The organism is Flavobacterium azizsancarii (assembly GCF_027980145.1).
GTDB lineage: Bacteria > Bacteroidota > Bacteroidia > Flavobacteriales > Flavobacteriaceae > Flavobacterium > Flavobacterium azizsancarii.
Genome location: NZ_JAMZNK010000013.1, coordinates 1 through 115,343, shown reverse-complemented (window position 1 = coordinate 115,343; position 115,343 = coordinate 1). Strand labels below are relative to the sequence as shown.

Annotated in this window: 98 protein-coding genes (1 of these 98 running past the window's edge); 68 read left to right on the top strand and 30 right to left on the bottom strand. The window is 33.2% G+C overall.

Features of this window, described 5'->3' with window-relative positions:
- Positions 1 to 121 carry the beginning of a hypothetical protein gene (locus tag NJT12_RS10590; RefSeq protein WP_271335872.1) on the bottom strand. It extends 1,331 nt beyond the left edge of the window, so only the first 121 of its 1,452 coding nucleotides appear in the window; it begins with the start codon at positions 119 to 121; its stop codon lies beyond the left edge, outside the window.
- Positions 122 to 449: 328 nt separating this feature from the next.
- Complete coding sequence (locus NJT12_RS10585) at positions 450 to 3,890, bottom strand: methylmalonyl-CoA mutase family protein (RefSeq protein WP_271335871.1); 3,441 nt, start codon at positions 3,888 to 3,890, stop codon at positions 450 to 452.
- Between the two features lie 305 nt (positions 3,891 to 4,195).
- Here NJT12_RS10585 and NJT12_RS10580 point away from each other — a divergent pair, with 305 nt between their 5' ends.
- The 3 genes from NJT12_RS10580 (at position 4,196) to NJT12_RS10570 (ending at position 6,713) form a co-directional block, all read left to right on the top strand.
- Positions 4,196 to 5,767: a L,D-transpeptidase family protein gene (locus NJT12_RS10580; RefSeq protein WP_271335870.1), complete on the top strand. Its 1,572-nt coding sequence runs from the start codon at positions 4,196 to 4,198 to the stop codon at positions 5,765 to 5,767.
- A 331-nt stretch (positions 5,768 to 6,098) separates the two neighbouring features.
- On the top strand, positions 6,099 to 6,398 hold the full coding sequence (locus tag NJT12_RS10575) for a hypothetical protein (RefSeq protein ID WP_271335869.1): 300 nt from the start codon (positions 6,099 to 6,101) through the stop codon (positions 6,396 to 6,398).
- A gap of 9 nt (positions 6,399 to 6,407) precedes the next feature.
- Positions 6,408 to 6,713: a hypothetical protein gene (locus tag NJT12_RS10570; protein ID WP_271335868.1), complete on the top strand. Its 306-nt coding sequence runs from the start codon at positions 6,408 to 6,410 to the stop codon at positions 6,711 to 6,713.
- Here NJT12_RS10570 and NJT12_RS10565 read toward each other — a convergent pair.
- The gene (locus tag NJT12_RS10565) at positions 6,710 to 6,910 is read right to left on the bottom strand and encodes a hypothetical protein (RefSeq protein WP_271335867.1); all 201 of its coding nucleotides are present in this window, start codon (positions 6,908 to 6,910) and stop codon (positions 6,710 to 6,712) included. The genes NJT12_RS10570 and NJT12_RS10565 overlap by 4 nt on opposite strands.
- 213 nt (positions 6,911 to 7,123) lie before the next feature.
- Between NJT12_RS10565 and NJT12_RS10560 the strand changes: the two genes are divergently transcribed.
- The 8 genes from NJT12_RS10560 to purU all read left to right on the top strand — a co-directional run bounded on the left by NJT12_RS10560 (position 7,124) and on the right by purU (position 12,530).
- On the top strand, positions 7,124 to 7,687 hold the full coding sequence (locus NJT12_RS10560) for a hypothetical protein (protein WP_271335866.1): 564 nt from the start codon (positions 7,124 to 7,126) through the stop codon (positions 7,685 to 7,687).
- A 109-nt stretch (positions 7,688 to 7,796) separates the two neighbouring features.
- Positions 7,797 to 8,444, top strand: a complete 648-nt coding sequence (locus NJT12_RS10555) for a hypothetical protein (protein WP_271335865.1) — start codon at positions 7,797 to 7,799, stop codon at positions 8,442 to 8,444.
- A 116-nt stretch (positions 8,445 to 8,560) separates the two neighbouring features.
- On the top strand, positions 8,561 to 8,983 hold the full coding sequence (locus NJT12_RS10550) for a cytochrome c oxidase assembly factor Coa1 family protein (RefSeq protein ID WP_271335864.1): 423 nt from the start codon (positions 8,561 to 8,563) through the stop codon (positions 8,981 to 8,983).
- Positions 8,984 to 9,085: 102 nt separating this feature from the next.
- The gene (locus NJT12_RS10545) at positions 9,086 to 9,706 is read left to right on the top strand and encodes a hypothetical protein (RefSeq protein ID WP_271335863.1); all 621 of its coding nucleotides are present in this window, start codon (positions 9,086 to 9,088) and stop codon (positions 9,704 to 9,706) included.
- Between the two features lie 25 nt (positions 9,707 to 9,731).
- Complete coding sequence (locus NJT12_RS10540) at positions 9,732 to 10,289, top strand: hypothetical protein (RefSeq protein ID WP_271335862.1); 558 nt, start codon at positions 9,732 to 9,734, stop codon at positions 10,287 to 10,289.
- Between the two features lie 106 nt (positions 10,290 to 10,395).
- On the top strand, positions 10,396 to 10,596 hold the full coding sequence (locus NJT12_RS10535) for a hypothetical protein (protein ID WP_271335861.1): 201 nt from the start codon (positions 10,396 to 10,398) through the stop codon (positions 10,594 to 10,596).
- Positions 10,597 to 10,856: 260 nt separating this feature from the next.
- Positions 10,857 to 11,579, top strand: a complete 723-nt coding sequence (locus NJT12_RS10530; protein ID WP_271335860.1) for a DUF4197 domain-containing protein — start codon at positions 10,857 to 10,859, stop codon at positions 11,577 to 11,579.
- A 96-nt stretch (positions 11,580 to 11,675) separates the two neighbouring features.
- Complete coding sequence (gene purU, locus NJT12_RS10525) at positions 11,676 to 12,530, top strand: formyltetrahydrofolate deformylase (RefSeq protein WP_271335859.1); 855 nt, start codon at positions 11,676 to 11,678, stop codon at positions 12,528 to 12,530.
- Between the two features lie 449 nt (positions 12,531 to 12,979).
- Here the strand turns inward: purU and NJT12_RS10520 are convergent, their stop codons facing one another.
- Positions 12,980 to 14,473: a catalase gene (locus NJT12_RS10520; RefSeq protein WP_271335858.1), complete on the bottom strand. Its 1,494-nt coding sequence runs from the start codon at positions 14,471 to 14,473 to the stop codon at positions 12,980 to 12,982.
- Between the two features lie 674 nt (positions 14,474 to 15,147).
- Between NJT12_RS10520 and NJT12_RS10515 the strand changes: the two genes are divergently transcribed.
- Both NJT12_RS10515 and NJT12_RS10510 read left to right on the top strand, forming a co-directional pair.
- Positions 15,148 to 16,158: an aldo/keto reductase gene (locus NJT12_RS10515; protein WP_271335857.1), complete on the top strand. Its 1,011-nt coding sequence runs from the start codon at positions 15,148 to 15,150 to the stop codon at positions 16,156 to 16,158.
- A gap of 216 nt (positions 16,159 to 16,374) precedes the next feature.
- Positions 16,375 to 17,295 carry a helix-turn-helix domain-containing protein gene (locus NJT12_RS10510; RefSeq protein ID WP_271335856.1) on the top strand — a complete coding sequence of 307 codons (921 nt, stop codon included), beginning with the start codon at positions 16,375 to 16,377 and terminating at the stop codon, positions 17,293 to 17,295.
- A gap of 236 nt (positions 17,296 to 17,531) precedes the next feature.
- Here NJT12_RS10510 and NJT12_RS10505 read toward each other — a convergent pair whose 3' ends face one another.
- From NJT12_RS10505 to NJT12_RS10495, 3 genes are all read right to left on the bottom strand, one after another.
- Positions 17,532 to 18,332, bottom strand: a complete 801-nt coding sequence (locus tag NJT12_RS10505; protein WP_271335855.1) for an ABC transporter substrate-binding protein — start codon at positions 18,330 to 18,332, stop codon at positions 17,532 to 17,534.
- Between the two features lie 174 nt (positions 18,333 to 18,506).
- Positions 18,507 to 19,334 (bottom strand): orotidine-5'-phosphate decarboxylase, encoded by an 828-nt coding sequence (gene pyrF, locus NJT12_RS10500; protein ID WP_271335854.1) that lies wholly within the window; start codon positions 19,332 to 19,334, stop codon positions 18,507 to 18,509.
- A 115-nt stretch (positions 19,335 to 19,449) separates the two neighbouring features.
- Positions 19,450 to 21,633, bottom strand: a complete 2,184-nt coding sequence (locus NJT12_RS10495; protein WP_271335853.1) for a DUF5723 family protein — start codon at positions 21,631 to 21,633, stop codon at positions 19,450 to 19,452.
- A 162-nt stretch (positions 21,634 to 21,795) separates the two neighbouring features.
- Between NJT12_RS10495 and NJT12_RS10490 the strand changes: the two genes are divergently transcribed.
- The 11 genes from NJT12_RS10490 to NJT12_RS10440 all read left to right on the top strand — a co-directional run bounded on the left by NJT12_RS10490 (position 21,796) and on the right by NJT12_RS10440 (position 28,523).
- Entirely contained in the window at positions 21,796 to 22,272 is a 477-nt protein-coding gene (locus NJT12_RS10490; protein ID WP_271335852.1) for a Dps family protein, read from the top strand.
- Between the two features lie 106 nt (positions 22,273 to 22,378).
- A complete protein-coding gene (locus tag NJT12_RS10485; protein ID WP_055098382.1) occupies positions 22,379 to 22,564 on the top strand; it encodes a CsbD family protein in 186 nt (61 codons plus the stop codon).
- A 158-nt stretch (positions 22,565 to 22,722) separates the two neighbouring features.
- Complete coding sequence (locus NJT12_RS10480; protein ID WP_271335851.1) at positions 22,723 to 23,274, top strand: helix-turn-helix domain-containing protein; 552 nt, start codon at positions 22,723 to 22,725, stop codon at positions 23,272 to 23,274.
- Between the two features lie 20 nt (positions 23,275 to 23,294).
- Positions 23,295 to 23,744, top strand: coding sequence for a response regulator (locus NJT12_RS10475; RefSeq protein WP_271335850.1), 450 nt, complete (start codon positions 23,295 to 23,297; stop codon positions 23,742 to 23,744).
- A 10-nt stretch (positions 23,745 to 23,754) separates the two neighbouring features.
- Positions 23,755 to 25,539 (top strand): sensor histidine kinase, encoded by a 1,785-nt coding sequence (locus NJT12_RS10470; protein WP_271335849.1) that lies wholly within the window; start codon positions 23,755 to 23,757, stop codon positions 25,537 to 25,539.
- Positions 25,540 to 25,950: 411 nt separating this feature from the next.
- The gene (locus tag NJT12_RS10465; protein WP_271335848.1) at positions 25,951 to 26,517 is read left to right on the top strand and encodes a DUF4142 domain-containing protein; all 567 of its coding nucleotides are present in this window, start codon (positions 25,951 to 25,953) and stop codon (positions 26,515 to 26,517) included.
- A gap of 38 nt (positions 26,518 to 26,555) precedes the next feature.
- Positions 26,556 to 27,203, top strand: coding sequence for a porin family protein (locus NJT12_RS10460; RefSeq protein WP_271335847.1), 648 nt, complete (start codon positions 26,556 to 26,558; stop codon positions 27,201 to 27,203).
- 32 nt (positions 27,204 to 27,235) lie between these two features.
- Positions 27,236 to 27,388, top strand: coding sequence for a lmo0937 family membrane protein (locus tag NJT12_RS10455; protein ID WP_109746162.1), 153 nt, complete (start codon positions 27,236 to 27,238; stop codon positions 27,386 to 27,388).
- Between the two features lie 51 nt (positions 27,389 to 27,439).
- The gene (locus tag NJT12_RS10450) at positions 27,440 to 27,724 is read left to right on the top strand and encodes a YtxH domain-containing protein (protein WP_271335846.1); all 285 of its coding nucleotides are present in this window, start codon (positions 27,440 to 27,442) and stop codon (positions 27,722 to 27,724) included.
- A 35-nt stretch (positions 27,725 to 27,759) separates the two neighbouring features.
- Positions 27,760 to 28,140 carry a hypothetical protein gene (locus NJT12_RS10445; protein WP_271335845.1) on the top strand — a complete coding sequence of 127 codons (381 nt, stop codon included), beginning with the start codon at positions 27,760 to 27,762 and terminating at the stop codon, positions 28,138 to 28,140.
- Positions 28,141 to 28,163: 23 nt separating this feature from the next.
- Positions 28,164 to 28,523 carry a hypothetical protein gene (locus NJT12_RS10440; protein ID WP_271335844.1) on the top strand — a complete coding sequence of 120 codons (360 nt, stop codon included), beginning with the start codon at positions 28,164 to 28,166 and terminating at the stop codon, positions 28,521 to 28,523.
- A 571-nt stretch (positions 28,524 to 29,094) separates the two neighbouring features.
- Here the strand turns inward: NJT12_RS10440 and prfA are convergent.
- On the bottom strand, positions 29,095 to 30,171 hold the full coding sequence (prfA, locus tag NJT12_RS10435) for a peptide chain release factor 1 (protein WP_271335843.1): 1,077 nt from the start codon (positions 30,169 to 30,171) through the stop codon (positions 29,095 to 29,097).
- 782 nt (positions 30,172 to 30,953) lie between these two features.
- Here prfA and NJT12_RS10430 point away from each other — a divergent pair.
- The 4 genes from NJT12_RS10430 to NJT12_RS10415 all read left to right on the top strand — a co-directional run bounded on the left by NJT12_RS10430 (position 30,954) and on the right by NJT12_RS10415 (position 33,766).
- Positions 30,954 to 31,409 (top strand): hypothetical protein, encoded by a 456-nt coding sequence (locus tag NJT12_RS10430; protein ID WP_271335842.1) that lies wholly within the window; start codon positions 30,954 to 30,956, stop codon positions 31,407 to 31,409.
- A 1-nt stretch (position 31,410) separates the two neighbouring features.
- Positions 31,411 to 31,917, top strand: coding sequence for a hypothetical protein (locus NJT12_RS10425; RefSeq protein WP_271335841.1), 507 nt, complete (start codon positions 31,411 to 31,413; stop codon positions 31,915 to 31,917).
- 139 nt (positions 31,918 to 32,056) lie between these two features.
- The gene (locus NJT12_RS10420; RefSeq protein WP_271335840.1) at positions 32,057 to 33,067 is read left to right on the top strand and encodes a hypothetical protein; all 1,011 of its coding nucleotides are present in this window, start codon (positions 32,057 to 32,059) and stop codon (positions 33,065 to 33,067) included.
- A gap of 42 nt (positions 33,068 to 33,109) precedes the next feature.
- Entirely contained in the window at positions 33,110 to 33,766 is a 657-nt protein-coding gene (locus NJT12_RS10415; protein ID WP_271335839.1) for a hypothetical protein, read from the top strand.
- Positions 33,767 to 33,993: 227 nt separating this feature from the next.
- Here NJT12_RS10415 and NJT12_RS10410 read toward each other — a convergent pair whose 3' ends face one another.
- Positions 33,994 to 35,475 carry a carboxypeptidase regulatory-like domain-containing protein gene (locus NJT12_RS10410; protein ID WP_271335838.1) on the bottom strand — a complete coding sequence of 494 codons (1,482 nt, stop codon included), beginning with the start codon at positions 35,473 to 35,475 and terminating at the stop codon, positions 33,994 to 33,996.
- A gap of 158 nt (positions 35,476 to 35,633) precedes the next feature.
- Between NJT12_RS10410 and NJT12_RS10405 the strand changes: the two genes are divergently transcribed.
- From NJT12_RS10405 to NJT12_RS10355, 11 genes are all read left to right on the top strand, one after another.
- The gene (locus NJT12_RS10405; RefSeq protein ID WP_271335837.1) at positions 35,634 to 36,062 is read left to right on the top strand and encodes a copper resistance protein NlpE N-terminal domain-containing protein; all 429 of its coding nucleotides are present in this window, start codon (positions 35,634 to 35,636) and stop codon (positions 36,060 to 36,062) included.
- Positions 36,063 to 36,229: 167 nt separating this feature from the next.
- The gene (locus tag NJT12_RS10400; protein WP_271335836.1) at positions 36,230 to 36,952 is read left to right on the top strand and encodes a hypothetical protein; all 723 of its coding nucleotides are present in this window, start codon (positions 36,230 to 36,232) and stop codon (positions 36,950 to 36,952) included.
- An 18-nt stretch (positions 36,953 to 36,970) separates the two neighbouring features.
- The gene (locus tag NJT12_RS10395) at positions 36,971 to 37,408 is read left to right on the top strand and encodes a hypothetical protein (protein ID WP_271335835.1); all 438 of its coding nucleotides are present in this window, start codon (positions 36,971 to 36,973) and stop codon (positions 37,406 to 37,408) included.
- Between the two features lie 152 nt (positions 37,409 to 37,560).
- On the top strand, positions 37,561 to 37,827 hold the full coding sequence (locus NJT12_RS10390; protein ID WP_271335834.1) for a hypothetical protein: 267 nt from the start codon (positions 37,561 to 37,563) through the stop codon (positions 37,825 to 37,827).
- 20 nt (positions 37,828 to 37,847) lie between these two features.
- Positions 37,848 to 38,213: a hypothetical protein gene (locus tag NJT12_RS10385; protein WP_271335833.1), complete on the top strand. Its 366-nt coding sequence runs from the start codon at positions 37,848 to 37,850 to the stop codon at positions 38,211 to 38,213.
- A gap of 101 nt (positions 38,214 to 38,314) precedes the next feature.
- A complete protein-coding gene (locus NJT12_RS10380) occupies positions 38,315 to 38,959 on the top strand; it encodes a hypothetical protein (protein WP_271335832.1) in 645 nt (214 codons plus the stop codon).
- Positions 38,960 to 39,138: 179 nt separating this feature from the next.
- Positions 39,139 to 39,774 (top strand): toxin-antitoxin system YwqK family antitoxin, encoded by a 636-nt coding sequence (locus NJT12_RS10375; protein ID WP_271335831.1) that lies wholly within the window; start codon positions 39,139 to 39,141, stop codon positions 39,772 to 39,774.
- Positions 39,775 to 39,814: 40 nt separating this feature from the next.
- Positions 39,815 to 40,894, top strand: a complete 1,080-nt coding sequence (locus NJT12_RS10370) for an acyltransferase family protein (RefSeq protein WP_271335830.1) — start codon at positions 39,815 to 39,817, stop codon at positions 40,892 to 40,894.
- Positions 40,895 to 41,373: 479 nt separating this feature from the next.
- Entirely contained in the window at positions 41,374 to 42,120 is a 747-nt protein-coding gene (locus tag NJT12_RS10365; RefSeq protein ID WP_271335829.1) for a hypothetical protein, read from the top strand.
- Positions 42,121 to 42,594: 474 nt separating this feature from the next.
- Positions 42,595 to 44,904, top strand: coding sequence for a type IA DNA topoisomerase (locus NJT12_RS10360; RefSeq protein ID WP_271335828.1), 2,310 nt, complete (start codon positions 42,595 to 42,597; stop codon positions 44,902 to 44,904).
- 257 nt (positions 44,905 to 45,161) lie between these two features.
- The gene (locus NJT12_RS10355) at positions 45,162 to 45,638 is read left to right on the top strand and encodes a DUF6265 family protein (protein ID WP_271335827.1); all 477 of its coding nucleotides are present in this window, start codon (positions 45,162 to 45,164) and stop codon (positions 45,636 to 45,638) included.
- Between the two features lie 335 nt (positions 45,639 to 45,973).
- Here the strand turns inward: NJT12_RS10355 and NJT12_RS10350 are convergent, their stop codons facing one another.
- A complete protein-coding gene (locus NJT12_RS10350) occupies positions 45,974 to 47,134 on the bottom strand; it encodes an MFS transporter (protein ID WP_271335826.1) in 1,161 nt (386 codons plus the stop codon).
- Between the two features lie 441 nt (positions 47,135 to 47,575).
- Between NJT12_RS10350 and NJT12_RS10345 the strand changes: the two genes are divergently transcribed.
- Positions 47,576 to 48,301: a hypothetical protein gene (locus NJT12_RS10345; protein ID WP_271335825.1), complete on the top strand. Its 726-nt coding sequence runs from the start codon at positions 47,576 to 47,578 to the stop codon at positions 48,299 to 48,301.
- A gap of 292 nt (positions 48,302 to 48,593) precedes the next feature.
- Complete coding sequence (locus NJT12_RS10340; protein ID WP_271335824.1) at positions 48,594 to 50,846, top strand: TonB-dependent siderophore receptor; 2,253 nt, start codon at positions 48,594 to 48,596, stop codon at positions 50,844 to 50,846.
- A gap of 230 nt (positions 50,847 to 51,076) precedes the next feature.
- Here the strand turns inward: NJT12_RS10340 and NJT12_RS10335 are convergent, their stop codons facing one another.
- Positions 51,077 to 53,713, bottom strand: a complete 2,637-nt coding sequence (locus NJT12_RS10335) for a valine--tRNA ligase (protein ID WP_271335823.1) — start codon at positions 53,711 to 53,713, stop codon at positions 51,077 to 51,079.
- A gap of 274 nt (positions 53,714 to 53,987) precedes the next feature.
- Here NJT12_RS10335 and NJT12_RS10330 point away from each other — a divergent pair, with 274 nt between their 5' ends.
- Positions 53,988 to 54,368 (top strand): DUF1573 domain-containing protein, encoded by a 381-nt coding sequence (locus NJT12_RS10330; RefSeq protein WP_271335822.1) that lies wholly within the window; start codon positions 53,988 to 53,990, stop codon positions 54,366 to 54,368.
- Positions 54,369 to 54,585: 217 nt separating this feature from the next.
- On the opposite strand, the gene NJT12_RS10325 is transcribed toward NJT12_RS10330, so the two are convergent.
- The 5 genes from NJT12_RS10325 to NJT12_RS10305 all read right to left on the bottom strand — a co-directional run bounded on the left by NJT12_RS10325 (position 54,586) and on the right by NJT12_RS10305 (position 62,735).
- Positions 54,586 to 55,080, bottom strand: coding sequence for a hypothetical protein (locus NJT12_RS10325; protein ID WP_271335821.1), 495 nt, complete (start codon positions 55,078 to 55,080; stop codon positions 54,586 to 54,588).
- 381 nt (positions 55,081 to 55,461) lie between these two features.
- Positions 55,462 to 57,636: an OmpA family protein gene (locus NJT12_RS10320; RefSeq protein ID WP_271335820.1), complete on the bottom strand. Its 2,175-nt coding sequence runs from the start codon at positions 57,634 to 57,636 to the stop codon at positions 55,462 to 55,464.
- A gap of 10 nt (positions 57,637 to 57,646) precedes the next feature.
- Entirely contained in the window at positions 57,647 to 58,576 is a 930-nt protein-coding gene (locus NJT12_RS10315; RefSeq protein ID WP_271335819.1) for a PorP/SprF family type IX secretion system membrane protein, read from the bottom strand.
- Between the two features lie 32 nt (positions 58,577 to 58,608).
- Complete coding sequence (locus NJT12_RS10310) at positions 58,609 to 61,251, bottom strand: gliding motility-associated C-terminal domain-containing protein (RefSeq protein WP_271335818.1); 2,643 nt, start codon at positions 61,249 to 61,251, stop codon at positions 58,609 to 58,611.
- 158 nt (positions 61,252 to 61,409) lie between these two features.
- On the bottom strand, positions 61,410 to 62,735 hold the full coding sequence (locus tag NJT12_RS10305; RefSeq protein WP_271335817.1) for a PDZ domain-containing protein: 1,326 nt from the start codon (positions 62,733 to 62,735) through the stop codon (positions 61,410 to 61,412).
- 122 nt (positions 62,736 to 62,857) lie between these two features.
- Between NJT12_RS10305 and NJT12_RS10300 the strand changes: the two genes are divergently transcribed.
- From NJT12_RS10300 to lgt, 5 genes are all read left to right on the top strand, one after another.
- Positions 62,858 to 64,054, top strand: coding sequence for a pyridoxal phosphate-dependent aminotransferase (locus NJT12_RS10300; protein WP_271335816.1), 1,197 nt, complete (start codon positions 62,858 to 62,860; stop codon positions 64,052 to 64,054).
- 202 nt (positions 64,055 to 64,256) lie between these two features.
- Positions 64,257 to 64,928: a GTP cyclohydrolase I FolE gene (folE, locus tag NJT12_RS10295; RefSeq protein WP_271335815.1), complete on the top strand. Its 672-nt coding sequence runs from the start codon at positions 64,257 to 64,259 to the stop codon at positions 64,926 to 64,928.
- Positions 64,929 to 65,164: 236 nt separating this feature from the next.
- Positions 65,165 to 66,643: a cysteine--tRNA ligase gene (gene cysS, locus NJT12_RS10290; protein WP_271335814.1), complete on the top strand. Its 1,479-nt coding sequence runs from the start codon at positions 65,165 to 65,167 to the stop codon at positions 66,641 to 66,643.
- A gap of 21 nt (positions 66,644 to 66,664) precedes the next feature.
- A complete protein-coding gene (gene yidD, locus NJT12_RS10285; RefSeq protein WP_173972466.1) occupies positions 66,665 to 66,904 on the top strand; it encodes a membrane protein insertion efficiency factor YidD in 240 nt (79 codons plus the stop codon).
- Positions 66,905 to 66,969: 65 nt separating this feature from the next.
- Positions 66,970 to 67,902: a prolipoprotein diacylglyceryl transferase gene (gene lgt / locus NJT12_RS10280; RefSeq protein ID WP_271335813.1), complete on the top strand. Its 933-nt coding sequence runs from the start codon at positions 66,970 to 66,972 to the stop codon at positions 67,900 to 67,902.
- Between the two features lie 590 nt (positions 67,903 to 68,492).
- Here lgt and secDF read toward each other — a convergent pair.
- The 10 genes from secDF to NJT12_RS10230 form a co-directional block, all read right to left on the bottom strand.
- A complete protein-coding gene (gene secDF / locus NJT12_RS10275) occupies positions 68,493 to 71,465 on the bottom strand; it encodes a protein translocase subunit SecDF (RefSeq protein ID WP_271335812.1) in 2,973 nt (990 codons plus the stop codon).
- A 227-nt stretch (positions 71,466 to 71,692) separates the two neighbouring features.
- Entirely contained in the window at positions 71,693 to 72,628 is a 936-nt protein-coding gene (gene mdh, locus NJT12_RS10270; RefSeq protein WP_271335811.1) for a malate dehydrogenase, read from the bottom strand.
- A gap of 105 nt (positions 72,629 to 72,733) precedes the next feature.
- Positions 72,734 to 74,677, bottom strand: a complete 1,944-nt coding sequence (gene gyrB, locus NJT12_RS10265) for a DNA topoisomerase (ATP-hydrolyzing) subunit B (RefSeq protein WP_271335810.1) — start codon at positions 74,675 to 74,677, stop codon at positions 72,734 to 72,736.
- A gap of 324 nt (positions 74,678 to 75,001) precedes the next feature.
- Positions 75,002 to 77,737 (bottom strand): M16 family metallopeptidase, encoded by a 2,736-nt coding sequence (locus NJT12_RS10260; protein WP_271335809.1) that lies wholly within the window; start codon positions 77,735 to 77,737, stop codon positions 75,002 to 75,004.
- 202 nt (positions 77,738 to 77,939) lie between these two features.
- Positions 77,940 to 79,556 carry an asparagine synthase B gene (gene asnB / locus NJT12_RS10255; protein WP_271335808.1) on the bottom strand — a complete coding sequence of 539 codons (1,617 nt, stop codon included), beginning with the start codon at positions 79,554 to 79,556 and terminating at the stop codon, positions 77,940 to 77,942.
- Positions 79,557 to 79,874: 318 nt separating this feature from the next.
- A complete protein-coding gene (gene asnB, locus NJT12_RS10250) occupies positions 79,875 to 81,551 on the bottom strand; it encodes an asparagine synthase B (protein WP_271335807.1) in 1,677 nt (558 codons plus the stop codon).
- Between the two features lie 611 nt (positions 81,552 to 82,162).
- Positions 82,163 to 82,612 carry a hypothetical protein gene (locus NJT12_RS10245; protein ID WP_271335806.1) on the bottom strand — a complete coding sequence of 150 codons (450 nt, stop codon included), beginning with the start codon at positions 82,610 to 82,612 and terminating at the stop codon, positions 82,163 to 82,165.
- 193 nt (positions 82,613 to 82,805) lie between these two features.
- On the bottom strand, positions 82,806 to 84,560 hold the full coding sequence (locus NJT12_RS10240) for a TonB-dependent receptor (protein WP_271335805.1): 1,755 nt from the start codon (positions 84,558 to 84,560) through the stop codon (positions 82,806 to 82,808).
- A gap of 133 nt (positions 84,561 to 84,693) precedes the next feature.
- On the bottom strand, positions 84,694 to 85,557 hold the full coding sequence (locus NJT12_RS10235; RefSeq protein WP_271335804.1) for a PhzF family phenazine biosynthesis protein: 864 nt from the start codon (positions 85,555 to 85,557) through the stop codon (positions 84,694 to 84,696).
- Between the two features lie 123 nt (positions 85,558 to 85,680).
- Positions 85,681 to 88,695, bottom strand: coding sequence for a tetratricopeptide repeat protein (locus NJT12_RS10230; protein ID WP_271335803.1), 3,015 nt, complete (start codon positions 88,693 to 88,695; stop codon positions 85,681 to 85,683).
- Between the two features lie 339 nt (positions 88,696 to 89,034).
- Between NJT12_RS10230 and NJT12_RS10225 the strand changes: the two genes are divergently transcribed.
- Positions 89,035 to 89,718, top strand: coding sequence for a cell division ATP-binding protein FtsE (locus NJT12_RS10225; protein ID WP_271335802.1), 684 nt, complete (start codon positions 89,035 to 89,037; stop codon positions 89,716 to 89,718).
- Positions 89,719 to 89,937: 219 nt separating this feature from the next.
- On the opposite strand, the gene NJT12_RS10220 is transcribed toward NJT12_RS10225, so the two are convergent.
- The 4 genes from NJT12_RS10220 to NJT12_RS10205 all read right to left on the bottom strand — a co-directional run bounded on the left by NJT12_RS10220 (position 89,938) and on the right by NJT12_RS10205 (position 92,765).
- Positions 89,938 to 90,540 (bottom strand): trimeric intracellular cation channel family protein, encoded by a 603-nt coding sequence (locus NJT12_RS10220; protein ID WP_271335801.1) that lies wholly within the window; start codon positions 90,538 to 90,540, stop codon positions 89,938 to 89,940.
- A 73-nt stretch (positions 90,541 to 90,613) separates the two neighbouring features.
- Positions 90,614 to 91,018 (bottom strand): PH domain-containing protein, encoded by a 405-nt coding sequence (locus NJT12_RS10215; protein ID WP_271335800.1) that lies wholly within the window; start codon positions 91,016 to 91,018, stop codon positions 90,614 to 90,616.
- 9 nt (positions 91,019 to 91,027) lie between these two features.
- The gene (locus NJT12_RS10210) at positions 91,028 to 91,885 is read right to left on the bottom strand and encodes a hypothetical protein (RefSeq protein WP_271335799.1); all 858 of its coding nucleotides are present in this window, start codon (positions 91,883 to 91,885) and stop codon (positions 91,028 to 91,030) included.
- Between the two features lie 136 nt (positions 91,886 to 92,021).
- Complete coding sequence (locus NJT12_RS10205) at positions 92,022 to 92,765, bottom strand: RDD family protein (protein ID WP_271335798.1); 744 nt, start codon at positions 92,763 to 92,765, stop codon at positions 92,022 to 92,024.
- 20 nt (positions 92,766 to 92,785) lie between these two features.
- Here NJT12_RS10205 and NJT12_RS10200 point away from each other — a divergent pair, with 20 nt between their 5' ends.
- The 20 genes from NJT12_RS10200 (at position 92,786) to NJT12_RS10105 (ending at position 115,070) form a co-directional block, all read left to right on the top strand.
- Positions 92,786 to 93,751 carry a stage II sporulation protein M gene (locus tag NJT12_RS10200; protein ID WP_271335797.1) on the top strand — a complete coding sequence of 322 codons (966 nt, stop codon included), beginning with the start codon at positions 92,786 to 92,788 and terminating at the stop codon, positions 93,749 to 93,751.
- 113 nt (positions 93,752 to 93,864) lie between these two features.
- A complete protein-coding gene (locus NJT12_RS10195) occupies positions 93,865 to 94,701 on the top strand; it encodes a hypothetical protein (protein ID WP_271335796.1) in 837 nt (278 codons plus the stop codon).
- Positions 94,691 to 95,467 carry a DUF4129 domain-containing protein gene (locus NJT12_RS10190; protein ID WP_271335795.1) on the top strand — a complete coding sequence of 259 codons (777 nt, stop codon included), beginning with the start codon at positions 94,691 to 94,693 and terminating at the stop codon, positions 95,465 to 95,467. The genes NJT12_RS10195 and NJT12_RS10190 overlap by 11 nt, the downstream gene beginning before the upstream one ends.
- On the top strand, positions 95,460 to 96,686 hold the full coding sequence (locus NJT12_RS10185; RefSeq protein ID WP_271335794.1) for a DUF4350 domain-containing protein: 1,227 nt from the start codon (positions 95,460 to 95,462) through the stop codon (positions 96,684 to 96,686). The genes NJT12_RS10190 and NJT12_RS10185 overlap by 8 nt, the downstream gene beginning before the upstream one ends.
- Positions 96,687 to 96,853: 167 nt before the next feature.
- Positions 96,854 to 97,867 (top strand): AAA family ATPase, encoded by a 1,014-nt coding sequence (locus NJT12_RS10180; protein WP_271335793.1) that lies wholly within the window; start codon positions 96,854 to 96,856, stop codon positions 97,865 to 97,867.
- Positions 97,868 to 97,919: 52 nt separating this feature from the next.
- On the top strand, positions 97,920 to 98,534 hold the full coding sequence (locus NJT12_RS10175) for a hypothetical protein (protein ID WP_271335792.1): 615 nt from the start codon (positions 97,920 to 97,922) through the stop codon (positions 98,532 to 98,534).
- A gap of 33 nt (positions 98,535 to 98,567) precedes the next feature.
- Positions 98,568 to 99,899 (top strand): DUF58 domain-containing protein, encoded by a 1,332-nt coding sequence (locus NJT12_RS10170; RefSeq protein ID WP_271335791.1) that lies wholly within the window; start codon positions 98,568 to 98,570, stop codon positions 99,897 to 99,899.
- A 122-nt stretch (positions 99,900 to 100,021) separates the two neighbouring features.
- The gene (locus tag NJT12_RS10165) at positions 100,022 to 101,107 is read left to right on the top strand and encodes a phosphoglyceromutase (RefSeq protein WP_271335790.1); all 1,086 of its coding nucleotides are present in this window, start codon (positions 100,022 to 100,024) and stop codon (positions 101,105 to 101,107) included.
- A gap of 45 nt (positions 101,108 to 101,152) precedes the next feature.
- The gene (locus NJT12_RS10160) at positions 101,153 to 102,070 is read left to right on the top strand and encodes a DUF2167 domain-containing protein (protein ID WP_271335789.1); all 918 of its coding nucleotides are present in this window, start codon (positions 101,153 to 101,155) and stop codon (positions 102,068 to 102,070) included.
- A gap of 734 nt (positions 102,071 to 102,804) precedes the next feature.
- Positions 102,805 to 103,833 (top strand): serine hydrolase domain-containing protein, encoded by a 1,029-nt coding sequence (locus NJT12_RS10155; protein ID WP_271335788.1) that lies wholly within the window; start codon positions 102,805 to 102,807, stop codon positions 103,831 to 103,833.
- 124 nt (positions 103,834 to 103,957) lie between these two features.
- Complete coding sequence (locus NJT12_RS10150; RefSeq protein WP_271335787.1) at positions 103,958 to 104,749, top strand: TrmH family RNA methyltransferase; 792 nt, start codon at positions 103,958 to 103,960, stop codon at positions 104,747 to 104,749.
- 12 nt (positions 104,750 to 104,761) lie between these two features.
- A complete protein-coding gene (locus NJT12_RS10145; RefSeq protein WP_271335786.1) occupies positions 104,762 to 106,300 on the top strand; it encodes a serine hydrolase in 1,539 nt (512 codons plus the stop codon).
- Between the two features lie 177 nt (positions 106,301 to 106,477).
- The gene (locus NJT12_RS10140; RefSeq protein WP_271335785.1) at positions 106,478 to 108,700 is read left to right on the top strand and encodes a RelA/SpoT family protein; all 2,223 of its coding nucleotides are present in this window, start codon (positions 106,478 to 106,480) and stop codon (positions 108,698 to 108,700) included.
- A 45-nt stretch (positions 108,701 to 108,745) separates the two neighbouring features.
- The gene (locus NJT12_RS10135) at positions 108,746 to 109,282 is read left to right on the top strand and encodes a hypothetical protein (RefSeq protein ID WP_271335784.1); all 537 of its coding nucleotides are present in this window, start codon (positions 108,746 to 108,748) and stop codon (positions 109,280 to 109,282) included.
- Between the two features lie 183 nt (positions 109,283 to 109,465).
- The gene (locus tag NJT12_RS10130; protein WP_026981862.1) at positions 109,466 to 109,924 is read left to right on the top strand and encodes a Fur family transcriptional regulator; all 459 of its coding nucleotides are present in this window, start codon (positions 109,466 to 109,468) and stop codon (positions 109,922 to 109,924) included.
- A 94-nt stretch (positions 109,925 to 110,018) separates the two neighbouring features.
- Positions 110,019 to 111,290, top strand: coding sequence for an adenylosuccinate synthase (locus NJT12_RS10125; protein WP_271335782.1), 1,272 nt, complete (start codon positions 110,019 to 110,021; stop codon positions 111,288 to 111,290).
- A gap of 54 nt (positions 111,291 to 111,344) precedes the next feature.
- On the top strand, positions 111,345 to 111,926 hold the full coding sequence (locus NJT12_RS10120) for an NUDIX domain-containing protein (protein ID WP_271335781.1): 582 nt from the start codon (positions 111,345 to 111,347) through the stop codon (positions 111,924 to 111,926).
- A gap of 110 nt (positions 111,927 to 112,036) precedes the next feature.
- Positions 112,037 to 112,918 carry a L,D-transpeptidase gene (locus tag NJT12_RS10115; RefSeq protein WP_271335780.1) on the top strand — a complete coding sequence of 294 codons (882 nt, stop codon included), beginning with the start codon at positions 112,037 to 112,039 and terminating at the stop codon, positions 112,916 to 112,918.
- A gap of 310 nt (positions 112,919 to 113,228) precedes the next feature.
- Positions 113,229 to 113,819, top strand: coding sequence for a TetR/AcrR family transcriptional regulator (locus NJT12_RS10110; protein WP_271335779.1), 591 nt, complete (start codon positions 113,229 to 113,231; stop codon positions 113,817 to 113,819).
- Between the two features lie 105 nt (positions 113,820 to 113,924).
- Positions 113,925 to 115,070 carry an FAD-dependent oxidoreductase gene (locus tag NJT12_RS10105; RefSeq protein WP_271335778.1) on the top strand — a complete coding sequence of 382 codons (1,146 nt, stop codon included), beginning with the start codon at positions 113,925 to 113,927 and terminating at the stop codon, positions 115,068 to 115,070.
- Positions 115,071 to 115,343 lie beyond the last annotated feature (273 nt).

Here is a 115,343-nt window from a genome sequence, read left to right as displayed (position 1 = left end):
CTTCAGAGGCATGTATTATAATAGACTCTGCTTCTTTATAAGACCTTCCAAATACGTTACGAATGATATTTCCGCCTTCTTCCATATTTAATAAAATTTGAATACTCGCCTTAGTTGGCAATTATTTTTTCTGCTACTGTAAACTACTGTATTAGTTTGTTTTAAAGGACGCCTATTTTAATCATTACGGCTGTACACCAATATCATTTGTAACCTTTGGATCCTGCATCAGAGGTAATATCTTGTACAGTATCAAACTACATATTTTTTAAATACTTGATTTTTAATCCCTAATAAAGTCGATCTAGTAAATTAAAATCAAAAAAAAGCATTCAATGACTGCAATACGTTAAACAAATAACAGAATAGGACATTTATTAGTTTTTTCATTTTCAAGCACAAAAAAAACCTCCCATTATCTGAGAGGTTTTTCCATAAATCTAAAATTTCTACATATTCCTTCTATACTGCCCGCCTACTTCAAACAATGCCGAAGTAATTTGACCCAAAGAACAAACCTTTGTAGCTTCCATTAAATGGTCGAATAAGTTTTCGTTTTTAATGGCTGCTTCTTGTAATTTGTTAAGATGCTCGTTTACTTTTGCTTCGTGAAACTGGTGCAAGTTATCGAGCATCGTAATCTGATATTGTTTTTCTTCTTCGGTGGCGCGAATTACTTCTGCCGGAATTACCGTTGGAGAACCTTTTGAACTCAGGAACGTGTTGACACCCACAATTGGGAAATCTCCGTTGTGTTTCAGGGTTTCGTAATACAAACTTTCTTCCTGAATTTTAGAACGCTGGTACATCGTTTCCATTGCACCAAGAACACCTCCACGTTCTGTGATTCGGTCGAATTCTTGCAGAACTGCCGCTTCTACCAAATCCGTCAATTCTTCGATTATGAAAGATCCCTGAATTGGGTTTTCGTTTTTCGCCAGACCTAATTCTTTATTAATAATCAACTGAATTGCCATCGCACGACGCACAGATTCTTCGGTTGGTGTTGTAATTGCTTCATCATAAGCATTTGTGTGCAATGAATTACAGTTGTCGTAAATCGCATACAAAGCCTGCAAAGTGGTTCTGATATCATTAAAATCAATTTCCTGCGCGTGCAACGAACGTCCCGAAGTCTGAATATGATACTTTAGCATTTGTGCTCTTTCGTTGGCCCCGTATTTGTTTTTCATGGCTTTTGCCCAGATTTTACGTGCCACACGACCAATAACCGAATATTCAGGATCTACTCCGTTCGAGAAGAAGAACGATAAATTAGGTCCAAAATCGTTGATGCTCATGCCGCGGCTCAAATAATATTCTACGTAAGTGAAACCATTAGAAAGCGTGAATGCCAATTGTGTAATTGGGTTCGCTCCTGCCTCGGCAATATGATATCCTGAAATCGAAACCGAATAGAAATTACGAACGTTTTTGGTAATAAAATATTCCTGAACATCACCCATTAATCTCAATGCAAATTCGGTGGAGAAAATACAGGTGTTTTGCGCCTGATCTTCTTTTAGAATATCGGCCTGAACCGTACCACGAACTTGCGATAATGTTTTGGCTTTAATATCATTATACATTTCCTGAGGCAAAACCTGATCTCCGGTAACTCCCAAAAGCATTAATCCTAAACCATTGTTTCCTTCTGGTAAATCGCCTTGATATTTAGGGCGTTCTAATCCGCTTTCTTTGTATATTTTGTTGATTTTAGCTTCAACTTCTTTTTCAAGTTCGTTCGCTTTGATATAATATTCGCATTGCTGATCGATCGCCGCATTCATAAAGAATCCCAACAACATTGGCGCAGGCCCATTTATGGTCATACTTACCGATGTCAAAGCATGAACCAAATCGAAACCTGAGTATAGCTTTTTGGCATCATCAAGACAACAGATCGAAACTCCTGCATTTCCAATTTTTCCGTAAATATCAGGACGAATATCCGGATCATTTCCGTATAAAGTCACACTATCAAAAGCTGTCGAAAGTCGTTTTGCCGGCAATCCTGCGCTCACATAATGAAAACGTTTGTTGGTTCTTTCCGGTCCACCCTCGCCTGCAAACATTCTTGACGGATCTTCGCCTTCACGTTTAAAAGGATACAATCCTGAAGCAAAAGGAAATTCTCCCGGAACATTTTCCTGCAAATTCCAACGCAGGATATCACCCCACGCTTCGTATTTAGGCAAAGCTATTTTAGGAATCTGTAAATGTGATAAACTCTCTGTATGTGTCGCGATTTTAATTTCTTTATCACGAACTTTAAACGTGTAAACCGGATTTTTGTATTTGTTTACTTTCTCGTCCCAATTCAGGATAATTTCCCAATTGTAGGGATCTAAGTCCATTTTTACTTTATCAAATTGATTCAGTAAAAGGTTAAGAAAGATTCTATTTTCGTCAAGTCCTTGCGCTGCACTCAGGATGACACTATCGTCATCGATTCCTGCTTTATTGATTTGCGGAACTTTTCCTGAAACCGATTCTATGGTTTTAAAGATTCCGTATAGTTTCTGCGCTACTTTTTGTTGCGAAAGTGCACTTTCGTCATACGATCTGTTACTCTCTGCAATTTCAGATAAATAACGGGTTCTGTGTGGTGGAATCACGAAGATTTTCTCGCTCATTTCGCGTGTGATCTCAAAAGTCGATTTTAATTCAGAATCTGTTTTTTCGACAATCTTATCCATGATCGCTTTATAAAGCGTGTTCATTCCCGGATCGTTAAACTGTGAAGCAATGGTTCCAAATACCGGCATTTCGTCAGGATTTTTATCCCATAAATTATGGTTTCTTTGGTATTGTTTTTTAACGTCGCGAATTGCGTCAAGTGCGCCTCTTTTGTCAAACTTATTCAACGCTACTAAATCAGCAAAATCAAGCATGTCGATTTTCTCCAATTGTGTTGCTGCTCCAAATTCTGGCGTCATTACATATAAGGATACATCAGAATGATCCATAATCTCAGTATCTGATTGCCCAATTCCTGAAGTTTCCAAGATAATCAAATCATATTTTGCTGCTTTTAGAACCTGAATCGCTTCGGCTACATATTTTGACAAAGCCAGGTTTGATTGACGTGTTGCCAATGAACGCATATAAACGCGAGGATTATTTATGGCATTCATTCTAATTCTGTCTCCTAAAAGTGCTCCGCCCGTTTTACGTTTCGAAGGATCGACAGAAATCAATCCGATAGTTTTCTCCGGGAAATCAATCAAAAATCGACGAACCAATTCATCTACCAAAGATGATTTTCCTGCTCCACCAGTTCCGGTAATTCCAAGAACCGGAATTTTAGAGTTGGTATTGCTGGTATGTATTTTATCAAAAACAGGTTTTGCAATCTCAGGGAAATTCTCCGCTGCCGAAATTAATCGTGCAATGGCGGTTGGAATTTTGTTTTCGATGTGATCGATTTCTCCGTTTAGTTTATCCCCAATAGGATAATCTGAACGTTCTACCAAATCGTTGATCATTCCTTGTAAACCTAAAGAACGACCATCATCAGGAGAATAAATTCTGGTAATACCATAATCCTGTAATTCAGCAATTTCGCTTGGCAGGATTACACCGCCTCCACCGCCAAAAATCTTAATATGTCCCGCTCCTTTTTCCTGAAGCAAGTCATACATATATTTAAAGTATTCATTGTGACCTCCTTGGTATGAAGTCATTGCAATGGCATTTGCATCTTCCTGAATAGCGGTATTTACCACTTCTTCGACACTTCGATCGTGACCCAGATGTATCACTTCGACTCCGGTTGACTGAATAATACGACGCATGATATTGATCGCTGCGTCATGGCCGTCAAAAAGAGATGCTGCTGTAACAATTCTTACTTTATTTTTAGGAATATATGGTATTTGTTGCTCCATTTTATGAATATGATAATTTTAAGGGAGCAATTTACAAAATATTTTAATATTTGGTTATTGTTATAGCTTTATGTTAACAAAAAAATAAATGTTTTTTTAATCTATACGTGTAACTATTTCAATCGTTATCGTATATATCCTATACAAGTATTATAGATTTTTTGATAACATGGTAATCTTGAAAAATTTAAACAGAATACAACAACTTGTTTTCCAGCATCATAAAGTAATTTAGCAGGGTAGAAAAGCCCCAAATTTTTACCTAAAACTTTTACATTAAATAGTAAACGTAAAAATTTAAAAAAATGAAAACATTATATCCAATCGCCCTAATTTTAAGCTTGAGTTTTTTTGTATCTTCTTTTAAGACATCTGAAAACGAAATCCTTTTACACAAAAAAACTTCAACTATTGCAACCGTTTACAACTCAGATTCTGATGTAGACGCACTTTCGAATGATTTCTTTAAAAGATATTCGGATTTAAAAAAATATAAATCTGATGTAATGTCATTATACAAAAACAGAACTTTGGGAACTATATGGTTCGATGAAGATGACATTAACGAATTTGGATCTGTATTATATGAGAAAGCAAAAAAAACGAATGATTTAGCTATTCCTTATCAAAATGAAATTGACGCGCTTTTTTCTTCATCAGAATCAAAACTATCAAAAACGGATGCAGATATGCTTTTGAGTTCTTTATATGTTGCTTATGCAAAAAAAACAAATTCAGACTCTAAGAAAAAAGTGTCCTATGATGCTATGTTGAAAGATTTTTTAAATTACAGCACGATCGAAGAAGCAACTGCTTCAACAACAACTGTAGATGCTAAAGTAGAATATGATCAGTATTATAAATTGCAGGACGTTCTAAAAAAATATAAAAAAATGGAACGTTCTAATAAATGGAAACCTATTGTTCCGGAAGAAACACATTATAAAGATTTACGTCCGGATGCCGTTTCGAAAACAATTGCACAGGTTAGAACCCGTTTGTACTTATTAGGAGATTTAAAAACTAACTCTAAAAGCGATGTTTATGATCGTGAATTGATGGATGCCGTAATGAAATATAAAGTTCGTAATGGTTTTAAACCTAACTATATTTTAGCAGAGGAACATATCAAGGAAATGAACGTACCGCTTTCTGATAAAATGGAGACGCTAAAACTTAATATGGAAAGATGTCGCGCTATTTCGGCTCAGATTGCTGCCAGCGATGAGTATGTTTTGGTAAATGTTCCGTCGTATGAATTAATTTATGTTAAAAACGGAAAGGTACAATTGACCTCAAGTGTATTTGTTGGCGCGCCATTGACTAAAACAACCATTTTTAACGGTGAAATTGACAGAATCGTTTTTAGTCCTTACTGGACTGTTCCGCAAAGTATTGTAAACAATGAATTGAAAGGTAAAATTGCTGCAGATAAAAATTATCTTGCAGATAAAAATATGGAAATAGTAAATGGTCAGGTAAGACAAAAACCGGGACCTGATAATTCTCTGGGATTGGTAAAATTTATGTTTCCAAATCCAGATGATATTTATATGCATGATACACCGTCTAAAACATTGTTCGATTTCGAGAAAAGAACTTTCAGCCATGGTTGTATCAATGTAAAAATGGCAAAAGAACTAGCGATTGCAATGCTTAAAGATTATCCGGAATGGACTCCCGACAAAATTGATAAAGCTATGGAAGGTAAAACAGAAAACAGTTTTAAATTATCTAAAAAAGTGCCTATTTACATCACTTACTTTACTTCATTGGTAAATGAAAATGGAGAAATTGGTTTCTATCAGGATGTTTATGAAAGAGATAGTGATTTAAGTAAAACTCTTTTACCTCAGTCAGAAGTGGTGGCTAACTAACAACATAATTTAAAATATTAAGTGGCTTGTTTCTTTTTTGAAGCAAGTCACTTTTTTTATGTCATTTATATTTCAGCTTTATATTTTCTAAGATAAAATCAGAATCGAATTTAGTCTTAAAATTATATCTATCAAAAAAACTTACTTCCCTGAGCGTCATCTGTAAAAATAAAAAAATACCCTAAATTATTATTTTAAAAACTTTTATTGATAATAATACTTAGTAATTAAAAAGACTTTTGCACTATAAATTGATAATGAAACTAAGATTGCTTTTTCAAGACAAAAATATCTTACGATTACCAGTCAATTTTAATTAAATGGATTTTTAATGAAGACATCAAAGATTATAAAAGTTATAATTTCTTTACTGCTTATTATCCTCTTGGTATGGATCATATCTTCGATGGTAGTTCCTTCCAGCGCTCAGGGCTTAAATATAATGAGCATACTTCTTATCTCTCCTTATATTTTTTTAGCAATATTACTTTTTTCGATTATAGCGATATACCGCAATAAAAAACAAAAAACCTGGTGGGTTATTTTAGTAATAACGATTGTACTGCTTGCGATATCGATTATTTCTTTATCGGTCTTTTTAGGATTACCATTTGGAGCCGGAACAAACTAATTTTTGAAGATGAAAAATAACAAAAAAATTGCCCTAATCTTAAGTCTGATCTCTCTGGTATTATTAATTAGCACGATGATATTTAGCTATATAGTAATAGAATCTGACAATGTAGATATAAATCCTATTAGTGCAGCTTGTATATATCCTCTTCTTCTTTTATCAGCATTGCTATTATCCATAATAGCGGTTAGCCTAAACAAAAAACAAATTCTGGGATGGATAATATTAATATTAGTTCTAATACCATTTATAATGTCAATTTATTTATTTGCGGGCTTAGGAGATCTTCCGCTGGGAGCTGGAACTCGCTAAACTTTATACAATAAAACAATAATTAAAATGCAAGACAAACATAAAAAAGCAAAAATTCTAAGTACAATTTCAATAAGTATAATTGCTGTTTTGGTATTGTTGGTATTGATCGCACCAACCGGATTTGAATATTTTAGCAAAATAGCAATATTGACCAATTCTATCGTTCCGCTTACCGTTTCATCTTTATTAACCATAATAGCACTATTTCTAAATAAAAAACAAGTATTAGGTTGGCTCTCATTAGTATTTAATATCGCTTTCTTTTTAGTAGCGATTTATTACATAGTTCTGATGAGCCGACTATTTTGCTAAATAGACTTTTATTTTTTTTCGAATAAAGAACAAGTCATGCACCCGGAATATTATTTAAAAAAGGAAAAATTGCAATTGTTAAAAAAACACCCAAAATGAGAAAATTCGATTTAGAAGCATTTGAAAAACATAAAAAAGATAACAATACCTACTGCCGATATATTACTAAAAATACTAATGGCGATACTATTGAAATTTTCCTTACAGAACATAAAGACTCTTATCAACAAACGATTATTTACTTAAATACACCTATAAAACAGAGATTTATGTATCATAAAAAAACGTTGACTCTAATAAAAGAAATAGAAAGTTTTTATGATTGTATTATTGGTTTTCAAAGAGAATACGATGATGAACAGGAACTTATAAAAGAAATCAATAATGATGAGCCTTATAAATTTAGCTGGCAGGACTTGGTAAACAAAATGAAAAACGAATACCAAATAGACTTGATGGATGAAAAAGAACAAATTAAAAACAATACTCAGGTGACATTTTTATCCAGAAACTCTCAAACAATGAAGTATTCTATTAGTATGCCATGCGAATTTACTCCACATGGAGTAATTGAAGAAAAATTCGAGATTGACGCCATTACAGGAAATACCATTTATCATATTGGGAACAAAAGAAACAAACATTCCGATTTATTATAAATATTATCATAATAAAAGAAACAGCATATAAATTGCGATTCCTTTTCAAAATAATCAGTTTAACATCGAGTTCTTTCTCAAAAATATTAATAACAAAACCTTTTAAACCATGAAAATCACAACCATTAAATCATTTTTATTCTTTATTGTTTTAGGCTTAACAGCTTGTTCTTCTAATGATTCTGACAATGACGAAACTACTATTCCTAAACAAAATTCGTACGATTATTATGTTGATGCAGCAATGCAAAAATCAATCAACCAACTTGGTATAACCATTCACAAAGGTTCGACTCCTCCTAACGTAGAAGGCATTTATAAAATTGATCCCTTTCGCTGTACTATGTCTAATTTTACTGATGCATTGTTAGGTGTCACTCTTGGTACATCAACACTTACATTATCCAACCAAAATACAGCCAAATTAAGTGTTGATTTCAAAAATCTTACTATTTACACTAATGACTCTACAAATGAAATATGGGAAGGAAAAGGTTCTTTTATATCTGGTGAAGGCAATAAATTCTCAATCCTGCTGCATAGCAATGGCGAACTAGACAGAGGCTCTTATATCGCAAAATACCAAAATCTGATTATTTTATCCGGAGAACTTGACATACAAAACAATCAGATTAAAGGAATCAAAGATGTACAAATGGCATCGATTATGTCTGATGATTATGGCGATCCACATACCACTTTGATAGAAATTGGACAAGGCCGTTTGTTTACTAATAGTTATGCCGCCGTGAAGTAATTAAAATTCGTTTAAATAGAATTATCTTGATTTTCAATCTAAAAATCATTTGTATTTAAATCTTAATTAACAGTATCTTTCTATCTTTAAACCTGAATCTAAAATAAAATTTATTTATGGAAGACGATTATGTTGAAGTAAGAAAAAGTTGGTGGGAGAGAAACTGGAAATGGTTTGTACCAACAGGATGCGTAAGCCTATTGTTGATTTTTGTACTGTTTATAGTCAGTATTTTCTTTGGAGTTACCTCAATGATGACAAATTCTGATGCTTATAAAGAAGCAATGACCAAAGCACAAAAGAACAAAGTGGTAATTGAAAAACTGGGAAGTCCCATTGAAGATGACGGAATGACTTCGGGCAGTATTAATACAGCAAACGGCGACAGCGGAAATTGTGATTTACAAATTCCGATCAAAGGACCTAAAGGAAAAGCGACTTTATTTGTTGTTGCTGAAAAAAAAGGTACCTGGAAGTATAGCGAAATGACGGTTGTTATTCAAAATACAAAAGAGGAAATTGATTTACTCAAAAAATAATTACATAAAAATTCAGGCAGATTTCTTTAATTAGGTATCTGCCTTTTTTATTGATAAAATAAAACCAGATATAGTATCTTTATAGGCAACAAATTTCCAATCATGAATATCCGCCTAATAGCTTTATTATTTTTTTTAAATTTTTATCCCTCAGTATTTTCTCAAACAAATACCATAATTCATAAAACAGTAAACCAATCCTCTGCAGAGAATGACAATCAGGATATTTATATAAAAATATTGTGGTTAGACCAAAACGGTAGTCTCCAGCTTAATACGAATTATATTAAAACATTAACAGAGCCGCAACGCGCAGCCTTAGGATACATTGCAACTGATGTTAGTAATGAATGTTATTGGGATGGAGAAAAAAAAGCAGATGAAAGTAATTTAAAATGTAAATTTCTCTCGGCGCTAAATTTAGGTTATCAATGCTCTGAAAAACATGTATCATTTTTGAAAAAATGGTTTAGCGAAGATCAAAAAGTTTTGGCAAGACTGCAATATTGTCAAAAAACAGAATCCTCATCAAAAATTCAGGATCGTTTTTCCGAAATTAAAATGATTACTACTAAGGATACCATCAAAATTCTTTACAGTGCAATTGGTGAAGATTCTGAAAAACAAAAAATATGGAGATGGCAAGAAGAATCAACTTATTCTTTTACAAAAACCGGAATTAAACAAATAAACCGTAAAAACATTAATGGCGAGTATAACTAAAACTGTATTTACTGACCAAAAACAAATGAAATTATTTTTGTTATATCTTAGTTTTCTGCAATGTATTTGCGCAACTGCACAATCTGACGCTCAGTATCATGCCTACACAAACAGTATAAAACAATTCTCAAAACCTGTCCGGATTTTATCTAATTATATTAATAAAGAAGGTAATGGCCCGATTGAATTTACAAATGCTAAAAAACAAATACTACGTTTTAGGGTAATGAATCAAAAATTACAAATACAACATGGCGGCGTTGTTTATCAGCTTTTTTATTATAAAAATGATTATTTACAGCGAATTGAAACATTTGATATTAATGGCAATTTAGCAGGAGAAAGAGAATCAAAAAATGAAGCCGGAATAACGTTTATTATTGAAAAGCCAGCTTTATACTTAAAGAAAAAGAAACTCATTGATGCTGAAGAAGGAAACATTGATTTAAAGGATGATACCAGCGAAAAAATTATAAGGGTAGAATTATTCGATCATAATAATCTGCCCATAAGAGAGTTTCAACCTACTTATATCTCAAGCAAAATGTATTGGAATTATAATGTCAGGATGTATTGGCCGTAATTTTAAGGTTCTGAGTGGCTAAGATTCTAAGTTATTTCAAACGTAATTTATCTCATTCCGGAGATAAAAGATCACAAAACCTTGCAAAATTAATTAGATCAAAATTATGGCAAAAGAGCTAATCGCTGCCCAACTAACTTCTCTTTGGATTGGTGGTTTTTTCTTTTGGATCATAAAAGGTTTCAAAGGAAAATTAAAGGACCAATTTATATTACAATTCGAAAAAAGAAACATTTGGTCGGGTTATGTTATCCAACTCCTACTTGTAGTGATATTTGCTTTTTTAATGATTCGACAAGAACTTTAAAAATACAAAAACCGTAATATAATGAGAAACATAAATCTTCTAATCCAGCCCAATAGAACTGAAAATCCTTTTGCTTTTTCCTTTAAAAAGTATAAGAGCACTTCACTTAATATTTATTTTATTTGGTGTTCAGTGAACCTCGTTTAAAACGGACGCCAGCACTAATGTTAATTTTAAAACAAATTGTTTGTTCTGCCTAAAGAAAATTGTGGCTTTGTTTTTGAATAAGTAGTATTTTTGAAACTTAATAAAAACTACTAATGAAAAAGATTTTAATATTATCTCTTCTATTTTCTCTAATTTCCCATGCTCAGGTAAAGGAAACTTTAGCACAAAAACTATCAAAATTATCTACTCAACTTTCAGGAGTTGGCGGAGTTGATATTGCTTCTGGATTAAAAGAGGCTTTAAATAAAGGAATTACACAACAAGTGAGTAAATTGACTGCCGAGGATGGTTTTTATAAAAATGAAGCTGTAAAAATATTAATGCCGGAAGAATTGCAAAAAGTCGATGCTACATTGCGCAGAATCGGATTATCATCTCTTGCTGATGAAGGGATTAAAGTATTAAATCGTGCTGCTGAAGATGCTGTAAAAGAAGCTACTCCAATTTTTGTTTCGGCTGTAAAAAACATGTCGTTTACAGATGCTAAAAACATCTTATTAGGAAATGAAAGTGCTGCAACCAGTTATCTGCAAAAAGGTACTACAACTGCTTTGTACGGAAAATTTAATCCGGTAATTAAAAGCTCTTTCGCAAAAGTGGGCGCTGATGTAGTCTGGAAAAATATCATCAATAAATACAATACTATTCCTCTGGTAAAAAAAGTAAATCCTGATTTGACTGATTATACAACGAATCAAGCATTGGCGGGTGTTTTTAAAATGATTGCTGTCGAAGAAAAAGATATTCGTACCAATATTAATGCAAGAACAACGCCTTTACTACAAAAAGTATTTGCAATGCAGGACAAAAAATAATTTTTTTGTCGTTTAAACCGTTTTATCCGTAATTACCGGTCGTGCATTTAAGCGATTAAACAAATTAACAATTAACCGATTAACTATTAACTTGAAATGCAAAAAATAACCATTCTGATTCACTGCAAAGACCAAAAAGGAATTATCGCCGCAGTGACGACTTTTATCGCTAAAGTAGAAGGAAACATAATCTATATCGACCAACATGTTGATGTAGAACAAAATGTATTTTTTATGCGATTAGAATGTGAACTGACCAATCATAATATAACAATTGAAGGTCTGAAAGCTGATTTTGATAAAACTATTGCGTCTGATTTTAATATGTCTTGGGATTTGTACAATCAGGAACAAAAACCAAAAATGGCATTGTTTGTATCTAAATACGACCACTGTTTATTCGATATTTTAGGACGTTACAGTGCCGGGGAACTAAATGTTGAAATTCCGGTAATTATAAGCAATCATAATGATTTAAGATCGATTGCAGAACGTTTTGACATTCCGTTTCACTGTGTACCTTTTACAAAAGAAACTAAGGAAGAAGGCGAAGCCAAACAAATTGAATTATTACAGCGATATCAAATTAACTTTATCGTTTTGGCCCGCTATATGCAGATTATTACACCTAAACTGATTGCACTTTACGAAAATAAAATCATCAATATTCATCATTCGTTTTTACCTGCTTTTCCAGGTGCAAAACCGTATCACTCCGCTTTTAAACGTGGTGTGAAAATTATTGGGGCAACCAGTCATTATGTTACGGCAGAATTAGATGAAGGTCCGATTATCGAACAGGATATTGCGAGAGTTTCACACATACATTCCGTTGATGATTTTATCATGAAAGGTCGTGATTTGGAACGTATTGTTCTGGCTCGCGCTATAAAGCTGCATGCAGAACGTAAGACAATGGTTTATAGTAACAAGACAGTTGTTTTTTCTTAGTAACAACTAAGTTTCTAAGTTTTTTTTAACCGTAAAATACGCGAAAAGTTACGCAAAGGCCGCTAAGTTTTTTATGTTTAATGTTGATGATTTTACGAAGATCGCAAAGCTTTGTCTATAATTATTGGCCACGGATTAGGCAGATTTAGACTGGTTTTCACTGGTTTTCACTGGTTTATTTTCTGTAAATCTAACTATTAAACCAAACTGAATCCGCCCCCTACACTATAGATAAAGTCAAAGGCTTTTATAGTTCCGAAGGAACAAATTATATTGTAGGGCTGGACTTTAGTCCAGTTTACATAAAAATATTTATTTATATCAAATAGCAAACCCGATAAATTTTAAAGATCTATCGGGTTATTTTTTTGAAATATGTTGAGGATTTAGAAAACCGAATCTTTGTCAAAATTTAAAACTTTGATAAAGATTGTTGTCTCTATAAAAACCTATCTCACTTCGATTAGTAATCTTGGATCAGAAAAATTATTTACTTCCTCCATGGTCATTCCCAGCGCATTTGCAACTCCTGTTCCGTATGCCGGATCAGCTTTATAGCAATTTCTGATGTGACGTACCTGAATGAATTTCTGCGCCCCTCCTACTTGTCCGGCGGTATTTTTGAACAACAATTGTTTTTTCTCATCGGTTAGTAAACGGAATAATAAACCTGGCTGAGTAAAATAATCGTTATCATCATCCCTGAAATTATGCGCATATGCATCGCCATGAAGTGCCAATGGTGGTTCTTTGAATTCAGGTTGTTCCTGCCATTCTCCAAAACTATTTGGTTCGTAATGTTTACGTCCTCCATTATTTCCGTCTACACGCATTGCACCATCTCTGTGAAATGTATTATACGGACATCTGGATGAGTTTACGGGAATTTGATAATTGTTTACTCCTAAACGGTAACGATGCGCATCTCCATAAGAAAACAAACGCGCCTGCAGCATTTTATCCGGCGAAAAACTAATTCCGGGAGGTACGTGCGCCGGATTAAAAGCAGCTTGTTCTACCTCAGCAAAATAGTTTTCAGGATTTTTATTTAATTCGAACTCTCCAACAGGAATTAAAGGAAAATCTCCTTTTAACCAAACTTTAGTCAAATCAAAAGGATGGAAACGATATGTAGATGCTTGTTCTTCGCTCATGATTTGAACGAACATTTTCCATTTTGGAAAATTACCTTCTTCTATCGCATCAAACAAATCTCTTTGATGACTTTCTCTGTCGCCACCTACTAACACAGCAGCTTCTTCATCAGATAAATTATCAATTCCTTGTTGCGATACAAAGTGAAATTTTACATAATTTCTTTCGTTTTGAGCATTCAGGAAACTAAAAGTATGACTCCCAAATCCGTGCATTTGTCTGTACGATCTCGGAATTCCCCTATCACTCATTACAATTGTAACCTGATGTAAAGATTCAGGTAATAAAGTCCAAAAATCCCAATTGTTATCAGCACTTCTTAAATTAGTTCTTGGATCACGTTTTACAGCGTGATTTAAATCTGGAAACTTCATTGGATCACGAAAAAAGAAAACGGGTGTATTATTACCTACCAAATCCCAATTTCCTTCGTTTGTATAAAATTTCAAAGCAAAACCACGAATGTCTCTTTCGGCGTCAGCGGCACCTCTTTCACCTGCAACTGTTGAAAAACGGGCAAACATCTCTGTTTTCTTTCCAATTTCCGAAAATATATCAGCTCTTGTGTATTTTGAGATATCATGAGTTACAGTAAAAGTCCCATAAGCCCCGGACCCTTTCGCATGCATTCTTCGTTCCGGAATTACTTCGCGGTCAAAATGCGCCATTTTTTCTAAAAACCAAAAATCTTGCAATAAAACAGGTCCACGAGGTCCTGCTGTTTGAATATTTTGATTGTCCGGAACGGGAGTTCCTGTTGCAGTTGTTAATTTTTTGTTTAAATCCATATTGCTGATATTTAATGTTTTATCAAATATACAAACTTATATATACGATATTCATAACCAAAATTGATTGTTATTATATTTTAATAATTAAAAACTATTTAATATTACAGAAAGCTCAGAAACAAGTATTCTAAAATCTTAACTTATGTTCAACAAAGTAATAACAAAACCTTAACAGCTAAACGTTCATATATATCTGATCTTTGTAGTGTAATAAACTGGTTATTTATTATTTTGGTTTTGGTTAGTTAAATGATGCCGGCGTCTTCGAGATGCCGGCATTCTTTTTTTATAGCAAGTTTTGTTTTTTGCTCCAAGTTTTCTTTGTTTCAGGTTTTCTTTGTTTGCTTCGCCTGTTCGGCTTTCAGCCTCGGGTCAGGTTGCTTGACTTTGAACTTAGTTTTACCACAGAGTTTCACAAAGTATTTTCTATTATACAATATAGTATACATAAAGCTTTGTGAAACTCTGTGAAATCTTCGTGTTACTCTGTCGTAAAAAAATGTGGTAAAAAAACTATCCAACAACTTGAAACCTGACCCGAGTCTGAATACAACCTGAAACTTCCTTTCCTCATTTTGGATACAACTACAAGAGATTTAGATACTTTATAAAAGTAATACTCACGGATCTTTGTCTTATAATTTTCAAACTAAAAACTTAAAACAGAAATTATGAGTACTATCCACAAAATAAAATTAGGAAATCAAGGGCTTGTTGTTCCCAATATTGGTTTAGGCTGTATGGGAATGACTCAGATTGCCGGTGCTGACATTTATGGTAAGGCCGATGAAAAAGAAGCGATTGCTACTATTCACCGTTCGCTTGAATTGGGCGGAAACTTTTTAGACACCGCAGATTTGTATGGACCTCTACACAACGAAAGATTAATTGCAAAAGCCATAAAAGGCAATAGAAACGCTTATAGTATTGCTACTAAATTTGGTTTTGAAATTGACGATAACGAACAGCTTACCTGGAAATTTAACGGTAAAAAAGATTATGTAAAGAAAGCGGTAGAACGTTCTCTAAAAAACTTAGGAACAGATTATATCGATTTGTATTATTTGCACAGACTTGATCCAAATACACCAATCGAAGAAACTGTTGCTGCTATGGCAGAATTGGTTAAAGAAGGAAAAGTAGGTTATATTGGCTTATCTGAAGTTTCATCCCAAACCATTCGCAAAGCCCATGCAGTTCATCCTCTAACTGCTATTCAAACCGAATATTCTTTATTTGAAAGAAGTGCCGAAGATGATGGAATATTAGAAACCCTTAAAGAATTAGGAATTGGTTTTGTTGCTTATTCTCCGCTTGGAAGAGGTTTTATTTCGGGAGATATTAAAAGCCCTAATGATTTCCCGGATGATGATTTTAGAAAAGCGTTACCTCGTTTTCAGGGACAACAATTCGAGAAAAACATTCAATTGGTAAATGAAATCAAAAAAATGGCTGAAGAAAAAGAAATAACAGCTTCTCAATTGGCAATTTCATGGATTGTTTCGAAAAATATCCTGCCTATTCCGGGAACAAAACGAGTAAAATATGTCGAAGAGAATATTGCCGCAGCCCAAACAACGCTAACTAAGCAAGAAATGGATCGTTTAGAAAAAATCATACCACTGGGAACCGAAACCGGAATGCGTTATGATGCCGCTAATATGGCTTCTGTTGACCAATAATACTTTGAGATGGCGCGCAGATGGTACTGATTCGCTAAAGCGAAAACGCAGATTTATAAAGATTTTTTTATCGTAAATTTTATTGTTTGCGTATTTCAGGCAAAGCCGAAAGTTTGAAAGTAATCATAAAACCAAATCATTAATTTCTTAGGAAAAGTTATCTTTACGATAGCTTTTCCTTTGTATATTTTATTTGAATATCCTATCTCTCTTATCATGAAAAAAGAAGCCCATATTCCGTATACTATTCACTCGATTTCAGAAATGCATTCCCTGCTAAAGATTCCAAAGCCGGAACATCCTTTAGTAAGTTTTGTCGATTTAAGTAAAATAAGCTGCCATTTTGATGACAATCTAAAAAGTGTTGTTTATGATTTCTATACGGTTTGCATTAAAAAAGGTTTTACCGGAAAAATGCGATACGGACAAAATTATTATGATTTTGATGAAGGCGTAATGACTTTTATGTCACCCGGACAGGTTATTTCTACTGAAGTTTCTGTTGACACTTCTGTGTATGGAGCCATGTTGGTGATTCATCCTGACTTTATCCAAAACTATCCTTTGGCCAAAAACATTAAAGATTACGGCTACTTCTCGTATGCAGTAAATGAAGCTTTGCATCTTTCTGACAAGGAGGAAACGATGGTTAGAAACATTATGCAAAACATCGAACAAGAATACACGTCCTCTATTGATGCTTTTAGTCAGGACGTCATGGTTTCGCATATCGAATTGCTTCTTAATTATTGCAATCGTTTTTACAACCGCCAATTCATCACCCGAAAAAGTGCCAACAACACACTTTTGACTAAATTAGAAACCTTGCTTTGTGACTATTTTGAAAGTGATAAAGTACAGCAATTCGGATTGCCAACTGTCGCTTATATCTCTGATGAATTAAATGTTTCCCCTAATTACCTTAGTGATATGTTACGTTCTCAAACTGGTCAAAGTACACAACATCACATTCATAATAAAATTATCGAAAAAGCAAAAGAATTGCTCAGTACCACATCTTTAAGCGTAAGTGAAATGGCGTATCAACTGGGTTTTGAATATCCGCAATCTTTCAATAAATTATTTAAAAGCAAAACCAATGTCTCGCCTTTAGAATTCAGAAGTTCGTTTAATTAATTTTTAAATTAAAAAACCTATTTTATTCGCAAAGATTCGCAAAGACTTACGCAAAGTTCGCAAAGGTTTATTTGATAATATATAAGTAGGTAAAGTTCGAAAAGCTAAATCAACACAAAACTTTGCGAACTTCTCTTTTTTATAAAAACTTAATAGTAAAAAACTTTACGGACTTTGCAGTAAAATTATGTTCTAAGTCATGCAAACCTGAAACTTGAAACAAGATAAACCTGAAACTAATTTTTCAGTCTTTCGTGCAGAATTTTAAAATACGGAAAAGCCTTGAGTAATCTACTCCCGTGCCAGGAGAACATTTCGCCATCTACAAAAATAGTTTTGGCGTGATGTGTAAATCTTCCAATCTCAAAAGCGTCTTCTTCTTTAAAAGGATAGGGTTCTGATGAAAGTAAAACCAAATCAGGATCACCTTCAATGCGCATTTTTTTTATTTCGACTTCAGGATAACGCCCTTTGTCTTCGTAGATATTCGAGAAGTGATTTAACTTTAATAATTCATTAATATAAGTATCTTTTCCTGCTACCATAAACGGATTTTTCCAGATAAAATAAGCTGCTTTCTGTACCGGAATATCCTGAACATATTTTTTGAAATCGCTTAAAGCGAAAGCCAGTTTGTCATTCCATTTTTGAGATTCTGTCCTGCAATTAAAGAGTTGTCCAAAATCTGAAATCATTTGAAAATTATCTTCTATCGTAATAATATTCGTTACCCAAACCGGACAAATCGCACTTAATTGATCGACGATTTCCTGTGTGTTTTCTTCTTTATTGCAAATAATAATATCAGGCTGAAGCAATTTAATCTTCTCAAAATGGATTTTCTTGGTTCCACCCACCATTTTCTTAGTCGATTTTAAATGATACGGATGTACACAAAACTTGGTGATTCCTATGATTTTTTCTTCTAAACCTAAATCATACAGTAATTCTGTTTGAGAAGGCACTAAAGAAATAATACGTTTAGGGGTTTTCTCAAAAGAATGTAAAGTACCAAGCTGATCAGATAATTGTTTCATTTGAATTTTGTTTCAGGTTTTCTTTGTTTCAAGTTTTATGATTGTGTTTTTCTACCACAGAGTTACACAAAGTTTTTCACAGAGAAACTCGAAGAAAAATAAAGCAAAAAACTTTGTGAAGCTTTGCGAAAAACTTTGTGTAACTCTGTGGTAAATTGTGTTCAAAGTAAAACCTTAAACCTGAAAGTTTAAACGAATAATTTCTTCCATTTCCTTTTGTACTTTCAATGCTTCTTCTCTTGCTTTTTCGGCAAAGTCAGTTCCTTTTGAGGCGTAGATAATCGCTCTTGCTGAATTTACTAATAAACCAACTTGATCGTTCATTCCGTATTTGCAAACTTCAGATAAACTTCCGCCCTGAGCGCCAATTCCGGGAACTAATAAGAAGCTATCCGGAACAATTTTTCTGATATCAGCAAAATATTCGGCTTTTGTAGCACCAACCACATACATTAAATTGTGGCTATTTTTCCATGTTTTAGAAGTTTCTAAAACCTGTTTGTATAATTCTTTTCCGTTTGTTGTCAACGTCTGAAAATCAAAAGCACCTTCGTTAGAAGTTAGTGCTAACATGATAGTATGTTTGTTTTCGAAAGCCAAAAATGGCTCTACCGAATCTTTTCCCATATAAGGAGCAACAGTTACACTATCAAAATTCAGGTCTTCAAAAAAAGCTTTCGCATACATGCTGGACGTATTTCCTATATCGCCACGTTTTGCATCTGCAATCGTGAAAATTTCAGGAAAATTCTCATTGATATAGTTGATTGTTTTTTGCAAAGACATCCATCCTTTTATACCATAAGCTTCAAAAAATGCAGTGTTGGGTTTGTATCCCACAGCCAAATCATGTGTAGCATCGATTATGGCTTTATTGAATTCGAAAATAGGATCTTCGGTTTCTAATAAATGAGATGGAATTTTACTTAGATCGGGATCTAATCCAACGCATAAAAATGATTTTTTTAAAAGGATTTGTTCGTGTAGTTGTTGTGTTGTCATTCTTGTTTTTTTAGTTCTTCTACTACTTTAGAAAGGATTCTATTTTAGAAGTACGCAAAAATAAAAAAAGCCATTCAATTACGAATGGCTTTTTAGTTTTATATTCAATTCAGGCTTACAAATTACCTAAATAAACAATTTCTGTTCTTCTGTTCTCTGCTCTTCCGGCAGCAGTTTTATTAGATGCAACTGGTTTTGTTGCTCCAAAACCTTGCGAAGTCAGATTATCCGGATTTACTCCTTTGGCAATCAAGGCATCCATAACTACTTTTGCTCGCGCTTCAGATAATTTCTGGTTTGCTTTAGGATTTCCAACATTATCAGTATGTCCGTTGATCGCAAATTTAGCATTTGGATAATTTTTCAAAATCTCTTTGATCGCGTCTAACCTTCCTGAGGTTACACCTTTTTTAGCATCGCTTAACGTTGCTTTTCCTGTAACGAAAAAGATCGATTTAGCTTCTACTTTTAATTTCTCCAGAGTAGCTTTTGTAACCTTAGGACAACCTTTATTTTCTGCAGGGCCAGCAATTAGCGGACATTCGTCGATATTATCCGGAACTCCGTCTTTATCTGCATCTAAAATCGGGCAACCTTTATTTTCTGCAGGACCTGCAATAGTTGGGCAAGCATCATCTTTGTCTAAAACGCCATCTCCATCTGTATCCGGCCAAGGACAGCCTTTGTTTTCTATCGGACCGGCAATTGTTGGGCAAGCATCTACATTATCGAGCAGCGTATCTCCGTCAGAATCTTTCCAGGGACAACCTTTATTCTCTGCAGGACCAGCAACATCCGGACAGGCATCGTCTTTATCAAAAACACCATCTTTATCTGTATCCGGCCAAGGGCATCCGTTGTTTTCTACAGGACCCGCTACTTTTCTACAAGCATCTTCTTTATCTATGATTCCGTCTCCGTCTGTATCTTTGAATTTCTTTTCATAAACCGGAATTTTCATCCCTAGATAAAAATCAGCTGCTTTTGAATCTTTCGAGGCTAAATTGGTAAGAATAGAACCAGAACCAATAAAGAAAGCTCCAGCGCGTAATCCTGAACCAACCTGCATTCCGCTATACTCCATATACGTTATTGGCACATAAAAACTGAACCATCTGCTTTCGTAGCGAGGTGTCAGGGTGATACGATCAGCGATTCCGTAACCATTTATTTTATTGGCAGAAACCATATTGATATCTCCGTTAAGATTCAGGTAGAATTTCTTGTACATATTCCAGTCTACATCAGCGTGAAGTGCTGTAGGCAAGTTTGTTTTTGTACCTTTTATAGAAGCTATTTTAGTATAATGCTCATTCAGGAAATCATAGAAATTGCCCGCATCATTAATCATTTCCTGAGTGATGGTACCATTTACATTGTAAACATCCTCTCTTGAATTTTTATAATTAATTGATCCGATATCGGTAACAGATAATCCAAAACGTAATTTGTATTTGTTTAAATCCCTAAAATTATTGTCGGCCGATTTTGCCTTGCTCAAATCATATTGATCATAATCCGGTCTCCATTCGTACACCAATCCAAAATCAAAACCAAATCCCATTGACTTTGGGTCAAAATCATAATCCTCTTTTGCTTCGAAATCCTGACTTGTTCCCACAGTAATTTGTCCGTTAGAGACAAGAGTTCCCTGTTCAGGATTTACTGTATTTTCATTATAGACAACACTAACATCCTTGCCTTTTACATATCCGTTTACACCACCCTGCAAATATTTGGCTGTTAAACCTCCTTTTAAAAAATGCTGGTCTTTTTGGTATAAAACTGTTGCATACGAAAGTCCAACTTCTGCCCAGGTGTTTGAAGCTCCGTTTGGATTACCGGCATTAAAATTAAAATCGCTTGCTTTATCCAGACCGTCTTTTACCTGATCTACAAGGCTACCGTTTATATTTCTTAGATTAGTCACAGATCTTGCGCGCGTAAATAACGCAATAGTATGCTTGGGAGCAATATTGAACATGAAAGAAGGTCCCATAATATCAAAATTAGCAATACCATTATTGGCACTTTTTGGCGTTATTTTAGACTGGCTGTCAAAATCATATCCTTTCTTATAAGTATCAAAAATGTTTACTCCATATAAGTCATTTCCTACTGAGCCGCTTATAGAAAACAAATTAACATCAGTTTTAAAACGAGAATCGGCAATAGAAGCCGGATTAAAAAGCACACTTTGTACACCTGCATAATTATCATGCGTATACCCAATATAAGACTGGGCTGTGGCCGAAAATGAAATTGCAATAAGTATTAAACTAAGTAATTTTTTTTTCATTAAAATTTTGGTTTTTATATAAATTCGGGGGCAAAACTACACTTTTAGATCTACACAAAGGTTACCGTAACATTGAATTCATGTAACATCTGGTATTAATTATGTAAGAAAAATTTAATGGTTGTATTCTATTTTTGATAACGAACATAAAATCAAACAATTATGACTCCACATATCGGAATAACGCCAGAAAACTTAAAGAAGAGTACCTCTATATTAGCCACGATTTTATCTAATGAAATGACGCTTTACGTAAAAACGAGAAAATTTCATTGGAATATTTCCGGAAATAGTTTTATGGAGTTGCATAAATTGTTTGAAGAACAGTATCGAATTTTAGAAGCTAATATTGATGAAGTTGCTGAACGCATTAGCCAGCTTGGCGAAAAAACGATTGGAACAATGAATGAGTTTATCGAAAATTCTACTCTAAAAGAATCTCCAAAAGAATATGCTTCGCAAAAACACATGCTTGGAGAGCTTTTAGAAAACCATGAACAATTGGTAACCGAATTTAGAGAATATGTTCCGGCTTTTGAGAGTGACAATAACAATGATATTGGTTCTGCTGATTTTGTGACTGGTTTGCTTCAACAACACGAAAAAATGGCTTGGGTTTTGCGCCGTTATCAGGTCTAAAAAAAACATCAAATGTGAATTATGAAACGCTTTTCAAAATTCATATAACAAGCAAACAAAGAAGATTTCGGAATTTTACAATATTATAAATACAAAAAACTATATCATGAATACTACAGAAATAAAAGGTAACTGGAATGAGTTAAAAGGAAAATTGAAACAACAATATGCAGATCTTACTGATGATGATTTGTTGTACGATGAAGGAAAAGAAGACGAAATGTACGGAAAACTTCAACAAAAACTCGGAAAAACTAAAGATGAGGTTCGCAAAATCATTGCAGATTTGTAAGACCTTATAAATCAACTACAAATACCGTCTAGTACAACAATATTAGGCGGTATTTTTTTGAGACTTTTATTTAAATTCATTCATATGCTTCATTGCTTGCAAGCATTAAACTCTGTAACCAAAAATAAATTAATTATCTTTAACAAAATTTCTATAAAATGAAACTATTTATAAAGTTCGACATCAACACTATTTGCTCACTTTTTTTGAAACAAAACCTGGAACAACAAAATGTTAATTTTACAACTCTGGGATTTGGCGAGATAGAAATTGCTGACAATATAGATGCTGATGCACTCGAGACTTTAAAAAATAATTTATTGCCTTGTGGTTTTGAAGTTGTTGAAAATCAGAAAAGTGTTCTGGTTCAAAAAATAAAAGACGCTATAATCGAGCTTGTTTTCATGGAAGACAGCAATAATTATAAAAGTTCTGTGTTTCTAGCAGAGAAATTAAACCACAGTTACGGCTATTTATCAAATGTTTTTTCGGAAGTGACTTACTCGTCTATCGAAAATTTTATCATTTTACAGAAAATTGAAAGAGCCAAACAATTAATTATTATTAATGAAATGAGTTTGACCGAAATTGCTTTTTTACTTAACTACTCGAGTGTTGCGCATTTGAGTACTCAGTTTAAGAATACAACCGGAATTACGCCATCGGCTTTTCAGAGGATAATTAAGAAACGTAGAGAAAATTTAAAATAAAACCCAAATACCACACTAAAATGCAAAAAAACGCATTATACATTTTATTGGCTGATGATGATGAAGATGATCGTCTTTTTTTTAAGGATGCTTTTGAAGAAATAAAAATTCAGACAAAAGTAGACTTTGTTCATGACGGAATGCAATTAATGGAGCATTTGATGGATCCAAATGCGAAATTACCCGATATATTGTTTCTGGATTTGAATATGCCTAAAAAAACAGGTAAAGAATGTTTGATCGAAATTAAAAAAACGGAACACCTTAAAAATATTATTATTGCCATTTATTCTACTTCATCATCAGAAGAGGATATTGAGGATACTTTTATTCAGGGTGCCAATATTTATATCAAAAAACCAAGCGATTTTAACACGCTTAAAAAAATAATTAATGAAGTCGTTACAGTAAACTGGCACTACCATACCTCTGGGTTAAACCGTGATAATTTCCTGCTTCGATTAAAATAATAGCATACCAATGAAATGGATACCAAATTTTAATTCTTCAAACTCATTGAGAGTTATTTTTGTAATCGCGGTTTTCATTCTGTTATTTCTTTCATCTATTGCTTACAAACACAATAAGGATTTAGACGAATCCAGCAAAGTTGTAATGCATACGTACGAAATAAACATTCAATTAGAGCGATTAATGTCGGCGATTAAGGATGCTGAAACAGGGCAGCGTGGTTATATAATTACACGAAATGCACGATTTTTGACGCCTTATATTTATTCGCGTGATAAAGTAAACACTTCATTTATTACCTTAAAAAAACTTACTACGGACAATCCGAAACAGCAAAAAAATCTTGAAAAATTATTTAAGCTAATTATTCAGCGTTTTGTTTCTTTTGAAAATTGTCTAAAATACAGCGATCCTAAAACATATGATAAGCGAAAACTCGACAATCATATGTTTGGTGGTCGAATCCTGATGGAAAACATTCGTTTTCAGGTGGACGAAATGAACGATATCGAGAAAAATTATCTGGCAAAAAGACTTAAGATTTATGCTGCAGAAATTTCCTTGAGTCCCCTATTTTCTATTTCCCTGTTTTTGGTTGCGTTACTTTTTATTCTGTTGGCTTACAGACAAATTAGCCGTGATTTTGAACGTTTGAAAATCTACAATAAAAAACTTTTGATTTCGAGCGGACTAATGGCTGAATCTGAAAGCATTGGTAAATTCAGCACCTGGCAATGGGATTTAGATTCTGACAAAATCGATTATTCAGACAATCAATATCGTTTACTGGGTTATGAGCCAAATGCGTTTGTGCCTGTAAAAGAAACTTTTCTTGAGTTTGTACATCCTGATGACAAAGAAAAGGTAGCGAAATCTATGGAAAACATTGTCGAGAAAAAACAACTACCATTTGTTTACTATAAAATTACACGTCCGGATTATGAAATAAGATATTTTAAATCTACCGGAAAACTTTTGACGGATCAACAAGGAAGCAAAATTTTACTTGGAATTAATTTTGATATTACCGATGAACATTTACTGAACATCGAACTTCAGGAACGTAACAGAGAATTAGAAAAAAGCAATAAAGAACTGGCGTCATTTAATCATGTTGCAAGTCATGATTTGCAGGAACCTCTTAGAAAAATACAAACTTTTGTATCCCGAATTTCTGAAGCCGATAAAGCGGTTTTATCTGAAAGTGCCAAAGCTTATATTTCTAAAATAGAAGTTTCGGCAAAAAGGATGCGTGTTTTAATAGACGACTTACTTTTATTCTCGAGAACGAATACAACCAAAAAAGAGTTTATAAAACTAAGCTTAAATGAACTTCTTGAAAATGCCGAGTCTGAACTGGCTGAAATCATCGAAGAAAAGAAAGCTGTTATTACAGTTTCTAAATTGCCTAAGCTGGCGGTTATTCCGTACCAAATCGAACAGCTTTTTATAAACCTGATTGGAAATTCCTTAAAATACAGTCAACCGGATACGGTACCTGAAATTAAGATTGAAAGTGAAAAAGTAAACTCGGCAGATTATCCGGATTTATTAGAGCCCAATGTAAAGAAATTTCATAAAATTACCTTTACTGATAACGGAATGGGGTTTGATCCTCAGTTCAAGGAAACCATATTTGTTTTGTTTCAGCGTTTGCACTCTAAAACAGATTATCCCGGAACCGGAATTGGCCTGGCGATTTGCAAAAAAATCGTAGACAATCACAAAGGTCATATTATAGCCGATAGTACACCTAATAAAGGTTCGGTTTTTACAGTGTTTCTTCCGGAGTAGTTTTTTTTAGTTTACAGTTTACTGTCGCAGTTTACAGTTTAAAAAAAAATTGCAGTCACAGCTTACAGTCACAATTTTAAACTGATCACTGAGACTGATTACTGACACTGATTACTGAGACTAAATACTGATCACTGAGGCTGATTACTGAGACTGAAAACTCCCCAAAAAAAAATCTGTAAGAAAAAGAATTTTACTTTATTATAAAAAAATATAAAAGGAAGCCATCAGTCGAACTGATGGTTTCCTTTTTTTATGGACAAATTTTTCTTCAATAATTACCTGTAAAACAAAGAACTGAAAGCGCAAATAATCTCATTATGGGAATTATATAAACATTCGTTTTTATGCTGTAAAGCAAAACGTTTGATTCGTTAGCATCTTTGTAATGTAATACTTTATGAAGTAATAATGAAAGCAGCGCCCCAATTGAAAGCGATATTTTTTAGATTTTTTTTATTGATAATTTTAGTTTGTATTTCATCATGCAAGAAAACCAATCCAATAGAAAATTCATTAAAAAGTGAAGCTTTTGTAAAAACGGAAAAAGAAGAAATCGAAGCTTTCTTTTTTATTGCAACAGCAAATGTGACTAAATCAATTATTTCAAAAAGCCAAATTGCACAACAAAAAAGTTCAGATTTTGCGATACAGGATTTAAGTCGAAAAACAGAGATCGAACAAACAGAATTGTTACAGGAAGTTTCAAAATTAGCCAATAAAAAGCTCATTATTATTACTGAAATAAATGCAACACACAAAAGAGATTTATACGATTTGATCGATTCTAACATTACAAGTTTTAACAAAATTTATTTGACTTCTATGGCTGAATCTTTAAAAGAACAAATTAATCTGTTTGAATCAATTTCGAAAGAGACGAACGACAAGGAAATACTAAAAATTGTATTGCACTATTTACCTGAACAATATCAGATCTTACGCGAAATGCAAAGGATCAACAACGAGATTATTTAAATGCCTATATATCTATTATTAACTAAATTATTTTAACTATGAAAATGCAATCAAATTTTTTATGCGCCTTAACACTTTTTTTAACAGCTTCATTTGGAATGCTACACGCTCAGGACAATAATGTAAACACAGAATTTGGTATAAAGGGAGGATTCAATATGTCGAACCTATATCAAAGCAATGCTGATGACAATAATGTATTATACGGATTTAACGCCGGGGTTTATGCAACATTACCTATTTCTGATTATATCGCCATTCAACCAGAGATTTTGTTCACTACAAAGGGTGCAAAATTAGAATATGACAGTGCTTTACTTTCTGGAGACGCAAAATTCAAACTTAATTATATCGAAGTTCCTTTATTAGTAAGAGTAAATATTACTAAAAACTTTAATATTCATGCCGGTGGTTATGCTTCATATTTAGTAAGTTCTAAAGTAACTGGTAGCGGAGATGTTAGTTTTGAACAAGACATTGACAGAGATGACCTCAACAAGTTTGATGCTGGTATTGCAGCAGGTGTTGGAGTAGATTTTGACCCAATCAGTATTGGTGTACGTTACAACTACGGATTAACAAATGTTGGTAAAGAAAGAACTGATGCAATAACAGGAACAACTTATACATTTCCGGATGCAAAAAACAGCAACCTGACTGTATACTTATCATACAAGTTAAACTAGAAAACAATTATTAACCCCTTAATATAAAAACCATGTCTAATTTATTATATACAATCGCAGTAATTCTGGTTATTCTTTGGGCTCTTGGGTTCTTTGTTTATAGCTTAGGAAGTATCATTCATATATTATTAGTCATTGCCATTATCGCAATACTATTCAGACTTATCAAAGGTCGTGAAGTTTAAAAAAAATCAACATTATAAATAATAATTATATTAATCACTAAATCAAATATTATGAAAGCAAGTAACACAATTTTAGGAATTTTAGGAGCTGCAGCTGCAGGAGCGTTTTTAGGTGTATTATTCGCACCGGACAAAGGATCAAACACTAGAAAAAAAATCAAAGATAAATCGAAAGATTACGGAGATGATTTAAAATCAAAACTTGACGGTATCGTTAGTACTCTTTCTTCAAATGGTAAAGAAATCATCGAAGAAGGAAAAGCAAAATTCAACCAGGCAAAAGAAGATTTTAATGCTGTCAAAGATGAAGCAAAAAATGTAAAAACGAACTACTAAGAAGTGAAATTTTTAAATCATAAATACCCTCTATCATGGAATCAGATGCAACAACAAACGAGAACTTAAATCTTTATGAAAAAGCAGAAAACTATACCAAAACGAGTTTAGAGTTAATTAAACTCAAAACGGTATCAGCCACAGCAGATGTCTTATCAACATTAACATCAAGAATAGCAGTTGGCGCTGTTGTTGCATTTTTTACCTTGTTCCTGAACATTGGGATTAGTTTATGGCTTGGAAAAGTACTTGGAGAGTATTATTACGGTTTTTTTGCCGTGGCATTATTTTACCTCATTGTTGCCATTGTCATGCACAAGGCGCAGCATAAGCTTATTAAAACTCCTATTGGAAACATGATTGTTTCCAGTATTCTTAAAGAAACTAAAAAAGACATTAAATCTGATTCAAATTAATCGAAAAACTAAAAAAGACTGTTATGGAAACTATTTATACACTTGATTCATTAGATCAGAAGATACGTTTATTAGAAGATCGACAGGACGCCGAGTGGTGCGCCATTAAGGATGAAATCGATGAAATTAAGCACAACTTAAAACCTCTTAACCTCATCAGGAATACCGTTGAAGAAATCAACGAAACAGTAGGTTTCAAAAGCAATCTGGCACAATCTGCCATAAGCATCGGGATAGGTTACCTCGCAAAAAGATTTGTTGTAGGTAAAAGCACTTCGATGTTCAAAGGCATTTTTGGATCGCTATTGCAACTTGTCGTTACTAATTTAGTTTCTAAACCACATCATGAATCCCCAAACGAGGAATCATCACAAAAAGAATAATCAAAAGAGTAATTGTCTAACTAAAAATTATATATTATGGAAAAGCTTAGCGAAATAGTATTAAAAAATGGTGTGTACATGTACTCAAATCTATATAAATGTTTTGAATATACGAGAGTATTTCTAGGTATCTAACTTGCTTTATACGTTTTATAAACAAACGGTTAAACAGTTAATATCCTTCACTATATATTTTTTTATTAAGGTTCAAAGGTACTAAGTTACAAAGGCGCAAAGGTTTCTTTGCAAGTCTAAAATAAGACTTATTACTGAACCAAAAAAGAGACTATTTCATATCTGAGATAGTCTCTTTTTCTTTAGAAGTGCAAAGGAACTAAGGTTCAAAGCGACAAAGGTTTCTTTGTAATCGTATAATAAGACTTCACTTCTTTTTCTCTATGGTTTTTTCGTTGATGAATATCTAAGTAAAAAAGATAACAAAAATCAAATCATTCGAACAAAAAAACAGCCTGTTTCACACAAGTGAAACAGGCTGTTTTTATAATTTAAAGAACTCCTAAAAGACACATTTGCTTTGCCTCCCTAAAACCTTTGAACCTTTGAACCTTCTTTAGAAAACTTCCGAAGCTTCTTTCAATTTCTCCATATTGTTTACCAATTGTAACTCGGCAACAATTTTCTGAATGTCACCATTCATAATATTTCCTAAATCGTATAATGTCAAACCAACTCTGTGATCTGTCACACGACCTTGTGCGTAGTTGTAAGTACGAATCTTAGCAGATCTGTCTCCAGAACTTACCTGAGATGTACGTTTTGTAGCATCTTCGGCCTCTTTCTTCGCCAATTCTTGTTCGTATAAACGAGAACGTAAAACCGTTAAGGCTTTATCTTTGTTTTTATGCTGTGATTTCTGATCCTGACACTGCGCCACTAATCCCGTAGGAATGTGCGTTAAACGTACCGCAGATTTCGTAGTATTTACAGATTGTCCGCCAGGTCCTGATGAACAGAAGAAATCAACACGAACATCGTTCATATCAATTTGTACATCAAACTCTTCCGCTTCCGGCAAAACCATTACCGTTGCTGCAGATGTATGCACACGACCCTGAGTTTCTGTCTGAGGAACACGTTGTACACGGTGTACTCCGGCTTCAAACTTCAAAGTTCCGTAAACATCCTCTCCGGATACCTCAAAAATAACCTCTTTGAAACCTCCAGAAGTTCCTTCGTTCATATCAACCACAGATGTTCTCCATCCTTGGTTCTCGCAATACTTTGTATACATTCTAAATAAATCTCCTGCAAAGATACTCGCTTCATCCCCACCCGTTCCGGCACGAATCTCGACCATCACGTTTTTAGCATCTTCTGGATCTTTAGGGATCAACATAAACTTGATTTCTTCCTCAAGTTCTGGCAATCTTTGTTTTGCTTCATCTAGTTGCATTTTGGCCATTTCGGTCATATCTGCATCACTTCCATCCGCAATAATTTCGTTTGCCTCATCTATATTAGCCATCAAAAGCACATATTCATCACGCTTTTCAGCCAATGCTTTCAGGTTTTTGTACTCTTGATTCAATTGCACATAACGTTTCTGATCAGAAATAACATCCGGCTGGATAATTAAGTCTGAAATCTCGTCGAAACGTTGTTTTACTATTTGAAGTCTATCTAACATTTTCTAATTCCTTTTATTGGAGTGCAAATTTACGAAATTTTTGTTTAAAATTCTATTATTGATTTATTGTGTTTTTTGAGGGGGAAATTTAGTGGGATTGTGATTGTTTTTAGGAGCCTGTTTCCTGCTATCCGTTACAATCTTTTGTTCCGAACCCCGGCACAAAAGGATTTTCACTTCTATCAGGGCTAGGGGTTTTATATCCTTTTCAGTGGTTTTAGAAATGAAGATTACAAAGTAGTTTTAGGATCAATTCTATTTTTAGCATTAAGTATATTCCTCCACATTCTTAAACTTCGCACGGTTAATGAAATTATTGTTGTAGAAGATGGTTTACAAAAAACAACTTTAGTTTCAGGTAAGGTAGAATTTATTCCTTTTTCGTCAATTGTAAGTATTCAAACAGAACGCATTCAAGGATTTTATAGTGAGTTAGGACAAATTACTATAGGTTATTTTGAAAGTACAGTTCTTCTTGAAAATGGTACACAATTATTTATTAACCCAGACTATGACAATCATCTGGAGATTGTTGTCGCAGTTAGGCATAATATTTAAAAAATGAAAACTCATTTTATAGACTCGTTGACTAATGAAAATTTTAAGGAAATCCAGCCGCAGTCTGTTTCCACCCGATTACGAAGTATTGCTGCTTAAAATCGTAATCATATCTGTAAATTCGAAAAAGCTAGATTCCTATTGTCGCTATTTTAAATTTGAATAACTTCACAAAATACAAAAAGTCTTAAATTTAAAGTTCGAACAGCATTTAGAAACAGTTTATGAAAAACAATTTTACATTGGGAATAATAGTCTTTTTAATAGGTATTATGACTAGCTGCAAAAGCGAAAATCAGGATTTTAAATTGTATTCCTGCGAATTTGATCAGTTTCAATATAACGACTCCCTCAACTACAGCAAATGGATTGATAACAAAGAAGATGCCCTGAAGACAAAACTTAATTTTGGTTCAGCACTCGACAAAAGAAATCTGGATAGTTTATACAAAGAAACTGCACAGTTTTTATTTATAGTTGGCGGCGGCGGAATCTATGTAGATATAGGTGATTGCACACCGAAAATTAAAAATGATACCTTACTTATAAAATACAAAGTAGATTTTACTACTGGTGCTGTAGGCGAAGCAGCTGCAACTTTTGCTTGTTTAGAAATCAACAAACAAAAATATCCAAACTACAAAAACATGAAAGTAATATATGTAAATCAGGATTTATAAAATGAAAATTATTCTGGAAAGAAATTTAGATTTCAAACAATTTCAAAATTTAATTGCTTTGACTTTTGTCACGGGAATGATGTTTTTGGGAATGGTTAACTCGGTTGATTTTAAATCTTATTATAGTTTTGAGATCATTTTATTTTTTTTGACTGCAATCTTCATTTCGATCTTATTTACCAAGAAAGGTTTATTTATAGAAAACCATAAACTTTATAATGTAGTTTTTTTATTTGGATTCAAGCTTCGAAAAACCCTTATCGAGATCTCAGATTTTCAACAACTTTTTGTGACCCAAGGAAACCTTTCAACTAATTATGCGTATACTTACAACATAAAAGCATTACGTAATTGGGAGCCGGATTTAAACTATTCGATACGTTGTTTTAATATATTTACGGCTGACGAAAATAAAACTAATAAAAAAAAGATTTTGACTTTGACTAAACCTGAAAAAGTAAAATTGGCAATTGATTTTATCGTTAAAAACACAAAACTAAATTATTAGCAAAACCATACTATTAGTGCAACTACGACCCCCTGACTACGAAGTATTTCTTCTTAAAAATCATAATCACACCTGTAGAGTCTAAAAAGCTGACATTCCTAATTGGCGCAAGCCTTATGACAACCTAAAAAAAAATACATTGGCAGAAACATATTTGACATCAATAAAGAAAAAAGAATATTGGACATATTATGTTTTAGGGATTTTAGCCTTTTTATCTCTAGCCATATTCTGTTTTACTAAATATACGCCCGAAAATCATTCAAGAAACATCTGCCTTATTTTATCCATCGTATTTATAATTATCTCTTTAATTTGTAGTTATAATCTAATTTCAATAAAATCCTTTTGTATTGCAAACAACAATTTAACTGTTACGTTATATGGAAAAGTAATAAAAAATTATAATCTGAATGATGTGGAAAGTTGCACCCAAAAACAACATAAAGGAAGATATGAAAAATGGGAAACCTTAACATTGTATATTAAAACTGGTGAAAAAATAAAAATTTCAAGCAGTATTTATGATAATTATTTCGAACTAAAAAATGAACTTACAAGAAACAAAGTTCGAAATTTCAAGATCGAAGAATTAACGGAACAAAAATTCGGTTTAAAAGTAGCTTTGTTCTTATTACTAATAGGGTTTTTATTCCTTTTCGGTGCTTACAATTCATCACAAGTTAAAGATATCAACGTCCAAGATATTATTGTTTTTGGTGATAAAACTTCAGAACATATTCAATACATTAAAAATAAAAATAGCTATATCAAGATTAATGTAGAAAACTACCCTAATTTAAACTTCATAATAAATGGCAACGAGATAAATGCTACTTCTAGAAACGATTTAATGGATAAGATAAAAGTAGGAGATTCTATATTTATTGGAATTAATAAATCCGAATATAAACGAAAATTAATTAAAGTAGACTCCTTATCATTTGCTGACAAATATTTTTTTAATGAAAACATTAACATTGTTAGTTTAAAATCATCAAAAAAAGATTACTTAAAATTATCGGATGTAAATACTATTCAATCAGATCGTAAATATTGGAACTTTGTTATATTTGGCTTTTTCGGACTAATAATGATTCTGGCAGGAATATTTGGAATACAAAAATCAATAGAAAATCAGGATTTGTAATTAACATCACCAAAATTCCAAAATAAACGAACTAAAAACATCATGAAAAAACTATACTTTAACCTTTTATTACTAACGCTTTTTCCGTTGCATTCCTTTTGCCAACAAAACCTAGTTAATTCTTCTTCGATTAAGGAAGAGATAATAGATCACGAAGACGGAAAAATTGAAGACGGCAAGTACAAATGCAACTTATTCGATTGGCAAATTGAAATTCCCGAAGGCTTTATAATAACATCAAAAGAAAGAGCAAAAGAATTAGAAGACAAAGGTTACGAAGCTATGAAGGAACATGCCACAGAAGGAAAAAATATTACCCGAACTAGTACAACTTTAATCAGTTTTGAAAAAGACAAATTCAATATTTTCAGCGCCAACTACGAGTCTTTAATCGGTAAAAAAAAGATGACGTTTGATGAATACAAAGCTTTTATGCTTAAATTACTGGATGAAACCTATTCTGGTAAAGGAATAAAATATGACATTGCAAAAAGTGATTTAAAACTAGGTAAATATGACTTTAATAAAATTTTAGTTCATCTGTATCATCCTAAAACTGACGTACTAATTTTAACTCAGGAATTTTACAGTTCTTATATAAACAACCATTTGTATACGGCTGGTATCAACTATCAAAGCGAAGATTTAGGTTATATTCTAAGCTACAATTTTATTAAATCTTTTAAATCAGTGCAATAGTCATTCTTGGGTAAAAAACTCCCCGCTCTGCGATCGCCGTGGCGAAGTCTCCCGACTTCATGCCCACTTCAATAAACCACAAAGAAATAAAATCATATTATTGCAATAAACTTTAGGCAAAATAAAAAAAGCTACCAGAAAATAATTCCGGTAGCTTTTATAAAATAATGAAATCTTTGAACAAGCTTTTACAACTTTGCGTTCTTCGATAAGATATAATCGTTGTATTAAAGAGAACTTATATAAGTAGCACTTGTATCTTTATTTGGTTTCCAATTAGCATTTGAATACTCTACATCATCTACTATTATTTTAAGAGTAGGCGCGTTATCTAATAAATTAATTCCATTAATTTTTTTGTTATTACCATTTTTTAAATTTAATATAGTTAATAGATTGTTATTACAAGCAAAATAATTTCCCTCTACCGCCGCAACAAGCGGATTTTTAGAAAGATCTAAAGAAATCAATTTATTATAAGGACAATGAAAATTGGTTAGTTTTGGATTGTTGCTCAAATCCAAACCAGAAATAAGATTGTTTGGACAATATAATGTTACAAGGCTGACATTTTTACTAACATTTAATGTCGTTATTTTGTTTCCACTACATGTAATCATAAATAAAAGTGTGTTCGCACTCAAATCTAAGGTTGTTAGATTATTGCCATCACAAGATAGATTTTTTAGAGCTGCATTTTTAGAAAGGTCTAGCGTAGTTAGATTGTTGTTCTCTGTCCATAAGACTTCTAAAGCAGTATTTTTAGAAACATCTAACGCATTCAATTTACCACCTTCGCTAAATAGCTTTAATAGTGCTGTATTTTTAGATAAATCTATAGTAGTAATATTACCACTGAAACTTAATTCTTTTAATAAAGTATTCTTAGAGAGATCTAAAGTAGTTAGCGGATTTTTGCTACATTGTAATGTAGTCAAAGCAGTAAGATTTGAAAGATCTAAATTGGCGATTAAATTATCACTAATTTTTAATATTTCTAAAGCGGTATTTTTAGAAATATTTATTGTCGTTATTTTGTTGTATGAAACATTTATTTCTTTTAAGGCAAGATTTTTAGAAAGGTCTAATGATGTTAATCTTATATTAGAAGTAGTGTATAAGTTTGAATAAAAGAAACTTTCTAAAGCTTTAAAATCCTGAATCCCTGTGAGATCTGCAATGCCTGAATCATTTATATTCAACTCTTTAACCTTACTAATTTTATAAGTTGGTATACTTCCGTCAACAGGGGCAACATCATACCCATATTTAATTAATACTTCTTCAAATTTAGCATCTGGTATTAGGGTCTTTAGGGAAGGATCACCTCCCATAATTACCGATACATTTATTGTCTGTCCGGCTAGTACAACAGCTGGAGTAGTTTGACTAATATACAAAGGAAAGGAACTTACCAAACTAATGGTTCCTGCTGGTATGTTGCTAAATGTAAAATTACCATCAGCTCCAACAGTAGCACTTTTATCTTCCTGACCTGTTTGTTTTAAAATTACAGTTACGCCTACAAGATAATCACCATTTTCTACTGTAGTTATATTTCCTTTTACTGTACCAGGAGATGGTTTTATTACATCTGGAGCGTCATCTTTATTGCATGAAGTAGTTAAAGCAAATAGTGATAGAAATAAGAACAGGATCTTGCTTAATTTTTCAAATTTAAAAAATTCAATTGTGTAATGTTTTGTCATAGGTTTTGAGGTTAATTAGTTCGCATTTTTGCTAATTTCAAAACTAGGGTAATTAATAGACATTTTTTTACGGCTTCACGTAATGAACTTAAATTCAAACCAATTACTTTTGATAAAACCTTTTGATTCTTTTTTTTAACCAACAAAAAACCAAACTAATGAGACTATTACTAACAACCTTATTTTTAATTTTCAATCTAACAATATTCGCACAATCGAACAATTTCGCTGGCAATTATACGCGTTCACTAGACGAAGAAGGAAAACATATCATAGAATATAAACTGACCTTAAATCAGGACGGAACATTCGAATTTCATTCGTATTCGAAAATGCAGGGCGGAACTCCACCGGAAGTCAATAAATACGGAAAGGGAAAATGGAGTGCAAAAGATAATATGATTACTTTTTCTTCTAACAAAAATGAAGATTTTGATGAAAAATATACGCTGGATTTTAATAAATCAATGGCAAGATTCATAACCAAAAATCCAAGAGACAAAAGTGACAAAATAGTAAAAACAAAACTTCAGTTTTTAGAATCAGGAATTGACTGGATGGAAAGAATCGATGTTTTTAAAGTATAAATAATTCAATTTGTCATCAGTAAAAAAAAGCCACAAGAAAAACTTTTTGTGGCTTTTTTATAACAGGAAAAAATCAATCTTTGTGTAAACGGGAGACTTTGTTTTGCATACATATAAATTAACAATAATTTTATGAACGACCGTAATAAAATAAACATAAACCAGAAATGAAAAATATTATTACAATACTTCTTTTATTAAGCACTGCAATGTTTACAAGTTGTTATGGACAGACCAAACCCATTGGAGAAGAACCTTTAAACTTAGAAAGCTTTGATTTTGATACCAAGATATTAGACTTATATCCTGAGAAAAACAAGAGTAAAGAATATAACGGTTATTATGAAATAAAAGGAACGGTACATTCTCAATTGGTCGCAAAAGACACTACTTATATAAATGAATATTCAGAAAATAAAAAAGCAATTGGTTTAGAGTATTGTCAAAAAAGTTCAACCTCAATTGATACAATGGCAGTATTTGAAAATCAGCAGTTCCAGAAGGTTAATGTAGCCACAACAATAAATGGTACAATAAAAGTAATAAATGCTGTTGCTGATGAAATTACGTCAAAACAATGTGATGGATTAATTACCAAATTAGTCAAAAAATATGGCAAGCCTAAAAAATTGAAGAATAATTGGAATGAAACTTTTACAATATATGAGTGGACCACTAAAAACAAAATTATAAGGTTTGTGTCTGCTTTTGATGATGAAAGCACAACTATGAAAATAGTAATTCATAAAGAGAATAAAACGATTGCATCGGGAGAGAAAGAACCACACTATGTTGGTTATTTGTTCATCATCAACCCTTTATTAAAAGCCGAAGTTTTTGGTAAAATGAAAACAGGAGATTTTGTTTATCTTGACGAAAAAATGGACTAAAAACTACCTTCACAAAAAATGAAAAAAATTGTATTTAAGTTTTGGATAATTAATTTCCTGATAAGCGTTGCATTATTTTTTATCTATAATATGGTGATTGCAGCAACAAAAACGGTGGATGGAAATTTATTCGAAAAATTGATCCAGATTTTAGAACTGTTATTAAATATGGGATTTGCATTTATATATTTTATTGCGATGGCTATTTCTTCTTTTGTACTTCTTCTAAATTTGGTAGAAAAGATTAGAAATAATTTCTATCTGTCACTTTCAACATTTTTAGGAATACCACTATTTTGTTTTATCCTTATCATTAGTAATGTATTGATTGATATTCGCTTACATAATTTTACTATTTTGACAACGCTTGCCATTTTTTCAACAATTGGTTTGTTGCTTACCACAATACAATTTTTATTGTTCAGAAAAAGAATTAACAAAATACAAGTTCAATAAAAAAACTGCTTACAAAACGAGTTTTTGTATCAAACAGACTGAAGTTTAAAATTTAACAACCCTTTTTCAATTGAACTTTAGTAACAATATTGGCTTTATACTTCAATTTTTTGACTGATCGCAAAGTACCTAAATCATTATATACAAACACAATGAGACATTATATACTTACAACCATTTTACTTTTGGCTTTTTGTGCTTGTAATAACCTTGACAAACAAAAAAAGAATGTTGCAATAATCTCTAATGATAGTTTTTTGCAAGACAAAAATGACAGTACAAAGACAACAAAGCAAATTCTTAATAAATTATTACCGAGTGTTTTAGCATTAGCTAAAGCTGACACTTCCGCATTTTATTATGGTAAAAATGTAATCGAAAAAGACAGCTTATCGAGGCAATTATTAGTGGGTAAATAGTAACTTCGTCATCCAGTAACATGAATGGCAACTCGTGGAAAGAAATTTATTATTATTCAGACAAAACTAATACGATCAAATATGCAGGTTCGTTTTCAACTGACTATGAAGTAAAAAAACAAAAAAAGCAAATCGAAGAAACATACGAAGGCAGCTGGTATATGGATCAATCCAAAACACTTTATGAGTGGCGTAGCGAGAAGTTAGTTCCAATAAAACAAATTATCCTGGCTCACGAGCAAAATACTTATGAAAACGGAAAACTGACTTTTGAGTATTACGAAAATTCGATCAATGAAATTGAAGGACTGAAATTGAAATTTAAAGAACCTTACACCAGTGACAAAAAACAAAAAGATCTTTGGGACAATTTTTTTACCAAATAATAAAAGATTGCTTGCCTGTAACATAGCAACTTTTGTATAAATTCCCGACCACAGAAAAACATTTAAAAATCTGTACATCAGCTTAAAAAAAAAGTACCAAAATGAAAACACTTGTTCTTATATCAATTTTAGTATTCTGTCTTTCTTGTAATAACAAGAATACAAAAACAGTTGAAAAATCAGGCCATCCAAAAGAGGTAAAAAAAACAATTTATGAGACTAAAATTAAATCCGACAGTACTGTTATTAAAGATTTCCTAAATGAAGTTATGAAAGAAGAAGATATTCTTTTTAACGGAAAATTAAAAAGATATTTTTCTATAAGTGAATTTGAAGAAGTATTTGGAAAAGCAGACAGCATTAAATTAATATCAGAAGAGGGACCTTGCTTTTCTATTTTCGAAAACAAAGATGGAAGTTCAGATATGGAAGATAAATATCTGTATAAAGATGGTTCACGATTTGAAAACACAAAAGACAAAGTAGCCGTTGATAAATTTAGATTTACAGAAAATAATTTTATTTTGTTTAAAGGAATCAAATTAAACTCGTCTATACCAATAAGTGACTTACAAAAAATATTTCCGAATGCAACAAAAAGCATCGGAAATATGGATGTATATAAAGAAGGAAAACTACAAGTAATTCAGTTAAGAGAGGACGAAAATAATATTTATTACGGATACATAAATTTATTTATTAAAAATGGAAAATTATATTTTATGCATTGGTGGTATCCTTGTTAAAAATACCTAACATACAACATTGGCTCAGCTGAATTTAAAAAATACTCAAGAATAAAACACTAAATAAAAAAGCTACAAAAATTATTGCACTTTTTTGTAACCGGAAAAAACCAATCTTTGTCAAAACGGATTATATGTTTTATTATCTAAAAAAAAACTATAATTTTAAAAATATACAAATGAAAATACTATTGTTCCTTCTCTTTAACTTTTCATCTCTTTTTGCTCAAAATAAAAGTATTACAGTTTATAAAGAATATTATGAGAACAGTTCGGCAATTAAAGTTAAAGGTTTCATGTCTGACAAAGGCACTAAAGAGGGTTTATGGAACTCATATACAAAAAATGGTATGCTGGTAATAACAGGGAATTTTGAAAATAATCGAGAAATAGGTGTTTGGAAAGAATTTTACGACAGTGGAAAAATACTGAAAACCCTAAACTATATAAATGGGAAGAAAGCTTTGCAAAAATATTATTATGAAAACGGAACACTAATTTCTGAAACAGACTATATCAATGGAAAAAAGGAAGGTGAAGTAATTGTTTATTGGGAAAACGGAAAAATAAAATCCAAAGAGAATTATCTACATAATAATCAAATTGGTAAGTTCAGTGTTTTTTCTAAAAATGAAATTTTGGTAGTTGAAGGAACTTACTCAAACGACTCAAAAGAAATAGGAATTTGGAAATACAATTTCTCTGATGGAACCTTACGCCAAGAGATTGATTATACCTCAGAAATAGAAAAAAAAGAAACCACTTATGACAGTAGTGGGAAAATTACGGACATTAAGTACGAAAAACGATTATAGTATATTTTATAAGACACACTATCAATAAAAGCCAAAAAACATGCCCCAAACCACTACCGAAACATTAAAACCAAAACAACATTTTGAAATCCTGGACGGATTAAGAGGAGTAGCCGCTTTGGCAATTGTCTTTTTTCATTTTATGGAAATCGTTTATCCTCCCAAAGAAAATTTTATCGCCCACGGTTTCCTCGCAGTTGACTTTTTCTTTTGTCTCTCGGGATTTGTTATTGCTTACGCTTACAATGACCGTATTGACAAAATGAAACTTACCGACTTCTTTAAATTAAGATTAATCAGATTACATCCTTTGGTTGTTTTTGGCTCTGTATTGGGTTTGTTGACTTTTTTATTTGACCCGTTTGGCGGACATCCTGAAGCCTACGAAACCGGCAAAGTGATATTGATCTTTCTGGCTTCGGTTTTTCTAATTCCGTTTCCGGCAATGGCAGATCGTTATTTCAATTTATTTGGTTTAAATGCGCCTGGCTGGTCCTTGTTTTGGGAATATGTGGCTAATATTTTTTATGCCCTTTTTCTATACAAACTAAGCCGTCGTTCCCTTTTTATATTAACCCTTTTTGCAGCAGCAGGAATATGTTTTGTCAGTCATCGTGCGGGAGGTTCCCTAATGGGCGGATGGAGCGGAGAAACCTTTTGGGATGGCTGTGCCCGTATTTCGTACTCGTTTTTAGCAGGAATGCTCATCTACCGCTCCAATTGGATTATTAAATCAAAACTGGGGTTTATCGGTTTATCTGTATTATTGCTTTTAACGTTCTTTATCCCTTTTTCAGATTTCAATTGGCAAACAGAACCTTTTGTAGTACTACTCTATTTTCCATTACTGATCGTATTAGGCGCCGGAGCAACTCTAAAGCCCGTATTCAGAAAACTATGTATCTTCTTCGGAAAAATATCGTATCCGTTATACATGACGCATTACGCAGCCATGTGGATATTTGCCAACTATTACACCAAATATAAACCTGAAACAGGTCAACTGGCTTTGATTATGTTTATTGGAACATTGCTTTTATTAGGTGTTGCCTATTTGACAATGATTTTCTACGATATCCCTATTCGAAAATATCTTACGGATAGGAGAAAGAAGATTTAAAATACATTTCGCGTAAAGTTTTATTTAAAGCCACTGATTAAAAGGATTGAAGTGATTTTTTTGTTTCACGCAGATTTAAAAAAATATTTAAGCAGATGGTCGCAGATTTATAGAATCAAAATTAGATATGACTTAATTTGCACGATCTGCGCGAAAACAAAAAACTTTGCAACTCTGGGCGATTAAATTTTAAGCATATTAAACTTAGTAATCTGAGAATTTGGCGCAAAGTTCAAAATTTTAACACAGAAAAAAATTAAGTTTCGGCAAGATTAACAAAACTGCTTGAAAACTTTGCGCCTTCGAGCCTTTGCATGATTAATTTTCAATATCTTTTAATCCCACCACTTCCAATTGCATCCCAAAACTCCAATTCAAAAAAAATATAAAGAATATTTGCGTCTCTGATCCCGATAGCCATCGAGATTCGAGATCGTAATATAAAAAAAAGTGCCTTAGTGGTAAAAACAAATAAACTAATGAAAGTAAAAAACTTATTGATCCTGATTTTTCTAATATTTACAAAACAGGTAAAATCTCAAAATAAGATTGATGGAATTTTCAAAATAAAAATTGAAGAATCTATGATTTCGAGAGGAGACAATTTTCCTGATTTTGAAGTACAAAAAGATAGTTTAGATAAGCTTTTATTTGCGCTTCATAAAGGTTTCTCCCTAAACAATTTTCAAGATTTCGCAAAGTTTGATGATGAAAAAATGTCAAAGTTAATCGCCTTTTTAGAATCTAAAAATTGGCTTCATAAGATCAATAATCAATACAAACCCACCGTTTTTATTTCTGATGCAAAAGACGGAGAGTTACTTTATAAATATGCAAAACCAATTTCAAAAAAAATAACTAAATCAATCTTTAAAAAATTACCGGAAATAAAATCGTTATTCGAAAAAACGGCAATTTCAAAAACTGAAAGTTTTGAAAAATGGTCCTTTCTTATTTTAAGTGATGTCTTACTGGATTCCTGGCAAATTAATAATGTAGAAAAAGAATTTCTTAAACAAAACAACAGGCCTTTAAGAAATGGAAACCATTATTATTTCAGAATCAGCGAAAATACAAATTCGCAAATTGAATCTTTTGGAATTTACGGTAATCAAACGAAGGAAATTGATAATAAATATATCAGTGTTTATGGCAATAACAGAAACAATCTGAAAACTGCCTCGATCGAAAATAATATTACGAAATCAGCAAAAAGACCTATGTAAAATTAGGTTACAACAAAGAGATCTCTTTTGAAGAATTTTTTATTTGGCGGTATCATTTCATTTATACACAATCGACAAACGAAATGAACAAAAATGGAATTCTAACAATCCCGGCATATGGCAATTTTGAATATATTTTAGAAGAATAAACAAATACTCAAAGAAATATTCCTTTTGGCAAGATTGAAAAAAAATCACTTCACACAGATTATACAGATTAAAGTTTTCTTTCACGCAGATTTAAAAAGATTGAAGCACATGCTCGCAGATTTATATAATCAAATTTAAATCTGCCTTAATCTGCACGATCTGCGTGAAATAAAGAAAAAAAATTGCGTCTTTGCTCCCGATAACTATCAGGATTGCGCGATTAAAAAAACCTTTGTCCCTTTGCCTGTTTGCCACTTTGTCCCTATATAATTTCAATACCAATTTCTAAATCCCTAATTTCGCATTCAAATAAGAAGGAGAAAAATGAAGGTCTGTATTGCTGAAAAACCAAGTGTAGCACGCGAAATCGCATCCGTTTTGGGAGCCAATACCAAACATGATGGATATTTTGAAGGAAACGGTTATGCGGTGACCTACACATTTGGGCATTTATGTACCTTAAAAGAACCAAACGACTATAAACCGCACTGGAAAAGCTGGGATTTGAACAACTTACCTATGCTTCCGGAGAAATTCGAAACCAAAGTAGTTCAGAATTCAGGAATCCAAAAACAGTTCAAAATTGTAAAAAGCTTATTCGACAAAGCCGAGTTGGTCATTAACTGCGGGGATGCCGGGCAAGAAGGAGAACTGATTCAGCGTTGGGTTATGAACGAAGCCAATTACAAAGGCGAAGTACAGCGTTTATGGATTTCGTCCTTAACAACCGAAGCGATAAAAGAAGGTTTCGAAAACTTAAAACCCTCTGAAAACTACGATAATTTATTCTACGCCGGATTTTCAAGAGCCATTGGCGACTGGTTATTGGGTATGAATGCCACACGATTATACACCGTAAAACATGGTGGATACAAACAAGTTTTGTCTATTGGCCGTGTACAAACGCCCACATTGGCAATGGTTGTAGATCGCTGGAAAGAAATTGAAAATTTTAAACCTCAACCCTATTGGGAATTACAGACTCTATACAGAGAAACCCTTTTTAGTTATGAAGATGGTCGTTTCCTGAAAAAAGAAGATGGAGAATTATTAGCCAATAAAGTCAAAGAAAGCGAATTCGAAATTGTTTCGGTCGAGAAAAAGAACGGAAATGAGTTTGCGCCTAAACTATTTGATTTAACGGGTTTACAAGTATATTGCAATACCAAGTTTGGGTTTTCGGCAGATGAAACGCTTAAAATCGTGCAGACTTTGTACGAGCAAAAAGTAGTGACGTATCCCAGAGTTGATACGACTTTTCTACCCAATGACATTTATCCGAAAGTACCGGGAATTTTGCAAAAATTAACCAAATACGCCGAATTAGCGCAACCTCTTTTAGAAAAAAAGATTAAAAAATCACCTAAGGTTTTCAACGATAAAAAAGTTACGGATCACCATGCTATTATTCCAACCGGAATAGAAAGTAATTTACAATACAATCAGCAGCAGGTTTACGATATTATTACAAGACGTTTTATTGCCGTTTTTTATGATGATTGTCTGGTGGCCAATACTACAGTAATTGGAAAAGCAGCCGAAGTACACTTTAAAACCACCGGAAAAGAAATCCTAAAAAAAGGATTCCGTGTTGTTTTTGAAGACCCGAATGCCAAAGAAAAAGAAGCCGATTTGTTACCGAGTTTTGTTGTGGGAGAAAAAGGTCCGCACGAACCTTCGTTTTTAGAAAAAGAGACCAAACCACCCAATCAGTTTACGGAGGCAACTTTACTGCGTGCCATGGAAACTGCAGGAAAACAAGTAGATGACGAAGATTTGCGAGAATTGATGAAAGAAAATGGTATTGGTCGTCCGTCTACACGTGCGAATATTATCGAAACACTTTTTAAACGTCAGTACATTGTTCGAAATAAAAAACAGGTTTTACCAACACCAACAGGGATTCAGCTTATTGATACGATTCAGAATGAATTGATCAAATCGGCTGAATTGACAGGTTCCTGGGAGAAGCAGCTTAAAGATATCGAAAAAGGCACTTTTACCGCTGGAGCGTTTATCAAAAACATGAAGCGAATGGTCGAGGCTTTGGTTACCGAAGTACGAAGCGAAACCCGACATGCTAATATTTCGCATGCTGCCGCTACTCAAAAAGAAGTAGTGAAAGTTGAAAAAAAGAAAGCTGCAGGAATTCTGGCTGAAACTTGTCCGAAGTGCCAGAAAGCAACTCTTATAAAAGGAAAATCAGCCTACGGATGTGGAAACTATAAAGCAGGTTGTGATTTTTTACTACCGAATACTTTTGCAGAGAAAAAAATATCCGAAAACCAATATTTAAGATTGGTTCAAAAAGGATCAACCGTAAACATAAAAGGTTTCAAAACCGATGAAGGAATTGTTGAAGGCTTGATTCGTTTTGAAGAAAACTACAAACTAAAATTAGAAGTCAAAAAAACAGCTCTAAAAGCCAAACCTGTCGCAACAACAGATTCTGATGCCTTAACGTGCCCAAAATGTAAAAAAGGAACGATCATGAAAGGAAAAACGGCTTATGGTTGTGGAGATTATAAACTGGGTTGTGATTTTAAAGTGACTTTTGATGATGTTAGGGCAAAACTAAAAAATCAAAAACCTACTAAGGAATTGGTATACGCTATATTGAGCGAGAGTATATAATTTTTTTAGCCACGAATTGCACAAATTAGCACGAATTTTTTTTTACGCAGATTTAAAAAGATTTAATTTTGATTTAATTATATAAATCTGTGAGAATCTGCTCAAATCTTTTTAAATCTGCGTGAAATAAAATCATTTCAATTTATAGCGAGTTTTCTATTTACAATTTGAATAATAATTCGTGGAAATTAGTGCAATTCGTGACAAACTTTTTTTTAATATCTTAGCTTCTCAATTTAACATCAAAAACCGTAAATATGTTTCAGAAAATTACTCTTTTAATGCTTTTAGTTACCGTTATTTCTTGTCAAAAAAAAGAATCTGTAGAAAAAGATAAAATCAAAATAGCAGATTGGCTTATCGGAAACTGGGAAAACAAATCTCCGGATGGTGTTATAACAGAAAGCTGGACAAGACTTAACGATAGCTCTTTTACTGCCTCTTCTTATTTTATTAAAGGAAAAGATACTTTGCATTTCGAAACCATTGTTTTAGCTCAAAAAGGAGAAACACTGACTTATTTTGCAACCGTAAAAGGTCAGAATGATGATAAACCGGTAGCATTTCCTTCAACCGCCGAATCTGACAAGCAATTGGTTTTCGAAAATCCAAAACACGATTATCCTCAAAAAATCACTTACACAAAAGGAGCTGATAATACTTTGACTGCAGAAATTTCAGGAAAATTAGATGGAAAAGTAAGTTCTGAAAAATTTGTTTTGGTTAAGAAATAATGATCTCACGAAGTCTTTTTTTGACGCGTATAATCATAATTTAATTTGACTTTTTTTAATGCACATAATCGTAATCGAATTTGATATTTTTTTTAACTGGACTTCAGTCCAGCCCTAGAATATTGGTCGAGCCTACGGCTTTTTTTGGAGTCTTAAAATTTCTTAGGAATCGATTATAGTATAGCAATGTCTGAAACTTCGGGATTATAATTAGACTTATAAAAGCTTCTTATTAATCTAATTTCAACCAAACTCTAGTATATAAAGAACCTTCGGTTCGATTCATTTTGTAAGGCTGGACTTTAGTCCAGCGCAAAAAAGTCGATAAAAAAAAACTACTCATTCTCCCCAATCTTATTCACCATCAAAATCATCAGGATACCTAAAAGTGCCATGATCAAAAACGCCCATTTCATACTTAAGTATTCAGAGATAAACCCCACCATTGGCGGCACCAATAAAAAACCAAGGTAACCAATAGTAGAAATCGATGTTAATGCAGAACCACTGCTTAGTTTCGACGATCTTCCGGCAATACTAAATACTAACGGAACCACACATGAAACCCCAACGCCAATTAATACATATCCAAAAATTGTTGGGTAAATAAAAGGCAATAGAAAACAAACTAAAAACCCTACAGTGATAAAAATACCACTGTAAAGCAAGATTCGTTTCGTACCAAACTTCATCACTCCATAATCGCCAAACAAGCGTCCTAAGGTTACCGCAGTAGCGAAAAATACAAATGCAGCACTGGTTAACTTTGGAGAAGCGTGCAGTATATTTTCAAAATAGATCCCACTCCAGTCGTACATCGTATTTTCGCAAGCCATAGAGACAAAGCAAATTATGGCAAACTTGACCAGATTTTTTTCCGGCATCGAAAAGAACTTCTTTTTTACCGGTACAGGCTGATTATGAATACTCAATGGATAAAAACAAGCCGTAAGACCGAGCATAAAAATACTTACTCCCAATAAATGTTCTGATGGTGCAATATGCTTGGTTACCATAACATATCCTAAACCAGCTCCTGCAAAAACGGCAATACTCCAAACGGCATGAAAACGGGTTATGATCGATTGCGGATATAATTTTTGAACCTCAAGCGATTGTGCATTAATAGACAGATTGAAAATATTACGAGATGCCCCAAAGATTAAAAGGATAATCACCAATTGCCATACAAAAGCAGCTAAACCAGGCAAAGCCAATACAATATTAAACATGATGGCTCCTAACAGCATCACATACCGACTACTGTATTTATTTAATAGTTTTCCTGTAAACGGCATTGTGAGCATTAAACCAATCGGAAAAGCAAATAAAACAGTTCCAAACTGAGCTTCAGATAAATGCAACTGTGCTTTTATATGCGGAATTCGGGAGACCCACGAAGAATATCCAAATCCGGAAAGGAAAAAAAATACAGTGTTGGCTATACGGAATCCCCTGGGGGTGTTTTGTAATTTTTTAAAAAAGGGTAAAATCATGAAGAGCATTTCTTTATAAGGCTACAAAATTAAGGTTTTGAAGTGTAACTTCTACCCTTTTCATGTTTTTTAATAAAAGCCCGAAAATATTATTTGTCTTGTTATTTTGAATAAATTCTAAAATAAAATTGACAAAATATGGCAATAGGCAGATTAAATCAAGTCTTTGCAAAACCAATTAAAGAGTTCAGAATTTGATACAGGTGCAAATTATTTAGATAAAATTCTATGTTCGAAAACAATGATTTTTTACATTTCATCGTGCATAATGCTAAGCTAATTTATCATGACCAGAAGTGCTTTTGATCTGGGAGAAAAGTCAAGATTATAACAAACGAAATTGTATTGTTACTCTTTTTTTAAGTTTTTATTTTTAATTATTCTAAATAAGACTTAAGTTTGTGAAAAATATTTTAATTAATAAAATTTAAACTTCATCCTATGAAATCTAAAACTTTAAAATCAATAGCATTTTTACTTTTAATGTTGGTTGCCACCCCACAATTATTTGCTCACGCTCTCTGGATCGAAACCAAAGCTACCGGAACAAAAGGAAAAGCTCAGGAAATTTCAGTTTATTTTGGAGAATTTTCAGATAATGACATTACAAAAGCAGACAAATGGTTCTCTGATTTGAAGGACTTTACTTTGGTATTGGTTTCTCCTTCAAAAAAGGAAACAAAACTTACTTCAAAAGCTTTAGACAATAAATATCAAGCGTTTTTTACTCCGGATGAAGATGGAGTTTATACTGTTGTAATGCACCACAAGGTAAAAGATGTTTACGGAACTATGGTTTTAGATTACAATTCAAGCGCTACTGTTGTAGTTGGAAATAAAACTGCAGGAAATTATGCAACTGCCAACAATAATGTTATTGGTGTGTTTAGCGAAAATGCTGACATAGCAAAAAAGAATGTCAAAATTGATGGTTTTGCATTATATGAAGGTGTTGCTGCAAAAGAGCAAAAAATAAAAGTAATTGCTCCCAATGGTTGGGAAAAAGAATTATGGACAAACGACAAAGGTCAATTTTCATTTACACCAATCTGGACTGGAAATTATATGGTAGAATTTGCTTATACTGAGAAAGCTGCCGGAGAACACAATGGCAAAAAATACGATGAAATCTGGAAAATGGCTACTTACTTTGTTACAGTTAAATAATTTTCAAACTGCTTTTTTCAGCTAAAAAATAAAGAAATTTTTCTTCACTCAAAACCTTGTTCTCTTAACAAGGTTTTTTTGTACAAAGACGTGACATAATTCAAAATATTATTTAGAACTATTCTTTATTAATAAAGAATTAAAATCGGAATAGCAAAATCTTAAGCTAATCTTAATAAAAAACTAAGAAAGATTTAAGCGAGAAAATGTCTTGTTAAATTTTGTTAAAACATCTATGTGCCCTTATATTTGCAAAAAAAATAGTTATTCTTATTCAATCTAAATAAATACCATGAAATATAATTTACTACTCGCTTTATCCTTGCTTAGTTTTGCCTCATATAGTCAGGAGTACGCTGCTGCAGAAAATACTTCGGCTGTAAATGATACTGTAAAAAACAAAAAGGGAGAAACTCTTAATGAAGTTTTAATTACTACAAACAAACCTAAAAAGCCAATTGAAGCTGCTCGTTCAGGTATTAAAGTAATGGACTTGCCACAAAGTGTTCAGATTATTGGAAATGATGTTATCATACAACAACAAGCTATCAGACTTAGTGAAGTGGTAAAAAACCTAAATGGTGTTTATGTAGGATCAGCTCGTGGTGGTGCTCAGGAGTCATTCTTTTCAAGAGGTTATGATATGGGTGCCAATAATATGTTTAAAAACGGTTTTCGTTTCAGCAGCGGATCTATGCCTGAAGTTTCTTCTTTAGAAAAAGTAGAATTCTTAAAAGGAAGTGCTGCTTTATTATACGGTAACGTTGCTCCGGGAGGAATCCTGAACATGGTTACAAAAACACCTCAGTTTACAAAAGGTGGAGAAGTTTCTATGCAAATGGGAAGCAATTCTTTTTATAAACCATCAATTGATATCTACGGGCCATTAAATAAATACATTGCTTTTCGTTTTACAGGTACGTATGAGAACTCAGAAAGCTTTAGAGATATCGTAAAAAACGAACGTTATTACATCAATCCATCGTTTTTATTTAAAGTAAGCGACAAAACTCAAATTACACTACAAGGAGATTATCTTAGTTATGACTGGACTCCGGATTTTGGAACTGGAATTATTGGTAAAGAAATTGCTGATGTGCCACGAAGCAAATACTTAGGAGCACTTTGGTCTTACGGAAAAACAACTCAAACAAGTATTTCTGCTTTAGTAAACCATAATTTTAATGATAACTGGAAATTGAATTTCAATACTTCATTCCAAAACTATGACAGAACTTCTAAAGGAACTGAACGTGTTTCTATTGATATTACGATCCCGAATTATAAAGATGGAGATTACATTCGTCCGTTAGGTCAAAATCACAACTTTGAGCAAATCATGGGACAACAATTGAGCTTACAAGGGATTTTTTATACTGGAAAAGTGAAACATCAGGTTTTTACCGGTGTTGATTTTGAAAACTCATTTACACAAGCCTATACTTATGCCTTTGATGAAAAAATGGTAAAAGATGCTAAAGGAAAATTCATTACAAATGCATACGATCGCGTAAATATTTATGACCTTATTTACGATAATCAACGTATGGATATCCCAAATGCAAATGCAACTAAACTTGTAAATACAGATTCGAATCGTTTTGGGGTTTACGCTCAGGATTTAATCTCGATTACAGACCAATTTAAAGTTTTAGCAGGATTACGCTGGTCATGGCAGGAAACTCAAGCAACAACAACTGATTATACTAAAACACCAATTACAGTTGCAGAAGGACAAAAACTAACAGATCAGGCTTTTTCTCCTAAAGTAGGTTTAGTATATCAGCCAACAAAAAACACGTCTTTGTTTGCAAGTTATTCTAACTCATTTACGCCAAACACAGGAACAACTGTTGATTTACAACCAATAAAACCATCTATTATTGATCAATACGAAGCAGGTATCAAGAAAGATTTCTGGAGAGGTTTATTGAGCACAAACGTTACAGTATACCAGATCACAAACAGCAACCTGGCACAAACAGCTGAATTTAAAGCTGACGGAACGCCAAACTCAGATACAAACGTAAAAGTATTAAGTGGAGAAACTAAAAGTAAAGGTGTTGAAGTTGATATTACAGCAAGACCAGTTGAAGGTTTGAACATTATTGCAGGTTATAGCTACAACGATATGCGCTACACAAAAACTTCAGGATTAAACGGAAGTTTTATCGAAGGGGATCGTTTAGTAAGAACACCGGCAAACACGGCAAATTTAAGTTTCTTCTACACGCTGCAAGATGGTTTCCTTAAAGGTGTTTCTGTTGGAGCAATAGGTAATTATATCGGAAAAAGAACCGGTGGATGGAATAACCTAATAGTAATTAACCCTACTACAGGAGTTCAAACTATCAATGATAGAGAAATTCCTTTAGAAGCTTACACAACAATTGATATATCTGCAGGATATACCTGGAGAAAGATCTCAATATTATGCAAATTATCAAACATTACAAACGAATTGAATTATACGGTTCACGAAAATTATAGTGTGAATCCAATTGCACCACGTCAGGTAATGACAAGCTTAAGATATAAGTTCTAAAAATTTGAATTAGATTTTAATCTGCCAGGGCTTTTTCTACCTTTTTGAAGAATAGAAGAAGCTTTTGGACTTTAATACAAAACCTCATTTATTATCGTTAAATGAGTTTTTTTGTTTTTAATCGTCAAAATTTTAATTCGTGAATTCGTGACAGAAAATATTCATACAAAATAAAACCCGACACATTCAAAAAAACATGTCGGGTTTGTATCTAAAAAGTAAAACTGATCTTATTTCAATCCAGCAATACTTTGCTCTATAGTAGTGATTTTTGCTAAAGCATCAGCTTCTTTTTGTCTTTCGTTAGCCAAAACTTTTTCCGGTGCACCACCAACAAATTTTTCATTTGATAATTTTGACTGAACTGATTTTAAGAAACCTTGCGTATACACCAACTCTGCAGTTAGTTTTGCAATTTCAGCTTCAACATCAATATTTCCTCCTGAAATTGGAATGAAATATTCATTTGATTTTACACGAAAAGACAATGCTCCGTCTACTTTAGCAGAAACATATTCGAAAGCCGAGATATTTCCTAGTTTCGTTACGATTGTATCGAAGTAAGTTGTAAGACTCTCACTATTGATTCCTTTTAATTCGATAGCATCTTTAAACGGAATATTTTTATCTTTTCTAATGGTTCTGATTCCTGAAATTACTTCAATAGTACTTTCAAAATCAGTAATTAAACCTGCGTTAAAAGGTTTTAATTCTGGCCATGTCGAAACGATCAAAGCTTCTTCAGGAGTTCTGTCAGCAATTAAATGCCAAATTTCCTCTGTTAAGAAAGGCATGAAAGGATGAAGTAATTTTAAATTACTTTCTAACATTTCGATCGCTTTATCAAACGTTGCTTTGTCAATTGGCTGTTGGTATGCAGGTTTGATCATCTCTAAAAACCAAGAACAGAAATCATCCCAAACCAATTTGTAGATCGCCATTAAAGAATCTGAAATTCTGTATTTTTCAAAATTATCTTCGATATCAACTAAGGTTTGCTGCAACTTGGCTTCGTACCATTCGATGGCTACTTTTGATGATTCCGGTTGTGGAATAGTTTCAGAAACTTCCCATCCTTTTATCAATTTAAAGGCATTCCATATCTTATTAGAGAATGCTTTTCCCTGATTACATAATTCTTCATCAAACATAATGTCGTTTCCTGCAGAAGCACTTAAAAGCAATCCTACACGAACACCATCTGCACCAAATTTCTCGATCAAGTCTAAAGGATCAGGAGAATTTCCTAATGATTTAGACATTTTACGACGTTGTTTATCACGTACTAAACCTGTTAGATATACATTTGTAAATGGTTTTTCACCAGCATATTCATAACCGGCAATAATCATTCTGGCAACCCAGAAAAACAAAATATCCGGACCTGTAACCAAGTCGTTTGTTGGATAATAATACTTAAAATCTTCACTTTCAGGATCCATGATTCCGCCAAAAACTGACATTGGCCATAACCAGGATGAGAACCATGTGTCTAGAGCATCAACATCTTGTCTTAAATCTTTTGTTTCAAGTTTTAGGTTTGAAGTTCTTTCTTTAGCTAAAGCTAGCGCCTCTTCGATAGTTTCTGCAACTACAAAATCTTCTTTTCCGTCTCCGTAATAATAAGCCGGAATTTGTTGTCCCCACCATAACTGACGGGAAATATTCCAATCACGAATATTGTTTAACCAATGTGCGTAAGTGTTTTCGAAACGTTTTGGGTGTAATTTAATATCTCCATCAACCAAAACAGATTTAATTGCGGGTTTTACTAAATCTTCCATTTTCAAAAACCATTGATCTGATAATCTTGGTTCGATTACCGCTTTAGTTCTTTCAGACGTTCCAACTTTATTTAAGTGGATTTCGGTTTTTGCCAAAGCTCCAATTTCTTCTAATTCTTTTGCAATTTCGATACGAACCACAAAACGATCTTTCCCTTGGTAATGCAATCCAAAACTATTTAATGTAGCATCTTCATTAAAAATATCAACGATTTCAAGATTGTGTTTCTCTCCTAACGCTTTATCATTCATGTCATGCGCCGGAGTTACTTTTAAGCATCCGGTTCCAAATTCTACATCTACATATTCATCTTCGATAATCGGGATTACTCTTCCACAAATAGGGACAATCGCTTTTTTACCTTTCAAATGAGTAAAACGTTCGTCATTTGGGTTGATACAAATAGCAGTATCTCCAAAGATAGTCTCAGGACGTGTTGTCGCAATAGTCAAGAAATCTTCTGAACCTTCGATTTTATATTTCAAGAAAAATAATTTTCCTTGTTGTTCTTCATAAATAACCTCTTCGTCAGACAAAGTTGTTTTTGCTTCAGGATCCCAGTTTACCATACGGTACCCTCTGTAGATTAATCCTTTATTATATAGGTCAACAAAAGACTTAATTACAGAAGCTGACATATCAGGATCCATAGTAAATTTCGTTCTTTCCCAATCGCAGGAAGCACCTAATTTTTTAAGCTGATCCAGGATTACTCCACCATATTTATCTGTCCATTCCCAGGCATGTGCCAAAAATTCTTCGCGGGTTAAATCATTTTTATTGATTCCTTCTGCTTTTAATTTTGCTACAACTTTGGCCTCAGTTGCAATAGAAGCGTGATCCGTTCCCGGAACCCAACAAGCATTGAAACCTTTAAGACGTGCTCTACGAATCAAAACATCCTGAATGGTATTGTTCAGCATATGCCCCATGTGCAAGACTCCAGTGACATTTGGTGGCGGGATTACAATTGTATAAGGTGTTCTATGATCTGGTTCTGAATGAAAATAGTTGTTTTTCATCCAGTAATCATACCATTTATTCTCGATCGTCTTAGCGTCAAATTGTGCTGGAATACTCATTTATTATAGATATGTTTAATCGTTAATTCGTTTTAATTGTTTAACCGTGGATTTGTTTAACTGTTTGTTTTTTTGCGTCCGTAACAAAATTTACAGAACTTCAATTGATTAAACAAATTAACATTTAAACAATTAAACAAAAACTTGGTTCAATTTTTGTAATTATATTTGACAGCAAAAGTAAATAATTAAGTACACTATAAAAAGAGAATTAATAATTTGTGTGTTAATTAAAAGAATGTATATTTACTTACAACTTAAAAACAATTTCAAAATGAAAAATGTAGCCTCTTTTATTGCTGTCGTATTGTTTAGCGCAATAGGTTATGCACAAAACGGCCCAAAAATTGAATTTGCAGCCCAAGACAATACCATTGATTATGGTAAAATTTCAAAAAGTGACAACGGAGTTCGCTCTTTTGAATTTACAAACACAGGAGATGCACCGCTTTTAGTAACCGGCGCAGAATCTACAGTAAGTTCTATAGTAGTCACCAAACCCGCAGCAGCAGTAATGCCCGGTAAAAAAGGTAAAATTGATGTAAAATACAACATGGCTTCCGGTCCAATTCGCAAAACAATTACCGTTGAAACCAATGCTGTCAACTACCCTGATGGTAGAGTCGCCTTAAAAATCAAAGGTGAAGTTTTATAACAAAACAAAAATCTAAAAATAGTAAAAGCCGTTCTTAAAAGGAACGGCTTTTTTTGTAACTATATTTTAAATTAAACCCGACAGGTTATTGAAATCTGTTGGGTTTGCTTATAGATAGTGAGTATCTAAATTGTCAAATCTTTGTCAAAGTTCTAAAACTTTTAGTAACAGCATTACTTGTGTGATTTCTCCTCTGTCGAAATGAACAAGATTGTGGCTAGTTTTGTGCTTTCTCAACGCATTCAGAAGTTGAAAATTTATATTTTACACGATCAAAATCGATAGGTTTATCTTTTACCAAATAAGTAACGCCCATCGTAGTTTGCATGGTTCCGTTTCCTAAAATAAGTTGGTTGTCACGTTTTAAAAATGCCATCGGATTTTTGAACGTCTGATTTTTATTTGTTTTTTCCTTAAAAGTATAATCTACAAATAATGTATCTCCTTTAAATTCTCCTTTAAGTTCTCCTATTTTCTCTGGCGCATTAGCAACTTTCATTACCATATCCCCTCCAATTTTACCGTTCTTTAAAGTATTTAATTTTAAATCGATTGTATCTTTTTCATACACCGCTTTATAGCATTCTGTACTTACGACTTTTTCAGCTTCGGCCTGAGCAGCTTCAGCTTCTTTTTTTTGTTTTTCATCATTTTTACAGCTTTGCAGTCCAATCAAAGACAAAAGCAAACAAGATATGACTAACTTTTTCATAGATTATTTTTTAGGTTCGTTGTTATCTTATAAAGTTAAATAAAAAAGAAGCTAAAAAAAAGACTTCTGAATTAAAATTAAAAAACTAACAAGTTTTAATCCCGAGGCTTCGGGCAATGTCATTAAGTTAATGAGAAATCAAGAAAATTATTTAACCGTTTAATCAAGAAAGTAATTAGAAAAATCCATTTTTATCAGCGTTTTCGCTTTAGCGAATCAGTAAAATCAGCGTCTAATTTTGACGCGGATAAAACAGATTTACTTCGTAAAAACGCAGATAAAAAACAGATTTGATTTGCAATAATTTTATTTTCTAAAAACTTAAATTAATGAAATCGGGTTTCAGGACTTTTAGGTTAACTTATTGTAAGTAAAAGAAGTCTATAAATTCTTAATAACAAATTCAGATCTTCTGTTTAATTCGTGCTCTTCCTCTGAGCAGGCATCATCTGTTTTGCATTTTATGATAGGCACAGATTCTCCGTAACCTTTTGCCTGAACTCTCTTTGCATTAATCCCTAATTCTATGATAAAATCCCTGGTTGAATTAGCTCGTTTTTGAGACAAATTTTCATTAAACTTTTCATTTCCCCGAGAATCTGTATGAGATCCTATTTCGATAACCATGTCAGGATATTTCTTCATTAATGCTACAACACGACCTAAAATAACTTTAGATTCTTTACGGATGTACCATAAATTGTAGTCAAAATAAATAGGATCCGTTTTTATGATTAATCTGTCTTTGTTGTCTTTAATAACGTCCTTTTCTTCTACTAAAATCTGTTTTATTTTTTCCTTTTTCTTGATTTCTGTTGCTGCAGCTTCTTCAGCTTTTTCTTTCTTCTTTATTTCTGCTGCTGCAATCTGATCTTCTTTCGTTTTTTTCTGCGCTACTTTTAACGCAATAACATCTAATGCTTCCCTTTCTTTTTTACGTCCTCTTTCAAGTTCTTCCTCTTTCTTTTTTGTTTCTGCAATTTGCTGTTGTTCTAATTTTATAATCTCAACAGATTTCAATGCCATCGAAGCATCATTGCTTGCGTTTCTGGTTTTCCCAGAAGATAATGATCTCGATTCGCTAGTATACTTTTCTTTAGAAGCCAAAACCGTAAACGAACTCTCGCAAGAAACTGTAAAACTAAATTTTCCGTCTGCTGCTGTAGTAACTGTCTTCAAAGTCTTTTTATCAGTATCCTGCAAGATTACAATTGCATTCTCTAAAGATAAATGAGTATCAATATCTGTAATCGTTCCTGCAATAAACTGTTTGCAATCTTCTACAATCAATTCTTTAGTTTCTTTAAACCAATAAATATCGTCACTCCCTTTTCCGCCTTCCCTATTCGATGCAAAAAAACCTTCTTTAGTATTTGTATCTATAATAAACGAAAAATCATCGCGATTTGAGTTTAATGGCAAACCTATATTTACAGGTTTCGAATATTCATTTCCGCTAATTTCCGAAACAAAAACATCAAGAGATCCATATCCTAAATGCCCATCCGAAGAAAAATAAAGTTTGTTATCTGACGAAGCAAAAGGAAACTGCTCTCTTTTATCTGTATTAATAATAGGCCCCAGGTTTTTGGGTGTATCAAATGCTCCTTTATTAATATTGACTGAATAAATATCGAAAGAACCAAATGTTCCCGGCATATCTGAAGCAAAATACAGTACTTTTTCATCAGTGCTCAGAGCTGGATGTTCTACTGAATAATTAGGACTATTAAATGGTAGTGATACAACATTTACCCATTTTCCATTAATCAATTCAGCTTTAAAAATTTGAAGGTTTGAGATTTTTTTATCGTCTGTTTTCTTGCTTCCTTTTTTAGAATTATTTCGCGTAAAATAAATTGTCTTGCCATCTTTTGTAAAAACAGCGTTGGATTCATGCATTCCCGTTTTTAATTCTTTAGCAAAATAATGTACAATAGAATCGGCTGAATTAATATTCTTTATCGGAATTTCGACTAAATTCAAATAGGTTTCATTGTCCCATTTGAACTTTTTATCAAACAATCCCGGTTTGAGTTTTACGCCTGCAAAAACCAGATTATCATTATACTTTACAGCTCCAAATTCAGAATTTGGTGTATTGATGGCTAAATTTTTAATATCAAATCGTTGCCCGATTGCAGAAACATTTTCTAATATCTTAATCTCTTTTTCAAAATTAGCAATATCATTAGCATTTGCAGATTTTGCATAATATTGTTTCAAAGCCGAATTTGCATCTTCATAACTATTGCTTGCTTTTAAAGTCTGCGCATATCTGAAATAATAATTTCGATCTAAATCAGTATTATAATTTTGAATTAAAAGTCTGTAATAGCGTTGCGCTTTTATCAAATCGTTGGTATAAAAATAAGAGTCAGCAAGATTTTTCACAACTTCCTGTGAAGGTTTGTTCTCAATCAACTTTTCATATAAAACAATTGCTTCACTATAATAAGTTTTGTCAAAAAATCTTTTTGCCCTTGCCAATTCAAGATCCTGAGCATTTATAAACTGTATTGAAAATACGAATATAATAACGAATAGTTTTTTCATATTTTTCATTTTAGAAGAATCTTGGTGATTTATCATATCCTTTTCCTAATAAATCCAAATTAAAAAGCAGCATAATTTCATGTGTTCCGGAATTAAACTGCCCCATATTCGAAAGTGTATGATCATACGCATAACCAACTCTAAGCGACGGCGTAACATTAATATTCATTAAAGCGCTCACGGCATCGTTTACTCTGTAAGCAGCACCTAATTCGAACTTATTATTATACAAAACATTGGCTGTAAGGTCTACAGAAATTGGAGCGCCTGATACAAACCTTGACATAAACGCCGGCTTTAACTTTACCATATCATTGATCTCAAAAACATATCCTGCAGTCAAAAAAGTATGAATTGCTTCTGATCCGTAAGCATTAATCCCTGATTTCTCTTCGATGTGTTTTGAACTTAATAAATTTGGCGCTGATAATCCTACGTAGAAGTTATCCCTAAAATAATAGGCACCTACTCCAATGTTTGGTTTGGTCACGTTTATATTATCGGCGAAAGCCAAATCTGTTTCCGCATCACTAAATTTAAATCCGTTAAAATTGGTTTGAAGCGAAGTAAAACCTGCCTTTAGCCCTAACGAAAGTTTATTTTTTCCGCCTAAATTTAAGACATAAGCAAAATCAGCGTAGAAATTATTTTCCTTTTTAGCGCCGTCACCAATATCATCTGAAACTAATGACAAACCTACCTCGACTTTATCAGTCACAGCAGTATGCCCAAAAAAAGTAAATGTTTTTGGAGCACCAACAGCGCCCACCCATTGCGTTCTGTACAATCCACCAAGGTTTAACATTGCAGGAACTCCAGTTGCATAGGCCGGATTTACAACACTCATATTGTACATATAATGGGTATATTCCGGATCTTGTTGCGCTGAGGCTGATGTTATATAAAAGAGAAAAGATATAAAGAGTATTATTTTTTTCATTTGAAAATTATATTAAATAATATAAAAAGAAATTATCGGTTTAGGTAAAGTCGGCCTTGTTGCGCTTTTCTATTGTCTTTATTAAAATTGACAATATAAAAATAGACTCCATTTTGCGCTATTCCGTCACCAAAACCTGCCGATTCAGAATTTCTTCCGTCCCAATTGGCTGTATTTGCATTTCCTTTAAACATTACATTTCCGTATCTATTGAAAATTTCAATCGTATAATCCGGATATAAAAATTCAATATCAGGAATCCTGAAAGTATCGTTTACATTATCTCCGTTTGGTGAAAATCCGTCAGGAATAAAAAAAGCATATTCTCCCGGATCACAATCGATTAATGAGACTATAACTTCTAAGTTATTATCAGAAATACAATCTGTTAAGGCCGAAAGATCAAATCCGTAATAAGTCGCTTTATGAACCAATAATGTTGTCGAAGTCAGTAAATTTCCATTATTTTCAGCATCATACCAGGCAACGCTGGCAGCCACATTGGTAGCTTTTGATAAATCAGCAACAGTTGGATTTTTCAAACCACAAAAATCTGCACCTCCGGGATTCAAAATGGGAGCCGGTACATCATTTACCACAACAGAAATCATATTAGGTGCTGATGTACAACCTGCAGGAGAAGTTTCTCTTATATAATAATCTTCTGATTTCAACACATAGCTATCAGCAAGCGACGTTGTTGACGTTGCAGAACTATACCATTTATATTGAGAACCCCGTGGAGTTAAATTTGCAATTGTCGCTCTGTCGACTTTGCAAAATTCCTGATTTCCGGCAATTGGCGCGACCGGAATAGAATTTATTATAAAACTATCTAATACACTTACCAAAGTACTACCACAACTTGTTGCATCATTTGTTACATAAGTAATCGAGATTGTAGTAGAACCTGTGTTTACAAGTAAATTTGATGGAATTACAAAACTGGCATTTCCGTTTAAAACATTCAAATCCACGTTTTGTTCTACGGAAGGATTACTCTCTAAAAGCAAATAAGAAAGTTTTGCTTTGGCTAAATTTTCTAATCCTGAAACTACAGCGGTAAACACTCCGTTTAAACAATTATCATTGACTACTATTTTTATATTTGCAGCGGCAGGCAAAGGATTAATAGTCAGGTTGCCAATAACATTTGCTGTATTACTACATTGCGGAGTTGGGTTTGTAATATTGGTGATAGTAGTAATAGTAATTACAGACAATCCGCTTTTTGCGTTTAAGTTTCCAGGGATTTCAAAAGTTGCTTTACCACCCACAGCCTTAATATTTGCCGTTTGCGCTGTCGCTAAATTATCGCCATTGATATTGTAAACAATACGATAATCACCATCCGTTAATTGAGTTGCATTCGAAATTTGAATTGTTGCATTATTATTTTGACAAACTGGACTGGCGGTTATTACAGCATTATCTAAACGCGACAACGGATAAATATTTAAATCAGAAGAAAAAGGACTAAACATATTGGCACATAATCCTTTGCCACTTAACGGGATAATGCTTGTAACAGTTACAGTATATTTACCGACTCTTTTAAAATAAGAAGATTCGATTGGAAAATTAGCTATTCCGTTTATGAAATTTGCTGTTATACTTTCTGATCCTCCAGTTGGTCCTGCAACACTATATGTAATTTTATATTCTCCATTGGGAATATTCTGAGGTCCTTGCGTAATTTTTGCAGAATAAGCAGCAGTAGCAATATCGCTTTCGCAAATATCCTTAGCTATAGCAATTTTTGTACCTGTAAAATCAATCTTTTTTTCAAGCGTAATAGTTACATAGGCAGTTTTATCTTTACAAACATTCTGGTTAGGAACGGCAAAAACAGTATACTCATAATTATATTGGCTCGCACCGTAGGTATCAAACAATTGCTTAAGATTGATATTATGATCGGATCTTGACGTGATATCAGGACCCTTCCAAACACCGTCAGGATCTTCACCTGTAAGCAGTTCGAACATATCAAAGTTAGTGTAACCGTCCAGATCAGTAGTACCGCATAATCGTAATTCTATTGATTTTCCCTGTTCAGGTGTCCTTACTATAGTTACAAATACAGTTGTAACGAGTGGTGTTAACGGGCACTCTGGCACGACTGGCACTTCATACGTAAATTTACGGGTTATTGTTTCTTCTATTTTTCCAATTTCTAATAAGGACGATCCTAAAATTCTCCCTGAAGCATCTCTCCAGATTCCGTTTTCATGTGGTCCCATAACTGTACTATCAAATGCCGTAAAAAGATTAAAACCTCCCGCTTCACTACATACAGTAGCTTTAGAACCAATTCCTGCATAAGCGCCAATAGTAAGAGTTATAGTCGATTTATTATCTACACATCCTGCAACATCGGGAGCAGTATACGTATAATGATAAACACCACCTTTTCTAATAAGTTGTGCGTTTAGATTTCCTGTAATTGAGTCCAGGCCTCTAAAGTTATTATCGTCAGACCATTTTCCTCCTGCAGTAGGAGAACCGTCTAATAATGAAAATAAAGAAAGGGTTTTATTAGCTGGATCCTGAATATCACAAATTATTTTTTGTGCATCATTCCCTGCACATTGTGCAGCCATTTGTGAAGGTAAAACCGATAAAAAAACAAAAAACAATACAAATCGTAAGAAATTAGTGTAGTTTTTGATCATAAAATGCTATTTTTCGATAAACATAATAAAATAATAATGTTCATACATCAAAAAACATGATTTAATAGTCAAATTTTCACAAAATTTAATCAATTCCGAAAATATACATTAATCACAGATAATTTTGTTTAAATCTTAAACAATTATGAATAAGTATTTTACAACTCATCTTCAAGCTTAAATCTGAATTTTAAAATCACACTATTTCTTTCTACTTCGAGATTAATCCAAATATCTTCTTCTGATTTTAAAAGTGTATTGATCTGTTGCAATGAATATTTATAGGGAACATTTTTATTGATACTCACTATAATGTCCCCTTTTTGCAAACCGCATTTTTCTGCTGCAGAATTTTTACGAATATTTACAATCTCATAAACAGGTTTTAAGGAAAACTTATATTTAAACTCCCCATCTTTTTTATTATCAGCTTGAACTTCCTCTAAAGTCGTCGCAACTTTTACCATTTCTAAATGAACTGTTTCCTGCACCCATTGCAGTCCGTTGTGCTGAATGGTAATTCCACTTTTATTATATGTGAAGGGTTCTGAAAATTTATTGTTTTTTTTAAGATATAACTTCTTATCCGCATAATCTAAAACCACTGTAAACCTTTTTAGAACTTCCCCCCCAACAGACCCAATCCGATCCGGAACCATATTTACGTTCTTGATAGAACTTGAATCCGGAAATGATACAATTGGCTTTTTAAAATTAAAGTCGGCAATTAAAAAATTATCAATTTTAGCGCGATGCCCTTCGATATCTCCACTAAAACCTTTTCCTAAAAAATCAGGAAAATTCTTTTTAGGCAACTTAATTTTATTGTTTTCAAAAATCCAAAAAGCATCACTATTTCCTATATCAATAAGTAGTTTTGCAGGTATGGTAACTGTATCTACAATTGCTTTGGCATAAATATAGGGCTTAGATCTTTCGATAGTTATGGGAATTGCTTTAAACTTCTTATCCAGCCTTTTACGAGTTTCCTCATTATTAAGATAAACTACAATTCTCTTTTTTTGATAATTGACCTCTACTATATTATTTTTAAAAAATTTGTAACCTATAATACCGTTTACAGGAATCCCAATATGTGAAGACAAATTGAAGCTTTGATCTAAAATTATATACACCAAATGATTTCCTGACTTTAAACCATGCGTTTCTAAAATATTATTGGTCGATTTTAATCCTTCGATTTCTACTTCACTCCCTAATCCTCTCAGTTTTATTTTTTCAATGTTTTTAAAACTCACTTCCTGTCTTTCTTCCATACTGAACAAAATTGTTTCTTCGACGCCGGAATCAAGTAGAAAGTTTAATTCAATGCCGTTTACTTTTATAGGAATAAAAACAAGGTTATTAATCAGCTTAAAAGGAATAGTAACCTTCTTATTGCGGTTTTCGATTAAGAAATCACCTTGGGCTAAAAGCGTAAAAGATGTTAAAAGCCCAAAAAACACTATAAAATATTTTTTCATTGATAATATTTTATGATAAAATTACTAAAAATATTGATATTTGACACATTTTAATAAGTACCCGTAATGTTTACGTTAAATTCGAAAAAAAAACGCAAATTTGCACTTCAATAATAAAACTCATGCCAACAATTTCTCACAAAGGCAGAAACATGCCCGAATCACCGATACGCAAACTTGCTCCTTTTGCAGATGCTGCAAAACAAAAAGGAAAAAAAGTGTATCATTTAAACATTGGTCAACCGGATATCAAGACACCCGAAGTGGCCATCGAGGCGGTAAAAAATATTGATTTAACTATTATAGAATACAGTCCGTCTGCCGGATATGAAAGTTATAGAAAAAAATTAGCAAATTTTTACCAGCGTCAAAACGTAAATGTTAACTCAGAAGACATCATTATTACTACTGGTGGCTCTGAAGCCTTATTGTTTGCATTAGCCACAATTACAGATCCGGGAGATGAAATTATTATTCCTGAACCTTTTTATGCGAACTACCATGCATTTGCCTCTTCTACGAGCGCAACTGTAGTTCCTGTAATTTCGACTATCGAAAGTGCTTTTGCTTTGCCAAGTATCGAGACGGTTGAAAAATTGATTACACCAAAAACAAAAGCGATATTAATTTGTAATCCCGGTAATCCAACGGGTTATTTATATTCAGAAGCAGAAATTAAACAACTAGCAGGTTTAATTAAAAAACACGATTTATATTTAATTGCTGACGAGGTATATCGTGAGTTTTTATACGATGGAGATGATGTTCATTTTTCTGTAATGAATCTTGAAGATGTACAGCAAAATGTCATCATGGTCGATTCAGTTTCTAAACGTTACAGTATGTGTGGCGCAAGAATTGGCTGTCTGGTAACAAAAAATAAAGACGTACTGTCTACAGTAATGAAGTTTGCCCAGGCGCGTTTAAGCCCGCCTACAATTGAGCAAATTGCCTGCGAAGCTGCAATAGACACACCACAGAGTTATTTTGATGAAGTAATCTCTGAATATAAAGGACGCCGCGATACACTAATTACTGAATTGAATAAAATTGAAGGTGTTATTGTCACTAAACCAAAAGGGGCATTTTATTGCATTGCACAATTGCCAATAGAAAATGCCGATGATTTTGCACAATGGCTCCTTGAAACTTATGACCTGAACGGAGAAACTGTAATGGTTGCTCCTGCTGCCGGATTTTATTCGACACCGGGGATGGGACTTAATCAGGTAAGAATTGCCTATGTCTTAAACAAAAAAGATTTAATTACTGCTGTAAACATTTTAAAGGAAGCTCTTTTAGTTTACAACAAGAAATAATAACAAAAATCAAAGACTTGCAAAAGACAATAACACCTTATGTTATTGTCTTTTGTATTTTACAACAAACACCTTTTTGATTTTAATTTAAATTATATCCAAAAAGGAATAATTAAATAGTAAAAACGATAGAAAAGGTTTCCTTTTTATTAATTATCTTTACCGCCTTAAAAAGATATACCCATATTAATAGTAGTTTTTAATGATAAATAACGAAGATTTTTTAGACGAAATAGGAGACAATCATTTTAGCAGTAACGCACAAAACCCTGTAAGACAGGATGCTTTCGACTTAAGTGATGAAGAAAAAATAGAAAAAATAAAAAAAGATGTTGAAAACATTCTACAAACTTTAGGAATGGATTTGACGGACGATAGCATAAAAGGTACTCCAAACCGAGTTGCAAAAATGTTTGTTAAGGAAATTTTTGGAGGTCTTAACCCTACAAAAAAGCCAAAAGCTTCAACTTTTGACAATAATTACAAATACGGCGAAATGTTGGTAGAGAAAAACATTACTGTTTATTCTACCTGCGAACATCATTTATTGCCAATTATCGGACGTGCGCATGTTGCCTATATTTCAAGCGGAAGAGTGATTGGTTTGTCTAAAATGAACCGAATTGTAGAATATTATGCTAAAAGACCTCAGGTTCAAGAGCGTTTGACGATGCAAATTGTTCAGGAATTACAAATCGCTTTAGGTACAGATGATGTTGCCTGCGTTATCGATGCCAAACACCTTTGTGTAAATTCAAGAGGAATTAAAGATATCGAAAGCAGCACTGTAACGTCTGAATTTGGTGGAAAATTCAAAGATCCTCAAACAAAAAGAGAATTTTTAGACTACATTAAATTGGATACACAGTTCTAAAAAAGTTTATTGTTTTTAGTTTATAGTTTGTTGTTATGGCAAAAATAGAAAAATTCGAAGATTTAGAAATTTGGAGATTGGCCAGGACAATCTGTCAAAAAATCGAATTCCTAATCCAAAATACAAACTAAAAAACAAATTATTCTTTAAAAAATCAAAGGATTAAAATTCAAATAGTTTTTTTCCGACTCAAAACTAAAAACAACAAACCATAAACAACAAACGATAAAGTAAATATGCCACTATACACAAGTCAACATCTAAAAATATACAATTCACTTTCAGGTGAAAAAGAAAATTTCAATCCTATTCATGAAGGAAATGTTGGAATGTATGTTTGCGGACCTACAGTTTATAGCAATGTGCACTTAGGAAATGTGAGGACTTTTATGTCTTTTGACGTGATATTCAGGTATTTTTTACATCTTGATTATAAAGTTCGTTATGTTCGAAATATTACGGATGTTGGACATATTGTAGATGATGTAGATGAAGGTGAAGATAAGATCGCTAAAAAAGCGCGTTTAGAGCAACTGGAACCTATGGAGGTTGTACAGCGCTATACGGTAGATTTTCATGATATCCTGAAATCTTTTAACTTTTTACCGCCAAGCATCGAACCAACAGCGACTGGACATATTATTGAGCAGATCGAAATCATCAAAAAAATTATCGCTACCGGAATTGGGTATGAAGCCAACGGATCTGTGTATTTTGATGTTGTAAAATATAATGAAACAAATAATTACGGAATATTAAGCGGTAGAAATATCGAAGATATGCTAACGAATACCCGTGATCTTGATGGACAATCAGACAAAAGAAACCCACAGGATTTTGCACTTTGGAAAAAGGCAGAACCAGAGCATATCATGAGATGGCCTTCGCCATGGAGTGATGGTTTCCCGGGCTGGCATCTTGAATGTACTGCTATGAGTACCAAATATCTTGGGAATCACTTTGACATTCACGGAGGTGGAATGGATTTAAAATTTCCTCACCATGAATGCGAAATCGCTCAGAACGAAGCTTGTACAGGTCAGTCTCCGGTAAATTACTGGATGCACGCTAATATGCTGACTCTGAACGGAAAGAAAATGGCTAAATCGACTGGAAATAACATTTTACCAGGCGAAATTTTAAGCGGAAACAACAACATTTTAAGCAAAGCTTTTTCAGCATCGGTAACTCGTTTCTTCATGTTGCAGGCACACTACAGAAGTATTTTAGATTTTTCTGATGATGCAATTGTTGCTGCCGAAAAAGGATATAAAAGATTAATGGAAGCTGTTGATGCTTTGCCTGCTATTTCAGCAAGCGCAACGAGCTCTATAGATATTGCTTCCTGGAAACAATTATGTTACGATGCAATGAACGACGATTTTAATACCCCTATTTTAATCGCACAATTGTTCGAAGCTGTTCGTTATATCAATTTATTGAAAGAAGGTAAAGAAACTATCTCTGCTGAAGATTTAACTTCATTTACAACCGCAATGAATGCTTTTGTTTTTGATGTTTTAGGCTTAAGCGATGAGAAAGCCGCCGATGCCAATAATGATAAATTAGAAGGCGTTGTCAATATGCTTATTGGAATGAGAAATCAGGCAAGAGCAGACAAAAACTTTGCCCTTTCTGATCAGATTCGTGATCAGTTGATCACTTTAGGTATTCAGCTGAAAGATGGCAAAGAAGGCACAAGTTTTTCTATATAACTATTTATTTTCTAATAAACCATGAAAGTAACTACTCCATTTGTTTTATTAGTACGCTTTTATCAAACTGCAATTTCGCCTTTTACACCGGCAAGCTGCAGATTCGAACCTACATGCTCGACTTATATGATTCAAGCCTTGCAAACACACGGATTATTTTATGGCGGCTATCTGGGAATGAAACGAATTTTGAGTTGTCATCCCTGGGGAAGAACTGGCTACGATCCTGTTCCTGAGAAGAAATGTTCACACAAACATTAACTTTTTATAAAGAGGAACTCTGTTTTTAATATTTATTTTTACAAGACACAAAAACAATTTAATATATGACACACTCCTTAAATATCATTTGGAATCCTTCAGAAGGAATCGACTTAGGATTTTTTATGATTCGTTACTACAGTTTAATGTTCGTAATTGCTTTTGGCTTAGGCTGGTTCCTAATGAAAAAGATTTTCGAACGCGAAAATGAATCTATCGACAAATTAGACTCTTTATTTGTCTGGACTGTATTAGCTACTTTAATAGGTGCTCGTTTAGGACATGTATTGTTTTATGACTGGGAATATTTTAGAAATCACTTACTTGAAATAGTTTTACCTTTTAGATTCGAACCAAAATTTGAATTTACAGGTTTTCAGGGATTAGCAAGTCATGGTGCGGCAATCGCCATTATCATTGCAATGTACTATTACAGCAAAAAAATCTTAAAACGTCCGTTATTATGGATTTTAGACCGTGTAGTAATTCCAGTTGCAAGTGGTGCTATCTTTGTTCGTCTGGGAAACTTTTTTAATTCTGAAATCATTGGAAAAGAAACTGATTCTGCATTTGGAATTCGTTTTTTACACGATCAATTCAGCAAATCCGAAGCTGTAAACGCAACAGGTATTGCAGATCCAAAAGCGGCTTATACAGCAATTGCAACAGACCCTAAGTTCGCTGATTTATTAGCTCAGGTTCCTATAAAACATCCCACACAATTATACGAAGGTATCGCTTATATCTTTGTTTTTGCTATTCTGTATTTCTTGTACTGGAAAACAAATGCAAGACTTAAATCAGGATTATTATTCGGATTGTTTTTAGTTCTTTTATTTGTAGTACGTTTTATCGTAGAGTTTGTAAAAGAAAGCCAAGGCGGTTTCGAGAACGAATTAGGCATTTTCTCAACAGGACAATGGCTAAGCATACCTTTTATCATTATCGGGCTTTTCTTTATCATCAGAGCACAAAGAAATCCTTTAGCAGCATCTTAAAATTTAAACCTCAATATTGTGATAAGCCCGATTTTTGTATCGGGCTTTTTTTTTGCACAAAAACAAATATTTCAGTCTTATTTTTCCAGCAGTTACGATAAGAATTTCATTATTTTAAGAAGCAGAGATTATCCTTGTCAAAACAACTTTCACTCCCGCTGTACACTATATCTTTTCCCTCCTAAAGAAGCAGGAAAAAGGATATCGTTTCCATCCTACCGTGTGGACACAAGTACAAAACAAACACGAATTTCACTAATTGACACTAATTTAGTTTGTGGAATTAATTTCACAAACTAAATTAACCTATTAAAATTTGTGCAAATTCGTGTTCAAAATTGATTAATAATATTTGTGTCCAGACGGTAGGTTTCCATCGGGGCTAAACCAGAACTTTCTGTTTGCAAAAGACGTTTTAGTAAGACTGCATACAAACTTTTCACAATCAACATTACCATAAATCAATACAGAGAAACATACACATAAACAGAACTGTAACTTTCATCGAATAAAAAATATAATGCGATAACAAAGCACAAAAAAAAAGATCCGGCTTACGCCGGATCTTTTCATATAAACTAAGATTTTAATTAAACCTTATTATGCTTGTCTTCGATTGTATGTTTTTCATCACCTGAAATCGTGTCTACCAATACTGGTGTAGCGATAAATAATGAAGAATAAGTTCCTACAACAATACCAATCAACATTGCGAAGATAAATCCTCTGATAGACTCACCACCAAAGATAAACATTGTCAATAATACAATGATCATCATTAATGAAGTATTCAACGTTCTTGATAAAGTAGTATTAATAGAAGCGTTTACAATATCTTCAAAACTACCTTTACGGTTTCCGATGATAAACTCTCTAACCCTGTCAAATACAATTACAGTATCATTCATAGAATAACCAATAACGGTAAGAATCGCAGCGATAAAGTGCTGATCCATTTCCATGTGGAAAGGCATGAATTTATAACATAAAGAGTAAATTCCTAATACAAAGATAACGTCATGCGCTACAGCTGCGATCGCACCTAATGAATATTGCCATTTACGGAAAGAAACCATTAAGTATAAGAAAATAGCTGCCATTGCACCAAGAACCGCCCAGTAAGAGTTTGTTTTGATATCCTCAGAGATAGAAGCTCCAACTTTAGACGCTTGCAAAACACCGATTTTTTTACCATCAAACGAGTTGATGAATTTATCGTAAGAAGTGTTTGGGTAATACTTTTGCAATGCATTGTATAACTTTTGATTCACTTCTTCGTCGATAGCAACACCATCTTCTTTAATCTTATATTTTGTAGTGATTTTTAATTGATCATCATCACCTAAAATTTTAGCTTCAACAGGAGTTCCAAAAGCCGCAGATAACTCATCTGAAACTACAGTAGCATCTACCGGTTTTTCAAATTTCACCTGGAAAGTTCTTCCTCCAACAAAATCAACACCTTCATCTAATCCGTTAACGAAGAAAATAGAAGTTAAACTTACCACAACTACAATTGAAGAGAAGATGTAAGTGAATTTTTTGATTTTAATAAAGTCAAAGTGAAAATTAGTAAACCAGTTTTTAGTAATTTTTGTAGAGAAAGTTAAATCTCCTTTTCCAGCAATATTTCTGTCGATAAAGATTCTAGCGATAAAAATTGATGTAAACATTGAAGTTACGATACCAATAAGTAAAGTTAATGCAAAACCTTTAATTGGTCCTGTTCCAAAAATAAACAAGATTGCTCCAGTTAAAACGTGCGTTACGTTCGCATCAATAATAGAACGCATTGCTCCGTGCCATCCGTAAGATTCAGCAACCGCTTCAGATAAAGATTTACCTTCACGCAATTCTTCTTTTGCTCTTTCAAATATAATAATATTCGCATCTACTGCAGTACCTAATGTAAGTACGATACCTGCAATACCTGGTAATGTAAGTACAAAACCAAAACTTGCCATAATTCCGAATAAGAAAAGTAAGTTTAATAATAATGCAAGATTAGCATACCAACCTGCTTTACCATAATAGAATACCATCCATAAACAAACTAATAAAAATCCTAATACAGATGAAACTGTTCCAGCATCAATTGCAGCCTGACCTAAAGATGGTCCTACAACAGTTGATTGAACGATATCTGCAGAAGCCGGTAATTTACCTGCATTTAATATGTTAGCTAAATCTTTAGTTTCAGCAACATCAAAAGAACCTGTAATTTCAGATCTTCCTCCTGCAATTGGTCCGCTAGTTACACCTGGAGCAGAATAAACAATATCATCTAAAACAATAGCAATATAACTTTTTTGAGAAAAAGCTCTACCTGTTAATTCTTCCCAAACTTTAGCTCCCTGGCTGTTCATTTGCATAGAAACAGCTGGTTTTCCTAATTGGTCAAAAGTATCTTTTGCATCAGTAACAACACCACCGCTCATCGCAGGAACGTTATCTCTGTTCCCTTTTAATGCATATAATTCAACAGCTTCAATACTTTTTCCTTTAGCATCATTTATAGTAGTTGGCTTACTCCATACAAATTTTGCATAGTGTTGGTCAGCTCCTAATAAAACTCTGATATCTGATCTTTTTAAATACCCGTTTACTACAGCAGTATCTTTTGGAGCGAAATAACCTAAAATTGGTCCACCACCCTGACCTAACATTTTGTCAAATAATGGGTTGTTTCCTTTTTTAGTATCAACTGAATCTTTAGCATCTGTTAATAAAGCATTCAATGAATCTTTAGCAACAACTTTAGTTTCAATTTTTTTGATTTCAGTCTTTTTTAGCGCTTCGTTAGCAGCTACTAAAAAGTTTCCAATTTCTTCAATTTTATAAGTTTCCCAAAACTCTAATTGAGCTTTACCACCTAATAATTTTTTAATTCTATCTACATCCTTAGCACCTGGAAGCTCTACTAAAATTCTTCCTGTTTCTCCTAATTTCTGGATGTTTGGCTGTGTAACACCAAATTTGTCGATACGCTCTCTTAATACTTTAAAAGCACTTTCAACAGACTCATCAACTTTTCTTTTAATTACTTTTTGAACTTGCGAATCTAACATTTGAAAATCGATTCCGCCTTCTCCCTGCAAACTTCTGTTTGCAAAAATATCAGGTGAAGCTAATTTTACAGTTCCTTTTGAATTCGCTTCAAAAGCTTCAAAAAACTTACTTAAATAGGTTTTATTTCCTTCTAAATTTGCAGACGCATCGGCTAGTGATTTATTAAATACCGGATTTTTAGAATTATTAGCTAATCCTTTCAAAACATCTTTAATAGAAATTTGAAGAATCACGTTGATTCCTCCTTCTAAGTCAAGACCTTTGTTTAGTTGTTTATTTTTTACTTCATTGTAAGTAAAATCTGAAAAACCAAGATTAAACACTTTTTCTTTACCAATAGAGTCTAAATATTTTAGCTCTTTATCAGGATTATCTCCTGCAAAAGCTTTAGCCTCACTTTTGACATTATTTGCCACAAAAGTGAACGAGAGTTGGTAAATACTTACCAATGCAAATAGAATTGCGAAAAATTTAATAAGTCCTTTATTCTGCATTATTACTAAAAATTAATTATGTTTTATAGTTTGTTTTTGTTTTAAAGTCCCATAAAATAAGCCCTGACATGAATTTTTAAAACTAAAAAATCGAGATCACGAATTACCACATTTTTTTTAAACCGAGCAAATATATAATTAACGAAAAGATTAACCAATTTATTTATTAATTAATCTTAAAAAAAAGACTGCAAAAGTGCAGTCTTTTCCCTTTTTTACGAAAATCGTTATACTAAAATCGATTTTAGAGCATCATTCATACCTCTAACTGCATCTGCACTTTTTGCAAACAGAGCTTTTTCGTGGTCATTTAATTTGATGTCTAAAATTTCTTCAACTCCATTCTTTCCAATTATACATGGAACTCCAATACATATGTCATTTTGCCCGTATTCTCCTTCGACAAAAACAGAACAAGCAATCATTTTCTTTTGATCGTTTAAAATACTGTCGACAAGATACGCAACAGAAGCTCCTGGCGCATACCATGCTGATGTTCCTAAAAGACCTGTAAGAGTAGCTCCGCCAACCATTGTATCAGCAGCTACTTTTTGCAATACCTCTTCTGAAAGAAATTCTGTTACCGGAATTCCGTTGTAAGAAGCCAAACGAGTCAAAGGAATCATAGTCGTATCACCGTGACCACCAATAACCATTGCTGAGATATCATTTGCAGGCTTATCAAGAGCCAAAGAAAGATATGTTCTGAAACGAGAACTATCTAACGCTCCACCCATACCTATAATTCTGTTTTTTGGTACTCCGGTAGCTTTTAAAGCTAAATAAGTCATAGTATCCATTGGATTTGAAACTACAACTATTATAGTATTTGGGGAATGTTTTAGTACATTTTCAGCAACTGTTTTCACAATTCCTGCATTTATGCCAATTAATTCCTCACGAGTCATTCCTGGTTTTCTTGGAATTCCTGATGTAATTACTACTACATCACTTCCGGCAGTTTTAGAATAATCGTTAGTCACGCCAGACACTTTGGTATTAAAACCTGTATTTGTCGCACATTGCATGATATCCAACGCTTTCCCTTCGGCAAAACCTTCTTTAATATCCAACAACACTACTTCGCTTGCAATTCCTCTATAAGAAATAACATCTGCACATGTAGCTCCAACATTTCCTGCTCCTACAATGGTAACTTTCATATTTTATACTTTATCGGTTATTAATTAATTTATTTGATAAATAAACAATTCGTTTAATCGTTTAAGTAAATTTAAACAATTAAACGAATTGATGACTAAATATTATTATGCATCGATATTAGCGTAGACTGCATTTTTCTCGATAAATTCTCTACGTGGCGGAACTTCATCTCCCATTAACATTGAGAAAACTCTATCAGCTTCAGCCAGACTATCAATAGTTACCTGACGTAAAGTTCTAAAGCTCGGATCCATTGTAGTTTCCCACAATTGCTCTGCGTTCATCTCTCCAAGACCTTTATAACGCTGAATTCCGGCGCTGCCTCCCATTCTTTCGTTTGCCTGATCGCGCTGAACATCATTCCATGCGTATTCTTTTTTGTTTCCTTTTTTAACTAAATATAAAGGTGGTGCTGCGATATAAACGTGACCTTCTTCGATCAATTCTTTCATGAAACGGAAGAAGAATGTTAATATTAAGGTAGAAATGTGACTACCATCGACATCGGCATCACACATGATGATTACCTTATGGTATCTTAGTTTTTCAAGGTTTAATGCTTTACTATCTTCTGCAGTACCTACGGTAACTCCTAAAGCGGTAAAGATGTTACGAATCTCTTCGTTTTCGAATACTTTATGGTGCATCGCTTTTTCGACATTCAAAATCTTACCACGTAATGGTAAAATCGCCTGAAATGCACGATCACGACCTTGTTTTGCTGTTCCACCAGCCGAATCTCCCTCGACAAGATAAACTTCACATCTTGCAGGATCCTGCTCAGAACAATCTGAAAGTTTTCCCGGTAATCCACCGCCACCCATAACGGTTTTACGCTGTACCATTTCACGTGCCTTTTTAGCAGCATGACGGGCTTGTGCAGCCAAAATTACTTTTTGGATAATGATACGGGCATCATTTGGATTTTCTTCCAAATAATTTTCTAACATTTCTCCAACTGCCTGAGAAACCGGAGAAACTACTTCTCTGTTTCCTAGTTTTGTTTTGGTCTGACCTTCGAATTGAGGTTCTTGTACTTTTACCGAAATAATAGCCGTTAATCCTTCACGGAAGTCATCTCCCGAAATTTCGAATTTCAACTTGTCCAACATCCCGGAAGCATCTGCATATTTTTTAAGGGTTCTTGTTAAACCACTTCTAAAACCTTGTAAATGTGTTCCTCCTTCGTGCGTGTTGATATTATTTACATAAGAAAAAATATTCTCTGTATAACTTGTATTATAAATTAAGGCAACCTCAACCGGAATCTCACCTTTTTCGTGGTCCATGCTGATTACGTGAGAGATAATTGGCTCACGGTTACCATCTAAATAACGAATGTATTCTTTAAGACCTTCATCTGAATGAAAAACTTCTACTTTAAATTCGCCTTTTTCATCGACTTCTCTTTTGTCCGTAAATGTGATTGTAATTCCTTTATTCAGGAAAGAAAGCTCACGCATACGAGCTGATAGAGTATCATAAGAGAACTCTGTAGTTTGCGTAAAAATTGTTTCGTCAGGATAAAAAGTTACAATAGTTCCTCTTTTTGTAGTTTCTCCGATTTGTTTTACCGGATAAAGCGCTTTTCCTTTTTCATATTCTTGCTCGTACACTTTTCCGTCACTACTGTGAACAGTTGCACGCAAGTGATTTGACAAAGCATTTACTACTGAAACTCCAACACCGTGCAAACCTCCGGAAACTTTATAAGAATCCTTATCAAATTTACCTCCGGCACCAATTTTAGTCATAACAACTTCTAGTGCAGAAACTCCTTCTTTTTTATGTATGTCTACCGGGATTCCACGACCATTATCTTCGACGCTTACAGATCCATCTTCGTTTATTGCAACACCAATAGTATCACAATGTCCTCCCATGGCCTCATCAATAGAGTTATCTACAACTTCATAAACCAAATGATGCAGTCCTCGAACACCCACATCTCCAATATACATCGATGGACGCATTCTTACGTGCTCCATACCTTCTAATGCCTGAATACTATCTGCTGAATAATTGTTCTTCTTGATTTCTTCGCTCATATAATTTATTCTAAAAATGTAATTATTGTCTAACACGCAAATATATAAAAACGCAAATTATATATCCGTTAAAATACTGTTTAAAGCACTTAAGTTATTAACACAATTGTCTTAAAAACCAAAAATAAACTCCAAAAGCCAACTTTAAATTCCAAACTTCATAAATTCCAAATTCCAAAAATAGGAATAACACAAAAAAATCAAATAACAACATCTATTATAATCTTGAGAACAGGATGAAATAAAAAAATCCGAAACAACAATTTTAATGTCATTTCGGATTTAAGATTTGGAATTTAAGAAAATTGAAATTTTTCTTTTTTACTATTTCTTATTAAAATCTCCAACATAAATCGAGGTCATTTTATCCAGGCTCAAATACTTTTTCAAAACTGCATTTACCTCTTCTACTTTTAAGGCTTTTACTTTAGTATCCAGAGCATCATAATCTTCCAGAGAAATACCATATTGAAGATAAGTGTTTGTCAAACTCATTAAGGTATCATCAACTCCCAGTCTGGTTTTTCTCTCATTTTGCCAGCTAACCAAATTTGATTTTAATTCATCTGCTGTAAATCCATCTTTTAATGCTTTTGCAATTTCTTCTTTCGTCGCGGTTTCAACGGCATTCTTTTTTGTTGGATTTAAAAACGCATAATAACTCCATGAAGCCACATCACTTATCAACGGTACATCAATAAAAGAGCCTGCTCCATAACTTATTCCTTCTTTTTCTCTTAATCTCATAGGAATTCTTGCACTCAAAAACCCTCCGCTTCCCAGTATCTCATTCGCCATAATAAAGGCAGGATAATCAGGGTTGTTTCTGTCCATTTTAAAATTTATTCTTCCTATGGCAACAGCATTTTCTTTATCAGGAGTAATTACATCCTTGTCCAGTTTCGCTGTTTCAAAATAAGTAGGTAAAGCAAGTTCATATTTCGATTTAGAATTCCATTTTCCAAACGTATTTTCTAAAATCTCTGCTGTTGATTTAGCATCAAGTTCTCCTACAATACTTCCTACCCCATTATTTCCTCCTAAAATATTGGTGTAAAAATCAACTATTTCGGACTGTTTGATCTTTTTAAAAGCATCGATCTGTTCTTGAATTGTCAAGGTATAAAAAATACTTTCTTTAGGGTATTTTGTCGTTTGTCGTGAAATCTCTGTAAATGCGACTGACTGGGGATCATTTAAGTTCGATTCTAAATAAGTATTATAATCACTGATTGTTTTTGTTAGTTCATTTTCCGGAAAAGTAGAATTAACCAGCAAATCTCCCAAAATCTCCATTACCTCCTTAAAATTCTCTTTATAAGTACTAATATTAATTGACAGGGTTTGTCTTGTAAAATTAAAATTGATACTTGATTTTAACTGATCCAGTCTATCCTGAATTTGCTCTTTGGTTTTGCTTTTAGTTCCTGTTTTCAGTAATTGGGCCAGAATACCACCGGCATCCGTTTTACCTGCTAAATCTTTTTGATTGCTTACCGGAAATTTAAAATTAGCCTGAACTTTTCCTCCTTTAATTTCTTTTTTAATCAATCCGTATTTTGCACCATTACTTAGTTTTCCTTCAACTAAATTTTGTTTCAAATTTTTAATCGAAGCTTCAAATGCAGCTGTTTCTTTTTCTAAAGCTTTTCCTTTGTAATCTTTTGTAAAAGCAACTAATTGTTCGTCTGTATATTCAGCAGGCTTTACTCTTTGTTCGTCTTTTGACGGAATAAATACTCCAACTGTTCTATTGTTACTTCTAAAATATTTCTCGGCCACTCTTTGTATATCTTCTTTTGTTAAGTTCTCGACAGCATCCCTGTACAAAAATCCTAATCTGTAATCTCCTGCTCCAATAACTTCAGTAAGATTTATTGCAAACGAAATGGTATTGTTTTTTACACTTTCGATTTGTGTAATAATTTTAGCCTTCGCTCTGCTTACATCTTCATCTGTATATTTTGTCGAACCTATTTTATCCAGCTCGTCTCTTACAATTTCCTTTGTCGCCTTAATATCTTTATCATTTGGAACCGCTACCCCAAAATATAAAAAGCTGGCATCTCTTGTGATGGGCTGCCAAAAATAAATACTGGATACTTTTTGTGTTTCGACCAATGTTTTATACAAGTAACCTGATGGATCAGCCGTTAAAATCTCTCCTAATGCGTCGATTGCAGCATAATCTTTATCTACATAAGCTGCAGTATGATATAAAGCTCCGATATTTTTGCTGTCTCCTGCTCTTTTAAGCTCTACATATTTTTCGCCATCCTGAGCTGGTTCTATAGTATAAGTTTTATCTAAAACTCTTTTAGGTCTTGGAATCGCACCAAAATATTGCCCTACATATTGTAATGCTTTTTTCTCATCAAATTTACCGGCAATTATTAAAGTTGAATTATCCGGCTGATAATATTTTTCATAAAAAACCCTAAGTCTATTCGCTTTTACGCGTTCAATATCTTCTTTACTTCCAATAGTACTTCTGCCGTAATTGTGCCATAAATAAGCCGCAGAAAGTATTCTTTCCTGCAAAACCCCATCAGGATTGTTTTCTCCTATTTCAAACTCATTTCTTACTACTGAAAATTCCTTACTAAGATCCGTTTGCAAAATGGCCGAATTAACCATTCTGTCTGCCTCCATTTCTATACTCCACTTTAAATTCTCATCATTAGAAGGAAAAATTTCGTAGTAATTGGTACGATCTAACCAAGTAGTTCCGTTTGCATTTCCTCCTTTATCAGAAAGCATTTTTTTGATGTCACCTAAGTTTTTAGTACTCTTAAAAAGCATGTGCTCCAGTAAATGCGCCATACCTTTTTCTCCGTAACCTTCATTTCTGGAACCTACATTATAAACAATATTTACAATCATATTGCTTTGAGAAGCATCCGGAATCAACAGTACTTTTAATCCGTTATTCAATGAATACTCTTTTACACCTTCTACATTTTTAATGTATTTAGGAGTTTCAATCTTTTTTTGCGCATAAACCGAACTCAATGAAACAAGCGAACAGCATAAAATACTACTTAATAATAAGTTTCTCATAGATTACATTTAAAATTAATTTATTCTTTGGTAATCAAATATAGTATTTTTCTGAATATCAAATTCTAATTTTTATCCCTGAGTTTTGGGACAAAATTCTAAAAATGAGACATAAAAAAATCCGAAACAACATATTTCATGTTGCTTCGGATTTTAAGTATTTATTCTCCAAATTGGAAATTTTTTTTTCTCTTTTTGAAATTTACGCTACAACTCCCGCTTTAGAAATTTCAATATCCGCTTTTACGTGTGCAGCATTTGCTCTTCCGCTCGGATCCTGGTTTTCCTGCCATTTCGGGATCCATTTCCGAACCGTTTGTGCAGCACTAACCTGTGGATAGAATTTATGAAAAATAGATCTGTATAGGTAAGCTTCTTTTGTTGTTGGTGAATTGTATGGAAATTCAGCACTTGCTCCGGCTAATTGTTCATCAGAAACCTGGGTAGCACAATATTCAATTAATTCGTCAACCCATTTATATCCCACTCCATCAGAAAACTGTTCTTTTTGTCTCCATAAAATTTCAGTTGGCAAATATGGGTTTTCGGGGGTATCAAATGCTTTTCTTAAAATATATTTTTCAATACCATCATATGTCTTTGGTTGTTTTTCTTCTGTTTTAATTCGAATTGAAACATCTAAAAAATCTTTGTCCAAAAATGGAATTCTGGCTTCTAGTCCGTGAGCCATTGTTGTTTTATCAGCACGTAATAAATCTGCGGTAAACAATTTCTGAACTCTTTCGATTGTTTCATCCTGAAATTCTTCTGTAGATGGCGCATTTCTAAAATACAAATGACCTCCAAAAACTTCATCAGCTCCTTCTCCTGAAAGAATCACCTTAATTCCCTGATCAGCTACTGCTTTTGATAACAAATACATTGGTACGCCAGATCTTACCGAAATGATATCATAAGTTTCGATATGATAAATCACTTTTTCTAAAATAGCAACACCTTCTTCTACCGTAAAATGTATTTCATGATGTTCTGTTCCTAAAAATTCAGCTGCTTTTCTTGCTGCACTATTGTCAGGAGAATCAGCATCTAAACCAATAGAGAATGAATGTAGTTTTTCTCCGCTTTCCTTCAACAATCGCGCTGCAATTGCTGATGTTAATGAGGAGTCTAATCCTCCTGAAAGTAAAACACCTACCGGCACTTCGCTCATTAAGCGTTTACGAGTTGCCTGTATTAACGATTCACGAACCAGATCAAGATCTAATGCCTGATTAGCATTCGAATGATCTTCATAATCAGGATTATAATATTTTACGAAACCTGTTTTTCCTGTATAATAATGTCCCGGAGGAAAAGTTGAAAACGATTTGCACTGATCTGCAATTGATTTCATTTCTGACGAAAAATAGATTCTTCCTCTTTCATCCAATCCGTAATATAATGGTTTAACACCAACTGCATCTCTGGCGGCAATATAATTATCACCATCTATGATAACAAAAGCAAAATCGCCATCAAGCATATTACAAAACTTGTATCCAAATTCTTCATACAGATGCACAATTACCTCTGAATCTGATTTTGTTCTAAACGTATGATTTTTTAATACTGTATCTTTTAATTCCTGGTAATTATAGATTTCCCCATCATGAACCATCCAGGCTTTATTAGTTCCCTGAATTGGCTGTTTACCCGATTTTAAATCGATAATCGACAGGCTTTCATGACAAATAATACTACCATTCTCCATAATATGCAAATCACGTTCATCAGGACCACGATGCGACATTCTTTTAGAAAGCTCTTTTACGAGTTGCGGGTCTTTTCCTTTACCAATAACGGCCAATAATCCAGACATACTATTCTATTTTTTATTTATTTTAATTTTCGCTCACACTAAACAAAGTAAGCCGGGAATAATTTCCTTTATAATCTTCTAATTTTCAGTCCAAACTAATACCAAATAATCTACTTCCTGTAATTATATAGCCACAATACAGGTAATTTGTTTTATTTCAGCGAATGCCAAATATAAAAAAGAAACTTAAACAATTGCTGAAAAAAAAATTTAAGTATCTGAAATAATAGTTTTTAACATTATTAGACAAGAAAAACGTCCTCAATACTGAGAACGTCTTTCGGAAAAATAATATATACTAATTCTAATAATTCCTGTTTATGCTTGCGCGTAAGCGTCATCATGTACACTTGCCACTGCTCGTCCTGAAGGATCGTTCATATTTTTGAAAGCTTCATCCCACTCCAGTGCAATTTTTGTACTACAAGCAACACTTGCTTCCTGAGGCACACATAAAGCTGCAGCATCACTAGGGAAATGTTCTGCAAAGATCGAACGATAGTAATATTCCTCTTTAGAAGTTGGTGTTTGCAAAGGGAATTTGAATCTTGCATTTGCCAATTGCTCATCTGAAACTTCTTTGGCTACCACTTCTTTCAAAGTATCAATCCAGCTGTATCCTACTCCATCAGAAAATTGCTCTTTTTGTCTCCATGCTACACTTTCCGGCAACATATCTTCAAAAGCTTTACGAACTACCCATTTTTCCATTGGGTGCTCTTTGTTGATCATTTTATCTTGTGGGTTGATGCGCATCGCAACATCCATAAATTCTTTATCTAAAAACGGAACACGCCCTTCGATTCCCCATGCTGCCAAACTTTTGTTCGCACGCAAACAATCGTACATGTGCAGTTTGCCTAATTTACGAACGTTTTCTTCGTGAAATTCTCTTGCATTTGGTGCTTTATGAAAGTATAAGTAACCTCCAAACAACTCATCTGCACCTTCACCTGATAATACCATTTTGATTCCCATTGATTTAATAACTCTCGCCATTAACCACATTGGAGTTGATGCTCTAACCGTAGTTACATCATACGTTTCCAGGTTATAAATTACATCACGAACTGCATCTAAACCTTCCTGAATTGTAAATTTGATTTCGTGGTGAATTGTTCCGATATGTTTTGCTACAATTTGAGCTGCTGCTAAATCAGGAGAACCATCTAATCCTACTGAGAAAGAGTGCAGTTGAGGATACCACGCATCTGTAGTATCATCTGACTCAATACGTTTTTGTGCAAATTTTTTGGCTACAGCCGAAGTAATAGACGAATCTAAACCTCCTGAAAGTAAAACTCCGTAAGGAACATCACTCATTAATTGTCTGTGAACCGCCGCTTCAAGTGCTTCTTTAATTGCAGGAATACTTGTTTCGTTGTCTTTTACAGCATCATAATCTACCCAGTCTCTTTTGTACCATTGTACAAATTCACCGTCTTTGCTTGTCATATAATGTCCCGGAGGAAATAATTCGATTTTTGTGCAATATCCTTCTAATGCTTTCAATTCTGAAGCTACATAAAAAGTTCCGTGCTGATCCCAACCAATATAAAGGGGAATAATACCCATGTGATCACGAGCAATAAAATACTCATCTTTCTCAACATCATAAATAGCGAATCCGAAAATTCCGTTCATTTCGTCTACAAAGTGTGGTCCTTTTTCTTTGTAAAGTGCTAAAATAACTTCACAGTCACTTTCTGTCTGAAAGTTATATTTTCCTTCAAATTGTTTACGCAATTCTCTGTGGTTGTAAATCTCACCATTTGCAGCCAAAACCAATTTTTTATCTTCTGTAAATAAAGGTTGTTTTCCTGAAGCTGGATCTACAATTGCCAAACGCTCGTGTGAAAGAATTGCTTTATCATTGCTGTAAATTCCGCTCCAGTCCGGTCCGCGGTGACGAATGATTTTAGACATTTCTAATACTTGAGGTCTTAATGTTTCGGCTTTTTGTTTTAGATCAAAGGCACATACGATTCCACACATAACTATATATTTTTATTTGTAAATTTTTATTTTGATAAGGCAAAGATGCGGTATTGGTTACAATTGAAAAACATAAAAGTTTATTTCAGTTATAATTTAAAACCAAAAAATGACATTTACATATAAAATGTAAAATTTTAACAGTAAAAAAAGGCCTGAACTTGAAAATTTCAATTTATAGAGTAAACAAAGTACAAAACGCGGGGTTTTATACAGATCTTTGAATTAAATATTATGATATTTAAGAATCATTGAAAGATTCATAAACAGAAGAAGAAATGCGGTTTGGTAATTGTTCTTTTCATCAATTTTTAATTTCATCATACAAATTCCATCACCTTGTTTGTCATCTAGAGGAACGAGGGATGACAAGATTGTGTGGAATCTCTTTATTTATAATCCTGTGTAGTCCCTACGGGACAATTTCATCATGTGATCATTCTTTTTTCTACCGATATTTAACTCCTAAAGGAGTATATATTGTAGAGAAAAAATGTCGGTAGAAAAAACAAATATCAATATTTAATATATCTCGTAGAGATTAAATGTCGGTAGAAAAAATAAACGCGGGAATAAAATTGTCCCGTAGGGACTACACAAAAAATCAAACCTTACAAAACACTCTCAATCGTATAATGCGTCTTATTGATTTCAAATTTAAACCCCACTTTATTCCCCATTAAATGAGATCCAAGAGGAGATTGAGGAGAAAGTGCAATAACATTGATTCCGTCAATTGCAATTTTAGGAAGTGCCACGCTTACATACAAATAAATTCCGTTGGCTTTTACCAAGCTGCCCAAAATAATATTTTCAGTAGTTTTTGATGCGTCAATTTTATCTAAAATCGCTTTTTGGGTTATCGCTTCTTTTAGTTTATTGGTGAGTTTTTCCTGCTCGATATGCATCATCGACAAAGCCGTTTCGTGTTTGTCACCGGCAGAACCTTTGGCATCGTTTTTAGAATCTTCGGTCAAAGCCGAAATCATATCTCTGAAAACATCAATGCGGTCCTGAACCATTTGTAGGTAATGTGAATGTATTTTTTGTTTGAATTCCATATTGTAGTTTAACCGCAAAGAGCGCAAAGTTTTACGCAAAGGTCGCAATTTTTTTCGCCACGAATTACACAAATTTTCACTAATTATAAAAACAAAGTTCGCAAAGTCTGATATTGAATCAGCTTTGCGAACTTTGTGTTTTCTCAACATAATGTGAGATAAAATTCCTTGCGGTCTTTGCGGTTAGAAAACCTTAAAAATCAAATTTATAATTTGCTCCTACTAACACCTGAAATCCTTGTACAGGATAATTCAGCCATTTTTCGTACGCTTGGTTTCCTATATTATTCAATTTTAAGAAACAAGTCAAACGTTCGTTGTATTTGTATCCTAAATGTGCATTGGCATCAAAATAACTTTTAAGAGTTGTAATAACCGGATCAGTTCCTAAATTAAGATTCGATTGCATGTCTTTACGCTCTCCTACAAAGAAAACATTCAAACCTGCGTACCATTGTTTTGTAATGTTTACATCAAGATTTGAGCTTATTTTCATCGACGGTAAATTCCAAGCTTCAATTCCGTCGTATTTGTAACTATTAAAAGTTCCGTTGATTCCAAAAGATACATTTCTTGAAAAATCAGCTTTTAATTCCCCATAAAAACGAAATGTTCTAACGTCGTCATAAACTACTCCAAATGAGTTCCCAAAAGCATAATTTTGATTCGAGAAATCTTCTGTATAATCATTCCCTTTGTATAGTGCTTTATCTTTTTCATTCAGATAAGATCCTGTAAGGTTATAATTGATATTGTTTGCCAATTTACCTTTTAAACCTGCAAAAACAGTATATTGATTATTCGTAGGTTTCATATTTAATGTTGGCGATAAAAACGGATTATCGTTTACAAAATCAGCATAAGAATTTTGTTCTAAACCTCCATTTACTCCTGTGTAAAAAATCATCAAATCACCAACTAATTTATACGACGCATTTACTTTTGGATAGATATAAAACTTATTTCCACTGTTTTCAGAATCTAAACCATAGAACAATCCTGCTCCTAATTCTAATGTCCAGTCGTTTTCAAGAATAACAAAACTTGGTTCAATTCCAAAATTTGTCAAACTGTATTTTAGAGGTTGTGTATTGTCACGCGCATAATTATGTTCGAAAGATCCGCTTACGTGATCTACAATAATATTGGTGTTAATTGATTGATCCATAACTTCTACTTTGAAAGAAGGCTTTACATAAAAGCGATTCTCTGAAGAAGAAAAACTATCTGAAAAATGCGTGAATTTAGTTGATATTTTACTAAAAATCCCTTCATTAAATTCGACATTTCCTCCTAATGAAATAGTGTTATAAGAATGATTCGGGTTGATTCCTCTAATTAAATCATTACGGGTTTGTCCTGCCAAAGTCGAACCAAATTCAGCCGGTAAACCATACCAGTTGTACAATTGATTTTGGTATCCTAAATCAACATTCCATGACATGTCACGATTGTTTACGCCGTAACCTACATTTAATGCTGTATCATAAAACTCATCATTAAGGTCTACACCTTTAATTCCTCCCTGAGACGAATGGTGACGAAACATTCCTGCTACGTAATCATTATTTCCCAAATCCTGATTTACGAACAATTCAGCATTTAAAGTCCCATAATTACCAACTCCCAAAGTCGCATAATTATTAAATAGTTTTTCTCTTTTTGATTTCTCAACACCTTCTGCTTTTCCTTTTGAAGGCGTAAATGTAGAAGCTACGGGAACTGACAGAATACTATATTTTATAGTTTCTTTAGGCTGATTTCCTGTATCGTCAAGTGACGGAGTTTCTTTTATCTTAAAAGCATCCGAAATTGTTGGCGAATAAGGCTTTACCACATTTACCGTTTCTGTTCCTATAGTTTCCTCTTTTTTAATCTGAGAAAACGAAACCTGAACAACAAACAATACTAGTAAAATGATGATTTTATTATGGCAATTAATTTTCATATTTCTTTATTTTAAGAGTATAGAGAAAAGAATATAGAAAATAGACTATGCTAAATCCTTTTTATTCTACTCAAACTCTTTGTTCTTTATTCTAAAATCTATATTCTATTCTCTTTATTCTATTCTCTTTCAACTAAGCTTCCCATTCACCTTTTGCAACAAATTGAGCCTTTCCTCCTATTTGAATATCAAACTCGTTGTCGTTTAAACTTCCTTTAAAATAAATCTGAGAGGGACGACCGATATAGTCTCCCTGATAATTAATCAATTCAAACTCCGGTTTATGATATTTTAGCAAAAAAGCCTGCAAGCATGTACTCGCGCTTCCTGTTGCAGCATCTTCGACCAATTGATTGTGTTCAATACACAACATTCTGCTAAACAATTTAGAACCTTCTAAATAATAAAAATATAAAGCCTGATGAGCTGTTTTGCAATTATTTTTAAGCCATTTTTGTGTTTTATCTTTGTCTAAAACCAAATTTTCCAACGCTCTTTTACTGCTTAATCCAACCATTACAAAAGCACTTCCGGTGGTTACTTCCTGAATAGGAAATTGATTTTCAAAATCATGGTTTTCCAGATTACTAAACACTGTAATATCTTCTTTCGAAAAAACATCCCAAAATTTTGGCTGTGCTGCTTTTAACCAAATCAAACCTTCAGACTGATGAATTGCAATTGGCCCAATTGGAACATTTAATTTTATATTCTCCGGCGAATTATCAAATACTTTATTCATCAAAACCCATGAAGTCCCAATTATTGGATGTCCCGCAAATTGCATCTCCTGAGATGGTGTAAATATTTTTATCTCTGCTTTATTATTTTCTTTATCAAGTTTGGTTATAAAAGTGCTTTCGGCGAAGTTAATTTCGCGCGCAATTTGCTGCATTTCTTCAGCACTTATTTTTTCCGCATCCATAAAAACCGCCAATTGATTTCCGGCATATTTTTTATCAGCAAAAACATCAACTATATAAAAGGGTAAACTCATTTTTCTTAAAAGATTTTAAGAGAATAGAATATAGAGAATAGACTTTCCAATCTTCGCTCTTATATCTATTTTCTTTGTTCTATTTTCTTTATTCTTTGCTCTTTATTCTATTCTCTAAAATTCTTACTTATTAATCGACGAATTCGTTTTAGCTTCTTCTGCTTTAATAGCTGCCAATTCTTTTTTAGCTTCTTCGACAACATCCGGATAATCGGTAAAATTGTTGATTACGTTATCTAAAATGTAAGTTGCCTGATAACTGTCTTTTAATCCGTAGAAGTTTTTAGCCATTAAAACCAAACTCTTCGCTCCGTAATATTTATAAGCTGAATAGTTTTTTGCTAATTTCTGAACTGAAACATTCGAAGCGTCAAACTTGCCTTCTTTCGTTTTAAAATAAGCGTCATAAAACAATGCTTCTGCCGCTAATTCTCCTTTTGATGTTGCTGATAATTTAGCATAAGCAGCTTTTGCTTTGTCTTCATCACCAGTTTGCATTGCCGCACGTGCTACAATAATCTGAGCATCGGCTTTTACATTTGCATCAGCTTTTATATTTTGCGATACTTTGTCAGCATACACAACTGCATTGTCATAATCTTTTTTATCATAATAACATTTCATCAGGTTTGCTTGTGCAAAGCTTTTGTTTTGAGAGGAATCAGATTCATTTTCTAATCTTACTAAAACCGGAATTGATTTATCACAATCTTTTGCTTTCAGGAAAATCTGCGCTAATTTAGTTAACGATTTCTCTGTAAATTCGTTTCTTGGCTGATCAATTACATATTGATAATTGGCAACTGATTTTGTTTCTGAACCTTCTGTGTAATACAATTGTGCCAAATAATAATTAGCTTCCAGTGAATGTAACCCTGTTGAAAATTTAGTGATATAACCCACAAAACCAGTAATCGCCTGTTTGCTGTTATTTTGGCTGTATTGTTTAAAAGCAGCATCATAAGTATCATTATCCAGTTCTGCATCTGTAACGGCAACAAAGTCCAGAGTACGAACCCATGTTGCATATTCATCTACTTTTCCTGAGTCTACATAAATTAATCTGGCTGTCGAAACTGCTTCCAGAGCTTCCGGTGTTTTTGGGAATTCTGCGGCTACTTTTTTGAATTTTACCAAAGCCTGGTCCTCACGATCTGAGTTGTAATAAATCAAACCTTGTTTGAGAATTGATTTTGAAGTAAAGGCAGCGTTTTTATATTCAGAAATTAACTGATCATAGGTTTTTAGGGCAAGATCATTCTTTTTTTCTGCCACATAACTATTTCCTAATTCATATAAAGCATCATCACGATATTCTGATTTTTTATACATCTGAAGAAAATTATTCAACTCGCCGATTTTCTTATCATTTTTAGACATAAAACCGTACGACATCGCTTTTTGAAACTGAGCATAATCAGCATCAACACCTCTTGCTTCAATTGCTTTTGCGTAAGCTTCATTTGCTGCCGTGTATTTTGACGTTACAAAACGACAATCTCCTAAACGTAAATATGAATCATTCAAACGAACTTTATCTTCTTTAGAATTGTCGATTTGTGCCTGAAACGAATTTCCTGCCTGATCGTATTCTTTTAGTTTAAAATAAGTATATCCAATATTATAATTGATGTTTTTATACTCAGCTGTACTTTTTGATGCAGCCTGGCCTGCAAATTGTTTGTAACTCAATAATGCATTCTGAAAATCACCGGTAACATATTCTGTTTCTGCTTTCCAGAAAGTGGCACGTGCCGTAAACTCAGGTGTTTTTTGTTCGCTGATTGCGCTTTTGAACATTTTTCCTGCTTCCTGATATTCTGATTCGTTATACAATTCTATACCTCTGTAGAAAAGTACTTTTTGATAGGCAGTTTTATTCTCTGCCGATCTGTTTTTCTCTAATAAAACTAAAGCTTCTTTGTAATTTTTAGTCGAAATATAAGAATCTACTAATAATTTCTCTACTTCAGATCTGCTTGAATTGTTTGGGTATTTTTTTAGAAAATCAAGTAAAATTCCCGGAACAGTTTGATAAGCATTTCCGATATCATAACTTACTTTAGCATAATTTAAAGCTGCATCTTCCTGAATTTGTGCATTAAAATCCATTTCAGAAGCATTTTTAAAAGCATTTAATGCTTCTTGCTTTTTACCCGTATTTAAATAACTTAAACCTAAATGGTAATAAGCGTTTTGAGCTACGAAATCTTTTCCTTCGATAATTTTATTGAATTGAGAAATCGCTTTTTCATACTCTTTCTGCTCATAATACGCATATCCTAACTGGTAAAAATCAGTATTGCTCCACTTCCCTTTTTTACCTGCATATTGCTCTAAAAATGGAATCGCTTTGTCATATTGCTTTAGATTGAAATAACTTTCTCCTATAATTTTATTCAGTTCAGATTTTTCAAGTGCATTGGATTTGCTCATTGCTTTCTGCCCCAAATCGATTGCTTTCTGGAAATTTCCCAACTTGAAATTCATGTCAGCCTGATAGTACGAAAGCTTTTCTTTGTACTTTTCTTCGCCTGAAACTTCATCAAAATATTTGGTTGCTTCTTTATAATCATCACCTTCATAAGCCATGAAACCTAAGTAATATTTGGCCTGAGAACCAAATTCAGCAGAGTTTACGACTTTGTTAAAGTAGGTTGTAGCTTCTTTTTTCTTTTTAGCATTGAAATAACTGTAACCTTTCTGGAAATTAAATTTATCCGATTCGGATTTGCTCATGTAACTTTCGTCTACTTTATCAAACCATTGCAACGCTTTAGGATAGTTTCCCTGCTCGAAGAAATATTGAGCAACCTCGATATACGCCTGATTTTGCTTGGTACTTGTTGGATAATCGGTAACAAATTTTTCCATCAGAGCATCAGCATTTGCTTTATTGGTTCTAATGGCGCAATTGGCGATGTAATATGCACAATCAGACTGAACTTCTTCTGTCGTGGCATTGTTTTTTACATACTCAAAGATAAGTTGGGCCGATGCATATTGTTTGTCATTATATAAAGCCAGTGCTTTGTCAAAATCCTTTAAATCATAAGTATAAATAGCCGATTTTTGTGCCGAAACTATGGTCGAAATAAGGATAATTGGTAATAAAAAGAACCAGGAAAGTTTACGCATTTTAATTATATTTAGTATTCAAATGTATCATTTTATACCGTTTATAACGAAACGTTTCAAGCTTTTATTATGAACAAATATTTAACAATGCTTATTTATAAATTAAGTTCAAACCATATAAGACATATAAGTAATTATAAGTTAGGAGTTTTACGGACTTCTTTTCGATAGTAAATCATATACGTTGGTAGAAAGAATTTTTTCAGCATTACGTATCTAAAATGAACTTATATCACTTATATGGTTTAAAATTCATTTCGATATTTTATAAGAAATGATTCAAATTTATTTTGAATACAAGCGTTATCTTATTACTTTTACCAATCAAATCAATTTATTATGTCACAAACCGTACTGTCTCTTAAAGAAGTTACTATATATCAGGAAGGAAGAAAAATTTTATCCCATATTAATTTAGATGTTAACCACGGTGAGTTTATCTATATTATTGGAAAAACAGGTTCCGGAAAAAGTAGTTTCCTAAAAACTTTGTACGGGGATTTGCCTTTAACTGAAGGTGAAGGTCATATTGTTGAATTTGATTTGGCTACTTTAAAAGAAAAAGACATTCCGTATTTGAGACGTAAAATCGGAATTGTATTTCAGGATTTCAAATTACTGCCGGACCGTTCCGTAAAAGACAATATGCTATTTGTTTTGAGAGCTACAGGATGGATTGATAAAGAAGGAATGGAACGCAAAATTGATGAAGTTCTGGACAAAGTTGGTATGAAAGATTACACCAATAAAATGCCACATCAGCTTTCAGGAGGAGAACAACAACGTGTTGCTATTGCAAGAGCTTTATTAAACGATCCTGAATTTATCTTGGCTGATGAACCAACAGGAAACCTTGACCCACAGACCAGTTCTGAAGTTCTGGAAGTATTAAAAAAAATTAACGCAAACGGTAAAACCGTGATCATGGCAACTCATGATTATGCTTTATTGCTAAAATTCCCGTCTAAAACATTGAAATGCGAAGACGAAAGAATTTTTGAAGTAGTACAACGCAGCGTATAATTCTTTCTATTTTAATTCTAATTCTATCCTAATTAAATGTTTTTTGTGCTTGTTCAGCATTTAAAACTACAATTCTGTGATTTTAGGAATTCAATATAAAATCATAATCAGAAATAAAAATTTATTTGGGGAAACACTCTGATAAGTTTGTCATTCTTTTATTCCTTTTATCTCCAAATAAGCAAAGTAATTTTAAGAATGCATAATGTTGCGAAACAATTATTTGTGATCAAATGCCGGTAAAAACCATTTGAATTTTACTGCTAATAATCGAACGGTAATAATAACCACAGAAGTTACGACGTATAAAATATCGTTATCAAGATTCAGTTTTTTTAGTGCAAAAAAGACGATTCCGCCCAAAATACATATGGTAGCATAAATTTCTCTTCTGAATATTGTTGGAATTTCGGTACACAAAATATCACGTGTTACACCTCCAAAACAAGCTGTCATAGTTCCTAAAGCAATACAAATTACAGGATGCAGTCCCTTTTCAAGACCTTTTTCAAGACCTATTAAAGTAAAAACACCAAGTCCGATAGTATCAAACAAAAAAAGAGAAGTCCTTAATCTGTCAAACTTTTTTCTGAAAAGAATGGCGAAGCCAAAACCTAAGATTATTACATAAACATATTGCAGATCCTGCATCCATCCTACCGGAGTTCTGCCTATCAAGACATCACGAAGCGTACCGCCACCAACCGCCGTAACAAAAGCAATGATAAAAACACCAAACGGATCAAGCCTTTTATGCATAGCCGTTAAGGCACCTGACATTGCAAAAGCCATTGTACCGATAAGATCTAATAAATGAAACATTCTAATTTTTTAAGTTGCAAAGGTACAAAGATACAAAGGTTCAAAAACTGAATTGATTATTTAGTTTTTGAACCTATATATTTATTTCTATTTGAGGATTAACGCTCTTAATAGCTTCAATAAATCTAAGTCTGTCTTTTGGAGAGATCAAAACTGTATCAAACTGATTGTAAACAATCTCAATTCTGTCAAACGAAAGTGCTGGCGAACTTATAACGTTATAGCTTTTAGTTATTTTTTTTATACTCTGAATTTCAATTTTCAAATTAATAAAAAAGCCACATTTAATAGTCAACTTATCATTTTCGATTATATAATATGTATTCAAAAAGACATGCAAAATAAAAGCAACTACGAAGAGTATAAATACAAAACCAATCCACTTTTGATCGTACGCTAAATTAATCAAGACAGCACCAAAAATCACTACTAAAAATAGTATCAGCCAAACATCTGCTTTAGACTTGAATTGCTCCATTTCTACTTATTATCTTTTTACATAGATCGGACTTCTTTTCAATAAATATGAAATAGAATCGATCCAGCTGTCTTTTATATTTAGGAAAGGTTTACGGGTTTGTGAGTAAATTTTGGTTCCGTTTTTATACATATCAAAATAAACCATGTAGTTATAGTACGTTTGTGTACTGGCATTTGTTGTAGAAATGTCGCTTGTTTTTAATTTTTTATTATTGTCGCTTACTTTAGCGCTTCCACTGTTGTAAGTTGAAGCTGTTGAACCTTCTGTAATTGTATAAGAAACTTTTGCTGCAACGATATTATCTACTCCAAGGATTTTTTGAAGATCTTCGATTGGAGTTTCATCGATATTTTTATAATCAATTCCGGCTTTATGCAATAAACTATTTGTAACTCTTAAGTCCTGAACAGTTAACGGAAATAGATTTGCAGATTTGTCTAACAACTTATTATAAAGATCACTTTGCGCAAACTTTGCCATTTCTTCAGAACTCTCCATAGTACCTGAATTTACATACGGAACTGGTAATACAGCAATTGTATTGGGTTTCATTTCGGCAGAAGTTATAATATGACCTGAATCATCCGGAGAAACAGTGTTTGCATTATTTGCAGATATATCAAAAGTTTGAGAACGGCCACTGGCAAAATCAATTCTGGCAATTTGAGATACTTCAAGCGCTATTCGCATTGTTTCTCCCGGTAAAGAATATTCAACCTCTTTGTCAGACATTTTAGCAATCGTACATTCAATAATCTGATAATCTCTTTTTATTATTTTATCCAATTTTTTACCTCCTTGGGCGAAAGTAAAAACGGAAACAAACATTATTAATATTACGGTAATAACTTTTGTAAAGTTCATGGTATTTAAATTAAATTTTCCTACTCTTTGGCTTTTCGGATCCGCCTTTTCTAAAATATACTCCCTAAATTTATAAAATAGAAGCATACTCAAAGTTACGAAATTCAGAACAAACAGGCACAAAAAACCAAATTAACTACATATTCTGCGTGTAAAAATTGTAATCTTTCAAAATCACCCTTAAAAAATCGTTTTCGCTGCCGGATTGATTTTTAATTCCCGTTACAGTTTCAATCTTAGCTACCAATTTATAAATAACTTCCTGATCATTTCTTGCCTCGGCATTTTGAAAAGTCTCTTTAATAATTCGCATATCATTATCAGATAATTTAATTACCAAAGGATAAGTAGGCACGTACGACTCTCCTATTTCTTCGAGAATAGTATGACTGATGTTTATTTTATTTTTTAAAGTTATAACCGCAGTTCCCGCAACCATATCACCTAATCTTTGAGCTTTTTTACTCGAAATAACACTTACTACTGCCACTATACCATATAAAAGTGTAATATCTACCAGTCTAAAAAACCAGCGCATTAAGTAATCCCCAAATCCTGCCTGATAACCGTCTATTTTCACGACTTTGATCCTGACTAGTTTTTTCCCGATGGTTTGACCTTCAAAAATGCTTTCTAAAGTTAGCGAATAAATGAAAAATGGGAAATAAAGGATCAAAACTATCGAACCTTTTGACCAATTGTCTAACGTTTGAAATAATTTATCAAAATTTAACCAATAAAAAAAAACAAGGGAAACCACCGCCACATAAGCAACTTTGATAGCCAGATCTATAAAATAAGATCCTATTCGTTCTCCGGGAGAAGCGGCAATAAAATTTATTCGAACATTTTGTGTTGTATTAATAGATAATTCTGACATATTTTATATTTTAGCCTACAATGAGAGAAGTCGCCTTCATAAAACAAAATAAAGAAAAATGGCTTGAATTCGAGCTAGCAATTTTTGGTAAAGCTAAAAAAAATCCTGATGAGTTAGCTAATTTGTACATTCAAATGATGAATGATTTATCTTACGCTCAAACGTATTACCCAAAAAGTAAAACAGTAGTGTATTTAAACCATCTTGCCTCACAGATTTATCAAAAAATTTACAAAACCAAGCGTACCGAAAAAAACAGATTCCTGGAATTCTTTAAAACCGAAGTTCCTTTACTCCTTTATGAATACAGGAGGTATTTGCTGTATGCCTTTATTTTATTTTTTGCAACGGTTGCCATGGGAGTAGTTTCGGCACGATATGATCAAAATTTTGTCAGGTTGATTTTAGGAGACGGTTATGTCAACATGACGCTTGACAATATCAAAAAAGGAAATCCAATGGCCGTTTATGAGTCAGGAAGCAATTGGGGAAGTTTTATTGGCATCACGATAAACAACCTTTATGTAGGCGCAAGATGTTATATTTATGGAATTTTTGGCGGTCTGGGAAGTTTTTACATTTTTCTTCAAAACTCATTGATGTTAGGGGCTTTTCAGTACTTTTTTTATGAGCAGGGCGTTTTCTGGAAAAGTGTTCGCGGCATCTGGATTCACGGCTCAATGGAAATTTTTGCTATCGTAATTGAAACTGCTGCGGGATTTATTCTGGGAGCTTCTATCCTATTTCCTAAAACATACTCGAGAATAAACTCCTTTAAAATAGGGTTTAAAAACAGCTTTAAAATATTTCTGAGCACACTTCCTTTTACCATAAGCGCAGGATTTCTTGAAGGCTATATTACCCGATATTCTATCGATATGCCCAATTGGCTGAGCAGTTTTATCATTCTAATTACATTAGGGATAATTTCATTTTACTATTTAGTTTATCCCTTTATTGTTCACAAAAAAACAACCTCATTATAATGTTTGAACTTTTCAAGAAACGAGAACTCGGCGACTATATCATAGACTCTTTCACCTTTTTTAAAACTTTTGGAAAGCATTTTTTCAAGATTTTTTTCATAATCAATACAGGAATGCTTCTTGTAACGGGCGCTTTAATGTATTGGTTTCTAAAAATTAATTTTAGGTTTTTATTCAATGACAATCTAAAAGGTGTGCCAACAGATTATCTTTTAAAATATTTCAACAATAACTACCCGCTCCTAATTGCTGTAGTGGTGCTTTTTGTTCTTATCCTGTTAATTGTATCTCTGTTCAACTCATCCTATCCTATTTTATATTTAAAACTGATCGCCGAAAAAAACACAAATGATTTTACCGCAAAAGATATATTATCTGCTTTTAAACAGAATATCTGGAAAATGTTTAAGTTTAGCTTTGGTTTGGTTTTTATCCTGTTCCCTGTCTTGGTTGTAACTGTTCTTTTATTGTTTTTCCTGTGCTTTGTTTTAATTGGTTTCCCGTTATTAATAATTGCGATTCCGGCTCTATTTACTTTTATAAACTTTAGTTTTTATAGCTATCTTATTCAGGAAAAAAGCTTTTTTCAGTCTTTAAATCACGCTTATATTTTACTAAAAAAGGATTTCTGGGCGATAATTGGTGCCACTTTTATAGTAATGGTAATAATCCAAATGATACAGGGATCTATAACATTGTTCTTTTATTTTGTGGGAATATTTATTTTTCTGGGTACAGTATTAGTAAATCCTAATTTTGATGTAAAACCAGTTGAGGATTCGCCAATACTCTTATTCACGATTTCATTGATCTTTATTATACTACTTGCAATCAGTACTATTTTTAATAACATACTAGTTATTAATCAAGGGATTATTTATTATAGTTTAGACACAGAAAACAAAACTTCGACTACTGATATTGATTTAATTGGATCCAATGATGTCTAGAATTCTCCTTATCCTTTCTTTTCTTTTCTTCTGGGGCAATGTTATTGCTCAGGATTCTTTGGATACAGTTGATCCTCCAAAAATAACGGCTGTTCAATACACTGAAAAAGACATTCAAATTGATTCTGACACTGTAGAAGCGAAAACTTTTTCTAAAGATTTTAAGAAAAAATATACCGGTTCAGATTTTATGTACGAATATAAAGTTCCTGAAAAAGGTTTATGGCAACGTTTTGTCGAATGGCTTGCTAAAATTTACCGAAGTATTTTTAAGGAACACAATACAGAAACCTCCATCAATTATGTTGGGATTTTTCTAAAAACAATTGCAGTTCTAATTATTGTTTTTGTAATTTATTTAATAGCAAAAGCCCTGATTAATAAAGAAGGACAATGGATTTTTGGAAAAAACGCCAATAAAAGAAATATCTATTACTCAGATATAGAAAAGAATATTCATCTTTTGGATTTTGAAAAACTAATCAAAGAAAGCCTTCAATCCGGAGAAAAAAGGGTCGTTATTCGCTATTATTATCTTTGGTTATTAAAGGTTATGGCGCAAAATCATTATATCGAATGGGATATAGAAAAGACAAATTCTGATTATTTATACGAACTTCAAAAACCAATTCATAAAGAAGAATTCACCTATTTATCCTATCTATACAACTACATCTGGTATGGTGAATTTGATATCGATGAAACCTCATTTATAAAAGCCGAAAGCCGATTTAAAAATGCTATAAAAACCTTTAGTAATGGATAAAAGTATCAAAATATACATTGCTGTTCTGGTTTTTATTCTAGCCTTAATTTTAATAGCAGACCGTGATCAGCCAAAACCTATTGACTGGAGACCAACTTATGCTGTCAATGACAAAATTCCGTATGGATTATATGTTTTTGATAAGGAAATCAATGGCTTTTTTAAAAATCACAAAGTAGAGAGAGTTTCCGCTCTTACGCCTTATGAATTTTTAGACTCGAAATACGACGAAGACAGTCTTGCTCAAAATTATAAAATCAAAGGAACCTTCATCAACATATCTGAATTTAGTACCATTGATGATCAATCGGCTAAAGAACTGCTTTATTTTGTGTCGCACGGAAACAATGCTTTTTTAAGCATGAAAACATTGCCGGGACCTATATTAGACAGTTTGAAAATCGATATCGATTCTGATTCACAATACTTCGTAAATAAGATAAACACATTTTGGTTCGCAAATAAAAAATTAGATTCAAAAAAACACCATTTAGTCGGAGGAATGGGAGATTATTTTTTCTCAAAAATAGATACACTTAATACAGTTGTTCTGGGTTATCAGGGAAATACAAATAAACTAACGCCTAAATTCAAAGATGTCAATTTTATAAAAATTCCTTATAAAAACGGTTATTTTTATTTACATACACAGCCTGCCGCTTTTACTAATTTACACTTATTAAAAGGAAATGATTACGAATATGCACAAAGCTTGCTTTCCTATATTCCGAAAGGAGATATTTTCTGGTATACAAAAGGACAGCATAACGAAAGTATTTCCGGCTCGCCTTTGCGTTATATCTTAAGTCAGCCGGCATTAAAATGGGCATGGTATTTCTTTTTAATCGGAATGTTGATTTTTATTATTTTTAATGCCAAGCGAAAACAACGTATTGTTCCGATCCTGAAACCTTTACCAAATTCAACAATTGATTTTACAAAAACAATTGGAAATTTATATTATCAGGAAGGCGATCACAAAAATATTATCGATAAAAAAATCATTTACTTTTTAGAAAAAATCAGAACCGAATATTTGATTGATACTACAAAATTAGATGATACTTTTATTAAAAAACTGCATTATAAAACAGGAAAAAGCGAAACGGACATACAAGAACTTATATTTTTGATCAACGAACATCGCAATAGCTATCACGGCAGTCTTGAAGAAGATTTAATCAGAATTAATAATGCAATAGAGAAAATTATACATTAGATAAGAATAATACAATTTCTTGTCATTTCGACGAAGGAGAAATTACATACGAAGAGAACACAAGTAAAATAGCACAAAGAGAAAAACGGTGCGGAATATTGGATGTGATTTCTCCTTCGTCGAAATGACAAAAAGTAACCAAAATATATAAAGAAAACATACCAAACATGGACGATATCAATACAACAGAAACAGAAATCACAAATGAAAATGTGAATTTTGAAACAAGAATAAATTTAGGACCGCTTCTGGATCACGTTAACAGCATCAAGAAAGAACTTGAAACAGTAATTGTAGGACAACACAAAATGATCGATCAGCTTTTGGTTGCCATTTTATCAAACGGTCACGTTTTGCTTGAAGGTGTTCCGGGAGTTGCTAAAACTATTACAGCTAAATTGTTGTCAAAAACGCTGAATATTGGTTTTAGCCGAATTCAGTTTACTCCGGATTTAATGCCATCTGATATTTTAGGAACTTCGATTTTTAACCTGAAGAATTCTGAGTTTGAGTTTAAGAAAGGACCTATTTTCTCTAATCTGATTTTAATTGATGAGATCAATCGTGCTCCTGCTAAAACGCAAGCTGCTCTTTTTGAAGTTATGGAAGAGCGCCAGATCACAATTGACGGATTTGCGTATCAGCTTGAAACTCCATTTTTAGTTATTGCAACACAAAATCCAATTGAGCAAGAAGGAACCTATCGTTTGCCGGAAGCACAATTAGACCGTTTTTTATTCAAAATCACGATTGACTATCCAAAACTAGAGGAAGAAATCCTGATCATACAAAGAGAACATTTGTTGCAGGATCATGGAAAACTGGAAGCTATAAAAACCATACTTTCGGGAGCTGAAATAAAAGAATATCAGGCTTTGGTCAAACAAATCAGAGTAGAACAAAATCTATTGGAATACATTGCCAGAATTGTGGTAAATACGCGCGAAAATGCCTTTTTGTATTTAGGAGCTTCGCCTCGTGCTTCGATTGCGATTTTGAATGCGGCAAAAGGTTTCGCAGCCATTCGAGGACGTGATTTTGTTACACCTGAAGATATTAAAGAAGCAGCAACTCCGGTTTTGCAGCATCGCGTGATTGTAGCTCCGGAACGTGAAATGGAAGGAATTACAAGCTCTGAAATTATCAAACAAATTATTGAAACTGTAGAAATTCCAAGATAGTTTTAAGCCGCAGTTTTAAGTCGTTATATTTTAAATAATAATCTTTTTTTTAATGAAATTTTCTAAACTATTATTTTTATCACTTTTTTGTATTTCATTGGTAAGTTTTAAACCAATGGATGTTAAGCCTTTGAAAAAAATAAATGCATCAATCTATTTTTTAAGTGATAAGCAGCAGCTTGAATCCTTACTCAGAAAAACTTATGAATGGATTGAGACTAAAAGTTCGAAGATGGACTTTGATGTTGTTGAAAATAAGAAAGGAGACAAATACATTGGCCTGAATTTAAAAGCACATACCAAAAGATTAGAAGAACTAAAAAAAACGAACTTTTTTGCACAAGAATTTCTTGATAATTACAATAAGATCGGGTTAAAAATTGGCGACAATCTTAAAACTAATAAAATGGAATACCTTGTTGGAGATTTGCCTCCTTATGGCAATGATGCCAATATGTGGTGTGATTGCCAGGACAGCCCTGACGAATATTGGAAAACCATGAAGATCAGCATCGTGAAAATAGATAACAACAAAGCTACTTTAAATTGGACGTGGACGGAATGGAAGGATAAATCTAAATATAACGTAAAAGCAATTAAAGAAAACGGTATCTGGAAAATCTCCTACTTAGAAGGATTTGATTATAACAGCCTGACTAAAATATAGAATTAAGAAATTAAACTTTAAATATTTTTTAAATTGAAATTCATAAAAAGCCTTTACCTCAATAACTTCTTCTTCTATGTGCTTTTAGGCATTATTGGATTGTTTGTCTGCGCTTTTATTTTTCCTAATTTATACAATGCCGTTTGGTTTGTAGTTTTGGTTTTAGTTACTTTTTCAGGAATCGATATTCTGCTTTTATATATAACCAAAACGGGAATAGAGGCAGAAAGAATAACACCGGAAAAACTTTCTAACGGTGATTTGAATCCTGTAAAAATTCAAATAAAAAACCACTATACGTTTAAGATTTCAGCTAAAATCATAGACGAAATTCCGTTTCAGTTTCAGGTAAGGAATTTCAAAATTGTAAAGACAATTAAAGCTTCTGAGCAAAAAGAATTTGGATATGATTTACGTCCAACAGAACGTGGCGAATATTATTTTGGCTATCTGAATATCTATGTTTCTTCTCCTTTAAAATTAATTTCCAAGAGATATTCTTTCGATAAAGATAAAATGGTTCCCACCTATCCGTCTTATATTCAATTGAGAAAATACGATTTATTGGCTTTTTCGAATAATTTATACCAATACGGAATCAAGAAAATTCGCCGAATTGGCCATACCATGGAGTTTGAACAAATTAAAGAATATGTTCAGGGCGATGATCTCAGGACTTTAAACTGGAAAGCGACGGCAAAGAAAAATTCACTGATGGTCAATCAGTTTCAAGACGAAAAATCCCAATCGGTTTATATGGCGATCGATAAAGGCCGTGTCATGCAAATGCCTTTTGATGGATTGAGTTTACTGGATTACGCTATAAATTCGACTTTGGTTTTAGCAAATGTTATTTTGAAAAAGCAAGACAAAGCAGGTATTTTTGCTTTCTCTAAAAAAGTAGAAAACAGAGTTTTTGCAGAAAAAAAATCGTCTCAGATGCAAAAAATTCTGGAAACCTTATACAACATCAAAACTGACTTTTTCGAAAGTGATTACAGCCGTTTGTATGTAGACATCAAGAAAAACATTAACCAAAGAAGTTTAATCATTCTATATACCAACTTCGAAACCATGGACGGTTTAAATCGCCAATTACCTTATTTAAAAGGAATTGCAAAAAGTCATTTACTGGTTGTTGTTTTCTTTAGTAATACTGAACTGAATGCGATTATCAACAAAAAAACGGATACAATTCAGGAAGTTTATGATAAAGTAATTGCCGAAAAATTCATGTTCGAAAAACGACTTATCGCAAACGAACTTAAGAAATACGGAATACATTCTGTTTTGACACAACCTGAAAATCTTACTTTGGATGCAATCAATAAATATTTAGAAATCAAAGCGAGAGGAATTTTATAGAAGCAAAAATGATAACGCTTTTTTTGCCTATATTATTAAAACATCAAGTTCCTGACATCAATTAAAAATAGTTAAAAAATCTTTGAATCTTTGTTCTTTTGAACCTTTATAACTCTAAAAAAATGAAAAAACTGATTTTAATTCTATTCGTTTTTACAAGTCTTTTGTCTCATGCGCAAAAGACAGAAAATATCATTATTATTACTACTGACGGTTTTAGATGGCAGGAAATCTTTAAAGGAATAGATCCCGCAATTGCCAATGACAAAAAATTCAATCAGGGAGACAGCACTTATATTTATAAAAAATATGCCGCTGCTGATTTTACAGCATCACGTAAAAAAATCATGCCTTTTTTATGGTCTGAAATTGTTACGAAAGGTCAGATTTACGGCAATCGTGATTTAGGAAATAAAGTAGATGTTTCAAACCCATATTGGTTTAGCTATCCGGGATATAGCGAAATTATGACCGGAAACGTTGATGTTGCTGTGAATTCTAATAGTTATAAAGCAAATCCGAATGTCAATGTTTTGGAATTCCTAAACCAACAACAAAAACTAAAAGGTAAAGTTGCCGCTTTTGGCGCATGGGATGCTTTTGACCGAATTTTGAATGAACAAAGAAGTGGTTTTCCGGTAATTTCTGCCTTTGATAATGTGGGAGGAAATAAACCTACAGCAACTCAGAAACTATTAAACGAAATGCGTAATAATTCGTTTAAACCCTTTCATGAAGATGAATGTCTGGATGTTTTTACACACTATCAGGCATTGGATGAACTGAAAACAAAGAAACCAAAAGTAATTTATATCGCTTATGGAGAAACTGATGAATGGGCACATCACGGTCACTACAGATCGTATCTTGATGCTGCAAACCAAGTCGACAAATGGATTAAGGAAATCTGGGATTTTGTACAAAATGATCCTCAATACAAAAACAAAACTACTTTATTAATCACCGTTGATCACGGCCGCGGAGATAAAACAAAAGCACAATGGACAGATCATGGAGCTGATGTTCCGGGTGCATCTGAAATTTGGTTTGCCGCAATTGGGCCAGAAATTGCACCTAAAGGCGAAATAAAAACAGAATCTCAATTGTATCAAAAACAGATCGCACAAACCATTGCAAAAATTATGGGATACACATTTACAACCTCACATCCTGTTGCGAATGAGATTTCAGAACTGCTTCAGAAATAATTAAATCAATCCAAAATAATAATCAACCAAAACCAATTTATTCAAATGAAAAAAACACTATTGTTTCTTTTTTTAATGACCATTTTCACACCTCTTATTGCCCAGGAGCCTAATAACGATGAGCTTTTTGAGAAAACATTAAATTATCAATCAGGAAAAATTACGCTGCCGGAAGGAGACGGAACACTAAATGTACCAAAAGGTTTTAAATTTCTTAACGCAGAACAAACACAAGGAATTTTGACCAATTTATGGGGAAATCCGGAAGACAAAAGCGTTTTAGGCTCTCTTGTTCCTGACGGAAAAGGAGTTACACACAGCAATAGCTGGATGTTCGTCATTAGTTATCGAGGAGATGGCTTTGTCAAAGACGATGATGCCGGAGATATTGACTATGATGATTTGCTAAAAACAATGAAAGAAGATGTAACAGTAGAAAATGAAGAACGCAAAAAAGGCAATTATCCTGAAGTACAATTAGTAGGATGGGCATCAAAACCTTACTACGATAGTAATTTAAAAGTTTTGCATTGGGCAAAAGAACTAAAATTTGGAAAAGACGAAGCAAATACTTTAAACTATGATTTGCGAGTTTTAGGACGAAAAGGAATGTACAATATCTCTGCCGTTGCAGGAATGGATCAACTTGCAGAAGTAAAAGCCAGTATTCCGCAGGTATTAAAAAGTGTTGAGTTTAATGACGGACACAAATATCTTGACTTTGATGCTGATACAGATACTGTCGCAGCATGGACTATTGGCGGATTAGTTGCCGGAAAAGTTTTAGCAAAAGTAGGTTTCTTTGCTATCATTGCTAAATTTGGTAAAATCATATTTTTAGCTATTGCAGCAGGTTTTGCAGCCATGAGAAAGTTTTTCTTTGGCAAGAAAAATCAGGTAACCACAAGACCACAAGAAGAAGAAACGGCATTATTAGAAGAAAATAATCCTACAGAAGAATAAGTTTTTTTGCCACGAATTTCCGCTAATTTTCACCATCATTACGCAAAATATTAATTCGTGAAAATTCGTGGAATTCGTGGTATCTTTTTTTATAAAACAATGATAAATTAACACAATGATAGATTGGGATGAAATAAAATGGATTTTTGAGCCAGATGGAGCATTGATCGATATTTATGTTCAAAATGTAAAAATTGAAGATTGGAAAATTTTAATTAATTACCTCAATGCAAACCACATTGTGAATATGGTCTGTCAGGAGAAAATAAAGAGGTTAATAAAATTGATTTAGAATATTTAATTCAATATCTGAATGATAAAACGGGAGAATTTGAAGCAATAATTTCATCTATCATAATTGACGATATTATCATAAATCTTCATTTTTTTTCAGTTGAGGAAATTGAATTTGATATTGATCCGAAGGAAATATATTCATTTGATAATTATAAAAAGATTTTAGGTTTCATGAACCAAGTGAGTAAAATTTTAAATAAACCATTGATTTTGACTGGTGAAAACCAAAGTGATTTTCCACTAATAAATGTAGATTTTTCAAAAAACTTAATAAAGACTTTGACAAAAAAAGAAGCCAAAGAATTATGGAAGCAATTTAAACCTAAGAGATTTTAAAAACCTCGAAGGATGCAGACAAAAAACTTTGAACCTTTGGTGCTTTGTACCTTTGTACCTCTTTAAAAAATATCATTACCTGTAATCCCCATCCATCTTAAATGAAGAAAATACTATTGTTTTTATTTCTATTTTTTGAAATAATAGTTACAGCCTACGCTCAAAATGCCAATTTTGAAAAGCAAATTGATGCTCTTATTTCTGCTAAAACAGAAAAACCTTTTAACGGAATAATTTTTATTTCTCAAAAAGGAAAAACAAAATATTTTAAAGCTTTGGGTTATTCTGACCTGAACAAAAAAGCATCTTTACAGCTTAATGATCAATTTGTAATTGGCTCTATAAGCAAACAATTTACTACCGTTCTCTTACTTAGAGAATATGACAAAGGACGTGTTGAACTATTTATACCGATTCATCAATATTTACCTGAATTAAAACAGTCTTGGGCAGATACAGTTACGGTTCATCAATTACTGACACACATGCATGGCATCGTTGAATTAGATAAACCAACTGCTTTTAAACCTGGAACTCAATATGCTTATTCGCAAATTGGTTATGATTTACTCGCTAAAATTATTGAGAAAACTTCTGGTGAATCATTTGCAGGGCTATCAAAAAAAATGTTTAAAAAATGTGGAATGAAACATACTTTTCATCCTGACATTAAGCAATATAAAAATTTAGTTAAAGGATATACGGAAACTGAAAATGGTACAATTGAACTCGAAAATAAAAGTTTGCAAAATTATGCCGCTGCCGGCTCTTTTATATCAAACTGTAGTGATTTAAACTTATGGAATGAGCAATTCTATGGTGGAAAATTATTAAAAAAAGCAACCTTGAAAATGCTGGAAACGAAGCAAAAAAATGCGATACGTAATCATCCTATTTTCGGAAAAACGCCATATGGCTACGGGATAACAATAGATACAATAGATGGTATATTACAATATGGACAAACTGGGTTTTGTCCGGGATTTGTTTCTATGAATTATTATTATCCTAAAACTAAAACAAGTGTTATTGTACTTGAAAATATTGCCTACTATCCTGATGAAATAAAAAAGACCTTTTATTATCATACCGAAATCTTAAAAATAATAAGACCCAAGTTAAAAGGATAAATATTTTTAAACCTAAAGACTTTGAAAAACCTCGCAGGACAAAATCTTTGAACCTGTAAACCCTTGACGCTTTTTAAAAAAAATCTCAGTATCTTAGCGCCTTAGAAACTCAGTATCTTTAAGAATGAAACAAATTACTTCAATACAAAATCCGTTTATAAAATCACTCGTTTTACTGCAGGAAAAGGCAAAAGCCAGAAAACAAACCGGAACATTTTTGATTGAAGGCTTACGCGAAATTTCATTAGCAATAAAAGGCGGTTACGAAATAGAAACCGTTCTGTTTTTACCGGAACTGGTCACTGAAAATCAGATCAATAAATTGGTTAACACGCCGGTTCAGTTAATCGAAATCAATAAAGAGGTTTACCAAAAGCTAGCCTATCGCGATACAACCGAAGGTATTCTGGCTATAGCCAAAACCAAATCGATGTTATTATCTGATTTAAAATTATCAGATAATCCGTTGATTATTGTCGCCGAAGCACCTGAAAAACCAGGAAATATTGGAGCCCTTTTGCGTACGGCAGATGCTGCAAATCTTGATGCCGTTTTGATTGCCAACCCAAAGAGTGATTTATACAATCCAAATATTGTGCGATCAAGCGTTGGTTGTTTATTTACCAACCAAATTGCCACAGGAACAACGGCCGAAATCATTGCTTTTCTAAAAGAAAAAAAGATTGATTTTTACTGTGCTACATTACAAAATTCAACCTCTTATCATACACAGGATTTTACAACTCCAACCGCTTTGGTTGTAGGCACAGAAGCCACAGGATTGACACAGGATTGGCGCGATGCTGCAACTCAAAATATTATTATACCTATGCAGGGCGAAATCGACAGTATGAATGTCTCCGTTGCGGCAGCTATTTTAATTTTTGAAGCCAAACGCCAGCGAGGATTTAACTAAAAAAATCACATCATGAATTACAAATTATCTCTTTTAGCATTATTATTTAGTTTCTCCGTTACGGCACAAATAACCAATCAGGAAGTAGATGAATTGGTAAATCGTACCATAAAAGCTTTTGATGTTCCCGGAATTGCAGTTGCAATTGTAAAAGACGGAAAAGTAGTTCTTGCAAAAGGATATGGTGTAAAATCAGTTGTAACCCAACAAAAAGTAGATGCAAATACACTTTTCGGAATTGCTTCAAACAGTAAGGCTTTTACAACAGCTGCACTTGCAATGCTGGTTGATGAAGGCAAGATAAAATGGGATGATAAAGTAACCCAATATCTACCGGATTTTAAAATGTCTGATGATTATGTAACCCGAGAATTCACAATTCGTGATTTATTAACACACAGAAGCGGACTTGGACTTGGTGCGGGAGATTTGATGATCTGGCCTGACGGAAGTGACTTTAAAGCACAAGATATTATTCATAATTTAAGATATTTAAAACCCGTTTCCAGTTTTAGAACTAAATACGATTATGATAATCTAATGTATATTATTGCCGGCGAAATTATTCATGTTGTCACCGGAAAAACCTGGGCAGATTTTGTAGAAGAACGCATCATGAAACCTTTGGAAATGAATAACAGCGTGGCTTCTGTAAAACGTTTAAAAGACACAACAAACGTAATTACACCTCACGTTCCGCTTGATGGCAAACTAAAAACCATCAAACGATATGAAAATCAGCTTTTTGATGGCGCAGCAGGAATTTATTCAAGTGTAAATGATTTGAGCAAATGGGCTATTTTGCAAATTAATAATGGAAAATACAGCGACAATAAACAATTATTTTCAGAGAAAGAACACGATGAAATGTGGCAATTGCAAACCATAATTCCAACTAAAACAAAACCTCCTTACAATACTCATTTTAACGGATATGGCCTGGGTTGGTTTTTAAACGATGTAAAAGGATACAAGCAAGTTTCGCATACCGGCGGTCTGGAAGGAAATGTAACCCAAACCACTTTAATTCCTGAACTAGGTTTAGGAATTATCGTTTTGACCAATCAACAATCCGGAGCCGCATTTACAGCCATAACAAACACTATCAAAGACAGTTATCTAGGCATTAAATCTGATGATTATGTAACTCTTTACAGCAATAGGATGAAAGCCAGTGAAGCATCCGCAGATAAAGTTACTGATGAAGTTTGGGCGACTGTTGTAAAAAATAAAAAAGATAAAATAAAAGTTGATTTCTCTAAAATTACCGGAACTTATAAAGACAATTGGTTTGGAGAAGTTACCATTACCGAGAAAAAAGGAAAAGCCTATTTTGCATCAAAACGTTCGCCACAACTTGTTGGTGAAGTTTTTTTCTATAAAGACGGAAACTATCTCGTAAAATGGAATAACACTTTTTTTCATGCTGATGCTCATTTACTTTTCAAATACGACCAAAACGGAAAAGTTATTAACCTAAAAATGCTTCCAATTTCTGAGTTAACAGATTTTAGTTATGATTTTCAGGATTTAGATTTTACGAAAGAGTAATTTCAAAGTTTCAGGTTTCAGGTTTCAGGTTTCAGGTTTAAAAGTGGGCGAGAAAATAGTGCTCAAAAACCTGAAACCTGAAACTTTAAACAAAATAAACTCCTTCTAAAATCAACTCTCCATTCCCTTGCGTATATTCAAACTAATTCTTATTTTTAGTACTTGAACCATGCCGTTATGATAGAAATAGATATTGAGAAAGAAAACAAAGCAATTGCCCAAGAGTACAAAGAATTACTTCGAATCAGTTATCAGACTTTAAGTCCAACCGACAAAAAACTTATCCGTAAAGCATTTGACGTTGCTGTTGATGCACATAAAGAGCAAAGACGTAAATCTGGCGAAGCGTATATCTTTCATCCTATTGCAGTTGCAAAAATTGTAGCTTCTGAAATTGGTTTGGGAGCAACCTCTATTGCTGCGGCTTTATTGCACGATGTTGTAGAAGATACTCCTATGACAGTCGAAGATATTGAGCGATTATTCAACCCAAAAGTAGCTCAATTAGTCGAAGGCCTGACGAAAATTTCATTGGTTCAAAAAGATCTGAATGCTTCGATGCAGGCAGAGAATTTCAGAAAAATGATCCTGACGCTGAACGATGATGTTCGTGTAATTTTGATAAAACTGGCAGATCGTTTGCACAATATGCAAACTATGGATTCGATGGCAGAATACAAGCAGACTAAAATTGCCTCAGAAACACTTTATATCTATGCTCCTCTCGCCCATCGTCTGGGACTTTATAATATCAAAACCAAATTAGAAGATTTAGGTTTAAAATATACAGAACCTGCTGTTTACAATGATATTGTTAGCAGAATCAGAGAAACGAAAGAAGAACAAGATGCTTACATCAAAGATATTTCTGAAGTTTTAAAGAAATCTATGGATAATGAAGGCATCGATTATGTAATTAAAGGACGTCCGAAATCTATCTATTCGATTCGTCGAAAAATGCGCGCTCAAAATGTAAGTTTTGACGAAGTTTATGACAAGTTCGCTTTAAGAATTGTCTATAAATCAGACCCGCACGATGAAAAATTTGTCGCCTGGAAAATCTATTCGATCGTAACAGATCATTACAGACCAAGCCCGAGTCGCTTGCGTGACTGGATTTCTTCGCCTAAATCAACTGGTTACGAAGCTTTGCACATTACCGTTATGGGACCAAAGGGCCGCTGGGTCGAAGTACAGGTTCGAAGCGAGCGTATGGATGAAATTGCAGAGAAAGGTTACGCTGCACATTATAAATACAAAAATGGCGCAACCGAAGAAAGCGGTTTGGATGTCTGGCTGAATTTGCTTCGTGAAGCACTTGAAAATCAGGAAACCAATGCGGTAGATTTTGTAGAAGATTTTAAAATGAATTTATATTCAAAAGAAATCTTTGTTTTTACACCAAAAGGAGAAATTAAATCACTGCCTAAAGGAGCTACTTCACTTGATTTTGCTTTTAGCATTCACTCCGAAATTGGAATTAAAACCAGAGGAACCCGTGTCAACGGACGTTTGGTTCCCTTAAATCACGAACTAAAAAGTGGTGATCAGGTCGAAGTTATTACCTCTGCAAATCAAAAACCAACCATAAACTGGTTAGAATACGTAACGACTTCGAGAGCCAAAAATAAGATTAAAAACGTTCTAAACGAGAACACCAAAAAAATTGCCGAAGAAGGAAAAGAATTACTTACCCGAAAACTTCGACATTTAAAAATAACAATCAACGAACAAGTTATCAATGAACTGGTCAACTTTTTCAAACTTAAAACCAGTTTAGATTTATTTTACAGAGTTGGACTTGGAGCAATTGAAAATCAACAATTAAAAGATTACGCTGCGCAGAAAAGCAATAGTTTTATCAATTTCTTTAAAAATAAAATTAAACGAAATAAAGAACCAACTGCCGCAGAAGACATTCATAAACCTGTCATGAGCAGTAATTATGATATGTTGGTTTTTGGTACTGAACATGACAAACTTGATTATAAACTCTCGCCATGTTGTAACCCAATTCCGGGAGATGACGTTTTTGGATTTGTAACAATAAACGAAGGAATAAAAGTTCATAAAAAAGATTGCCCAAACGCAATCGGAATGCAGTCAAATTACGCTTATAGAATTATGAGCGCCAAATGGATTGATTCTTCACAAGAAGAATTCAAAGCAATTATCAATATTACCGGAATGGATGTTTTAGGACTTACCAATCAATTGACAAGAGTAATTTCGAACAATATGAGTGTCAATATTCAGAGTATTTCGCTGAGTACAGATGCCGGAATTTTTCATGGACAGATTGCAGTAATCGTTCAGAACAATACGATCTTAAAGAAAATGATCAATGCCATTAAAAAAATTGACGGGGTAGACAAAGTTACAAGAGAATACAGAACCTAAATCAACACTTTCCATTTAGAAACGGAATATAAATAGGATTAAATAATGGCAAACGATGATTTAGAAATTCCAAAAGTACATTTTGATCAAAATGGTGAACTTTTAATTATTGTTTCTGAATCTTCCTCAAAAGATGATTTTGATTTTTTTCAAGGAAAATCAAATATTCGAAATAAAAAATTAAAAAAGAGATTTGCAAATTGTACGGAATGGATCGAATTTCCCTCAACTCAGGAAATGTATAAGATTTTGAACGGAATTGGTAATATCGATAATTTTCTTACCACATTTGATGGTGAACCTTTTGAAGGAATGACGGTTAGATTATTTAATCCTCGCACAAAATTGTGGAGTATTTATTGGTCAGATTCAAATACAGGCGTTTTAGACAAACCGGTAGTTGGTTCTTTTGAAAATAAGATTGGACATTTCTATTCTAAAGATGTTTTTGAAGGCAAAGATGTATTACAGGTATTTCGTTGGGATGCCAGAGATAGTAAAAATCCAGTTTGGAGTCAGGCCATGTCTGATGATAAAGGAAAAACATGGGAATGGAACTGGTACATGTATATGTCTAAATAGACAAATGTTAGTTTTATCATAAATAAAAATAATTATGTTAATTAAGTTAGTTTGCGTAACGGAAATTTTATCAGCTCAAAAGCCTGCAAATAGTGCCTTATTGCTGATCAAATACCTCATGAACGTTAAACTTTAAACCCGAAACTTTTATTCATTAAAAATAAAAAATTATCTTTGCAGGATATGACACTCATTTCAACTGACAACACTAAGAATCAAGAAATTGTAAAAAATGTTTTTACAATGTATCTTGAGCAAAAAGGGCATCGCAAAACTCCTGAGCGTTATGCTATACTTCAGGAAATTTACGATAGCGAAGAACATTTTGATATAGAAAACTTATATATCAAAATGAAAAACAAGAACTATCGTGTGAGTAGAGCTACATTATACAACACGATCGAGTTATTGTTAGACTGCGCTTTGGTTAGAAAACATCAATTTGGGCAAAATCAGGCTTACTACGAAAAATCATATTTTGATAAACAGCATGATCATATTATCATGACTGATTCTGGTGAGGTAATCGAATTTTGCGATCCAAGAATTCAAACCATCAAAAAAACAATCGAAGAAATATTTGATATCGAAATCACGAATCATTCATTGTATTTCTACGGAAACAAAAAGCAAAAACAATAATCCGGAAAGGCATTATTTAAAAAATAAAAAAAAGAAAATTAACTACATTAATCAGTAGGGCAATTTAGATTGCCTCAACGCAAATTAAAACAGAATGACCGTAGATTTATTACTAGGATTACAATGGGGAGATGAAGGTAAAGGGAAAATTGTTGACGTTCTTACCTCTAATTATGACATTATTGCACGTTTTCAAGGAGGACCAAATGCAGGACATACTTTAGAATTTGACGGAATCAAACATGTACTTAGAACCATTCCTTCTGGAATTTTTCATAAAAATTCAATAAACATCATTGGTAATGGTGTTGTAATAGATCCGGTAGTTTTTCAAAAAGAAATTGAAGGTTTAGAGAAATTCAACCTTGACATCAAAAACAAATTGATCATTTCAAGAAAAGCACATTTAATTTTACCAACTCACCGTTTACTTGATGCTGCTTCTGAAGCATCTAAAGGAAAAGCTAAGATTGGTTCTACCCTTAAAGGAATTGGTCCAACTTATATGGACAAAACCGGTAGAAACGGATTACGCGTTGGTGATATCGAATTAGAAGATTTTAAAGAACGTTACAGAGCATTAGCAGACAAGCATGAAGCAATGATTGCTTTTTATGATGTAGCGATTCAATATAACTTAGCTGAACTTGAAAAAGAATTTTTTGAAGCTATCGAAGAATTAAAAAAATTAGATTTTATTGACAGTGAAGAATATATCTACCAAGCACAAAAAGCAGGTAAATCTATTTTATGCGAGGGAGCACAAGGTTCTTTATTAGATGTTGATTTTGGAACTTATCCTTTTGTAACTTCATCAAATACTACTGCTGCCGGAGCTTGTACAGGTTTAGGAATTGCTCCTAACAAAATCAAGGAAGTATACGGAATTTTTAAAGCGTATGTTACCCGTGTTGGTAGCGGACCTTTCCCAACTGAACTTTTTGACGAAGTTGGTGCTACAATGGCAAAAGTTGGAAACGAATTTGGATCTGTTACAGGAAGACAAAGACGTTGTGGATGGTTAGACCTTGTGGCTTTAAAATATGCTGTTCAGGTAAACGGAGTTACACAATTGATGATGATGAAAGGCGACGTTCTTTCAGGATTCGAAACTTTGAAAATCTGTACAGAATACAACTATAAAGGACAAAACATTTCTCACTTTCCTTATAACATCGAGCCGGAAAACGTAACTCCTGTTTATAAAGAATTTAAAGGATGGAAAGCTGACTTAACAGGATTGACCACTTACGATCAATTACCAATTGAGCTAAAAGAATATATTCAGTTTATTGAAGAAGAAGTTGGAGTGCCAATTAAGATTGTATCAGTTGGCCCGGACAGAAAGCAAACAATAACAAAATAATACATCTAAACGCTCTGATAACCAGAGCGTTTTTTTATACAAAGATTTCTAATTATGAAAAATCCAGAAATTAAAATTACTGACACAACATTACTTTCAGATAATTGGTACATATTAAACAAGGTCACTTTTGACTACCAAAAGAAAGATGGCAAAGTAGAATCTCATATTCGCGAAGTATACGACCGCGGAAACGGAGCTGCTATTTTATTGTATAACACTGCAAAGAAAACAGTTATCCTGACAAGGCAATTTCGTTTACCAACCTATCTTAACGGAAATAAAACCGGAATGATGATTGAGGTTTGTGCAGGACTTCTCGATCAGGACAATGCAGAACAAGCCGTTATTCGCGAAACCGAAGAAGAAACAGGTTATCGCTTACAAAAAGTTCAAAAAGTAATCGAAACTTATATGTCACCAGGTTCCGTAACAGAGATTCTTTATTTATTTGTGGGTGAATACGACGAAACCATGAAAGTAAATGATGGCGGAGGATTAGATGCTGAACAGGAAAACATTGAAGTTCTGGAATATACCTTTGATGAAGCTTATGCAATGATTGAATCCGGCGAAATTACAGATGCCAAAACTATTTTATTGCTGCAACATGCTAAAATAAAAGAATTGATATAAGATTTGTAATACACGATTACTTAAATGAAAATCAAACAAATAATTCAAGAAATTGTGTAATTCATATTAGACACTAATAAAATAACTTTACAGTAATAAAAAACCAGTTTATGAAAAAGTTATATTACACATCAAATATCGTACTTGTATTAATATTAGTTTTATTAGGTTCATGTAAAAAAAATGAATCAACTGAAACCTCAAAAAAAATAAAACCAAAAAAGGTAATTGAACATATAAAGCCAAAATCTGTATCCTATCATTTTGAAAAAACAAAGGACTGGCTAAAAGCAAATGAATCTGACAGTACAAAACTTCGTATTGCCTATGCCATAAACAGAACTGATAAAGCAAACTTTGCAAAATTGGATTCAGTTGTTGTTCCTGCAGATTTTACTGGCGATATTGTTTATTATCTGCCATTTCCTCTACATATAAAAGCTTTAGAAGAAGTTTCAAAAATAATTATCTTCTCCTATCCTACACAAGCATTTGCTGCTTACGAAAATGGAGAATTAGTCCGTACCGGGCCATCAAATATGGGAAGAAAAAAAGACCCTACTCCAACCGGATTATTTTTTACCAATTGGAAAGCAGAAAAAACAACCAGTACTTTTAATGACGAATGGGAATTAAAATGGAATTTTAATATCGAAAATAAACTGGGTGTCGGTTTTCACGAATACGCATTACCAGGTTATCCAGCCTCACATTCTTGTTTACGACTTCAAGAAAATGATGCAAAATATCTTTATAAATTTGCAGATGAATGGATTTTACAAGACAAGGAAAATGTAAAAGTAAAAGGAACTCCGGTAGTTGTTTTTGGAAGTTATAACTTTGACGGACCAAAACCATGGTTCGAATTAGTAAAAGATCCAAAAGCTCTTGACATTTCTGAAGCTGAAATAGAAACACAAACTCAACCTTTTATACAAAAGATTTTGGAGAATCAAAAAATTAGAGAAGCAGAACAAACTGCAACTCCCTAAATATTGTTATTAAAGAAAAAGCTGCTAATATAATTTTGACGAATTATATTAGCAGCTTTTTTATGTTTTATGGTTTTATGCTACGAAGTTTTTTTTAGAATTTCAATTACATTTGACTAAAGCCTATTTCTTTATCCCCTTTCGTCCTCCAGCTAAAGCTGACGACTATTCAGCTAAAACCCAATTTAGACATACTGCTTTTCGTCTCAACTGAAACCTTTGCTCCTCTGTTCCTTTGAACCTTTTTTTATAATAAATAAGCGAACGTTCATTTATTATTAATATCTTTGTACCATAATTAATTCGAACAATGAGAACCAGAGACACTAATAAAGAAGAAATTGTAAAGCAAAAAGCAATCGAAATGCTGGTTTCACAAGGCGTAGAAGGTTTTGGGATGAATCGTTTAGCCAGAGAATGTGGCGTTTCTGTAGCGACCCTTTATATTTATTATTCAGACAAAGAAGATCTTATCCGTAAAATTGGAATCGAAATTGGAAAAAATTTCTTTAATGAAATGTTAGTTGGTTTTTCTTCAGAAATGTCGTTTGTAGACGGTTTACGCAAGCAATGGGATAACAGATCTAAATACACACTAAATTTTCCACTTCAAACGGATTGCATCGAACTTTTGAAACATTCTACTTATGGTGATGCCATTTTATCTGAAATCACAACAGACTTTAAAGATGAAATGACAAAATTCATTACCAGGGCTATCGAAAAGAAAGAACTTCTCCCTATCACCTTCGAAGTTTTTTGGAGTATTGCTTACGGATCGCTTTACTCTCTTTTGGAATTGCACAGAGAAGGAAAATCAATGTCCGGAAAACCTTTTGCTTTTACAAAAGAAATTAGCAACGAAGCATTTAATCTGGTTATTAAAGCATTAACTCCCTGATAAAAATCGATCGTAATATCAATTGCAATATTAACCTCAATTTTAATGTTAATTTAAATATCAAAATAAACTCAATCACAACAATATCAATTAAATAAAAATCAAATGAACACTTCACTTATAAAAAATAAAAAGGTAGCCATCATTGGTGGCGGACCTGTAGGTTTAACAACAGCCAGAATATTACAAATAAACGGAGCTGAAGTAACAGTTTACGAAAGAGATTTAAATGCTCAGGCAAGAACTTCAGGCGGAACGCTTGACATACATGCAGATTCAGGACAAAAAGCAATCAAAAAAGCGGATCTAATGGACGCCTTTTATCAGTACGCAAGACCAACCGGAGAGAAAATGGCCGATATGCATGGAAATATTACTTCAGAAGAAATGCCAACTGAAGAAAATGGATATCAAAGACCTGAAATTGATCGAAATGATTTGAGAAAAATCATGCTCGAAAACCTTGAGGAAAATACTGTTGTATGGGACAGTCAATTGACGGACATTCAAAAAATCGATGAACAGTATTATCTGGAATTCAAAAATGGCAATAAAACAATTGCTGATTTTGTAATTGTTGCAAACGGAGGAAGATCAAATGCCAGAAAATTTGTTACGGACAAAGAACCTCAACTTTCAGGAACTTATATTATTCAGGGAGAAATTGAAAATCCGGATCGTGATTATCCTGAATTTAAACCTAAATACGGTGACGGAAACGTAATGGCAATGGGGGAGAAAAAAATGTTTTATACCCATACTTTACGCGACGGTTCCGTGCATTTTGGAGTTTCTTTTAAAGCTGATGAAAATTGGGTTTTAAATAACGAAATTGACTTTGAAGACAATGCTGCAGTTATTGCTTTTTTACTGAAAAAATTTGAGAACTGGAACGAGGATTACAAAAAATTCTTCGTTGCTTCAACTGATTTTACAGGATTGCCTTTGCGCCTATTTTCTCTTGAAGAAACCTGGAAAAAACATTCAAACATAACCCTTGTAGGCGATGCGGCACATGTAATGCCACCGTTTGCAGGCGAAGGTGTAAATATGGGTTTGATGGATGCTTATCAGTTAACAGAAAACCTAACAAACGGGCAATTCGAAACCTTGCAGGACGCTATTGACGATTATGAACAAAAAATGTTTGGTTATGCACTGGAGGCACAACGCACCACCTATCAAATGGAGGAATTACTTCATTCTGACGTGACTACTGAGAAAATATTAAATAGTCGTGGCGGAGTTTAATAATTTTCTTTCTTTGTTATTTATGTTCATTTCGACGAAGGAGAATCACACTCCATAATAGACAAAGATTGGCGACTTTCTTTGCGGACTTTCTTTGCGGAATTTCTAGTGTGATTTCTCCTTCGTCGAAATGATAAGATTATGCAAAACCTATCGGCTTTAAAATCGGATAGGAGCCTAGGGATTAATTCCCTAGGCGACCTTCCACACCACCCGGCATACGGATCCGTACCAAGGCGGTTCTTAATTTACGATACATTTTAAGATAGATAC

What these genes read in the sequence shown, in the direction of transcription:
- NJT12_RS10585 (WP_271335871.1), bottom strand. Translation starts at nt 3,890, where the DNA reads ATGGAGCAACAAATACCATATATTCCTAAAAATAAAGTAAGAATTGTT.
- NJT12_RS10580 (WP_271335870.1), top strand. Translation starts at nt 4,196, where the DNA reads ATGAAAACATTATATCCAATCGCCCTAATTTTAAGCTTGAGTTTTTTT.
- NJT12_RS10575 (WP_271335869.1), top strand. Translation starts at nt 6,099, where the DNA reads ATGAAGACATCAAAGATTATAAAAGTTATAATTTCTTTACTGCTTATT.
- NJT12_RS10570 (WP_271335868.1), top strand. Translation starts at nt 6,408, where the DNA reads ATGAAAAATAACAAAAAAATTGCCCTAATCTTAAGTCTGATCTCTCTG.
- NJT12_RS10565 (WP_271335867.1), bottom strand. Translation starts at nt 6,910, where the DNA reads ATGGTTAATAAAGATGAAACGGTAAGCGGAACGATAGAATTGGTCAAT.
- NJT12_RS10560 (WP_271335866.1), top strand. Translation starts at nt 7,124, where the DNA reads ATGAGAAAATTCGATTTAGAAGCATTTGAAAAACATAAAAAAGATAAC.
- NJT12_RS10555 (WP_271335865.1), top strand. Translation starts at nt 7,797, where the DNA reads ATGAAAATCACAACCATTAAATCATTTTTATTCTTTATTGTTTTAGGC.
- NJT12_RS10550 (WP_271335864.1), top strand. Translation starts at nt 8,561, where the DNA reads ATGGAAGACGATTATGTTGAAGTAAGAAAAAGTTGGTGGGAGAGAAAC.
- NJT12_RS10545 (WP_271335863.1), top strand. Translation starts at nt 9,086, where the DNA reads ATGAATATCCGCCTAATAGCTTTATTATTTTTTTTAAATTTTTATCCC.
- NJT12_RS10540 (WP_271335862.1), top strand. Translation starts at nt 9,732, where the DNA reads ATGAAATTATTTTTGTTATATCTTAGTTTTCTGCAATGTATTTGCGCA.
- NJT12_RS10535 (WP_271335861.1), top strand. Translation starts at nt 10,396, where the DNA reads ATGGCAAAAGAGCTAATCGCTGCCCAACTAACTTCTCTTTGGATTGGT.
- NJT12_RS10530 (WP_271335860.1), top strand. Translation starts at nt 10,857, where the DNA reads ATGAAAAAGATTTTAATATTATCTCTTCTATTTTCTCTAATTTCCCAT.
- purU (WP_271335859.1), top strand. Translation starts at nt 11,676, where the DNA reads ATGCAAAAAATAACCATTCTGATTCACTGCAAAGACCAAAAAGGAATT.
- NJT12_RS10520 (WP_271335858.1), bottom strand. Translation starts at nt 14,473, where the DNA reads ATGGATTTAAACAAAAAATTAACAACTGCAACAGGAACTCCCGTTCCG.
- NJT12_RS10515 (WP_271335857.1), top strand. Translation starts at nt 15,148, where the DNA reads ATGAGTACTATCCACAAAATAAAATTAGGAAATCAAGGGCTTGTTGTT.
- NJT12_RS10510 (WP_271335856.1), top strand. Translation starts at nt 16,375, where the DNA reads ATGAAAAAAGAAGCCCATATTCCGTATACTATTCACTCGATTTCAGAA.
- NJT12_RS10505 (WP_271335855.1), bottom strand. Translation starts at nt 18,332, where the DNA reads ATGAAACAATTATCTGATCAGCTTGGTACTTTACATTCTTTTGAGAAA.
- pyrF (WP_271335854.1), bottom strand. Translation starts at nt 19,334, where the DNA reads ATGACAACACAACAACTACACGAACAAATCCTTTTAAAAAAATCATTT.
- NJT12_RS10495 (WP_271335853.1), bottom strand. Translation starts at nt 21,633, where the DNA reads ATGAAAAAAAAATTACTTAGTTTAATACTTATTGCAATTTCATTTTCG.
- NJT12_RS10490 (WP_271335852.1), top strand. Translation starts at nt 21,796, where the DNA reads ATGACTCCACATATCGGAATAACGCCAGAAAACTTAAAGAAGAGTACC.
- NJT12_RS10485 (WP_055098382.1), top strand. Translation starts at nt 22,379, where the DNA reads ATGAATACTACAGAAATAAAAGGTAACTGGAATGAGTTAAAAGGAAAA.
- NJT12_RS10480 (WP_271335851.1), top strand. Translation starts at nt 22,723, where the DNA reads ATGAAACTATTTATAAAGTTCGACATCAACACTATTTGCTCACTTTTT.
- NJT12_RS10475 (WP_271335850.1), top strand. Translation starts at nt 23,295, where the DNA reads ATGCAAAAAAACGCATTATACATTTTATTGGCTGATGATGATGAAGAT.
- NJT12_RS10470 (WP_271335849.1), top strand. Translation starts at nt 23,755, where the DNA reads ATGAAATGGATACCAAATTTTAATTCTTCAAACTCATTGAGAGTTATT.
- NJT12_RS10465 (WP_271335848.1), top strand. Translation starts at nt 25,951, where the DNA reads ATGAAAGCAGCGCCCCAATTGAAAGCGATATTTTTTAGATTTTTTTTA.
- NJT12_RS10460 (WP_271335847.1), top strand. Translation starts at nt 26,556, where the DNA reads ATGAAAATGCAATCAAATTTTTTATGCGCCTTAACACTTTTTTTAACA.
- NJT12_RS10455 (WP_109746162.1), top strand. Translation starts at nt 27,236, where the DNA reads ATGTCTAATTTATTATATACAATCGCAGTAATTCTGGTTATTCTTTGG.
- NJT12_RS10450 (WP_271335846.1), top strand. Translation starts at nt 27,440, where the DNA reads ATGAAAGCAAGTAACACAATTTTAGGAATTTTAGGAGCTGCAGCTGCA.
- NJT12_RS10445 (WP_271335845.1), top strand. Translation starts at nt 27,760, where the DNA reads ATGGAATCAGATGCAACAACAAACGAGAACTTAAATCTTTATGAAAAA.
- NJT12_RS10440 (WP_271335844.1), top strand. Translation starts at nt 28,164, where the DNA reads ATGGAAACTATTTATACACTTGATTCATTAGATCAGAAGATACGTTTA.
- prfA (WP_271335843.1), bottom strand. Translation starts at nt 30,171, where the DNA reads ATGTTAGATAGACTTCAAATAGTAAAACAACGTTTCGACGAGATTTCA.
- NJT12_RS10430 (WP_271335842.1), top strand. Translation starts at nt 30,954, where the DNA reads ATGAAAAACAATTTTACATTGGGAATAATAGTCTTTTTAATAGGTATT.
- NJT12_RS10425 (WP_271335841.1), top strand. Translation starts at nt 31,411, where the DNA reads ATGAAAATTATTCTGGAAAGAAATTTAGATTTCAAACAATTTCAAAAT.
- NJT12_RS10415 (WP_271335839.1), top strand. Translation starts at nt 33,110, where the DNA reads ATGAAAAAACTATACTTTAACCTTTTATTACTAACGCTTTTTCCGTTG.
- NJT12_RS10410 (WP_271335838.1), bottom strand. Translation starts at nt 35,475, where the DNA reads ATGACAAAACATTACACAATTGAATTTTTTAAATTTGAAAAATTAAGC.
- NJT12_RS10405 (WP_271335837.1), top strand. Translation starts at nt 35,634, where the DNA reads ATGAGACTATTACTAACAACCTTATTTTTAATTTTCAATCTAACAATA.
- NJT12_RS10400 (WP_271335836.1), top strand. Translation starts at nt 36,230, where the DNA reads ATGAAAAATATTATTACAATACTTCTTTTATTAAGCACTGCAATGTTT.
- NJT12_RS10395 (WP_271335835.1), top strand. Translation starts at nt 36,971, where the DNA reads ATGAAAAAAATTGTATTTAAGTTTTGGATAATTAATTTCCTGATAAGC.
- NJT12_RS10390 (WP_271335834.1), top strand. Translation starts at nt 37,561, where the DNA reads ATGAGACATTATATACTTACAACCATTTTACTTTTGGCTTTTTGTGCT.
- NJT12_RS10385 (WP_271335833.1), top strand. Translation starts at nt 37,848, where the DNA reads ATGAATGGCAACTCGTGGAAAGAAATTTATTATTATTCAGACAAAACT.
- NJT12_RS10380 (WP_271335832.1), top strand. Translation starts at nt 38,315, where the DNA reads ATGAAAACACTTGTTCTTATATCAATTTTAGTATTCTGTCTTTCTTGT.
- NJT12_RS10375 (WP_271335831.1), top strand. Translation starts at nt 39,139, where the DNA reads ATGAAAATACTATTGTTCCTTCTCTTTAACTTTTCATCTCTTTTTGCT.
- NJT12_RS10370 (WP_271335830.1), top strand. Translation starts at nt 39,815, where the DNA reads ATGCCCCAAACCACTACCGAAACATTAAAACCAAAACAACATTTTGAA.
- NJT12_RS10365 (WP_271335829.1), top strand. Translation starts at nt 41,374, where the DNA reads ATGAAAGTAAAAAACTTATTGATCCTGATTTTTCTAATATTTACAAAA.
- NJT12_RS10360 (WP_271335828.1), top strand. Translation starts at nt 42,595, where the DNA reads ATGAAGGTCTGTATTGCTGAAAAACCAAGTGTAGCACGCGAAATCGCA.
- NJT12_RS10355 (WP_271335827.1), top strand. Translation starts at nt 45,162, where the DNA reads ATGTTTCAGAAAATTACTCTTTTAATGCTTTTAGTTACCGTTATTTCT.
- NJT12_RS10350 (WP_271335826.1), bottom strand. Translation starts at nt 47,134, where the DNA reads ATGATTTTACCCTTTTTTAAAAAATTACAAAACACCCCCAGGGGATTC.
- NJT12_RS10345 (WP_271335825.1), top strand. Translation starts at nt 47,576, where the DNA reads ATGAAATCTAAAACTTTAAAATCAATAGCATTTTTACTTTTAATGTTG.
- NJT12_RS10340 (WP_271335824.1), top strand. Translation starts at nt 48,594, where the DNA reads ATGAAATATAATTTACTACTCGCTTTATCCTTGCTTAGTTTTGCCTCA.
- NJT12_RS10335 (WP_271335823.1), bottom strand. Translation starts at nt 53,713, where the DNA reads ATGAGTATTCCAGCACAATTTGACGCTAAGACGATCGAGAATAAATGG.
- NJT12_RS10330 (WP_271335822.1), top strand. Translation starts at nt 53,988, where the DNA reads ATGAAAAATGTAGCCTCTTTTATTGCTGTCGTATTGTTTAGCGCAATA.
- NJT12_RS10325 (WP_271335821.1), bottom strand. Translation starts at nt 55,080, where the DNA reads ATGAAAAAGTTAGTCATATCTTGTTTGCTTTTGTCTTTGATTGGACTG.
- NJT12_RS10320 (WP_271335820.1), bottom strand. Translation starts at nt 57,636, where the DNA reads ATGAAAAAACTATTCGTTATTATATTCGTATTTTCAATACAGTTTATA.
- NJT12_RS10315 (WP_271335819.1), bottom strand. Translation starts at nt 58,576, where the DNA reads ATGAAAAAAATAATACTCTTTATATCTTTTCTCTTTTATATAACATCA.
- NJT12_RS10310 (WP_271335818.1), bottom strand. Translation starts at nt 61,251, where the DNA reads ATGATCAAAAACTACACTAATTTCTTACGATTTGTATTGTTTTTTGTT.
- NJT12_RS10305 (WP_271335817.1), bottom strand. Translation starts at nt 62,735, where the DNA reads ATGAAAAAATATTTTATAGTGTTTTTTGGGCTTTTAACATCTTTTACG.
- NJT12_RS10300 (WP_271335816.1), top strand. Translation starts at nt 62,858, where the DNA reads ATGCCAACAATTTCTCACAAAGGCAGAAACATGCCCGAATCACCGATA.
- folE (WP_271335815.1), top strand. Translation starts at nt 64,257, where the DNA reads ATGATAAATAACGAAGATTTTTTAGACGAAATAGGAGACAATCATTTT.
- cysS (WP_271335814.1), top strand. Translation starts at nt 65,165, where the DNA reads ATGCCACTATACACAAGTCAACATCTAAAAATATACAATTCACTTTCA.
- yidD (WP_173972466.1), top strand. Translation starts at nt 66,665, where the DNA reads ATGAAAGTAACTACTCCATTTGTTTTATTAGTACGCTTTTATCAAACT.
- lgt (WP_271335813.1), top strand. Translation starts at nt 66,970, where the DNA reads ATGACACACTCCTTAAATATCATTTGGAATCCTTCAGAAGGAATCGAC.
- secDF (WP_271335812.1), bottom strand. Translation starts at nt 71,465, where the DNA reads ATGCAGAATAAAGGACTTATTAAATTTTTCGCAATTCTATTTGCATTG.
- mdh (WP_271335811.1), bottom strand. Translation starts at nt 72,628, where the DNA reads ATGAAAGTTACCATTGTAGGAGCAGGAAATGTTGGAGCTACATGTGCA.
- gyrB (WP_271335810.1), bottom strand. Translation starts at nt 74,677, where the DNA reads ATGAGCGAAGAAATCAAGAAGAACAATTATTCAGCAGATAGTATTCAG.
- NJT12_RS10260 (WP_271335809.1), bottom strand. Translation starts at nt 77,737, where the DNA reads ATGAGAAACTTATTATTAAGTAGTATTTTATGCTGTTCGCTTGTTTCA.
- asnB (WP_271335808.1), bottom strand. Translation starts at nt 79,556, where the DNA reads ATGTCTGGATTATTGGCCGTTATTGGTAAAGGAAAAGACCCGCAACTC.
- asnB (WP_271335807.1), bottom strand. Translation starts at nt 81,551, where the DNA reads ATGTGTGGAATCGTATGTGCCTTTGATCTAAAACAAAAAGCCGAAACA.
- NJT12_RS10245 (WP_271335806.1), bottom strand. Translation starts at nt 82,612, where the DNA reads ATGGAATTCAAACAAAAAATACATTCACATTACCTACAAATGGTTCAG.
- NJT12_RS10240 (WP_271335805.1), bottom strand. Translation starts at nt 84,560, where the DNA reads ATGAAAATTAATTGCCATAATAAAATCATCATTTTACTAGTATTGTTT.
- NJT12_RS10235 (WP_271335804.1), bottom strand. Translation starts at nt 85,557, where the DNA reads ATGAGTTTACCCTTTTATATAGTTGATGTTTTTGCTGATAAAAAATAT.
- NJT12_RS10230 (WP_271335803.1), bottom strand. Translation starts at nt 88,695, where the DNA reads ATGCGTAAACTTTCCTGGTTCTTTTTATTACCAATTATCCTTATTTCG.
- NJT12_RS10225 (WP_271335802.1), top strand. Translation starts at nt 89,035, where the DNA reads ATGTCACAAACCGTACTGTCTCTTAAAGAAGTTACTATATATCAGGAA.
- NJT12_RS10220 (WP_271335801.1), bottom strand. Translation starts at nt 90,540, where the DNA reads ATGTTTCATTTATTAGATCTTATCGGTACAATGGCTTTTGCAATGTCA.
- NJT12_RS10215 (WP_271335800.1), bottom strand. Translation starts at nt 91,018, where the DNA reads ATGGAGCAATTCAAGTCTAAAGCAGATGTTTGGCTGATACTATTTTTA.
- NJT12_RS10210 (WP_271335799.1), bottom strand. Translation starts at nt 91,885, where the DNA reads ATGAACTTTACAAAAGTTATTACCGTAATATTAATAATGTTTGTTTCC.
- NJT12_RS10205 (WP_271335798.1), bottom strand. Translation starts at nt 92,765, where the DNA reads ATGTCAGAATTATCTATTAATACAACACAAAATGTTCGAATAAATTTT.
- NJT12_RS10200 (WP_271335797.1), top strand. Translation starts at nt 92,786, where the DNA reads ATGAGAGAAGTCGCCTTCATAAAACAAAATAAAGAAAAATGGCTTGAA.
- NJT12_RS10195 (WP_271335796.1), top strand. Translation starts at nt 93,865, where the DNA reads ATGCTTCTTGTAACGGGCGCTTTAATGTATTGGTTTCTAAAAATTAAT.
- NJT12_RS10190 (WP_271335795.1), top strand. Translation starts at nt 94,691, where the DNA reads ATGATGTCTAGAATTCTCCTTATCCTTTCTTTTCTTTTCTTCTGGGGC.
- NJT12_RS10185 (WP_271335794.1), top strand. Translation starts at nt 95,460, where the DNA reads ATGGATAAAAGTATCAAAATATACATTGCTGTTCTGGTTTTTATTCTA.
- NJT12_RS10180 (WP_271335793.1), top strand. Translation starts at nt 96,854, where the DNA reads ATGGACGATATCAATACAACAGAAACAGAAATCACAAATGAAAATGTG.
- NJT12_RS10175 (WP_271335792.1), top strand. Translation starts at nt 97,920, where the DNA reads ATGAAATTTTCTAAACTATTATTTTTATCACTTTTTTGTATTTCATTG.
- NJT12_RS10165 (WP_271335790.1), top strand. Translation starts at nt 100,022, where the DNA reads ATGAAAAAACTGATTTTAATTCTATTCGTTTTTACAAGTCTTTTGTCT.
- NJT12_RS10160 (WP_271335789.1), top strand. Translation starts at nt 101,153, where the DNA reads ATGAAAAAAACACTATTGTTTCTTTTTTTAATGACCATTTTCACACCT.
- NJT12_RS10155 (WP_271335788.1), top strand. Translation starts at nt 102,805, where the DNA reads ATGAAGAAAATACTATTGTTTTTATTTCTATTTTTTGAAATAATAGTT.
- NJT12_RS10150 (WP_271335787.1), top strand. Translation starts at nt 103,958, where the DNA reads ATGAAACAAATTACTTCAATACAAAATCCGTTTATAAAATCACTCGTT.
- NJT12_RS10145 (WP_271335786.1), top strand. Translation starts at nt 104,762, where the DNA reads ATGAATTACAAATTATCTCTTTTAGCATTATTATTTAGTTTCTCCGTT.
- NJT12_RS10140 (WP_271335785.1), top strand. Translation starts at nt 106,478, where the DNA reads ATGATAGAAATAGATATTGAGAAAGAAAACAAAGCAATTGCCCAAGAG.
- NJT12_RS10135 (WP_271335784.1), top strand. Translation starts at nt 108,746, where the DNA reads ATGGCAAACGATGATTTAGAAATTCCAAAAGTACATTTTGATCAAAAT.
- NJT12_RS10130 (WP_026981862.1), top strand. Translation starts at nt 109,466, where the DNA reads ATGACACTCATTTCAACTGACAACACTAAGAATCAAGAAATTGTAAAA.
- NJT12_RS10125 (WP_271335782.1), top strand. Translation starts at nt 110,019, where the DNA reads ATGACCGTAGATTTATTACTAGGATTACAATGGGGAGATGAAGGTAAA.
- NJT12_RS10120 (WP_271335781.1), top strand. Translation starts at nt 111,345, where the DNA reads ATGAAAAATCCAGAAATTAAAATTACTGACACAACATTACTTTCAGAT.
- NJT12_RS10115 (WP_271335780.1), top strand. Translation starts at nt 112,037, where the DNA reads ATGAAAAAGTTATATTACACATCAAATATCGTACTTGTATTAATATTA.
- NJT12_RS10110 (WP_271335779.1), top strand. Translation starts at nt 113,229, where the DNA reads ATGAGAACCAGAGACACTAATAAAGAAGAAATTGTAAAGCAAAAAGCA.
- NJT12_RS10105 (WP_271335778.1), top strand. Translation starts at nt 113,925, where the DNA reads ATGAACACTTCACTTATAAAAAATAAAAAGGTAGCCATCATTGGTGGC.